The 114,926-nt window shown below is 72.2% G+C and carries 100 protein-coding genes and 1 tRNA gene (1 of these 101 only partly in view); 40 read left to right on the top strand and 61 right to left on the bottom strand.

The window, feature by feature from the left end; translation table 11 throughout:
• Positions 1–34: 34 nt before the first annotated feature.
• From ACZ7D7_RS12200 to ACZ7D7_RS12160, 9 genes are all read left to right on the top strand, one after another.
• Complete coding sequence (locus ACZ7D7_RS12200; protein ID WP_470823984.1) at positions 35–2,314, top strand: FdhF/YdeP family oxidoreductase; 2,280 nt, start codon at positions 35–37, stop codon at positions 2,312–2,314.
• Positions 2,315–2,401: 87 nt separating this feature from the next.
• Positions 2,402–2,890: a PaaI family thioesterase gene (locus ACZ7D7_RS12195; protein WP_470823983.1), complete on the top strand. Its 489-nt coding sequence runs from the start codon at positions 2,402–2,404 to the stop codon at positions 2,888–2,890.
• A gap of 92 nt (positions 2,891–2,982) precedes the next feature.
• On the top strand, positions 2,983–3,384 hold the full coding sequence (locus ACZ7D7_RS12190; RefSeq protein WP_470823982.1) for a hypothetical protein: 402 nt from the start codon (positions 2,983–2,985) through the stop codon (positions 3,382–3,384).
• Positions 3,381–3,986, top strand: coding sequence for a Tat pathway signal sequence domain protein (locus tag ACZ7D7_RS12185; protein ID WP_470823981.1), 606 nt, complete (start codon positions 3,381–3,383; stop codon positions 3,984–3,986). Before ACZ7D7_RS12190 ends, ACZ7D7_RS12185 begins: the two co-directional genes overlap by 4 nt.
• A 286-nt stretch (positions 3,987–4,272) precedes the next feature.
• Positions 4,273–5,502, top strand: a complete 1,230-nt coding sequence (locus tag ACZ7D7_RS12180; protein ID WP_470823980.1) for a branched-chain amino acid ABC transporter substrate-binding protein — start codon at positions 4,273–4,275, stop codon at positions 5,500–5,502.
• A 113-nt stretch (positions 5,503–5,615) separates the two neighbouring features.
• Complete coding sequence (locus ACZ7D7_RS12175) at positions 5,616–6,548, top strand: branched-chain amino acid ABC transporter permease (protein WP_470823979.1); 933 nt, start codon at positions 5,616–5,618, stop codon at positions 6,546–6,548.
• Positions 6,549–6,553: 5 nt separating this feature from the next.
• Positions 6,554–8,383, top strand: a complete 1,830-nt coding sequence (locus ACZ7D7_RS12170) for a branched-chain amino acid ABC transporter permease (protein WP_470823977.1) — start codon at positions 6,554–6,556, stop codon at positions 8,381–8,383.
• Positions 8,384–8,388: 5 nt separating this feature from the next.
• Positions 8,389–9,294 (top strand): ABC transporter ATP-binding protein, encoded by a 906-nt coding sequence (locus ACZ7D7_RS12165; protein ID WP_470823976.1) that lies wholly within the window; start codon positions 8,389–8,391, stop codon positions 9,292–9,294.
• Positions 9,291–10,007, top strand: coding sequence for an ABC transporter ATP-binding protein (locus ACZ7D7_RS12160; RefSeq protein ID WP_470823975.1), 717 nt, complete (start codon positions 9,291–9,293; stop codon positions 10,005–10,007). Before ACZ7D7_RS12165 ends, ACZ7D7_RS12160 begins: the two co-directional genes overlap by 4 nt.
• An 85-nt stretch (positions 10,008–10,092) precedes the next feature.
• On the opposite strand, the gene ACZ7D7_RS12155 is transcribed toward ACZ7D7_RS12160, so the two are convergent.
• Complete coding sequence (locus ACZ7D7_RS12155; RefSeq protein WP_470823974.1) at positions 10,093–10,752, bottom strand: ANTAR domain-containing response regulator; 660 nt, start codon at positions 10,750–10,752, stop codon at positions 10,093–10,095.
• A gap of 100 nt (positions 10,753–10,852) precedes the next feature.
• On the opposite strand from ACZ7D7_RS12155, the gene ACZ7D7_RS12150 reads away from it, so the two are divergent.
• A tRNA-Leu gene (locus tag ACZ7D7_RS12150) sits at positions 10,853–10,927 on the top strand.
• 89 nt (positions 10,928–11,016) lie between these two features.
• Here ACZ7D7_RS12150 and pyk read toward each other — a convergent pair.
• Entirely contained in the window at positions 11,017–12,453 is a 1,437-nt protein-coding gene (pyk, locus tag ACZ7D7_RS12145) for a pyruvate kinase (RefSeq protein WP_470823973.1), read from the bottom strand.
• A gap of 247 nt (positions 12,454–12,700) precedes the next feature.
• Complete coding sequence (locus ACZ7D7_RS12140) at positions 12,701–13,420, bottom strand: SIMPL domain-containing protein (RefSeq protein WP_470823972.1); 720 nt, start codon at positions 13,418–13,420, stop codon at positions 12,701–12,703.
• A 149-nt stretch (positions 13,421–13,569) separates the two neighbouring features.
• Between ACZ7D7_RS12140 and ACZ7D7_RS12135 the strand changes: the two genes are divergently transcribed.
• Positions 13,570–15,375: a bifunctional metallophosphatase/5'-nucleotidase gene (locus ACZ7D7_RS12135; protein WP_470823971.1), complete on the top strand. Its 1,806-nt coding sequence runs from the start codon at positions 13,570–13,572 to the stop codon at positions 15,373–15,375.
• Positions 15,376–15,441: 66 nt separating this feature from the next.
• Here ACZ7D7_RS12135 and pepN read toward each other — a convergent pair whose 3' ends face one another.
• The 3 genes from pepN to ACZ7D7_RS12120 form a co-directional block, all read right to left on the bottom strand.
• The gene (gene pepN / locus ACZ7D7_RS12130; protein ID WP_470823970.1) at positions 15,442–17,934 is read right to left on the bottom strand and encodes an aminopeptidase N; all 2,493 of its coding nucleotides are present in this window, start codon (positions 17,932–17,934) and stop codon (positions 15,442–15,444) included.
• Between the two features lie 56 nt (positions 17,935–17,990).
• On the bottom strand, positions 17,991–18,641 hold the full coding sequence (locus ACZ7D7_RS12125; protein WP_470823969.1) for a response regulator: 651 nt from the start codon (positions 18,639–18,641) through the stop codon (positions 17,991–17,993).
• A 148-nt stretch (positions 18,642–18,789) separates the two neighbouring features.
• Positions 18,790–19,134, bottom strand: a complete 345-nt coding sequence (locus tag ACZ7D7_RS12120) for a chorismate mutase (protein ID WP_470823968.1) — start codon at positions 19,132–19,134, stop codon at positions 18,790–18,792.
• Between the two features lie 122 nt (positions 19,135–19,256).
• On the opposite strand from ACZ7D7_RS12120, the gene ACZ7D7_RS12115 reads away from it, so the two are divergent.
• Positions 19,257–20,171 carry a hypothetical protein gene (locus ACZ7D7_RS12115; RefSeq protein ID WP_470824254.1) on the top strand — a complete coding sequence of 305 codons (915 nt, stop codon included), beginning with the start codon at positions 19,257–19,259 and terminating at the stop codon, positions 20,169–20,171.
• Between the two features lie 16 nt (positions 20,172–20,187).
• On the opposite strand, the gene ACZ7D7_RS12110 is transcribed toward ACZ7D7_RS12115, so the two are convergent.
• Positions 20,188–20,910 (bottom strand): vWA domain-containing protein, encoded by a 723-nt coding sequence (locus ACZ7D7_RS12110; RefSeq protein WP_470823967.1) that lies wholly within the window; start codon positions 20,908–20,910, stop codon positions 20,188–20,190.
• A gap of 175 nt (positions 20,911–21,085) precedes the next feature.
• On the opposite strand from ACZ7D7_RS12110, the gene ACZ7D7_RS12105 reads away from it, so the two are divergent.
• The gene (locus tag ACZ7D7_RS12105; protein ID WP_470823966.1) at positions 21,086–21,994 is read left to right on the top strand and encodes a chitosanase; all 909 of its coding nucleotides are present in this window, start codon (positions 21,086–21,088) and stop codon (positions 21,992–21,994) included.
• A gap of 153 nt (positions 21,995–22,147) precedes the next feature.
• Here ACZ7D7_RS12105 and ACZ7D7_RS12100 read toward each other — a convergent pair whose 3' ends face one another.
• The 3 genes from ACZ7D7_RS12100 to ACZ7D7_RS12090 form a co-directional block, all read right to left on the bottom strand.
• Positions 22,148–23,611: a glutamate synthase subunit beta gene (locus tag ACZ7D7_RS12100; RefSeq protein WP_470823965.1), complete on the bottom strand. Its 1,464-nt coding sequence runs from the start codon at positions 23,609–23,611 to the stop codon at positions 22,148–22,150.
• Positions 23,604–28,196: a glutamate synthase large subunit gene (gene gltB, locus ACZ7D7_RS12095; protein ID WP_470824252.1), complete on the bottom strand. Its 4,593-nt coding sequence runs from the start codon at positions 28,194–28,196 to the stop codon at positions 23,604–23,606. The genes ACZ7D7_RS12100 and gltB overlap by 8 nt, the downstream gene beginning before the upstream one ends.
• Before the next feature lie 397 nt (positions 28,197–28,593).
• Positions 28,594–29,325: a VIT1/CCC1 transporter family protein gene (locus ACZ7D7_RS12090; RefSeq protein WP_470823964.1), complete on the bottom strand. Its 732-nt coding sequence runs from the start codon at positions 29,323–29,325 to the stop codon at positions 28,594–28,596.
• Positions 29,326–29,595: 270 nt separating this feature from the next.
• Here ACZ7D7_RS12090 and ACZ7D7_RS12085 point away from each other — a divergent pair, with 270 nt between their 5' ends.
• Genes ACZ7D7_RS12085 through ACZ7D7_RS12060 form a run of 6 tightly spaced genes read left to right on the top strand, consistent with a single transcriptional unit; the run spans position 29,596 to position 36,529 of the window.
• Entirely contained in the window at positions 29,596–30,600 is a 1,005-nt protein-coding gene (locus ACZ7D7_RS12085; RefSeq protein ID WP_470823963.1) for an ADP-ribosylglycohydrolase family protein, read from the top strand.
• The gene (locus tag ACZ7D7_RS12080) at positions 30,597–31,916 is read left to right on the top strand and encodes an ADP-ribosylglycohydrolase family protein (protein WP_470823962.1); all 1,320 of its coding nucleotides are present in this window, start codon (positions 30,597–30,599) and stop codon (positions 31,914–31,916) included. Before ACZ7D7_RS12085 ends, ACZ7D7_RS12080 begins: the two co-directional genes overlap by 4 nt.
• Positions 31,917–31,924: 8 nt before the next feature.
• The gene (locus tag ACZ7D7_RS12075) at positions 31,925–33,100 is read left to right on the top strand and encodes an ADP-ribosylglycohydrolase family protein (protein ID WP_470823961.1); all 1,176 of its coding nucleotides are present in this window, start codon (positions 31,925–31,927) and stop codon (positions 33,098–33,100) included.
• Complete coding sequence (locus ACZ7D7_RS12070; protein WP_470823960.1) at positions 33,088–34,455, top strand: ADP-ribosylglycohydrolase family protein; 1,368 nt, start codon at positions 33,088–33,090, stop codon at positions 34,453–34,455. Before ACZ7D7_RS12075 ends, ACZ7D7_RS12070 begins: the two co-directional genes overlap by 13 nt.
• Positions 34,452–35,705 (top strand): CaiB/BaiF CoA transferase family protein, encoded by a 1,254-nt coding sequence (locus ACZ7D7_RS12065; protein WP_470823959.1) that lies wholly within the window; start codon positions 34,452–34,454, stop codon positions 35,703–35,705. Before ACZ7D7_RS12070 ends, ACZ7D7_RS12065 begins: the two co-directional genes overlap by 4 nt.
• Complete coding sequence (locus tag ACZ7D7_RS12060; protein WP_470823958.1) at positions 35,702–36,529, top strand: HpcH/HpaI aldolase/citrate lyase family protein; 828 nt, start codon at positions 35,702–35,704, stop codon at positions 36,527–36,529. Before ACZ7D7_RS12065 ends, ACZ7D7_RS12060 begins: the two co-directional genes overlap by 4 nt.
• Before the next feature lie 73 nt (positions 36,530–36,602).
• On the opposite strand, the gene lgt is transcribed toward ACZ7D7_RS12060, so the two are convergent.
• The 11 genes from lgt to hisI all read right to left on the bottom strand — a co-directional run bounded on the left by lgt (position 36,603) and on the right by hisI (position 45,436).
• The gene (gene lgt / locus ACZ7D7_RS12055; RefSeq protein ID WP_470823957.1) at positions 36,603–37,580 is read right to left on the bottom strand and encodes a prolipoprotein diacylglyceryl transferase; all 978 of its coding nucleotides are present in this window, start codon (positions 37,578–37,580) and stop codon (positions 36,603–36,605) included.
• An 85-nt stretch (positions 37,581–37,665) separates the two neighbouring features.
• Entirely contained in the window at positions 37,666–38,442 is a 777-nt protein-coding gene (locus ACZ7D7_RS12050; protein ID WP_470823956.1) for a DsbA family protein, read from the bottom strand.
• Positions 38,443–38,541: 99 nt separating this feature from the next.
• A complete protein-coding gene (gene trpA, locus ACZ7D7_RS12045; RefSeq protein WP_470823955.1) occupies positions 38,542–39,357 on the bottom strand; it encodes a tryptophan synthase subunit alpha in 816 nt (271 codons plus the stop codon).
• A complete protein-coding gene (gene trpB / locus ACZ7D7_RS12040; RefSeq protein WP_470823954.1) occupies positions 39,354–40,637 on the bottom strand; it encodes a tryptophan synthase subunit beta in 1,284 nt (427 codons plus the stop codon). The genes trpA and trpB overlap by 4 nt, the downstream gene beginning before the upstream one ends.
• A 109-nt stretch (positions 40,638–40,746) precedes the next feature.
• The gene (gene trpM / locus ACZ7D7_RS12035) at positions 40,747–40,914 is read right to left on the bottom strand and encodes a tryptophan biosynthesis modulator TrpM (RefSeq protein WP_285513169.1); all 168 of its coding nucleotides are present in this window, start codon (positions 40,912–40,914) and stop codon (positions 40,747–40,749) included.
• 20 nt (positions 40,915–40,934) lie between these two features.
• Complete coding sequence (trpC, locus tag ACZ7D7_RS12030) at positions 40,935–41,744, bottom strand: indole-3-glycerol phosphate synthase TrpC (protein WP_470823952.1); 810 nt, start codon at positions 41,742–41,744, stop codon at positions 40,935–40,937.
• A gap of 177 nt (positions 41,745–41,921) precedes the next feature.
• Positions 41,922–42,389: a DUF2752 domain-containing protein gene (locus ACZ7D7_RS12025; protein WP_470823950.1), complete on the bottom strand. Its 468-nt coding sequence runs from the start codon at positions 42,387–42,389 to the stop codon at positions 41,922–41,924.
• 82 nt (positions 42,390–42,471) lie between these two features.
• The gene (locus ACZ7D7_RS12020; protein WP_470823949.1) at positions 42,472–42,717 is read right to left on the bottom strand and encodes an HGxxPAAW family protein; all 246 of its coding nucleotides are present in this window, start codon (positions 42,715–42,717) and stop codon (positions 42,472–42,474) included.
• A gap of 115 nt (positions 42,718–42,832) precedes the next feature.
• The gene (locus tag ACZ7D7_RS12015; protein WP_470823948.1) at positions 42,833–43,474 is read right to left on the bottom strand and encodes a TIGR02234 family membrane protein; all 642 of its coding nucleotides are present in this window, start codon (positions 43,472–43,474) and stop codon (positions 42,833–42,835) included.
• A gap of 52 nt (positions 43,475–43,526) precedes the next feature.
• Positions 43,527–45,020: an anthranilate synthase component I gene (locus tag ACZ7D7_RS12010; protein ID WP_470823947.1), complete on the bottom strand. Its 1,494-nt coding sequence runs from the start codon at positions 45,018–45,020 to the stop codon at positions 43,527–43,529.
• A gap of 11 nt (positions 45,021–45,031) precedes the next feature.
• On the bottom strand, positions 45,032–45,436 hold the full coding sequence (hisI, locus tag ACZ7D7_RS12005) for a phosphoribosyl-AMP cyclohydrolase (protein ID WP_470823946.1): 405 nt from the start codon (positions 45,434–45,436) through the stop codon (positions 45,032–45,034).
• Between the two features lie 74 nt (positions 45,437–45,510).
• On the opposite strand from hisI, the gene ACZ7D7_RS12000 reads away from it, so the two are divergent.
• A complete protein-coding gene (locus ACZ7D7_RS12000; RefSeq protein WP_470823945.1) occupies positions 45,511–46,146 on the top strand; it encodes a TIGR03085 family metal-binding protein in 636 nt (211 codons plus the stop codon).
• Positions 46,147–46,231: 85 nt separating this feature from the next.
• On the opposite strand, the gene hisF is transcribed toward ACZ7D7_RS12000, so the two are convergent.
• The 8 genes from hisF to hisD are packed head-to-tail and all read right to left on the bottom strand — an operon-like array spanning position 46,232 to position 51,936.
• On the bottom strand, positions 46,232–46,987 hold the full coding sequence (hisF, locus tag ACZ7D7_RS11995; protein WP_470823944.1) for an imidazole glycerol phosphate synthase subunit HisF: 756 nt from the start codon (positions 46,985–46,987) through the stop codon (positions 46,232–46,234).
• Positions 46,984–47,394 (bottom strand): RidA family protein, encoded by a 411-nt coding sequence (locus ACZ7D7_RS11990; RefSeq protein ID WP_470823943.1) that lies wholly within the window; start codon positions 47,392–47,394, stop codon positions 46,984–46,986. The genes hisF and ACZ7D7_RS11990 overlap by 4 nt, the downstream gene beginning before the upstream one ends.
• On the bottom strand, positions 47,391–48,116 hold the full coding sequence (gene priA, locus ACZ7D7_RS11985) for a bifunctional 1-(5-phosphoribosyl)-5-((5-phosphoribosylamino)methylideneamino)imidazole-4-carboxamide isomerase/phosphoribosylanthranilate isomerase PriA (RefSeq protein ID WP_470823942.1): 726 nt from the start codon (positions 48,114–48,116) through the stop codon (positions 47,391–47,393). The genes ACZ7D7_RS11990 and priA overlap by 4 nt, the downstream gene beginning before the upstream one ends.
• Before the next feature lie 2 nt (positions 48,117–48,118).
• Entirely contained in the window at positions 48,119–48,757 is a 639-nt protein-coding gene (gene hisH / locus ACZ7D7_RS11980; RefSeq protein ID WP_470823941.1) for an imidazole glycerol phosphate synthase subunit HisH, read from the bottom strand.
• Positions 48,754–48,918: a hypothetical protein gene (locus ACZ7D7_RS11975; protein ID WP_470823940.1), complete on the bottom strand. Its 165-nt coding sequence runs from the start codon at positions 48,916–48,918 to the stop codon at positions 48,754–48,756. The genes hisH and ACZ7D7_RS11975 overlap by 4 nt, the downstream gene beginning before the upstream one ends.
• The gene (gene hisB, locus ACZ7D7_RS11970) at positions 48,915–49,508 is read right to left on the bottom strand and encodes an imidazoleglycerol-phosphate dehydratase HisB (RefSeq protein ID WP_053129260.1); all 594 of its coding nucleotides are present in this window, start codon (positions 49,506–49,508) and stop codon (positions 48,915–48,917) included. Before hisB ends, ACZ7D7_RS11975 begins: the two co-directional genes overlap by 4 nt.
• A complete protein-coding gene (locus ACZ7D7_RS11965) occupies positions 49,505–50,614 on the bottom strand; it encodes a histidinol-phosphate transaminase (RefSeq protein WP_470823939.1) in 1,110 nt (369 codons plus the stop codon). Before ACZ7D7_RS11965 ends, hisB begins: the two co-directional genes overlap by 4 nt.
• Positions 50,611–51,936: a histidinol dehydrogenase gene (gene hisD, locus ACZ7D7_RS11960; protein ID WP_470823938.1), complete on the bottom strand. Its 1,326-nt coding sequence runs from the start codon at positions 51,934–51,936 to the stop codon at positions 50,611–50,613. Before hisD ends, ACZ7D7_RS11965 begins: the two co-directional genes overlap by 4 nt.
• A gap of 222 nt (positions 51,937–52,158) precedes the next feature.
• Here hisD and ACZ7D7_RS11955 point away from each other — a divergent pair, with 222 nt between their 5' ends.
• The 4 genes from ACZ7D7_RS11955 to ybaK all read left to right on the top strand — a co-directional run bounded on the left by ACZ7D7_RS11955 (position 52,159) and on the right by ybaK (position 56,260).
• Positions 52,159–53,736, top strand: coding sequence for an oxidoreductase (locus tag ACZ7D7_RS11955; RefSeq protein ID WP_470823937.1), 1,578 nt, complete (start codon positions 52,159–52,161; stop codon positions 53,734–53,736).
• Between the two features lie 202 nt (positions 53,737–53,938).
• Entirely contained in the window at positions 53,939–54,970 is a 1,032-nt protein-coding gene (locus ACZ7D7_RS11950; RefSeq protein WP_470823936.1) for a hypothetical protein, read from the top strand.
• Between the two features lie 11 nt (positions 54,971–54,981).
• Positions 54,982–55,722 (top strand): LON peptidase substrate-binding domain-containing protein, encoded by a 741-nt coding sequence (locus tag ACZ7D7_RS11945; RefSeq protein ID WP_470823935.1) that lies wholly within the window; start codon positions 54,982–54,984, stop codon positions 55,720–55,722.
• A gap of 28 nt (positions 55,723–55,750) precedes the next feature.
• Positions 55,751–56,260, top strand: coding sequence for a Cys-tRNA(Pro) deacylase (gene ybaK, locus ACZ7D7_RS11940; RefSeq protein ID WP_470823934.1), 510 nt, complete (start codon positions 55,751–55,753; stop codon positions 56,258–56,260).
• Positions 56,261–56,396: 136 nt separating this feature from the next.
• Here the strand turns inward: ybaK and ACZ7D7_RS11935 are convergent, their stop codons facing one another.
• The 4 genes from ACZ7D7_RS11935 to ACZ7D7_RS11920 all read right to left on the bottom strand — a co-directional run bounded on the left by ACZ7D7_RS11935 (position 56,397) and on the right by ACZ7D7_RS11920 (position 60,323).
• Positions 56,397–57,089 (bottom strand): AAA family ATPase, encoded by a 693-nt coding sequence (locus ACZ7D7_RS11935; RefSeq protein ID WP_470823933.1) that lies wholly within the window; start codon positions 57,087–57,089, stop codon positions 56,397–56,399.
• Between the two features lie 34 nt (positions 57,090–57,123).
• On the bottom strand, positions 57,124–57,939 hold the full coding sequence (locus tag ACZ7D7_RS11930; protein WP_470823932.1) for an ABC transporter permease: 816 nt from the start codon (positions 57,937–57,939) through the stop codon (positions 57,124–57,126).
• An 89-nt stretch (positions 57,940–58,028) separates the two neighbouring features.
• A complete protein-coding gene (locus ACZ7D7_RS11925; protein WP_470824251.1) occupies positions 58,029–59,003 on the bottom strand; it encodes an ABC transporter ATP-binding protein in 975 nt (324 codons plus the stop codon).
• A gap of 108 nt (positions 59,004–59,111) precedes the next feature.
• Positions 59,112–60,323: an NYN domain-containing protein gene (locus ACZ7D7_RS11920; RefSeq protein ID WP_470823931.1), complete on the bottom strand. Its 1,212-nt coding sequence runs from the start codon at positions 60,321–60,323 to the stop codon at positions 59,112–59,114.
• Between the two features lie 224 nt (positions 60,324–60,547).
• On the opposite strand from ACZ7D7_RS11920, the gene ACZ7D7_RS11915 reads away from it, so the two are divergent.
• Complete coding sequence (locus ACZ7D7_RS11915) at positions 60,548–60,712, top strand: hypothetical protein (RefSeq protein ID WP_470823930.1); 165 nt, start codon at positions 60,548–60,550, stop codon at positions 60,710–60,712.
• A gap of 85 nt (positions 60,713–60,797) precedes the next feature.
• Here the strand turns inward: ACZ7D7_RS11915 and dnaE are convergent, their stop codons facing one another.
• A complete protein-coding gene (gene dnaE, locus ACZ7D7_RS11910) occupies positions 60,798–64,337 on the bottom strand; it encodes a DNA polymerase III subunit alpha (protein ID WP_470823929.1) in 3,540 nt (1,179 codons plus the stop codon).
• A 236-nt stretch (positions 64,338–64,573) separates the two neighbouring features.
• Between dnaE and ACZ7D7_RS11905 the strand changes: the two genes are divergently transcribed.
• The 5 genes from ACZ7D7_RS11905 (at position 64,574) to ACZ7D7_RS11885 (ending at position 70,747) form a co-directional block, all read left to right on the top strand.
• Positions 64,574–65,899, top strand: coding sequence for a DUF2252 domain-containing protein (locus ACZ7D7_RS11905; protein WP_470823928.1), 1,326 nt, complete (start codon positions 64,574–64,576; stop codon positions 65,897–65,899).
• Between the two features lie 89 nt (positions 65,900–65,988).
• Positions 65,989–66,681, top strand: a complete 693-nt coding sequence (locus ACZ7D7_RS11900; protein WP_470823927.1) for a hypothetical protein — start codon at positions 65,989–65,991, stop codon at positions 66,679–66,681.
• A gap of 103 nt (positions 66,682–66,784) precedes the next feature.
• Positions 66,785–67,609, top strand: a complete 825-nt coding sequence (locus ACZ7D7_RS11895; RefSeq protein WP_470823926.1) for a DsbA family protein — start codon at positions 66,785–66,787, stop codon at positions 67,607–67,609.
• 136 nt (positions 67,610–67,745) lie between these two features.
• Positions 67,746–69,416, top strand: a complete 1,671-nt coding sequence (locus tag ACZ7D7_RS11890) for an alkaline phosphatase D family protein (protein WP_470823925.1) — start codon at positions 67,746–67,748, stop codon at positions 69,414–69,416.
• 338 nt (positions 69,417–69,754) lie between these two features.
• Entirely contained in the window at positions 69,755–70,747 is a 993-nt protein-coding gene (locus ACZ7D7_RS11885; protein WP_470823924.1) for a zinc metalloprotease, read from the top strand.
• 2 nt (positions 70,748–70,749) lie between these two features.
• Here ACZ7D7_RS11885 and ACZ7D7_RS11880 read toward each other — a convergent pair whose 3' ends face one another.
• A complete protein-coding gene (locus ACZ7D7_RS11880) occupies positions 70,750–71,322 on the bottom strand; it encodes a dienelactone hydrolase family protein (RefSeq protein WP_470823923.1) in 573 nt (190 codons plus the stop codon).
• Positions 71,323–71,407: 85 nt separating this feature from the next.
• On the opposite strand from ACZ7D7_RS11880, the gene ACZ7D7_RS11875 reads away from it, so the two are divergent.
• On the top strand, positions 71,408–72,556 hold the full coding sequence (locus ACZ7D7_RS11875; protein WP_470823922.1) for a mechanosensitive ion channel family protein: 1,149 nt from the start codon (positions 71,408–71,410) through the stop codon (positions 72,554–72,556).
• 21 nt (positions 72,557–72,577) lie between these two features.
• Here the strand turns inward: ACZ7D7_RS11875 and ACZ7D7_RS11870 are convergent, their stop codons facing one another.
• The 6 genes from ACZ7D7_RS11870 to ACZ7D7_RS11845 all read right to left on the bottom strand — a co-directional run bounded on the left by ACZ7D7_RS11870 (position 72,578) and on the right by ACZ7D7_RS11845 (position 78,209).
• Positions 72,578–73,318: an SDR family NAD(P)-dependent oxidoreductase gene (locus ACZ7D7_RS11870; RefSeq protein ID WP_470823921.1), complete on the bottom strand. Its 741-nt coding sequence runs from the start codon at positions 73,316–73,318 to the stop codon at positions 72,578–72,580.
• Positions 73,319–73,379: 61 nt separating this feature from the next.
• Positions 73,380–74,966, bottom strand: coding sequence for a Na+/H+ antiporter (locus ACZ7D7_RS11865; protein WP_470823919.1), 1,587 nt, complete (start codon positions 74,964–74,966; stop codon positions 73,380–73,382).
• 124 nt (positions 74,967–75,090) lie between these two features.
• The gene (locus ACZ7D7_RS11860) at positions 75,091–75,561 is read right to left on the bottom strand and encodes a GNAT family N-acetyltransferase (RefSeq protein ID WP_470823917.1); all 471 of its coding nucleotides are present in this window, start codon (positions 75,559–75,561) and stop codon (positions 75,091–75,093) included.
• Positions 75,558–76,502 (bottom strand): RluA family pseudouridine synthase, encoded by a 945-nt coding sequence (locus ACZ7D7_RS11855; protein ID WP_470823916.1) that lies wholly within the window; start codon positions 76,500–76,502, stop codon positions 75,558–75,560. Before ACZ7D7_RS11855 ends, ACZ7D7_RS11860 begins: the two co-directional genes overlap by 4 nt.
• A gap of 61 nt (positions 76,503–76,563) precedes the next feature.
• The gene (lspA, locus tag ACZ7D7_RS11850) at positions 76,564–77,202 is read right to left on the bottom strand and encodes a signal peptidase II (RefSeq protein ID WP_470823915.1); all 639 of its coding nucleotides are present in this window, start codon (positions 77,200–77,202) and stop codon (positions 76,564–76,566) included.
• Between the two features lie 65 nt (positions 77,203–77,267).
• Complete coding sequence (locus tag ACZ7D7_RS11845) at positions 77,268–78,209, bottom strand: TraR/DksA family transcriptional regulator (RefSeq protein WP_470823914.1); 942 nt, start codon at positions 78,207–78,209, stop codon at positions 77,268–77,270.
• A 591-nt stretch (positions 78,210–78,800) separates the two neighbouring features.
• On the opposite strand from ACZ7D7_RS11845, the gene ileS reads away from it, so the two are divergent.
• Positions 78,801–81,944, top strand: coding sequence for an isoleucine--tRNA ligase (ileS, locus tag ACZ7D7_RS11840; protein WP_470823913.1), 3,144 nt, complete (start codon positions 78,801–78,803; stop codon positions 81,942–81,944).
• Between the two features lie 201 nt (positions 81,945–82,145).
• On the opposite strand, the gene ACZ7D7_RS11835 is transcribed toward ileS, so the two are convergent.
• The 16 genes from ACZ7D7_RS11835 to rsmH form a co-directional block, all read right to left on the bottom strand.
• The gene (locus tag ACZ7D7_RS11835) at positions 82,146–83,252 is read right to left on the bottom strand and encodes a DivIVA domain-containing protein (RefSeq protein ID WP_470823912.1); all 1,107 of its coding nucleotides are present in this window, start codon (positions 83,250–83,252) and stop codon (positions 82,146–82,148) included.
• A 53-nt stretch (positions 83,253–83,305) separates the two neighbouring features.
• Entirely contained in the window at positions 83,306–83,590 is a 285-nt protein-coding gene (locus tag ACZ7D7_RS11830; RefSeq protein ID WP_030248691.1) for a YggT family protein, read from the bottom strand.
• Between the two features lie 61 nt (positions 83,591–83,651).
• Positions 83,652–84,293, bottom strand: coding sequence for a cell division protein SepF (locus tag ACZ7D7_RS11825; protein ID WP_470823910.1), 642 nt, complete (start codon positions 84,291–84,293; stop codon positions 83,652–83,654).
• A 129-nt stretch (positions 84,294–84,422) separates the two neighbouring features.
• The gene (locus ACZ7D7_RS11820) at positions 84,423–85,142 is read right to left on the bottom strand and encodes a YggS family pyridoxal phosphate-dependent enzyme (protein WP_470823909.1); all 720 of its coding nucleotides are present in this window, start codon (positions 85,140–85,142) and stop codon (positions 84,423–84,425) included.
• Between the two features lie 6 nt (positions 85,143–85,148).
• Positions 85,149–85,877, bottom strand: a complete 729-nt coding sequence (pgeF, locus tag ACZ7D7_RS11815; RefSeq protein ID WP_470823907.1) for a peptidoglycan editing factor PgeF — start codon at positions 85,875–85,877, stop codon at positions 85,149–85,151.
• Complete coding sequence (gene ftsZ, locus ACZ7D7_RS11810) at positions 85,874–87,070, bottom strand: cell division protein FtsZ (RefSeq protein ID WP_470823906.1); 1,197 nt, start codon at positions 87,068–87,070, stop codon at positions 85,874–85,876. Before ftsZ ends, pgeF begins: the two co-directional genes overlap by 4 nt.
• Before the next feature lie 290 nt (positions 87,071–87,360).
• Complete coding sequence (locus ACZ7D7_RS11805) at positions 87,361–88,155, bottom strand: cell division protein FtsQ/DivIB (protein WP_470823905.1); 795 nt, start codon at positions 88,153–88,155, stop codon at positions 87,361–87,363.
• 28 nt (positions 88,156–88,183) lie between these two features.
• A complete protein-coding gene (gene murG, locus ACZ7D7_RS11800; protein ID WP_470823903.1) occupies positions 88,184–89,281 on the bottom strand; it encodes an undecaprenyldiphospho-muramoylpentapeptide beta-N-acetylglucosaminyltransferase in 1,098 nt (365 codons plus the stop codon).
• A gap of 6 nt (positions 89,282–89,287) precedes the next feature.
• On the bottom strand, positions 89,288–90,649 hold the full coding sequence (ftsW, locus tag ACZ7D7_RS11795) for a putative lipid II flippase FtsW (protein ID WP_470823901.1): 1,362 nt from the start codon (positions 90,647–90,649) through the stop codon (positions 89,288–89,290).
• Between the two features lie 74 nt (positions 90,650–90,723).
• Entirely contained in the window at positions 90,724–92,142 is a 1,419-nt protein-coding gene (gene murD / locus ACZ7D7_RS11790) for a UDP-N-acetylmuramoyl-L-alanine--D-glutamate ligase (protein ID WP_470823900.1), read from the bottom strand.
• Positions 92,124–93,194: a phospho-N-acetylmuramoyl-pentapeptide-transferase gene (gene mraY / locus ACZ7D7_RS11785; RefSeq protein ID WP_470824250.1), complete on the bottom strand. Its 1,071-nt coding sequence runs from the start codon at positions 93,192–93,194 to the stop codon at positions 92,124–92,126. Before mraY ends, murD begins: the two co-directional genes overlap by 19 nt.
• Entirely contained in the window at positions 93,194–94,609 is a 1,416-nt protein-coding gene (locus tag ACZ7D7_RS11780) for a UDP-N-acetylmuramoyl-tripeptide--D-alanyl-D-alanine ligase (RefSeq protein ID WP_470823898.1), read from the bottom strand. Before ACZ7D7_RS11780 ends, mraY begins: the two co-directional genes overlap by 1 nt.
• Before the next feature lie 28 nt (positions 94,610–94,637).
• On the bottom strand, positions 94,638–96,164 hold the full coding sequence (locus tag ACZ7D7_RS11775) for a UDP-N-acetylmuramoyl-L-alanyl-D-glutamate--2,6-diaminopimelate ligase (RefSeq protein WP_470823897.1): 1,527 nt from the start codon (positions 96,162–96,164) through the stop codon (positions 94,638–94,640).
• A gap of 194 nt (positions 96,165–96,358) precedes the next feature.
• Positions 96,359–98,320: a peptidoglycan D,D-transpeptidase FtsI family protein gene (locus ACZ7D7_RS11770; protein WP_470823896.1), complete on the bottom strand. Its 1,962-nt coding sequence runs from the start codon at positions 98,318–98,320 to the stop codon at positions 96,359–96,361.
• Between the two features lie 6 nt (positions 98,321–98,326).
• Positions 98,327–98,932: a cell division protein FtsL gene (ftsL, locus tag ACZ7D7_RS11765; RefSeq protein ID WP_470824249.1), complete on the bottom strand. Its 606-nt coding sequence runs from the start codon at positions 98,930–98,932 to the stop codon at positions 98,327–98,329.
• Positions 98,933–99,067: 135 nt separating this feature from the next.
• Entirely contained in the window at positions 99,068–100,024 is a 957-nt protein-coding gene (rsmH, locus tag ACZ7D7_RS11760) for a 16S rRNA (cytosine(1402)-N(4))-methyltransferase RsmH (protein WP_470823895.1), read from the bottom strand.
• A 438-nt stretch (positions 100,025–100,462) separates the two neighbouring features.
• Between rsmH and ACZ7D7_RS11755 the strand changes: the two genes are divergently transcribed.
• From ACZ7D7_RS11755 to ACZ7D7_RS11740, 4 genes are all read left to right on the top strand, one after another.
• A complete protein-coding gene (locus ACZ7D7_RS11755) occupies positions 100,463–101,014 on the top strand; it encodes a beta-class carbonic anhydrase (RefSeq protein WP_470823893.1) in 552 nt (183 codons plus the stop codon).
• Positions 101,015–101,274: 260 nt separating this feature from the next.
• Positions 101,275–102,348 (top strand): AAA family ATPase, encoded by a 1,074-nt coding sequence (locus ACZ7D7_RS11750; RefSeq protein WP_470823892.1) that lies wholly within the window; start codon positions 101,275–101,277, stop codon positions 102,346–102,348.
• A complete protein-coding gene (locus ACZ7D7_RS11745) occupies positions 102,348–103,721 on the top strand; it encodes a DUF58 domain-containing protein (protein ID WP_470823891.1) in 1,374 nt (457 codons plus the stop codon). The genes ACZ7D7_RS11750 and ACZ7D7_RS11745 overlap by 1 nt, the downstream gene beginning before the upstream one ends.
• Complete coding sequence (locus ACZ7D7_RS11740) at positions 103,718–106,105, top strand: transglutaminase TgpA family protein (RefSeq protein ID WP_470823890.1); 2,388 nt, start codon at positions 103,718–103,720, stop codon at positions 106,103–106,105. The genes ACZ7D7_RS11745 and ACZ7D7_RS11740 overlap by 4 nt, the downstream gene beginning before the upstream one ends.
• Before the next feature lie 106 nt (positions 106,106–106,211).
• On the opposite strand, the gene ACZ7D7_RS11735 is transcribed toward ACZ7D7_RS11740, so the two are convergent.
• The 3 genes from ACZ7D7_RS11735 to ACZ7D7_RS11725 all read right to left on the bottom strand — a co-directional run bounded on the left by ACZ7D7_RS11735 (position 106,212) and on the right by ACZ7D7_RS11725 (position 108,483).
• On the bottom strand, positions 106,212–106,604 hold the full coding sequence (locus ACZ7D7_RS11735; RefSeq protein ID WP_470823888.1) for a DUF3040 domain-containing protein: 393 nt from the start codon (positions 106,602–106,604) through the stop codon (positions 106,212–106,214).
• A 278-nt stretch (positions 106,605–106,882) separates the two neighbouring features.
• A complete protein-coding gene (locus ACZ7D7_RS11730; RefSeq protein ID WP_470823887.1) occupies positions 106,883–107,707 on the bottom strand; it encodes a methyltransferase in 825 nt (274 codons plus the stop codon).
• Between the two features lie 200 nt (positions 107,708–107,907).
• Positions 107,908–108,483 (bottom strand): SAV_6107 family HEPN domain-containing protein, encoded by a 576-nt coding sequence (locus ACZ7D7_RS11725; protein ID WP_470823886.1) that lies wholly within the window; start codon positions 108,481–108,483, stop codon positions 107,908–107,910.
• 164 nt (positions 108,484–108,647) lie between these two features.
• Here ACZ7D7_RS11725 and ACZ7D7_RS11720 point away from each other — a divergent pair, with 164 nt between their 5' ends.
• From ACZ7D7_RS11720 to ACZ7D7_RS11705, 4 genes are all read left to right on the top strand, one after another.
• On the top strand, positions 108,648–109,535 hold the full coding sequence (locus ACZ7D7_RS11720; RefSeq protein ID WP_470823885.1) for an ATP-binding cassette domain-containing protein: 888 nt from the start codon (positions 108,648–108,650) through the stop codon (positions 109,533–109,535).
• Complete coding sequence (locus ACZ7D7_RS11715) at positions 109,507–111,591, top strand: YhgE/Pip family protein (protein ID WP_470823884.1); 2,085 nt, start codon at positions 109,507–109,509, stop codon at positions 111,589–111,591. Before ACZ7D7_RS11720 ends, ACZ7D7_RS11715 begins: the two co-directional genes overlap by 29 nt.
• 50 nt (positions 111,592–111,641) lie before the next feature.
• The gene (locus tag ACZ7D7_RS11710; RefSeq protein ID WP_470823883.1) at positions 111,642–112,271 is read left to right on the top strand and encodes a TetR/AcrR family transcriptional regulator; all 630 of its coding nucleotides are present in this window, start codon (positions 111,642–111,644) and stop codon (positions 112,269–112,271) included.
• A gap of 546 nt (positions 112,272–112,817) precedes the next feature.
• Entirely contained in the window at positions 112,818–114,332 is a 1,515-nt protein-coding gene (locus ACZ7D7_RS11705; protein WP_470823882.1) for a phytoene desaturase family protein, read from the top strand.
• Between the two features lie 31 nt (positions 114,333–114,363).
• On the opposite strand, the gene ACZ7D7_RS11700 is transcribed toward ACZ7D7_RS11705, so the two are convergent.
• Positions 114,364–114,926: the 3' portion of an SCO2102 family sporulation regulator gene (locus tag ACZ7D7_RS11700; RefSeq protein WP_470823881.1), read on the bottom strand. Its footprint extends 379 nt past the window's final position; only the last 563 of its 942 coding nucleotides appear in the window; its start codon lies beyond the right edge, outside the window — the gene reads right to left on this strand; it ends in the stop codon at positions 114,364–114,366.

The raw sequence follows: 114,926 nt of genomic DNA, 5'->3' as shown, positions 1-114,926 counted from the left end.
AGTCGCCACACAGACAGCCGAAGGGGAGCGTGCGATGGCCACCAAGCCGCCCAAGAGCGATCCGGTCCAGGACGCGCCGCAGGTCGCGGAGCCGAAGCACGTGGCGGTCGGTCTCCCCGCGATCGGGCACGGCCTGCGCATGGCGCAGCAGCAGATGGGCGCCAAGCGCACGGCGCTGACGCTGCTGAAGGTCAACCAGAAGGACGGCTTCGACTGCCCCGGCTGCGCCTGGCCGGAGCCGGAGCACCGGTCGGCGGCGGAGTTCTGCGAGAACGGCGCGAAGGCGGTGGCCGAGGAGGCCACGCTGCGCCGCGTCACGCCGGAGTTCTTCGCGGCGCACCCGGTCGCCGACCTCGCAGGACGCAGCGGCTACTGGCTCGGCCAGCAGGGCCGGCTGACGCACCCCATGTACCTGCCGGAGGGCGGCGAGCGCTACGAGCCGGTCACCTGGGAGCGGGCGTTCGACATCGTCGCCGAGGAGATCGCGGCGCTCGGCTCCCCCGACGAGGCGGTCTTCTACACCTCGGGCCGGACCAGCAACGAGGCCGCGTTCCTGTACCAGCTGTTCGCGCGCGAGCTCGGGACGAACAACCTGCCGGACTGCTCGAACATGTGCCACGAGTCGTCCGGTTCGGCCCTGTCGGAGACGATCGGCGTCGGCAAGGGCAGCGTCCTGCTGGAGGACCTCCACAAGGCGGACCTGATCATCGTCGCCGGGCAGAACCCGGGCACGAACCACCCGAGGATGCTGACGGCCCTGGAGAAGGCCAAGGCGAACGGCGCGCGGATCATCAGTGTCAACCCGCTGCCGGAGGCGGGCCTGGAGCGCTTCAAGAACCCGCAGACCGCCAAGGGCCTCACGGTGGGCGCCGCGCTCACGGACCTGTTCCTCCAGATCCGCATCGGCGGCGACCAGGCCCTGTTCCGGCTCCTGAACAAGCTGGTCCTGGAGACCCCGGGCGCTGTCGACGAGGTCTTCGTGCGCGAACACACCCACGGCTTCGAGGAGTTCGCCGCCGCGGCCCGCGCCGCCGACTGGGACGAGATGCTCGCCGCGACGGGGCTCGGCAGGGAGGACGTCGAGAAGGCGCTCGGCATGGTGCTGTCCTCGGAGCGGACGATCGTGTGCTGGGCGATGGGCCTGACCCAGCACAAGCACTCGGTGCCGACCATCCGCGAGGTGGTCAACTTCCTTCTGCTGCGCGGCAACATCGGCCGTCCCGGCGCGGGCGTGTGCCCGGTGCGCGGGCATTCGAACGTGCAGGGCGACCGCACGATGGGCATCTTCGAGCGTCCGGCCCCGGCGTTCCTCGACGCCCTGGAGAGGGAGTTCGGCTTCGCTCCCCCGCGCGAGCACGGCTACGACGTCGTACGAGCCATCCGGGCGCTGCGCGACGGCGAGGCGAAGGTGTTCTTCGCGATGGGCGGCAACTTCGTGTCGGCGTCCCCGGACACGGAGGTCACCGAGGCGGCGATGCGCCGCGCCCGGCTGACGGTGCACGTGTCGACGAAGCTGAACCGCTCGCACGTGGTCACGGGCGCGCGTGCGCTGATCCTGCCCACCCTCGGGCGCACGGAGCGCGATGTGCGGGACGGCGGCGAGCAGTTCGTGACCGTGGAGGACTCCATGGGCATGGTGCACGCCTCGCGCGGGCGTCTGGAGCCGGCGAGCCCGCATCTGCTGTCGGAGCCGGCGATCGTGTGCCGGCTGGCCCGGCGGGTGCTCGGCGCGGACAGCCGGGTGCCGTGGGAGGAGTTCGAGAAGGACTACGCGACGATCCGGGACCGCATCGCGCGCGTGATCCCCGGCTTCGAGGACTTCAACGCGCGCGTGGCCCGCCCCGGCGGCTTCGTGCTGCCGCACGGCCCGCGCGACGAGCGCCGTTTCCCGACGGCCACCGGCAAGGCCAACTTCACCGCGGCGCCGGTGGAGTTCCCCCGCGTGCCTCAGGGCCGTCTGCTGCTGCAGACGCTGCGTTCGCACGACCAGTACAACACCACGATCTACGGCCTGGACGACCGCTACCGCGGCATCAGGAGCGGCCGCCGGGTGGTGCTGGTCAATCCGGACGACGCGCGGGAACTGGGGGTGGCGGACGGCTCGTACGTGGATCTCGTCGGCGAGTGGAAGGACGGCGTGGAACGGCGGGCGCCCGGCTTCCGGGTCGTGCACTACCCGACGGCGCGCGGCTGCGCGGCGGCCTACTACCCGGAGACGAACGTCCTCGTGCCGCTCGACGCCACCGCGGACACCAGCAACACCCCGGCCAGCAAGTCCGTCGTGGTCCGTCTGGAACAATCGGCGACCGACTGAGCGTTTGCTCAGCGGACGCGATGCGGTCCCGATCCGACGAGGCCGACGAGGACCACGACGAAGACCCGAGACGAAACGGAGCCTGGCATGGGCGAGCAGCAGCAAGTGAAGTTCCCGCAGGAGGTCGTCGACGAGTACGCCGCGCTGGGCGTGGACCTGCGGGCGCTGTTCTCCGCCGGGCACCTCGGGACGCGGATGGGCGTGCAGATCGTGGAGGCGTCGCCCGAGCGGGTCGTCGGGACGATGCCGGTGGAGGGCAACACCCAGCCGTACGGGCTGCTGCACGGCGGCGCCTCGGCGGTGCTGGCCGAGACGCTCGGCTCGGTGGGCTCGATGCTGCACGGCGGCACCAGCAAGCTCGCCGTCGGCGTCGACCTGAACTGCACGCACCACCGGGGCGTGCGCTCCGGGCTGGTGACCGGTGTGGCGACGCCGGTCCACCGGGGGCGCAGCACCGCCACGTACGAGATCGTCATCAGTGACGAGGAGGGGCGCCGGGTGTGCACCGCCCGCCTCACCTGCATGCTGCGGGACGTCCGCCCGGGCGACGGCGAGCCGGTCGGCGCGACGGGCTGACCCGGCCGCGACGCCGCCCCGTCGCCCGACGCGTGAGCCGTGAGCCGCCCCGCCTCTGGTCCGGGCGGCGGCGCAGACCATAACGTCGGTGCATGGCAACGGGAGTTCTCCGTCCGGGGGCGGCGCTCGCGCTCGTGGTGCTGCTCGCCGGGCCGGTGGCGGGCTGCGGGTCGCCGGGGCCGGCCGCGGAGGGCGGCGCCGCGCGGACCGGCTCGGCCCCGGCCCCGCGGACCACGTCCCCGCAGGAGCTGTGCGCGCGGATCGTCGGGCACTGGGCGCGCGAGGTGCTGGACGGGGGCAGCTACGGGGACTACCAGTCGATGGGCCTGTCCAACGGCCAGTACGAGATCCTGCGCGAGGTGGTGGACGCCGCGCGGGCCGAGCGGCGGCGCGCCGGGGCCCCGGCCGCCGAGGCCCTGATCGGGCGCAGGGTTCCGGCCGAGTGCGCGGAGCTGTACCGCGGCGGAACCCCCACGAACGGGCCCTGGCAGTGAGCGGCATCGGCCCTGTGGAGCCCGGGGAGGGCACGCGCGGCACTCCGGACCCTCCCGCCCCTCGCGCGCCCCGTGGGGGCCGTGCAGCGGCCTTCTACGGGCGTCACCGGCGGGCCGTCGTCGCCGGTGCGACGACCCTGGCCCTGCTGGCGGGCGGCGGATACCTCTACGCCACGCGCCCCCGGCCGCAGGCGCCGCCGCCCCCGCCGTACCCCTCGCAGGTCGTGGACATCGACTATCTGGGCCGGGCGGCGCCGCGCGGTCCGGACGGGTCGCGCTCCTTCGGCTTCGAGGTGCTGCTCGGCGTGGCCTCCGGCCCGCCGGTCACCGTGACCCGTATCGGCCAGCCCTACGCGGGCCTTTCCGTGACATCCGCGCCGCGGGCGCCTTTCCGGACAAAGGCGGGATCCTCCCGCAAGATCGCCATCACCATGAGAGTGACGGAATGCGGAAAAGTCCCGAAGAGCGCCGGACTCCCTTTCCTGGACGTAACTCTACGTAATGCACGCGCAATACAAGTGCACAGTTTCATCCTCGGGCCACGTTACGCGCGGCACCTCTCGGAGGCCCTTCAAGTAGCCTGCAGCAACAGTTCTGTGTAATCATCAAAACCTTGAACACGCCTGAACGACCGCGTCGGGTCCTGCGAGTTCTCACAATGTGGACGGCACGAATCAGCCCGTATTCATCCGTTCCACCCGCTCAGTACCGCTCTGCATTACCTCGTGTCATAACAAGAGCGTCACAGCATGGCGCAGACACTCCTCCACGTTCCCCTCACACGCTTAGAGTCACGCCCAGTCACCGCGCCGCCGGATTCTCACTTCCGCCCAGCGCTCGACTCGGCCGTTTCCACCGGGAAGCGGCTGCCAGGGGAAAGGACTGATCGTGCGTCAACGTTCGCTCATCGCCATCACCGCCGCGCTGGCGGCGGGAGCACTCACACTCACCGCCTGCGGCTCGCGCGACGACGACGGCGGCGGCTCGGACTCCGGCGGCGGCACCACTGTCGTCATCGGCGTCGACGCCCCGCTGACCGGCGACCTGTCCGCGCTGGGCCTCGGTATCAAGAACTCGGTGGACCTCGCGACGAAGATCGCCAACAAGGAGAAGTTCGTCGAGGGCGTCACCTTCAAGATCCAGGCGCTCGACGACCAGGCGCAGCCGTCCTCCGGCCAGCAGAACGCCACCAAGCTCCAGGCCAACAAGGACGTCCTCGGCGTCGTCGGCCCGCTGAACTCCTCCGTCGCCGAGTCCATGCAGAAGGTCTTCGACGACGCCAAACTGGTCCAGGTGTCGCCGGCCAACACCAACCCGGCCCTCAGCCAGGGTGCCGACTGGCAGACGAAGCAGGTCCGCCCGTACAAGTCGTACTTCCGCACCGCGACCACGGACGCCATCCAGGGCCCGTTCGCCGCGCAGTACCTGTACAACGACTCCAAGAAGCGCAAGGTCTTCGTCATCGACGACAAGAAGACCTACGGCGCCGGTCTGGCCGCCACCTTCACCGAGGAGTTCAAGAAGCTCGGCGGCAAGGTCGTGGGCACCGAGCACATCAACCCCGACACCAAGGACTTCTCCGCGGTCGCGACCAAGGTGAAGAACTCGGGCGCGGACGTCGTCTACTACGGCGGCGAGTACCCGCAGGCCGGCCCGCTCAGCAAGCAGATCAAGGCCGCCGGCGCCAAGATCCCGCTGGTCGGCGGTGACGGCATCTACAGCGCCGACTTCATCAAGCTGGCCGGCGCCAGCGGCACCGGCGACCTCGCCACCTCGGTCGGCGCGCCGGTCGAGGACCTGCCGTCCGCCAAGGAGTTCGTCGCGAACTACAAGGCCGAGGGCTACAAGGAGGCCTACGAGGCCTACGGCGGTTACTCCTACGACTCCGCGTGGGCGATCATCGAGGCCGTGAAGGCGGTCGTCGACGACAACGACGGCAAGCTGCCGGACGACGCCCGCGCGAAGGTCACCGCCGCGATGCAGAACGTCTCCTTCGACGGTGTGACCGGCAAGGTCTCCTTCGACGAGTTCGGTGACGCCACGAACAAGCAGCTCACCGTGTACGCCGTGGAGAACGGTGCCTGGAAGCCGGTGAAGTCCGGCACCTACACCGGCTGATCCAGCCCGCACCACAGACGAGCCGCGCGAGGCGCCGCACCACAGGCGCCCCGCGCGGACTCGCATCCGGCCCCATCCGTCGAACTTTTTCCGAACGTCTCGGAGGACATGCGGTGAACGAACTGCCGCAGCAGCTGGTCAACGGCCTGCTACTGGGATCCATGTACGGGCTGGTCGCTATCGGCTACACAATGGTCTACGGCATTGTCCAGCTCATCAACTTCGCCCACGGCGAGATCTTCATGACCGGAGCCTTCGGCGCGCTCACGGTCTACGTGTACGTCCTGCCGGGCGGTACCTCCATGTGGATCGCCCTGCCGCTCATGCTCATCGGCGCCATGCTGGTCGCCTCGCTGGTCGCCGTGGGAGCGGAACGGTTCGCCTACCGGCCCCTGCGCACCGCCCCCCGCCTCGCGCCGCTCATCACCGCCATCGGCCTCTCCCTGGCCCTCCAGCAGGCGGTGTGGGCCTGGTACCCCGAGGCCAAGTCCGCGCGCACCTTCCCCAGCATCCCCGGCGGTCCCTTCCACATCGGTGACGTCACCATCCAGACGGGTGACGTGTTCCTGCTGATCGCCGCTCCCGTCAGCATGGCGATCCTCGCGTACTTCGTGATGCGCACCCGCACCGGTCGCGGCATGCAGGCCACCGCGCAGGACCCGGACACCGCCAAGCTCATGGGCGTCAACACCGACCGCATCATCGTGATCGCGTTCGCCCTCGGCGCCGTCTTCGCCGCCGTCGGCGGTGTCGCCTACGGCCTCAAGTACGGCCAGATCGACTTCCGGATGGGCTTCATCCTCGGCCTGAAGGCCTTCACCGCGGCCGTCCTCGGCGGCATCGGCAACATCTACGGAGCCATGCTCGGTGGCGTGGTCCTCGGCATCGCCGAGTCCCTGTCCACCGCCTACATCTCCGACATCCCCGGGATGGACCAGTTCGGCAGCCAGTCCTGGGCCGACGTCTGGGCCTTCGTACTCCTCATCCTCGTGCTCCTGTTCAGGCCGCAGGGCCTGCTCGGCGAGCGAGTCGCGGACAGGGCGTGACACCGATGACCACACAGACCACCGCACCCAAGTCCCCCAGCTCCCCGGCCGACGGCGGCCCCAGGGGACTCATCGGACTGCCCGAGAACCTCGGCCGCGCCCTCGCCACCGGCGGCGGCGTGCTCACCGTGATCTCCACGTTCCTCGCCTGGACCTGGACCGCCGCCTTCCCCGGCAACCTCACGGTCTACGGCTACCCGGGCGGCCTCCAGGTCCTCGTCCTCATCGGCGGCGCCCTGACGGCCCTGTTGGGCCTGTCCTCGTACGGCGTGAAGGGCCTGCGCTGGCTGACGCCGGGCGGCGCCGACGGCGCCCTCAAGACGGCCGCGCTCGGCACCTTCGCCACCGCCTGGTTCACGATCATCGCCATCAGCACCAAGCTCGGCGGCGTCGTCAACCTGGAGCCCGGCGGCTACGTCGTCGCCGCCGCCACCCTGGTGGCGCTCGTCGGCGCGCTCGCCCTGCCGTTCACCTGGCCGGAGCCCGAGCCGATCGACCCGGACGACACCGGGTGGGAGCTCTTCCGCCACAACGTGCGCTCCCGGCTCGCCGTCGTCCGCGAGGCCTTCGCCGGCGGCACCCCCGCCAAGCCCGCGGTGACCCTGCCCTCGTACGCCGAGATCCTGGTCATCGTCGTGGTCCTCGCCATCGGTCTGACCGTCTTCACGTACGGCATCGGCACCGAGTACGACGAGCTGTTCATCGGCTTCCTGATCATCGCCGGGTTCTCCTTCGCGGCCGTCGCCAAGGCCGGTCTCGTGAAGCGCGTCTCCGCGATCACGGCCAAGCACCGCGTCGTCACCATGGCCGGCGCGTTCGTCGCCGCCGTCGCCTTCCCGTTCACCCAGTCCGACGACCAGTACGCGACCATCGGCGTCTACATCCTGATCTTCGCCACGGTCGCCCTGGGCCTGAACATCGTCGTCGGTCTCGCCGGCCTCCTCGACCTCGGTTACGTCGCCTTCCTCGGTGTCGGCGCCTACACCGCGGCCATGGTCTCCGGCTCCCCGTCCTCGCCGTTCGACCTGCACCTGCCGTTCTGGGCCTCGGCCCTGGTCGGCGCGGCCGTCGCCATGGTCTTCGGCGTCATCATCGGCGCCCCGACCCTCCGCCTGCGCGGCGACTACCTGGCGATCGTCACCCTGGGCTTCGGTGAGATCTTCCGGATCACCGTCCTCAACATGGACGGCACCTCCGGACCCGACATCACCAACGGCTCCAACGGCATCTCGTCGATCCCGAACCTCAACATCCTCGGGTTCGACTTCGGGCAGGAACACACCATCGCCGGGTTCACCATCGCCCGGTTCGCGAACTACTTCCTGCTGATGCTGCTGGTCACGCTGATCGTGGTCGTCGTCTTCCGGCGCAGCAGCGACTCCCGGATCGGCCGCGCCTGGGTCGCCATCCGCGAGGACGAGACCGCGGCGCTCGCCATGGGCATCAACGGCTTCCGGGTCAAGCTCATCGCGTTCGCGCTGGGCGCGGCCCTGGCCGGTCTCGCGGGCACCGTGCAGGCGCACGTCACCTACACGGTGACGCCGGAGCAGTACCAGTTCGCCCACGTGGTGCCGCCCAACTCGGCGTTCCTGCTGGCGGCGGTCGTCCTCGGCGGCATGGGGACCATCCTGGGCCCGCTGGTCGGCGCCTCGCTGCTCTACCTGATCCCCGCCAAGCTCCAGTTCCTCGGCGACTACCAGCTGTTCGCCTTCGGACTCGCGCTCGTGCTGCTGATGCGCTTCCGTCCGGAAGGTCTCATCCCGAACCGGCGCCGCCAGCTCGAGTTCCACGAAGATGCCGAAGCGCCCGCAGTCCTCAGCAAGGCAGGGGCCTGACCACGATGACTACCGACACCACCACCAAGGGCGCCGCCCCCGGCGTCACGCCCGGCGAGACCGTGCTCGACGCCCGCGGCGTCACGATGCGCTTCGGCGGCCTCACCGCCGTACGGAACGTCGACCTCACCGTCAACAGCGGTGAGATCGTCGGCCTCATCGGACCCAACGGCGCCGGCAAGACGACCTTCTTCAACTGCCTGACGGGCCTCTACATCCCCACCGAGGGCGAGGTCCGCTACAAGGGCAACGTCCTGCCGCCCAAGTCGTTCAAGGTCACCGCGGCCGGCATCGCCCGCACCTTCCAGAACATCCGGCTGTTCGCGAACATGACGGTCCTGGAGAACGTGCTGGTCGGCCGCCACACCCGCACCAAGGAGGGCCTCTGGTCCGCCCTGCTGCGCGGTCCCGGCTTCCACAAGGCCGAGGCGGCCTCGCGCGCCCGCGCCATGGAGCTGCTGGACTTCGTGGGCCTGGCCGACAAGGCCGAACACCTCGCCCGCAACCTGCCCTACGGCGAGCAGCGCAAGCTGGAGATCGCCCGCGCGCTGGCCAGCGAGCCCGGCCTGCTGCTGCTGGACGAGCCGACGGCCGGCATGAACCCGCAGGAGACGCGGGCCACCGAGGAACTCGTCTTCGCCATCCGGGACCAGGGCATCGCCGTGCTCGTCATCGAGCACGACATGCGGTTCATCTTCAACCTCTGCGACCGCGTCGCCGTCCTCGTCCAGGGCGAGAAGCTGGTGGAGGGCGACTCGGCGACCGTGCAGGGCGACGAGCGCGTCGTCGCCGCCTACCTCGGCGAGCCCTTCGAGGACGCCCCCGGCGACGAGGAGGTCGCCGAGGTCGAGGCCGCCGAGGCCAACGCCGACAACAACTCGGACGCGCCCGGCAAGGAGAACGACCGATGACCGCACTGCTCGAAGTCGAGGACCTGCGAGTCGCCTACGGCAAGATCGAGGCCGTCAAGGGCATCTCCTTCACCGTCGAGGCCGGCCAGGTCGTCACCCTCATCGGCACCAACGGCGCCGGCAAGACGACGACCCTGCGCACGCTGTCCGGTCTGCTCAAGCCGGTCGGCGGCCAGATCCGGTTCAACGGCAAGTCGCTGAAGAAGTTCCCCGCGCACGAGATCGTGTCGCTGGGCCTCGCCCACTCCCCCGAGGGGCGGCACATCTTCCCGCGCATGACCATCGAGGACAACCTGCGCCTCGGTGCCTTCCTGCGCAACGACAAGCCGGGCATCGAGCGGGACATCCAGCGCGCCTACGACCTGTTCCCCATCCTCGGGGAGCGCAGGAAGCAGGCCGCGGGCACCCTCTCCGGCGGTGAGCAGCAGATGCTGGCCATGGGCCGTGCGCTCATGTCCCAGCCGAAGCTGCTGATGCTGGACGAGCCGTCGATGGGCCTGTCGCCGATCATGATGCAGAAGATCATGTCGACGATCGCCGAGCTGAAGGCCCAGGGCACGACGATCCTGCTGGTCGAGCAGAACGCCCAGGCCGCCCTGTCGCTCGCCGACCAGGGCCACGTCATGGAGGTCGGCAGCATCGTGCTGTCCGGCACCGGGCAGGACCTGCTGCACGACGAGTCGGTGCGCAAGGCGTACCTCGGCGAGGACTGAGCCCCCGCCCGCACGACGACGCGGCCCGCGCTCCCCGGGAAACCGGGGGCGCGGGCCGCGTCGCGTGCGTTCGTGCCGGTGGGCGTCAGTCGCCGGACTTGGAGGACTTCTTCTCCTCGCTGTCCTGGATGACCGCCTCGGCGACCTGCTGCATCGACATCCGGCGGTCCATCGACGTCTTCTGGATCCAGCGGAACGCCGCCGGCTCCGTCAGGCCGTACTCGGTCTGCAGGATCGACTTCGCGCGGTCGACCAGCTTGCGGGTCTCCAGCCGCTGGGAGAGGTCGGCGACCTCCTTCTCCAGCTCCTTCAACTGCGTGTAGCGGGAGACGGCCATCTCGATCGCCGGGACGACGTCGCTCTTGCTGAACGGCTTCACCAGGTACGCCATGGCCCCGGCGTCCCGCGCGCGCTCCACGAGGTCGCGCTGCGAGAAGGCGGTGAGCATGAGGACCGGTGCGATGGACTCCTCGGTGATCTTCTCGGCCGCGGAGATGCCGTCGAGCTTGGGCATCTTCACGTCGAGGATCACGAGGTCCGGCTTGTGCTCGCGGGCGAGTTCGACGGCCTGCTCGCCGTCACCGGCCTCGGCGACGACGGTGTACCCCTCTTCTTCGAGCATCTCTTTCAGATCGAGCCGGATCAGGGCCTCGTCCTCTGCGATGACGACTCGGGTCGTCACCGGAGGAACGTGCGACTTGTCGTCGTCGGGCACGTCTACGGGCTGGGGCGACTCGGCGGTCACGGGGGCTCCTCGTTCGGGGCAGGGGTACTGCTGACAAGAGCCTACCTAGCTACGGTAAGGTGGACGCGCGGAGGGTCAGGGGAAACCTTGGATTCTTCGAGCCCCGGTAGCCCAATTGGCAGCAGGCAACGGATTCAAAACCCGTACAGTGTCGGTTCGAGTCCGACCCGGGGCACTTTTCCTGCGATTCCAAGGTCACCGCACAATGGGCGGAGACGGCGCAGAGGGCCCCTCCTGACGAGGGGCCCCATTTCTTTTCGCCTCCTATTCGGACCCGCCGCGCTCGCCCATGTGGTGCACGTGGACGAGATTCGTCGAGCCGGGAACGCCGGGCGGTGAACCCGCCGTGATGACGACCCTGTCGCCCTTCTGGCAGCGGCCGTGCTTCAGCAGCAATTCGTCGACCTGGGCGACCATGGCGTCGGTGGAGTCCACGTGCGGGCCGAGGAACGTCTCCACGCCCCAGGTGAGGCTGAGTTGGGAGCGGGTCGCCGGGTCGGGGGTGAAGGCGAGGACCGGGATCGGCGAACGGTAGCGGGACAGCCGGCGGGCGGTGTCGCCGGACTGGGTGAAGGCCACCAGGAACTTCGCGCCGAGGAAGTCGCCCATCTCGGCCGCGGCGCGGGCCACCGCGCCGGCCTGCGTGCGGGGCTTGCTGCGCTCGGTCAGCGGCACGAGGCCCGTCGCGAGCATGTCCTCCTCGGCGGCCTCGACGATCCGGGCCATGGTGCGCACCGTCTCCACGACGTGCTTGCCGACGCTGGTCTCGCCGGACAGCATCACCGCGTCCGCGCCGTCGAGCACGGCGTTCGCCACGTCGCTCGCCTCGGCCCGCGTGGGGCGGGAGTTGTCGATCATCGAGTCGAGCATCTGGGTGGCGACGATGACCGGCTTGGCGTTCCGCTTCGCCAGTTTGACCGCGCGCTTCTGGACGATCGGCACCTGCTCCAGGGGCATTTCGACCCCGAGGTCGCCGCGGGCCACCATGATGCCGTCGAAGGCGGCGACGATCTCCTCGATGTTCTCGACCGCCTGCGGCTTCTCCACCTTGGCGATGACCGGGAGGCGGCGCCCCTCCTCGTCCATGATCCGGTGGACGTCCTCGATGTCGCGCCCGCTGCGCACGAAGGACAGCGCGACGACGTCGCAGCCGGTGCGCAGCGCCCAGCGCAGGTCGGCCTCGTCCTTGCCGGAGAGGGCGGGCACGGACACCGCGACGCCGGGCAGGTTGAGGCCCTTGTGGTCGGAGACCACGCCGCCCTCGACCACGGTGGTGCGCACGCGGGGGCCGTCGACGCCGGAGACCTCCAGGCACACCTTGCCGTCGTCGACGAGGACGCGTTCGCCGGGGGCGACGTCGCCGGCGAGGCCCCGGTAGGTGGTGCCGCAGCCGTGGCGGTCGCCCTCGGCGCCCTCTTCGACGGTGATGGTGAAGGTGTCGCCGCGTTCGAGCAGTACCGGTCCCTCGGCGAAGCGGCCCAGTCGGATCTTCGGGCCCTGAAGGTCGGCGAGGACACCGACGCTGCGGCCGCACTCGTCGGCGGCCTTGCGGACCCGCCGGTAGCGCTCCTCGTGCTCGGCGTGGCCGCCGTGGCTGAGGTTGAGGCGGGCGACGTCCATTCCGGCCTCGACGAGTGCCTTGATCTGGTCGTACGAGTCGGTGGCGGGGCCCAGGGTACAGACGATCTTTGCTCGACGCATGAAATCGAGCCTAGGCCTTACCGACCGGTAGACCATTGGCGGTCCATGACTACTCAACGAGCTTTGGGTGAAGGGTTATTGACAAGTGTTGAATTGTGCGCCGGAGTGCTCCGATGAGCATTCCGGCCGCCTTCCCGGCGCCTTCCCACCGCCCCCCGGCGCGTGAAGTCGGCCTTCGTATTCGGACATTCGCGCGGGGAATTGCCGGAATGGGCGAGTTCCCGATTACGGCGCCCCGCGAGGCCCTTCAGAGGCTCGGCGGTGCCATCGTGAACCGGGCGTTGACCTCGGCGCGCACGTGCTGGCGCTGCGGTTCGAGGTCCAGGGGCGCCGCCTCCTGCGCGGCCCCCGCGTACGACATGGACCGGGCGCGGCCGGGCGGCGACGGGTGGGCGAGGGCCTGTTCGGCGCCGGTGTCGGCGAGTTCGACCAGCGCGGTGAGGGTCGTGCCGAGCGCCTCGGCGTACTCGCGGGCGCGCTGCACCGCCTCGCGCACGGCCTGCCGGCGGGCCTGGCGGTGGGCCGGCGAGTCGTGCCGCAGGGACCACCACGGTCCGTCGACATGGGTGAGCTCCAGGTCGGCGAGGCGGGTGGTGAGCTCGCCGAGGCTGGTGAAGTCGGTGAGCTCCGCGACGAGACGGACGGTGCCGTGGTAGGTGCGGACGCGCTCGCCGCGCCCGTGTTTGGCGAGTTCGGGCGTGATGCTGAACGCGCCGGTCTCCAGGCGTTCCACCGCGTCGCCGTAGGACTTGACGAGGTCCAGGGCGGCGGCGTTGCGGCGGGTGAGGTCCTCCAGGGTGCCGCGGCGGTCGCGGCCGTGGGCCTGGACGGTGATGCCGATGCGGGCGAGCTCCGGTTCGACCTCCAGGTGGGCGGCGCCGCGCACGGCGATGCGCGGGGCGTCGGGGGTGCCGTAGGGCACGGCGGGCGCCGTGGCGGCGCCGGACGGGCTGTCAGGAGTGGCCATACGCCCCACTCTGTCACCCCTTCGCCGGTCGCGGACCCCGTCCGGCACCCGCGGTGGTCACCAGATCGAAACCTGCCGGGCCTGTTGCCGCTGGTCGTGTCCGGGTCAGAATCTACGCGCGTTGTCGCACTGCCCCCGAGGAGAACCACATGCCGTTGAACCGCCGCAAGTTCCTGAAGAAGTCCGCCGTGACCGGGGCGGGGGTGGCGCTGGCGGGTACGGCGGGGGCTCCCGCGGCGCAGGCCGCCGGGGCGACGGCCGCGAAGCCGGGCGGGAAGCGGTACTCGCTGACCGTGATGGGCACGACCGACCTGCACGGGCACGTCTTCAACTGGGACTACTTCAAGGACGCGGAGTACGCGGACGCCAAGGGCAACGCGCAGGGCCTGGCCCGTGTCTCGACGCTGGTGAACCAGGTCCGCGAGGAGCGGGGCCGTGAGAACACGCTGCTGCTCGACGCGGGCGACACCATCCAGGGCACGCCGCTGACGTACTACTACGCCAAGGTCGACCCGATCACCGCCGAGGGCGGTCCGGTGCACCCGATGGCGCAGGCGATGAACGCGATCGGGTACGACGCGGTGGCGCTCGGCAACCACGAGTTCAACTACGGCATCGAGACGCTGCGGAAGTTCGAGGAGCAGTGCGACTTCCCGCTGCTGGGCGCCAACGCCGTGGACGTCAAGACGCAGAAGCCGGCCTTCCCGCCGTACTTCATGAAGACCTTCCGGGTGCCGGGGGCGCCGCCGGTGAAGGTGGCGGTGCTGGGGCTGACGAACCCGGGCATCGCGATCTGGGACAAGGCCTACGTGCAGGGCAAGCTGGAGTTCCCGGGCCTGGAGGAGCAGGCCGCGAAGTGGGTGCCGAAGCTGCGCTCGATGGGCGCGGACGTGGTCGTCGTGTCGGCGCACTCGGGCTCGTCGGGCACCTCGTCCTACGGTGACCAGCTGCCGCACGTGGAGAACGCCGCGGCGAACGTGGCGAAGCAGGTGCCGGGCATCGACGCGATCCTGGTCGGGCACGCGCACGTGGAGATCCCGGAGCTGAAGGTCGTCAACGAGCAGACCGGCAGGACCGTCGTGCTGTCCGAACCGCTCTGCTACGCCGAGCGGTTGACGCTGTTCGACATCGACCTGGTGTTCGCCAGGGGCCGCTGGCAGGTCGAGAAGGTCGCCGCGTCGCTGCTGAACGCGAACACCGTGGCCGACGACCCGGAGATCTCCGCGCTGCTGAACGACGAGCACACGAAGGTCGTGGAGTACGTCAACCAGGTCGTCGGCACCGCCACGGCGACGCTGACGACGGTCGAGGCGCGGTACAAGGACGCCCCGATCATCGACCTGATCACCAAGGTCCAGGAGGACGTGGTCAGGGAGGCGCTCGCGGGCACCGAGTACGCGGCGCTGCCGGTGCTGGCGCAGGCGTCGCCGTTCTCGCGGACGTCGGAGATCCCGGCGGGCGACGTGACGATCCGGGACCTGTCCAGTCTGTACGTGTACGACAACACGCTGGTCGCGAAGCTGATGACGGGCGCCCAGCTGCGGGCGTACCTGGAGTTCTCGGCGGAGTACTTCGTGCAGACCGCGCCGGACGCGGCGGTCGACGTGGCGAGGCTGACGAACGCCGGCGGCCGGCCGGACTACAACTACGACTACGTGTCGGGCCTGTCGTACGACATCGACATCGCGCAGCCGGCCGGTTCGCGGATCAAGAACCTGACGTACGGGGGCGCCCCGCTGTCGGACGCGCAGGAGTTCGTGTTCGCGGTGAACAACTACCGGGCCAACGGCGGCGGCGCGTTCCCGCACGTGGCGTCGGCGAAGGAGCTGTGGGCGGAGTCGACGGAGATCCGCACCCGGATCGCGGAGTGGGTGACCGCCAAGGGTGTGCTGGACCCGAAGGACTTCGCGTCCACCGACTGGCGTCTGACGCGCGCCGGGACGCCGGTGTTCTAGTCTCCTCCGTCTGTCGTCCGGTCCGCCCAGGTCCCGCCCGCCGTCGCGCGGGCGGGACCTGTCGCGTCACGCCTCCCGCACCCGCAGGGCCCGTCCCAGGTCGTCGAGTTGGTCGGCCAGCTTGCGGCGCAGTGCCGGGATCGGCTCGCCCTCGGCCAGGCACTGTTCGCCGAGCCGCAGGTTCTCCGCGTCGACGGCGTGGGCGGGGAAGGCCCAGCGCCCGGCGGCCTCCGCGATGGCCGGGCCCCGGCGGGCGGCGACGGCCACGGCGTCCTCGTAGTAGCGCGGCACGTACGCGCGGACCAGGTCGGCCTGTTCGGGCTGCCAGAAGCCCTGCGCGGTGGCCGTGAACAGGTAGTTGGACAGGTCGTCGGAGGCGAACATGGCGTCCCAGGCGCGGCTCTTGGCCGCCGCGTCGGGCAGCGCGGCGCGGCAGCGCGCGGCGCGTTCCTGGCCGGCGGCGCTCGGGTCGCGTTCCAGCTCGGCGGCGATCGCGGCCTCGTCGGTGGCGCCGAGGACGGCGAGCCGGCCGAGGATCCGCCAGCGCAGCTCGGGGTCGAGTTCCGGGCCGCCGGGCACCGTGCCGTCGGCGAGCCAGGCCGCGATGGTGTCGGGGTGGGCGGCGACGTCGATGCGGTGGCGCACGGCGATCAGGCGCAGACCGGGGTGGTCGCCGTCCTCGGTGCGGCGGATGAGGTCGCGGCACAGCTCGGACAGGGTGGCGAGCGCGGCGGGCCGCTGCCCGGGGTCCAGGTAGCGGTCGGCGATCTGGCCGGCGGCGAAGGCGAGCACGCCCTCCACGAGGGCGAGGTCCGTCTCGCGCGGGAGGTGGGCGCGGGCGGTCTCCAGATAGGCGGTGGGCGCCAGTTCGCCGTCGCGGACGGCGTCGCGCAGGGCGTTCCACACGACGGCGCGGGTGAGCGGCTCGGGCAGGCCGGACAGGGCCGCGCGGACGGTCGCGAAGGACTCGGGGTCGAAGCGGACCTTGGCGTAGGTGAGGTCGCCGTCGTTGAGCAGGAGCAGCGCGGGGCGCTTGCCGAGGGGCAGGGGCTCCGCCTGCGGCACGTCGGCGTCGAGGCGCCTGCGCAGGGCGAGGCGGCCGTCGTCGGTGAGGTCGCGGTCGTAGAGGCCGACGGCGATGCGGTGCGGGCGGCTGCCGGTGCGGTCGACGGTGAGCGTGTACGTGCCGCCCTCGGCGGGGGTGACGGTCGGGGTGAGGGTGTCGACGCCGGTGGTGCGCAGCCAGGCGTCGGCCCAGGCGTGCACGTCGCGTTCGGTGCCGGAGGCGAGGGAGTCGATGAAGTCGGCGAGGGTGGCGTTGCCGAACTTGTGGCGCGCGAAGTGGGTGTTGATGCCGGCGAGGAAGTCCTTCTCGCCGAGCCAGGCGACGAGTTGGCGCAGCGCGGAGGCGCCCTTGGCGTAGGAGATGCCGTCGAAGTTGAGCAGGGCGGCGGCGGTGTCGTCGACGGCCTCGGGGGCGACCGGGTGGGTGGAGGGGCGCTGGTCGGCGTCGTAGCCCCAGGCCTTGCGGACCACGCCGAAGTCGGTCCAGGTGTCGGTGAAGCGGGTGGCCTCGGTGAGGGTCTGGTAGCCCATGTACTCGGCGAAGGACTCGTTCAGCCAGATGTCGTCCCACCAGCGCAGGGTGACGAGGTCGCCGAACCACATGTGGGCCATCTCGTGGGCGACGACCATGGCGCGGGTCTGGCGCTCGGTGTCGGTGACGGCGGAGCGGTAGACGAACTCGTCGCGGAAGGTGACCAGTCCGGGGTTCTCCATGGCGCCGGCGTTGAACTCGGGGACGAATGCCTGGTCGTAGGAGTCGAAGGGGTAGGGCTCCTCGAACTTCTCGTGGTAGCGGTCGAAGCACCGCCGGGTGATGTCGAGGAGTTCGTCGGCGTCCGCGTCGAGGTGGGGGGCCAGTGAGCGGCGGCAGTGCAGGCCGAAGGGCAGTCCGCGGTGTTCGGTGCGCACCGAGTGCCAGGGTCCCGCGGCGACGGCCACGAGGTAGGTGGAGATGAGCGGCGTCGGCGCGGCCTGCCAGCGGCCGTCGCCGAGGTGTTCGGTGACGCCGTTGGCGAGGACGGTCCAGCCCTCGGGGGCCTTGACCGCGAGGTCGAACACGGCCTTCAGGTCGGGTTGGTCGAAGGCGGCGAAGACGCGCTGCACGTCGTCCATGAACAGCTGCGTGTAGACGTAGGTCTCGCCGTCGGAGGGGTCGGTGAAGCGGTGCATGCCCTCGCCGGTGCGGGAGTAGCGCATGGCCGCGTCGACGCGCAGGTCGTGCTCGCCGGGCGTGAGGTTCTTCAGCGGAAGCCGGTTGCCGTCCAGGGTGTCCGGGTCGAGGGGTTGACCGTCGAGGGTGACGGAGCGCAGCTCGGCGGGCTTGACCTCGAGGAACGTGTCCGTACCGGCGTCGTCCTCGCGGACGGTGAACCGGATCGTGGTGCGGGAGTCGAAGGTCTCGTCGCCGGTCGTCAGGTCGAGTTCGACCGTGTAGTGGTGGACGTCGAGGAGCCTGGCACGGGTCTGCGCTTCGTCGCGCGTCAGTACGGACATGCACGACATGCTGCCTGATGGCGTGGGCGCGGCACAGGGGCGGATCGGATCACGGATTATGTCCGGTCCTTCTCCAGTTCCCCGGCACGCCCCAGGGCCGGTTCGGCCGCACACCCCCGACCCGGTTCTGCCGGGCGCCCCAGGCCCGGTTCGGCCGCGCGGTCCCGGGCCGCTTCGGCCGCGCGGTCCCGGGCCGGCAGCTGGAGCGGGACGCGGGTGTCGGGGTGCGGCCGGGCGACGGAGCGCGGGAGGCGTCCGGCGGGGCCGGGGCGGGCGGCGAGCAGGGCGCGCAGTTCGCTCACCTCGCGCTGGAGGGCGAGCTGGCGCTGGTGCGCGTCGTACAGGTAGCGGACCTTGGTGCGCAGCGCCGCCGGGTCGACGGGTTTGGTGACGAGGTCGGCGACGCCGAGGCCGTGGGCGGCGGCGGCCAGGGCGTGGTCCCGGCCGAAGCCGGTGAGCAGCACGACGGGGATGTGCTGGGTCTGTTCCAGGCGGCGCATGTAGCGCACCACGTCGAGTCCGCTGATGCCGGGCATGCGCACGTCCAGCAGGAGCAGTCCGACGCGGCCGCGCAGCAGTTGCTTGAGCGCCTCGTCGCCGCTGGTGGCCCGGGTGAGCCGGTAGCCGAGTGGGGCCAGGGCGTTCTCCAGCGCGAAGAGGGTGTCCTCGTGATCGTCGACGATGAGGATTCCGGCATCCGGCGGCATGACCCGACGTCCCTCCCTCCTGGCGGCCTGGTGGGCGACCAGTTTGGGCCCGAGGCTGACGCGGAGTACTCGTCAGCTGACATGGAGTGCACAGCAGCATGCACCCGTGTCGGCCTCCGTGTCACTCCCCGAGGACGCCCGGAGGGCGTCAGTCGGCCACGGGGGCGGTGCCGTTGACGGTGTCGTCGGCGATGCGCTCGTGGTGGCGGATGACCTCGCCGATGATGAAGTTCAGGAACTTCTCGGCGAAGGCGGGGTCGAGCTTGGCGCTCTCGGCCAGGGCGCGCAGCCGGGCGATCTGGCGGGCCTCGCGGTCGGGGTCGGCGGGCGGCAGCCGGTGGGCGGCCTTGAGGTGGCCGACCTGCTGGGTGCACTTGAAGCGCTCGGCGAGCATGTGGACGACGGCCGCGTCGATGTTGTCGATGCTGTCGCGCAGCCGGTCGAGTTCCGCGCGGACGGCGGGGTCGACGGCGCCGGTGTTGCTGGTGGTCATGGTGGATCAGCGTACGGCCCGGCGGGAACGGCCCGCGCGCCGGTCGCATCGTGGACACCGCCGGCGTCGCGGACACCGCCGTAGAGTTGGAGGCGGGGCCAGGCGTCTTCGGGGGTGAGAGCGTGGCGAACGACGGGCCGGTCGAGCACGGTTACCCGCACCTGGAGACGGTGCGGGCCTCCATCACCGCGCTGTACCGGCGGTTGTCCCACGACACGATCCGGACGTTCGCGGCCAGTGTGGCCCCGGCGGACGTGGCGTTCTGCGACACCGACGACCTGTATCCGGGGGCGCAGCGGGTGGCGCGCGAGCTGGTGCGGCACTACCGCCTGCCGGACGCCCGGCTGGTCGTGGGCTTCCGCGAGATGACGCACGCGGCGAACGTCGAACTGGCCGCGGGCCCCGAGTACTTCGTCGAGCTGAACGCCCGCTTCCGCGCCCACCGCCGGGACATCGGGGCGGCGCTGGCGCACGAGGTGACGCACGTCTACCTGCACCGCCTCGGGCTGTCCTTCGAGGGCACCCGGGACAACGAGATCCTCACGGACACGACGGCGGCGTACCTCGGCGCGGGGTGGCTGCTGCTGGACGCGTTCCGCGAGGACGCGGTGTCCTCGCAGAAGCTCGGCTATCTCACGCCGGAGGAGTTCGGCTACGTCCTCGCCAAGCGGGCGGTGCTGTTCGGCGAGGACCCCGCGGTGTGGTTCACCAGCCCGCAGGCGTACACGGCGTACACGAAGGGCCTGGAGCTGGCCCGGCGGGACGCGCGGCAGCCGCCGCTGACGGCGGCGGGCTGGGCGGGCCGGCGCCGCTACGCCCGCGACCGCCGGCACGCCCAGGACGCCCGGGACGCCCGGGAGGCGCATGCCCGCGCGGACCCGCCCGGCGTGCCCTACTCCTTCAGTCCGGAGGGTGACGGCCCGCTGCGGGTGCAGTTCCCCTGTCCCACGTGCCACCAGCGGATCCGGGTTCCGGTACGGGGGCGGGTGCGGGCCCGGTGCGCGCTGTGCCGGACGGTGCTGGAGTGCGACACGTAGGCCCGCCGAAGACGCCCTAGGGGCCGACGATGCCCCGGGCGCGGGCCTGTGCCAGCCACGTCGGGAACTCGGCGACGAGCCGGTCGTACAGCTCGGCGTCGGAGACCTCGCGGGGGTCGGTGCCCGCGTGGAAGAAGCCCGCGTTGTCGACGATCCGCTTGGCGGGGACGGGGAGTTCGTCGAGCTTGCGGAGGAAGTCGAACTGCTTGCTGCCCGGGTCGCCGAAGCCCACGAACTGCCAGAAGAAGGGGAGCTTCGCCGCCTTGCACAGGTACCGCTCGGCGGCGGGGCGGCTGATGGGGCCGCCGTCGGTCTGGAAGACGACGAGGGCGGGCTCCGTGGCGCCGCTGTCGAGGTAGTGGTCGATGACGGCGTCCATCGCCAGGTGGTAGCTGGTCTTCCCCATGTGGCCGAGGCCGGCCACGATCCGCTCGACGCGCCCCTGGTGGTCGGCGAGGGAGATGTCGGTGACGGCGTCGACGTCCGTGGAGAAGAACACCACGGGCACGGTGCCGTCGTCGTCCAGGTGCGCGGACAGGCCGAGGACCCGGTCGGCGAGCGCCTGCACGCTGCCGTCGTCGTAGTACCGCCGCATGGAGCCCGAGTAGTCGAGGACGAGGTAGACCGCGGCACGCAGCCCGTCCAGCCCGTGCTTGCGCAGGGACACCCCGGCGCTGAGGTACGGGGCGACCAGCACGGGCGCGGTCTCCTCCACCTTGCGCAGACTGATCGCCGCCATCCGGCTCCCCCTCGGCTCACCCGGCTCACCCCCGGTCGGCTGCCGAGCGTACGTCACAATGCCCCCGGCTTTCCCTTTGTCCCCGGTTGTTCGTTACTTTGTTCGCCACCGACCCGTGGATCCCGAGTCCACGCCCGCACGTGGTCGGCGTACTGACCGGCGGAGGTACTCCCCAGTGAAGCGTTCCGGTGTGCTCTGGCTGGCGGCCGTCCCCGTGGTGGCGACGGCGGCCGTCTACCTGATGGGTCCCGGCGAGTCCGACGGCGCCACGGCGAACGGCCCGGCCGTCTCCGCCGCGCCGAACGCGCGCGAGGCCGCCAAGGAGCGCGCCGAGTCGGAGCGGGCCAAGGACGACGCGCTGGTCGCGAGCCGGCCGCCGGGCCTGGCCGACCCGGCGAAGAAGGAGCTCGCCCAGCGGATCCTGGCGAGCGCGGAGAACTCGACGCTGCGCTGGCGCGAGACCTACGGCGCCATCGAGGACCTCGGCGACGGCGTCGGCTACACGGCGGGCATCGTCGGCTTCTGCACCGGCACCCACGACCTGCTGGCCCTCGTCGAGCGCTACACGGAGAAGTACCCGGACAACGGCCTCGCCCCGTTCCTGCCGGCGCTGCGCGAGGTCGACGGCACGGACTCCCACGAGGGCCTCGACCCCGGCTTCACGGCCGCCTGGAAGGCCGAGTCGGAGAAGCCGGAGTTCCGGGCGGCCCAGGAGGCGGAGCGCGACCGGGTCTACTTCGACCCGGCGGTGCGCATGGCCAAGCTCGACGGCCTCGGCACGCTCGGCCAGTTCGTGTACTACGACGCGATGGTCTTCCACGGGCCGGACGCCGGCCCCGACGGCTTCTACGGCATGCGCGAGCAGGCCATGCGCAAGGCGAAGACGCCCGGCGAGGGCGGCGGTGAGAAGGCGTTCCTGGAGGCGTTCCTCGACGTGCGCCGGGCCGCCATGCTGGCGAAGGAGCCGGGCGCCGACACCTCCCGCGTGGACACGGCCCAGCGCCGCTTCCTGCGCGAGGGCAACCTGAAGCTGAGCACGCCGCTGACGTGGTCGGTGTACGGGGAGTCGTACCGCATTCCCTGAGCGTCACGGGGACGCGCGGGCGCCACTGGACATGCGGCGGCGCCTGCCAGGTCGTCCGGTCGGGGACAGGTAGGCAGGCGCCGTCAGTGTTCCGTACGCCTTTGTACGGGACGCATATGAATGACCGTCAGGTCACCTTTGTCATCCGGCGGATCACACCGTGAGGGCGCGGTCCGTCGGACGGATCGGGGCCGGCAGCTCGCTGGCGCCGGTCAGGAAGCGGTCGACGCCGCGGGCGGCCGAGCGGCCCTCCGCGATCGCCCACACGATGAGGGACTGGCCGCGGCCGGCGTCACCGGCGACGAACACGCCCGGCACGTTGGTCTGGTACTCGGCGTCGCGGGCGATGTTGCCGCGCTCGTCGAGCTCCAGCCCGAACTGCTCCACGAGGCCGTTCTCGCGGTCGGTGCCCGTGAAGCCCATCGCCAGCGTGACCAGCTGGGCGGGGATCTTGCGCTCCGTGCCCGGCTTCGGGGTGAGCCTGCCGTCGACGAACTCGACCTCGGTCAGGTGCAGCCACTGGACATTGCCGTCCTCGTCGCCCTCGAAGTGGGTGGTGGAGACGGAGTAGACCCGCTCGCCGCCCTCCTCGTGCGCCGAGGTGACCTTGTAGAGCATCGGGAAGGTCGGCCACGGCTGCGAGACCGGGTCCCGGTCGTCGCCCGGACGCGGCATGATCTCCAGCTGCGTGACGGACGCCGCGCCCTGGCGGTGGGCGGTGCCCACGCAGTCGGCGCCGGTGTCGCCGCCGCCGATGACCACGACGTGCTTGCCCTCGGCCGAGATCGGGGGCGCCACGAAGTCGCCCTCCTGCACCTTGTTGGCCAGCGGCAGGTACTCCATGGCCTGGTGGATGCCCTTGAGCTCGCGGCCGGGCACCGGCAGGTCGCGCGCGGTGGTGGCACCGACGGCCAGGACCACGGCGTCGTACCGCTTGCGCAGCGCGGTCGCCGGCATGTCGCGGCCGATCTCGACGCCGGTGCGGAACTTGGTGCCCTCCGCGCGCATCTGCTCGATACGGCGGTTGATGTGCCGCTTCTCCATCTTGAACTCGGGGATGCCGTACCGCAGGAGACCTCCGACGCGGTCCGCGCGCTCGTAGACGGCGACCGTGTGGCCGGCCCGGGTCAGCTGCTGCGCGGCGGCCAGACCGGCGGGGCCGGAGCCGACGACGGCGACGGTCTTGCCGGACAGGCGCTCGGGGATCTGCGGGGCGACGTCCCCGGTCTCCCACGCCTTGTCGATGATCGAGACCTCGACGTTCTTGATGGTGACCGCGGGCTGGTTGATGCCGAGCACGCACGCCGACTCGCACGGGGCCGGGCACAGGCGGCCGGTGAACTCCGGGAAGTTGTTCGTGGCGTGCAGCCGCTCGGAGGCGGCGCCCCAGTCCTCGCGGTAGGCGTAGTCGTTCCACTCCGGGATCAGGTTCCCGAGGGGACAGCCGTTGTGGCAGAACGGGATGCCGCAGTCCATGCAGCGGCCGGCCTGCTTGCTGATGATCGGCAGCAGGGAGCCGGGGACGTAGACCTCGTTCCAGTCCTTGACGCGCTCCTCGACGGGACGGGTCTTGGCGACCTCACGGCCGTGGTTCAGAAAGCCCTTCGGATCAGCCATTGATCGCCGCCTCCATCATCTTCTCGTGGGTCTCGGACTCGGAGAGACCGGCGAGCTCGGCGGCGTCCTTGGCGGCGAGCACTGCCTTGTACGTGCTGGGGATGATCTTGCTGAAGCGCTCCACCGCGGTGTCCCACTCGGCGAGCAGCTTCTCGGCGACGGTCGAGCCCGTCTCCTCCTGGTGCCGGCGGACCACGTCGTGCAGCCACTGCTTGTCGGCCTCGTCCAGCTCATGGACGGCGTCCAGGTTGCCGGCGTTGACGTTGTCCCGGTCGAGGTCGACGACGTACGCGACGCCGCCCGACATGCCGGCCGCGAAGTTGCGGCCCGTCTCGCCGAGGACGACCGCGTGACCGCCGGTCATGTACTCGCAGCCGTGGTCGCCCACGCCCTCGGAGACGACCAGCGCGCCGGAGTTGCGGACGCAGAACCGCTCGCCGACCTTGCCGCGCAGGAACATCTCGCCGCCGGTCGCGCCGTACGCGAGGGTGTTGCCCGCGATGACGCTGTACTCGGCGAGGTGGTCGGCGCCGCGGTCCGGGCGGACCACGATCCGGCCGCCCGACAGGCCCTTGCCGACGTAGTCGTTGGCGTCGCCCTCCAGGCGCAGCGTGACACCGCGCGGGACGAAGGCGCCGAAGGACTGGCCGGCGGAGCCGGTGAAGGTGATGTCGATGGTGTCGTCGGGCAGGCCCGCGCCGCCAAACTTCTTCGTCACCTCGTGGCCGAGCATGGTGCCGACCGTGCGGTTGATGTTGCGGATGGCGACCTGGGCGCGCACCGGCGCCGCGTCGGTGGCGGAGTCGGCGGCCAGGGCGTCGGCGGCGAGCTTGATCAGCTCGTTGTCGAGCGCCTTCTCCAGGCCGTGGTCCTGCGCGATCACCTGGTGGCGCACGGCGCCCTCGGGCAGCTCGGGCACGTGGAACAGCGGAGCCAGGTCCAGGCCCTGGGCCTTCCAGTGGTCGACCGCACGGGTCACGTCGAGCGTCTCGGCGTGGCCGACGGCCTCCTCGATGGAGCGGAAGCCCAGCTCGGCGAGGATCTCGCGGACCTCTTCGGCGATGAACCGGAAGAAGTTCACGACGTATTCGGCCTTGCCGGAGAACCGGTCCCTGAGGGTCGGGTTCTGGGTGGCGATGCCGACCGGGCAGGTGTCCAGGTGGCAGACACGCATCATGACGCAGCCGGAGACGACGAGCGGCGCGGTCGCGAAGCCGAACTCCTCGGCGCCGAGCAGCGCGGCGATGACGACGTCGCGGCCGGTCTTCAGCTGGCCGTCGGTCTGCACGACGATGCGGTCGCGCAGGCCGTTGAGCAGCAGCGTCTGCTGGGTCTCGGCGAGGCCGAGCTCCCAGGGGCCGCCCGCGTGCTTGAGCGAGGTGAGCGGGGAGGCGCCGGTGCCGCCGTCGTGGCCGGAGATGAGCACGACGTCCGCGTGCGCCTTGGAGACACCCGCGGCGACCGTGCCGACCCCGACCTCGGAGACCAGCTTCACGTGGATCCGCGCCTGCGGGTTCGCGTTCTTCAGGTCGTGGATCAGCTGGGCCAGGTCCTCGATGGAGTAGATGTCGTGGTGCGGCGGCGGCGAGATCAGGCCGACGCCCGGCGTCGAGTGACGCGTCTTGGCGACCCACGGGTAGACCTTGTGGCCGGGCAGCTGGCCGCCCTCGCCGGGCTTGGCGCCCTGGGCCATCTTGATCTGGATGTCGTCGGAGTTGACCAGGTACTCGCTCGTCACGCCGAAGCGGCCGGAGGCGACCTGCTTGATCGACGAACGCCGCGCCGGGTCGTACAGGCGCTCCGGGTCCTCGCCGCCCTCACCGGTGTTGGACTTGCCGCCCAGCTGGTTCATGGCGATGGCGAGGGTCTCGTGCGCCTCCTTCGAGATGGAGCCGTACGACATGGCGCCGGTGGAGAACCGCTTGACGATCTCGGAGGCCGGCTCGACCTCCTCGACCGGGATCGGCTTCCGGTCCGACTTGAAGCCGAACAGGCCGCGCAGCGTCATCAGGCGCTCGGACTGCTCGTTCACGCGGTCGGTGTACTTCTTGAAGATGTCGTAGCGGCCGGTGCGCGTGGAGTGCTGGAGGCGGAAGACCGTCTCCGGGTCGAACAGGTGCGGCTCGCCCTCGCGGCGCCACTGGTACTCGCCGCCGATGTCGAGCGCGCGGTGCGCGGGCGCGATGCCGGAGGCGGGGTACGCCTTGGCGTGCCGGGCGGCGACCTCCTTGGCGACGACGTCGATGCCGACGCCGCCGATCTTGGTGGTGGTGCCGTTGAAGTACTTCTCGACGAACGCGTCGTCGAGGCCGACGGCCTCGAAGACCTGGGCGCCGCGGTAGGAGGCGACGGTCGAGATGCCCATCTTGGACATGACCTTCAGGACGCCCTTGCCGAGGGCGTAGATCAGGTTGCGGATGGCCTGCTCGGGCTCCATGCCCGGCAGGAACGTCCCTGCGCGGACCAGGTCCTCGACGGACTCCATCGCCAGGTACGGGTTGACCGCGGCGGCGCCGTAGCCGATGAGGAGGGCCACGTGGTGGACCTCGCGGACGTCGCCGGCCTCGACCAGCAGGCCCACCTGGGTGCGCTGCTTGGTGCGGATGAGGTGGTGGTGGACGGCCGCGGTGAGCAGCAGCGACGGGATCGGCGCGTGCTCGGCGTCGGAGTGGCGGTCCGACAGGACGATCAGGCGGGCGCCGTTCTCGATGGCGGCGTCGGCCTCGGCACAGATCTCGTCGATGCGGGCGGCCAGCGCGTCGCCGCCGCCGTGCACCCGGTACAGGCCGGACAGCGTGGCGGCCTTGAAGCCGGGCATGTCGCCGTCGGCGTTGATGTGGATGAGCTTGGCCAGCTCGTCGTTGTCGATGACCGGGAACGGCAGCACGACGGAGCGGCAGGAGGCGGCCGTGGGCTCCAGCAGGTTGCCCTGCGGGCCGAGCGAGCTGCGCAGGGAGGTGACCAGCTCCTCGCGGATGGCGTCCAGCGGCGGGTTGGTGACCTGCGCGAACAGCTGCGTGAAGTAGTCGAAGAGCAGTCGCGGGCGGTCCGAGAGCGCGGCGATCGGCGAGTCGGTGCCCATCGAACCGATCGGCTCGGCACCGGCCTTGGCCATCGGCGCGAGGATGACCCGCAGCTCCTCCTCGGTGTAGCCGAAGGTCTGCTGGCGGCGGGTGACCGAGGCGTGCGTGTGCACGATGTGCTCGCGCTCGGGCAGGTCGCTCAGCTCGATCTCGCCGGTCTCGAGCCACTCGGCGTAGGGCTTCTCGGCGGCGAGCTGCGCCTTGATCTCGTCGTCCTCGATGATGCGGTGCTCGGCGGTGTCCACGAGGAACATCCGGCCGGGCTGGAGACGGCCCTTGCGGACGACCTTCGCGGGGTCGATGTCGAGGACGCCGACCTCGGAGCCGAGGACGACGAGGCCGTCGTCGGTGACCCAGTAGCGGCCGGGGCGCAGGCCGTTGCGGTCGAGGACCGCGCCGACCTGGGTGCCGTCGGTGAAGGTGACGCAGGCGGGGCCGTCCCAGGGCTCCATCATCGTGGAGTGGAACTGGTAGAAGGCGCGCCGGGCCGGGTCCATGGAGTCGTGGTTCTCCCACGCCTCCGGAATCATCATCAGCACGGAGTGCGGCAGCGAACGCCCGCCGAGGTGCAGCAGTTCCAGCACCTCGTCGAAGGACGCGGAGTCGGAGGCGTCGGGCGTGCAGATCGGGAAGATCCGCTCGAGGTCGCGGTCGCCGAACAGGTCGGAGACGAGCTGCGACTCGCGGGCGACCATCCAGTTGCGGTTGCCCTTGACGGTGTTGATCTCACCGTTGTGCGCGACGAAGCGGTACGGGTGGGCGAGCGGCCACGACGGGAAGGTGTTCGTGGAGAACCGGGAGTGCACGAGCGCGATCGCGGAGGCGAAGCGGCGGTCGGACAGGTCCGGGAAGAAGGGCTCGAGCTGGCCGGTGGTCAGCATGCCCTTGTAGACGATCGTCCGCGCGGACAGCGACGGGAAGTACACGCCGGCCTCGCGCTCGGCGCGCTTGCGCAGCACGAACGCCTTGCGGTCGAGGTCGATGCCGGTGCTCGTGCCGTCGGCGACGAAGATCTGCCGGAACGCGGGCATCGTGGAGCGGGCGGTGGCGCCGAGCAGCTGGGGCGCGACCGGGACCTCGCGCCAGCCGAGGACGGTCAGGCCCTCGTCGGCCGCGATCGTCTCGATCCGTGAGACGGCGTCGGCGAGGGAGTCCTCGGGCAGGAAGGCGGTGCCCACCGCGTAGGCGCCCGCCTCGGGCAGCTCGAATCCGGCCACCTCACGGAAGAAGGCGTCGGGCACCTGGGAGAGGATTCCGGCGCCGTCGCCGGAGTCCGGCTCGGAGCCGGTGGCGCCGCGGTGCTCCAGGTTGCGCAGCACCGTGAGGGCCTGGTCGACCAGCGTGTGGGACGCCTCGCCGGTGAGGGTGGCGACGAAGCCGACGCCGCAGGCGTCGTGCTCGTTGCGGGGGTCGTACATACCCTGCGCAGCAGGGCGAGCATCCATGAACGACCAGTTCTGGCCATTCGTGGAGTGCTGGGACGGCTGGCGCGGCGTACGCATCGGCTCTCCCGTCGTCGTCATGTGGCTGAAGGTCCCTCCCAGGCCTCTGGGGCTCTGGGGGAAAAGTGCCGAGGGACGACGTTGGCCCTCTGCGTGAGTGCAAAATTTCGTGCAGGTTACATGATGGAGCGGTTCTCGGGAACCGGATACTCCGTTCCAACATGCGGACGCCGCGGGGCGGCGGGCGGGGGTACCGCGCCGGGCGGCGGAGGCTGTGGGGGGCGCGGACAGATCGATGTCCGTCGTCCCGATGGCGGGCCGGGCGTCGTCACCCGCCCCGCGGATGCGCCGCGGGCCTCATTGCCCACAGCGCTTACGGCTCATGCCCAGTGGTCAACCATTCGAAACCAGCGGGTAACGGCTACTTATGCGGTCCCTCGCATAAGTAGGAGCCGTCCTATCCTACGACCGTTCCGAACAGGGAGCCCAGGGCGTACGTCACACCGGCCGCCGCGCCACCCAGGGCGAGCTGCCGCAGCCCGCTGTACCACCAGGTCCGCGTGGTCACCTTGGCCACGACCGCGCCGCACAGGAACAGCCCGGCCAGCGCGAGCAGCACGGCGGGCCACAGCGCGGTCGCGCCGAGCAGGTAGGGCAGGACGGGCAGCAGGGCGCCGAGCGCGAACGAGCCGAACGACGACACGGCCGCGACCAGCGGGGAGGGCAGGTCGCCGGGATCGATGCCGAGCTCCTCGCGGGCATGGATCTCCAGGGCCTGCTCGGGGTCCTTCGACAACTGCCGCGCCACCTCGCGGGCGAGCGGGGGCTCGACGCCGCGCGCCTCGTACAGCGCGGCCAGTTCGGCTTCCTCGTCCTTGGGGTGCTTGCGCAGCTCGCGGCGCTCGACGTCCAGCTCGGCCTCGACGAGTTCGCGCTGCGAGGCGACGGAGGTGTATTCGCCGGCCGCCATCGAGAAGGCGCCGGCGGCGAGTCCCGCGAGACCGCTCAGGACGATGGTCTGCTGGCCGGCCGCGCCGCCCGCGACACCGGTCATCAGGGCGAGGTTGGAGACCAGACCGTCCATCGCGCCGAAGACGGCGGGGCGCAGCCAGCCGCCGTTGACGTCCCGGTGCGTGTGGTTGTCGCGGTGCGCCTCGTGCAGCGTCGCCTCGGTCTCGATGATGGCCATGCCGGTCCCCCAAAAGCTTCTTTGGACAACTTCTACTTTTCGGCAACGACCAAGGTACGCCGTTCATCTCGCGCCCGCCAGCAAGGAAAGGCTGGGCTAACCTGCACTTTTGCCCTGAACGCTCATGCGTGCCGAAGCCTGCACAGATGTCGACCGGGTGATGCTGAGGCGGGTGAGGCTGCGCGGGACGCCGCACCGGGGACAGTCCCGCAAAGGGGTTCCGCGCCCTCGGGCGCCCCTGCGAGGCACCCCTGGGAGGAGAGCCCGCGTATGGCATCGATCGCCTGCAGTCCCCCCGTCCCGGCGGCCGGTGACGCCGCCGAACTCCGCGAACGGGCGCGCGGCGCGCTGCTGGGGCTCGCCGTCGGCGACGCGCTCGGCGCACCGGCCGAGAACATGAAGCCCTCCGAGATCCGGGCCCGCTGGGGCCGCATCACGGGCTACGTCGCGGACACCCCGGCCGGCACGGACGACACCGAGTACGCGATCTTCTCCGGACTCCTGCTGGCCCGGCACGGCTCGGCGCTCACCCCGGCGCATGTGGAGGCGGCCTGGCACGAGTGGATCGCCGACCGCGACGAGGGGCCGTTCCGGGGCGCCGGGTTCAGCGAGCGCGGCACGCTGGAGAACCTCCGCCGGGGCCTGGCCGCGCCGATCTCCGCCCAGCACCGGCACGCCTGGAGCGACGGGCTCGCCATGCGCGCGGCGCCCTTCGGGGTGTTCGCGGCGGGCCGCCCCGGCGAGGCGGCCCGGCTGGTCGCGATCGACGGCTCGGTCAGCCACGACGGGGAGGGCATCTACGGCGGACAGGCGGTGGCGGCCGGGGTCGCGGCGGCGATGGCGGGCGCGCCCACCATGGTGGTCGTCGCGTCGGCGCTCGCGGTGCTGCCGGAGGACTCGTGGACGGCGCGCTCCCTGCGCCGGGCCGTAGCCGTCGCCCACCGCGGCGAACGCGCGGTCCGCTCCGCGGTCGTCATCGGCGGCTATCCGTGGACCGACCTGGCGCCCGAGGCGGTGGCCCTGGCGTTCGGCGCGTACGCGGCGGCCGACGGCGACTTCGAGGGCGCGGTCCTGACGGCCGTGAACATGGGCCGCGACGCCGACACGACGGCGGCGGTGGCGGGCGCCCTGGCCGGCGCGACCCGGGGCGCCTCGGCGGTCCCGGCCGCGTGGGCGGCGGCCATCGGCCCGGCCCGCGGCAGCTGCCTGCCCGCAATGGCCGGCCACCACGTGCTGGACGTGGCGGACCTGCTGACGCCGGAGGTGACGCGGTGACGACACTGGACGAAGCGACACACCCCGGGGCACCACCCGCGGCCGCCGACGGCGTAAACACGCCGCAGGCACCACCCGCACCCGCCGACGGCGAGAAGACCCCACAGGGGCCACCCGCACCCGACGACGAGAGCCGCACGGGCGGTGCGGGTGGGAAACCCCAGAGGACCGAAGGCGCAGCCGAGGCCGGTCACCGGCGCACAACCCGCCGCATCGAGGGTCTCCTCCTCGGCCTCGCCGCGGGCGACGCCGCAGGCTGGCCGGCCGCCCGCCACCGAGCCTCCCGCATGCCCGAGTGGACCCGCCGCCTCACCCGCGAACTGGACACCTTCGCCGAGCACAACGCCACGACCACCCTCCCCGTCCCGATCGCCCTCAACCAGCCCCCGGAACCCCTCCGCCTCGGCCCGTCCGACGACGCCGAGTGGGCGGCGTTCGCCGCGGAGGCCCTGCTGCGGGCCGGCGACGACGACGCCCTCGGCGACCTGAGCCGGGCACGCCGCACCCGCGCCGCCATCGACCTCACCTGGAACGCCGTCGCCGCCGAGGTCGCCGCCGCGGCCGAACGCGCCCCCGAGGTCGAGTCGGCGGTGCTCCCGCTGCGCGCCCGCATCTCCGTGCGGGCCGGCCTCGGCAACCTCGCGACCGGCCTGCGCCCGCCCGCCTCGGGACACGACAACCCGCACTTCTTCGACGACGCCGCCTGCGTCCGCGCCTGCGTCCTGGCCGTCGCCCACCCCGGCGACCCGGCCGGCGCCGCCGATCTCGCCGAGTTCGACGCCCGCTACACCCAGGACGGCGACGGCGTGCACGGCGCGCGGGCCATGGCGGCGGCCGTCGCGACGGCCCTCACCGGCGCCGGTGTCACGGCGTGCGTGTCGGCCGCGCTCGCCGAGCTGCCCGGGTCGACGGAGATCGGGCGCAACGCCCGGCACGCCCTCGCGCTCGCCCGGGACGCCGACGGCGCCTTCGACCTCGTACCGCGCCTGGAACACCAGATCGTCGACCACGTCTACAGCTACGGCATCGCCGCCGCCGAGACCGTCCCGGTCGCCCTCGCCCTCGCGTGGGCCGCCCGCGGCGGGATCGCGGAAGCGGTGCCGGCGGCGGCCTGTCTGTCCCGCGTCGCGGACTCCGCCCCCGCCCTGGCCGGCGCCCTGACCGGGGCGCTCGGCGGCGGCGCCGCGATCCCGGCGTCCTGGCGGGAGACCTGCCGCACCCTGTCCGGCTGCGCGCTGCCCCGGCTCACGGGCACCGACCTGGTGGAACTCGCCGAACTCCTGGAAGCCGTGCAACCGGCCCCGCCAGGAGGATGATTCGGGGCATGACGCCCAAAGGAGAAGAAAACCGTGAGGCCGCTCTGGAGGACCGGATCACCGGCGCGCTCGTCGGCGCGGCCGTCGGCGACGCGCTCGGCGGCCCCGTCGAGGGCTACTCCCCCGACCAGATCCTCCAGCGCCACGGCGGCCGGGTGCACGGCGTCGTCGGCCCCTGGAACGGCGACGCCTGGCGCACCGCCCGCCCCATCGCCCCCTACCACAAGGGCGACGGGCACGTCACCGACGACACCTTGATGACCCACGCGCTGGTCCGGGTCTACGCCCGGGTCCGCGACCACCTGGACGCGTACGCGGTCGCCGACCACCTCGTGCCGGACCTGATGACGAACCCGCGCTGGATCCCGGAGCTGGAGGCCGAGGCGCTTCCCCTCCAGCGGATCTTCCTGGCGGAGAAGTGGCTGGTGGCCCGCCTGCACTACGGTCACGTCGACCCCCGCGAGGCCGGCACCGGCAACATCGTCAACTGCGGCGCCGCGATGTACATGGCCCCGGTCGGCCTGGTCAACGCGGCCAACCCGGCGGGCGCGTACGCCGAAGCGCTGGACGTGGCGGGCGCGCACCAGTCGTCGTACGGCAGGGAGGCTGCGGGTGTCTTCGCGGCGGCGGTCGCGGCGGCGGCCACGCCGGGTGCGACGCCGGACTCGGTGGTGGCGGCCTGTCTGGCGCTGGCGAAGGACGGCACGCGGGCGGCGATCGAGCAGGTCTGCGACGTGGCCGCCCGGTACTCGGACTTCGAGTCGGCGCTGGTGCCGCTGCGGGAGGCCGTCGCGCCGTTCGACACGGTCGGCCCCGACTACCGCTCCCCCTCGCTGGGCGCCCGGCGCCCGTCCCGGCTGCACGCGATCGAGGAACTGCCCGTCGCGCTGGGCATGGTGGTGGTCGCGCGCGGCGACTGGCGGCACGCGGTGCTCGGCTCGGTGAACTACGGGCGCGACTGCGACTCCATCGCCACCATGGCGGGGGCCGTCGCGGGCGCGCTGGGCTCCGCCGTCCCCGAGGAGTGGGCGAAGACGGTCGCCGAGGCCAGCCGCCTGGACCTGTGGGAACCGGCGCACGTGCTCACCGAGGTGACGCGGGAGGTCTTCGCACGGGACGTGGAGCGACGCCGGGCGCACGAGCGGGCGTTCGCGGAACTCGGGGGTCCGGGATGCTCCGGCTGACGTGGGTGCAGCCCGAGGACCTGCTCGGGCACGAGCTGCGGCAGGCGGCGCTGGACGGCCGTGAGGCCTCGGTGATCGCCGAGCGGTGGCGGTCGGCGGGCGGGCCCGAGGCCCCGTTGCGCGCGGGCGCGTCGGAGCGCCCGGTCTCCGGCTATCTGCGCCGGCTGGCGAACGACCTGCTGGACGAACTCGCCGATCTGCCCGGCAGGCTGGCCGACAGCGAGCCGACGGACCTGGCCCGGATCAGGGCGCTGTGCCCCGACTGGCCGACCCCCGCGGTCTCGCGTCCGGAGGTCGGGCTGCGGGCCCGCCTGGAGGCCGCCTGGCTGGGCCGCGCGGCCGGCTGCCTGCTGGGCAAGCCCGTGGAGAAGCTGCCCCTGGACGCCCTTCGCGCCCTGGCCCGCGCGACCGGAAACTGGCCGCTGACCACGTGGTTCACCGCGCGCGGCGTCCCCGCGGACCTCCTCGCCGCGCACCCCTGGAACCGCCGCTCGGCCGCCACCAGCCTCGCCGAGAACATCGACGGCATGCCCGAGGACGACGACCTCAACTACGCGGTGCTGAACCTGCTGTTGCTGCGCCGCCACGGCAGGTCCTTCACGACCGCCGACGTGGCCCGCCTCTGGCTCGACGAACTCCCCGCCGGCCGCACCTTCACCGCGGAGCGCGTCGCGTACCGGAATCTGCTGACCGGCCTGGAACCTCCGCTGACCGCCCGGCACCGCAACCCGTTCCGGGAGTGGATCGGCGCCCTGATCCGCGCCGACGTGCACGGCTGGACCAACCCGGGCGATCCGGGCGCGGCGGCCGAGCAGGCGCATCGCGACGCCACCCTCACGCACACCGCGAACGGCGTGTACGCGGCGATGTTCACGGCGGCGGTCGTCGCCACCGCCGCGACCGGCGACCACGACGTGCACGCCTGTCTGCGCACCGGCCTCGCGGTCGTCCCGCCCGGCTCCCGGCTGGCCGCCGCGGTCCGCCACGGCATCCGGCTCGCCGAGTCCCACGGGGACTTCGACGCGGTGGTGGACCGACTGCACGCCGCCCACGACGCGACCCACCACTGGGTGCACGCCGTGCCCAACACCGCCCTGATCGCCGCCGCGCTCACCCACGCCGACGGCGACTTCACCGGCGCCGTCTGCCGTGCGGTGTCCGGCGGTTGGGACACCGACTCCAACGGCGCGACCGCCGGGAGCGTCGCCGGTCTCCTCGCGGGCTCCCCCGCCGCCCTGCCGGAGCGCTGGACCGCGCCGCTGAAGAACCGGCTGGCGACCTCCGTCGGCGACTTCGACGGCACCGGCTTCGACACCCTCGCCCACCTCACCCACCAGGAGGCCTCCCGCCCATGACGGCCGACGCCCCGACCTGCGCCCCGACCGATGTCCCTGCCGATGTCCCGAACGGCGCCCCCGACGCCGCCCCGCTGACCGGCCTCCGCGTCCTCGACCTCGCGACCCTCTTCGCCGGCCCGCTCGCCGCCACCCTGCTCGGCGACTTCGGCGCCGAGGTCGTCAAGGTCGAGCACCCGAGGAGACCCGACCCGTCCCGCGGCCACGGCCCCTCGAAGGACGGCGTCGGCCTGTGGTGGAAGGTGCTCGGCCGCAACAAGCGCACCATCACCCTCGACCTGTCCAGGCCGGGCGGCCGGGACACGCTGCTCAGGCTGGCCACCGGGGCGGACGTCGTCATCGAGAACTTCCGCCCCGGCACCCTGGAGAAGTGGGACCTCGGCTGGCCGGAGCTGTCCGCCGCCAACCCCCGCCTGGTGCTGGCCCGCGTCACCGCGTTCGGCCAGTTCGGCCCGTACGCGCACCGGCCCGGCTTCGGCACCCTCGCCGAGGCCATGAGCGGCTTCGCCGCGATCACCGGCGAACCGGAAGCGCCGCCCACGCTCCCGCCGTTCGGCCTCGCCGACTCCATCGCCGGACTCGCCACCGCGTACGCCGTGATGGCCGCGCTCGCCGCCCGGGACCGCACCGGCGAGGGCCAGGTGGTCGACATGGCGATCATCGAGCCGATCCTGACGGTGCTGGGCCCGCAGCCCACCTGGTACGACCAGCTCGGACACGTCCAGCGGCGCACCGGCAACCGGTCCGCCAACAACGCCCCGCGCAACACCTACCGCACCGCCGACGGCGACTGGGTCGCCGTGTCCACGTCCGCCCAGTCCATCGCCGAGCGCGTGATGCACCTGGTCGGCCGCCCCGAGCTGATCGACGAGCCGTGGTTCGCGACCGGCGCGGGCCGGGCCGCGCACGCCGACGTCCTCGACGCGGCGGTCGGCGACTGGATCGCCCGGCACTCCCGCACCGACGTCCTCGCGGCGTTCGAGAAGGCGGAGGCGGCGGTGGCGCCCGTGCAGGACGTGCGGGACGTGCTGGCCGACCCGCAGTACCAGGCGCTGGACACCGTCACCACCGTGGACGACCCGGAGCTGGGGCCACTGCGCATGCAGAACGTGCTGTTCCGGCTGTCGGCCACGCCCGGCGCGATCCGCTGGGCGGGCCGCCCGCACGGCGCCGACACGGACGAGGTCCTCACCGAACTGGGCCTCACCCCGGCCGAGTTGACGGCCCTGCGCGCGGAGGGGGCGCTGTGACGGACGCCGGGACGGACACCCCGCTGACCTGGCTGTACGCCCCCGGTGACCGGCCGCACGTGGTCGCCAAGGCCCTCGCCTGCGGGGCGGACGTGGTCGTCGTGGACCTGGAGGACGCCGTCGCCCCGGACCGCAAGGCCTACGCCCGCGACGCCACCGCCGAGTTGCTGAGCGGCCCGCAGCCGGTGCCGGTCCACGTCCGGGTCAACGCCCTCGACGGCCCCTGGGGCGCGGCCGACCTGGCGGCGCTCGCCGCGGCGCCCGGCCTCGGCGGTGTGCGGCTGCCGAAGGTGACGCGGCCCTCGGACGTCGTCCGGACGGCGCTGGTCACCGGCGAGGTCCCCCTGTACGCCCTGCTGGAGACGGCCCTGGGTGTCGAGCACGCCTTCGCCGTCGCCTCCTGCCACCCCGCGCTGCGCGGCATCGCGCTCGGCGAGGCGGACCTGCGGGCCGACCTGGGCGTACGGGACGACGCGGGCCTGGACTGGTCGCGCTCCCGGGTGGTGGTGGCCGCGCGGGCTGCCGGACTCGCCCCGCCGCCCCAGTCGGTGCACCCGGACACCCGTGACCTGGAAGGGCTCGCGGCGTCCTGCGCGCGCGGCCGGGCCCTCGGCTTCCTGGGCCGGGCCGCGATCCATCCGCGCCAGCTCCCGGTGATCGAGCGGGCGTACCTGCCCACCCGGCAGGAGATCGAGCAGGCGGAGACGGTCGTGAAGGCCGCGGCCCAGGAGGCGGGCGCGCAGGCCCTGGCGGACGGCCGGTTCGTGGACGCGGCGGTGGTCAGGGCGGCCCGGCGGACGCTGGCGCTGTCCCGCCGCCGCTGAAGCGGACCCCGCCTCGCACACGACGAGGGCGCCCGGATCTCTCCGGGCGCCCTCGTGGTCGTACAGCCAGGCGTTACGAGTTCTTCGTCGGCTCGGCCTCGGCCTCGTCCTTGGCGGCCTTCTCGTCGTCCGCGTCGTCCGTGTCCGCGGCGTCGGCTTCCGCCTCGTCCTTCGGCTCCGCCTCGGTCTTCTCGGACTCGGTGGCCGAGCCCTCGCTGTCGCCGTCCGGGCTCTCGGCCGCCGGCTCGACCACGGTCTCGCGGCCCGGGCGCTTCTTCGCCGACACGACGATGTAGAGCACCGCGAGCAGGAAGACCAGCAGCGCGGTCCAGTTGTTCAGCCGCAGGCCCAGGATGTGGTGGGCGTCGTCGACGCGCATGTACTCGATCCAGAACCGGCCGGCGCAGTACGCGGCGACGTACAGCGCGAACGCCCGGCCGTGGCCGAGCCGGAAGCGGCGGTCGGCCCAGATGACGAGCAGCGCGACACCGATGCACCACAGCGACTCGTACAGGAACGTCGGGTGGTAGGTGCCCGGCACCCGGCCGTCCGCCGACGACGTGATCTCCACGGCCCACGGCAGGTCGGTCGCCTTGCCGTACAGCTCCTGGTTGAACCAGTTGCCCCAGCGCCCGAGGGCCTGGGCGAGCGCGATGCCCGGGGCGACGGCGTCGGCGTAGGCCGGGAGCGGGATGCCGCGGCGCCGGCAGCCGATCCAGGCGCCGACGGCGCCGAGCGCGATCGCCCCCCAGATGCCGAGGCCGCCCTCCCAGATCTTGAAGGCGTCCACCCAGTCACGGCCCTCGCTGAAGTACAGCTGGTAGTCCGTGATCACGTGGTAGAGCCGGCCGCCGACCAGGCCGAACGGCACGGCCCAGACCGCGATGTCCGCAACCGTGCCGACCCGGCCGCCGCGGGCGACCCAGCGCCTGCCGCCGAGCCAGACGGCGATGAAGACACCGATGATGATGCAGAACGCGTAGCCGCGCAGCGGAACGGGGCCGAGGTACAGCACCCCGCGCGACGGGCTGGGAATGTAGGCAAGTTCCATGGCAGGGTCGACGCTACCGTGCCGGACCGCGCCGTCGGCGGCCGGACCGGCTACGGCTCCATAACGGGCGGGGACGAATCGCCCGTCATCCCCCGGCGGCGGCCTGGACCATCTGCTTCAGCTTCGCCGGCGTCATCGTCTGGTCCTGGTAGATGTTCTTGCCGTTGAGCAGCACGGTCGGGGTGCCCGTGAAACCGCCCTTGGAGAACGCCTCGTTGGACTTGGCGACCCAGCTGTTGTGCGTGCCGTCCTCGACGCACTTGCGGAACTCGGCCGTGTCCAGGCCGTCCACCTTGCCCGCCAGTTCCAGCAGTCTGGCGTTGTCCGCGAAGGCGTCGTCGGCCTCCTGCGGCTGGGCGTCGTAGAGCACGTCGTGGTACTCGGTGAACTTGCCGGCGTCCTGCGCGCACGCCGCCGCGTTGGCCGCCGTGCGGGAGCCGGACCCGCCCATGTTGCCGTCGATGATCGTGGCCAGGTGGTATTCCACCTTCAGTTGGCCGGCGGCCGTCAGCTCGTGGATCGTCGAGCGGTACGCCTGCTCGAATCCCTTGCACGCCGGGCAACGGAAGTCCTCCCAGATGGTGAGCGTCGACTTGGCGCTCTCCTTGCCGACCGGGAGGGCGAGGCCGTCCTTGCCCTGCGCCCCGGACGGCGCCACCACCGGGCCCGCCGACTCGCTGCCGTCGTCCTTGCCCGCGTTCGCCGCGACGACGCCGATCACCGCCGCCAGTCCCAGGACGCCGACCACGGCGGCGCCCACGATGAGCGCCCGCCGTCGCTTCTCGGCGGCCTTCTGCTTCTCGCGCTCGACCGCCAGCCGCTCCCGGGCGGTCCGCTTTGCCTCTCGGTTCTTCTCGCTCACACCCCGCAGAACGAACCGGGGAGGCGCACCGCGCCTCCCCGGCCCCAGGTCCACCCGTACGAGGGACCTGTATGACATTTCCGCCTGTCGGCGCCCGTTCTACGCCTGTCCGCGCACGCCCTTCGCGAGGTCGCCGGCGAGCGCGCGGACGCCCTCGACACCGGCCGCGTCGTCGGGCGCGTCCAGCATCCGCTTCACGAACGCCGAGCCGACGATGACGCCGTCGGCGAAGCGGGCGACCTCGGCGGCCTGGGCGGGGGTGGAGACGCCGAGGCCGACGCAGACGGGCAGGTCGGTGGTGGCACGCGTGCGCCGCACCAGGTCCTGGGCCTGCGAGCTGACCGTCTCGCGGGTGCCCGTGACGCCCATGAGCGAGGCGGCGTAGACGAAGCCGCTGCCGGCGGCGGTGATCTTCGCGAGCCGCTCGTCCTTGCTGCTGGGCGCGACCACGAAGACCGTGGCGAGCCCGTGCTTCTCGGCGTGCTCCCGCCACAGCGCCGACTCCTGGACGGGCAGGTCGGGCAGGATGCAGCCCGCGCCGCCCGCCTCGGCGAGCTCGGCGGTGAACCGCTCGACGCCGTAGCGGTCGATGGGGTTCCAGTAGGTCATGACGAGGATCGGCTTGCCGGTGGCCGCGTGGGCCTCGCGCACCGTCCGCATCACGTCGGCGATCCGCACGCCGCCGCGCAGGGCGATGTCGTCGGCGGTCTGGATGACGGGCCCGTCGAGGACCGGGTCGCTGTGCGGCAGGCCGACCTCGACGACGTCCGCGCCGCCGTCCAGCGCCGCCTTGACGGCCTCGATGCCGCCGTCGACGGTCGGGAAACCGGCGGGCAGGTAGGCGATGAGCGCCGAACGCCCCTCGGCCTTCGCCGCGGCGAGGGTGTCGGTCAGCAGCCGGATGTTCCCGCTCACTTGGCGTCCCCCTCGATCTCGGCGGTGTCGGCCGCGTCGGCGGCCACTTCGGCGTCGGTGTCGTACAGCCCGAAGTAGCGCGCGGCGGTGTCCATGTCCTTGTCGCCGCGCCCGGACAGGTTGACCACGATCAGCCCGTCCTTGCCGAGTTCCCGGCCGACCTCCAGGGCGCCGGCCAGGGCGTGCGCGCTCTCGATGGCGGGGATGATGCCCTCGGTCCGCGACAGCAGGCGCAGCGCCTGCATGGCGGCGTCGTCGGTGACCGCGCGGTACTCGCCGCGGCCGGTGTCCTTCAGGTAGGAGTGCTCGGGCCCGATGCCCGGGTAGTCCAGGCCGGCCGAGATCGAGTACGGCTCGGTGATCTGGCCCTCGTCGTCCTGGAGGACGTAGGAGCGGGAGCCGTGCAGGATGCCGGGCTCGCCGGCGGTGAGGGTCGCGGCGTGCTCGCCGGTCTCGATGCCGTGCCCGGCGGGCTCGCAGCCGATCAGGCGGACGCCCTCGTCGGGGATGAAGGCGTGGAACAGGCCGATCGCGTTGGAGCCGCCGCCGACGCAGGCGACCGCGGCGTCGGGCAGCCGTCCGGCGCGCTCCAGGAGCTGGCGGCGGGCCTCGACGCCGATGACGCGGTGGAAGTCGCGGACCATCGCCGGGAAGGGGTGGGGCCCGGCGACGGTGCCGAACAGGTAGTGCGTGCGGTCGACGTTGGCGACCCAGTCGCGGAACGCCTCGTTGATGGCGTCCTTGAGGGTGCGGCTGCCGGACTTCACGGCGACGACCTCGGCGCCCAGCATGCGCATGCGGGCGACGTTGAGCGCCTGCCGCTGGGTGTCGATCTCGCCCATGTAGATGGTGCACTCGAGGCCGAACAGGGCACAGGCGGTCGCCGTGGCGACGCCGTGCTGACCGGCGCCGGTCTCGGCGATGACGCGGGTCTTGCCCATGCGCTTGGTCAGCAGGGCCTGGCCGAGCACATTGTTGATCTTGTGGCTGCCGGTGTGGTTGAGGTCTTCGCGCTTGAGGAAGACGCGGGCTCCGCCGGCGTGCTCGGCGAACCGGGGCACCTCGGTGAGGGCGCTCGGCCGGCCGGTGTAGTTGATCAGCAGGTCGTCGAGCTCGCGGGCGAACTCGGGGTCGGCCTTGGCCTTGTCGTACTCGACGGCCACCTCGTCCACGGCGGCGACGAGGGCCTCCGGGATGAACTTGCCGCCGAACGCGCCGAAGTAGCCTTCGGCGCTGGGGACTTGACCCTCCGGGTCGGGGATGAAGAAGTCGCTGGGCATGCGGTTACTACCTCACGGTGAGTGCGTGGAAAAGACACTGTTCGCCGTGGGGGCGGGCTTTTCGGTCGGCTGCCGGCTGTCTGTGGCTTGTCGCGCCGTCCCCGCGCCCCTATGGGGCGCGCTGCCATCGCCTGCCGTTCACCTGGCCCGGTTCGTCACCGATGACGTACCTGACCCTGCGGCCGTGCACCCGGCGGGCGGGCGCGCGGCAGCCTCGGGGGCGGCAGCCGCGCGCGAGGCGGGCGTGCCGGTCCACAGTGGTCATGGTGAGCGTCATCGGGGGAAGCCTAGCGAGTGTCAGCCGCGGCCGTGGCGCAGTGCCGGGTGTTCGCCCGCCGCCACCAGGTCGGCCACCGCCGCCTTGGGGTCGCGGCCGGTGACGAGGGACTCGCCGACCAGGACGGCGTCGGCGCCGGCGTTGGCGTACGCGATGAGGTCGTGCGGGCCGCGGACGCCGGACTCGGCGACCTTGACGATGTGGGCGGGGATCTCCGGGGCGACCCGCTCGAAGACGCCGCGGTCGACCTCCAGGGTCTTCAGGTTGCGCGCGTTGACGCCGATGACCTTGGCGCCCGCGTCGACCGCGCGGTCGACCTCCTCCTCGTCGTGCACCTCGACGAGCGGGGTGAGCCCGATGGACTCGGCGCGCTCGATGAGGGACTCCAGGGCGGACTGGTCGAGGGCCGCGACGATCAGCAGGGCGAGGTCGGCGCCGTACGCGCGTGCCTCCCACAGCTGGTACGACGTGACGATGAAGTCCTTGCGCAGCACGGGGATGTCCACGCGCGCGCGGACCGCCTCCAGGTCGGCCAGCGAGCCGCCGAAGCGGCGCTGCTCGGTGAGGACGGAGATGACGGCCGCGCCGCCCGCCTCGTAGTCGGCGGCGAGCCCGGCGGGGTCGGCGATGGCGGCCAGCGCTCCCTTGGAGGGGCTGGACCGTTTCACCTCGCAGATGACCTTGACGCCGTCGCCGCGCAGGGCGGCCGCGCCGTCCTTGGCAGCGGGTGCCTTCGCCGCGCGCTCCTTGAGCTCGTCGAGGCTGACGCGCGCCTGCCGCTCCGCGAGGTCGGCACGGACTCCGTCGATGATCTCGTCGAGCACACTCACGCGAGCGGCCCCCTTCCAGACGGTGGACTGTCAAACGGTGGGCTTGCGCCACCGTCCTCGCCTCCCCGGGCGAACCGCTGGGCGAAAGCGGTGGTCATTGCGATGGTATCCGCAGGGCGGCCCCGGTCCCGCATCCGGTGGAGGCCGGTCCCACAACCTGGACATTCCGGCGCCCGGTCAGGGGTGCAGCCAGCCGCCGAACGGCAGGTTGCGAACCACCGTGAAGACCAGCAGCAACGTCCCCGCGGCCCAGAGGTGGGCCGGCCCCAGTTCGAACCGCACGGGCCGGCCGCGTGCCGCGCGGACCACCCAGACGGTCCACAGCGCGGCGCAGATCAGATAGCCGGCGACGGCGAGCGCGTTGGCCTGGAGCGCCGCCGCGAGATCGCCGTGGACGACGGCGTGCGCGCTGCGCAGCCCTCCGCAGCCGGGGCAGTAGACGCCGGTGAGCCGGAGCAGCGGGCAGGCCGGGTAGTGACCGGGCTCGTTGGGGTCGACGGCGCCGACGTAGGCGAAGGCGCCCGCGACGGCCGCGAGGGCGGCGGCGGGCGCGGCGAGCCGGCGCGGCAGGGAGCGCGGGGGCGACGAGCCCGGGGGCGGGGGCTGGACGTCCGTGCGCGGGCTGTCGGCTTCCACGCCTCGCATTGTGCCCCGAGCCGGGCCCGGACGCGCGTGAGGGGCGGTCCCGGGTCGGGTCCGCCCCTCGGCGAGGTCGTACGGGTTCCGCTCAGGCGCCGGCCGGCTCGCGCTCCTGCGTGGCCTTGCGCGCGGTGCGGGCGTTGCGCGGCTGGCCGAGGCCGGCCTTGCTCATGAGGCCGCCGATGACGCCGCCGATCAGCACGATGACCATGCCGGCCCAGAAGCCAGCAGGCACCGCCATCACCATGAACGCGCCCGAGACGCAGAAACCGATGAAGGCGATGATGACACCGGTCCAGGCGGCCGGGGTGTGACCGTGGCTGCTGCCCGCCATTGCTTGCTCCTCGTTGCTGTGTACGTGTCTGAGCAGGATGCTCGGGCTCATTGTCCCGCACGCGTGCGCGTGCCGTGAGCGGGGGTGCGCCACGCGCGCGTGGCGCACGCCGCGATCAGGCTCCGGTGGGGTCCTCGCCCCGGTCGAGGGCCTTCCACATGTCCTCGGGGCGGTCGGTGTCGCCGTCGGGTGCGGCGCGGCGGCCGGGCCGGGGGGTGCCGCGTTCGTAGCGGCCGGACATGGCGGGCCACAGCCGGCCGTAGCGCAGCGCGAGGAGCCCGGCGAGCAGGATCAGGACGCCGCCGGCGACCGCGACGTACGGCCAGCCGGTGTGGCTGAGGGCGTAGACGGTGGCGGAGGTGTCGCCGGACGCCTCGGCGGCCTTGGCGTCGAGGGCGGCGCTGTCGGAGGCGCCGAGCAGGGCGGCGGTGATCGTGCCGGCGCCGCACAGGGCGAGCAGGGCGGCTACGGCGACGCGGCCGGCGCGGCGGACGGCGAAGACGGCGACGAGCGCGGCGAGGCCCACTATGGCGAGCGCGGCGGGGACGCCGGTGACGTCGCTGCCCTTCGCGGTCAGCGGGAACTCGCCGCCGGCCACGGTCGCGGTGCCCTCCGCCCAGCGCTGTCGGGTGGCCAGCAGGACGACGGCCGCGCCGAGCGCCCCGCTGAGCAGGGCGGCGGCGAGGCTCCGGCGGCCGGCCCGCGCGGGTCCTGCGGCCTCGGGGAGGGGGTGCGGTGCAGCAGTCACGTACTCCACTATCGCCTGAACCCCGGGCGATACGTCACCCGGGGTTCACGTGAGGCCCGTCCTACTGTCCGAGCCGGTTCGCGGTGTGCACGGCGCGCAGCACGGCGGCGGCCTTGTTGCGGCACTCGGTGTCCTCGGCGACCGGGTCGGAGTCGGCGACGACGCCCGCGCCGGCCTGGACGTAGGCGGTGCCGTCGCGCAGCAGGGCGGTGCGGATGGCGATGGCGGTGTCGGAGTCGCCCGCGAAGTCGAGGTAGCCGACGCAGCCGCCGTACAGGCCGCGCCGGGACGGTTCGAGTTCGTCGATGATCTGCATGGCGCGCGGCTTGGGCGCGCCGGAGAGGGTGCCGGCGGGGAAGCAGGCGGTGAGGACGTCGAAGGCGGTGCGGCCCCGGGCCACGCGCCCGGTGACGGTCGACACGATGTGCATGACGTGCGAGTACCGCTCGACGGACATGAAGTCGACGACCTCGACGGAGCCGGGCTCGCAGACCCGTCCGAGGTCGTTGCGGCCGAGGTCGACCAGCATGAGGTGCTCGGCGCGTTCCTTGGGGTCGGCGAGGAGTTCCTCGGCGAGGGCCTGGTCCTCCTGCGGGGTGGCGCCGCGGTGCCGGGTGCCGGCGATGGGGTGCACCATGGCCCGCCCGTCCTCGACCTTCACCAGCGCCTCGGGCGACGAGCCGACGACGTCGAACGCCTCGCCGTCCCCGGTGGGGAACCGGAACAGGTACATGTACGGCGAGGGGTTGGTGGCCCTCAGGACGCGGTAGACGTCGAGGGCGCTCGCGGTGCACGGCGTCTCGAAGCGCTGCGAGGGGACGACCTGGAAGGCCTCGCCCGCGCGGATGCGCTCCTTGATGTCGTCGACGGCCCGCTGGTAGTCGGGGCCGCCCCACAGCGCGGTGTACTCGGGGAGTTCGGAGGGCGGCAGGACGGCCGGGGGCTGGGCGACCGGCCGGGAGAGGTCGGCCTCCATGGCGTCGAGGCGGGCCACGGCGTCCGCGTACGCCTCGTCGACGCCGGTCTCCAGGTCGTTGTGGTTGATCGCGTTGGCGATCAGCAGGACCGAGCCCTCCCAGTGGTCCATCACGGCGAGGTCGCTGGTGAGGAGCATGGTCAGCTCGGGCAGTTTCAGGTCGTCGCGCTCGCCGGGGCCGATCTTCTCCAGGCGGCGCACGATGTCGTAGCCGAGGTAGCCGACCATGCCGCCGGTGAAGGGCGGCAGGCCCTCCTGGTGCGGGGTGTGCAGGGCCTCGACGGTGGCGCGCAGCGCGGCGAGCGGGTCGCCGTCGGTGGGCACGCCGACGGGCGGGGTGCCCAGCCAGTGGACCTCGCCGTCCCGCTCCGTGAGCGTGCCGGCGGAGCGCACGCCGACGAAGGAGTAGCGGGACCAGGAGCGGCCGTTCTCGGCGGACTCCAGCAGGAAGGTGCCGGGGCGCTCGGCGGCGAGCTTGCGGTAGAGGCCGACCGGGGTGTCGCCGTCGGCGAGGAGCTTGCGGGTGACGGGGATGACGCGGCGGTCGACGGCGAGCTTGCGGAACGTCTCGAGGTCCATGGCGGCAGACCTTACTGATCGTCGGCCGGGACGCCGGAACCGGCGTCCTTCAGCAGCACGTCGGCGTCGAAGCAGGTGCGGGCGCCGGTGTGGCAGGCGGCGCCGGTCTGGTCGACCCTGACCAGCAGGGTGTCGGCGTCGCAGTCGAGCGCGACGGACTTGACGTGCTGGACGTGGCCGGAGGTGTCGCCCTTGACCCAGTACTCCTGGCGGCTGCGGGACCAGTAGGTGCACCGGCCGGTGGTGAGGGTGCGGTGCAGGGCCTCGTCGTCCATCCAGCCGAGCATGAGCACCTCTCCGGTGTCGTACTGCTGGGCGATGGCGGGCAGGAGGCCGTCCGGGGTGCGCTTGAGGCGCGCGGCGATCTCCGGGTCGAGGCGGCTGGGCCGGGGGGACGAGCTGGTCATGGGTGCCATTGTGCCGCGCGGCGCGCACGTGTCCCGCGGAGCGTCCACTGTGCGGACCCCGGGGGCGGTCGTAGGCTGGCGGCATGTCGACCCATGCGAAGCGTGAACGACTTCTTCTCGCCGACCTGCTGGAGACCGCGGGCCCGGACGCGCCGACTCTGTGCGAGGGCTGGCGGACCCGTGATCTGGCCGCGCACGTGGTGGTGCGCGAGCGCCGTCCGGACGCGGCGGGCGGCATCCTGGTCAAGCAGCTCGCGCCGCGCCTGGAACGGGTGACGGCGGAGTTCCTGGCCAAGCCGTACGAGGAGCTGATCCAGCTGATCCGTACGGGGCCGCCCCGCTTCTCGCCGTTCTCCCTCAAGCAGATCGACGAGATGTCGAACACGATCGAGTTCTACGTCCACACGGAGGACGTGCGGCGGGCGCAGCCCGACTGGTCGCCGCGCGAGCTCGACACGGTGTTCCAGGACGCGCTGTGGTCCCGCCTGGAGCGGACGGCCCGGCTGATGGGCCGGGGTGTGCCGACCGGGCTGGTGCTGCGCCGTCCGGACGGGCAGACGGCGGTGGCCCGGCGGGGCACGCCGGTGGTGACGGTGACCGGCGAGCCGTCGGAGCTGGTGCTGTTCGCCTACGGCCGGCAGAGCGCCGCCAAGGTGGAAACGGACGGCGACGCGGACGCGATCGCCAAACTGCACGAGTCGAAGCAGCTCGGCATCTGAACAGGCGCGGACCGGGTCTGGAGGCATGAAGAGGCACGAAGAAGCCCCGGCCGTTCTCCGCTGCCGGGGCTCCGCCGTGACGTCGCTACCTGACCGGTCGGCCGGCCTCGCGCAGGGCCTGTTTCACCTCGCCGATCCGCAGGTCGCCGAAGTGGAACACCGACGCCGCGAGCACCGCGTCAGCGCCCGCGTCGACGGCCGGCGCGAAGTCGGCGAGTTTGCCGGCGCCGCCCGAGGCGATGACCGGGACGGTCACGTGCCGTCGGACCGCGGCGATCATCTCCAGGTCGTAGCCGTCCTTCGTGCCGTCGGCGTCCATCGAGTTGAGCAGGATCTCGCCCGCGCCCAGCTCGGCGGCCCGGTGCGCCCACTCGACGGCGTCGATGCCGGTGCCCTTGCGGCCGCCGTGCGTGGTGACCTCGAAGGAGCCGGAGGCGGTGCGCCGCGCGTCCACCGACAGGACCAGGACCTGCCGGCCGAAGCGCTCGGCGATCTCGCGGATCAGCTCCGGGCGGGCGATCGCCGCCGTGTTGACGCCCACCTTGTCGGCGCCCGCGCGCAGCAGCTTGTCCACGTCCTCGGCGGTGCGGACGCCCCCGCCCACCGTGAGCGGGATGAAGACCTGTTCGGCGGTGCGCCGCACCACGTCGTAGGTCGTCTCGCGGTTCCCCGACGAGGCGGTGATGTCGAGGAACGTCAGCTCGTCGGCGCCCTCGGCGTCGTACACCTTGGCCATCTCGACGGGGTCGCCCGCGTCGCGCAGGTTCTGGAAGTTGACGCCCTTGACGACCCGGCCGTTGTCCACGTCCAGGCAGGGGATGACTCGTACGGCCAGGGTCATGCGGACGCTCCCTGTTCCCCGCCGGAGCGGAAGGCCTCCACCTCGACCTCGACGACCAGGCTGGGGTCCACGAAGCCGGAGACGATGATCATGGACGCGGCGGGGCGGATCGCGTCGAACAGCTCCTTGTGGGCGCGCCCGACCTCGTCCACGTCCCGGGCGTGGGTGATGTACATGCGCGTCCGTACGACGTCGTCGCGGCCGAGGCCCAGCTGCCCCAGCGCCTCGAAGGCGACGTTGAAGGCGTTGACCGTCTGCTCGTACGGATCGCCCCCGGCGATCTGGCCGTCCACCACGGAGGTGCAACCGGCGACCAGGACCAGGCCGTTGGGAAGCTCGACCGCCCGGGAGTAGCCGAAGGTCTCCTCCCAGGGCGCTCCGGTCGTGACGCGGCGTACGTCGCTCACTCGGCCACCGCCTCCAGGGCCTCCTCCAGGGTGAACGCCTTGGCGTACAGGGCCTTTCCGACGATCGCGCCCTCGACGCCGAGCGGCACGAGACGGGCGATGGCACGCAGGTCGTCCAGGGAGGAGACCCCGCCGGAGGCGACGACCGGGCGGTCGGTGGCCGCGCAGACGTTCTTCAGCAGCTCCAGGTTGGGGCCCTGAAGCGTGCCGTCCTTGGCGATGTCGGTGACGACGTAGCGCGCGCAGCCCTCCTTGTTGAGGCGCTCCAGCGTCTCGTAGAGGTCGCCGCCGTCGCGGGTCCAGCCCCGGCCGCGCAGCGTCGTGCCGCGCACGTCGAGACCGACGGCGATCTTGTCGCCGTGCTCGGCGATGACCCGGGCGACCCACTCGGGGGTCTCCAGCGCGGCCGTGCCGAGGTTCACGCGGGTACAGCCGGTGGCGAGAGCGGCGGCGAGCGTGTCGTCGTCGCGGATGCCGCCCGACAGCTCGACCTTGATGTCCATCGCCCCGGTCACCTCGGCGATCAGCGCGCGGTTGTCACCGGTGCCGAACGCGGCGTCCAGGTCCACGAGGTGCAGCCACTCGGCGCCCGCGCGCTGCCAGGCGAGGGCGGCCTCCAGCGGGGAGCCGTAGGAGGTCTCGGTGCCGGACTCGCCGTGCACGAGGCGGACGGCCTGGCCGTCGCGGACGTCGACGGCGGGGAGGAGTTCGAGCTTGCTCATCTCTACAGGGTCTCGATCCAGTTGGTGAGGAGCTGGGCACCGGCGTCGCCGGACTTCTCGGGGTGGAACTGCGTCGCCCACAGGGCGCCGTTCTCCACGGCGGCCACGAAGGGCTTGCCGTGCGTGGTCCAGGTGACCTTGGGCGCGGCGAGGGTCGGGTTGTGCGTCTCCAGGTTCCAGTCGTGCACCGCGTAGGAGTGCACGAAGTAGAACCGCGCGTCCGCGTCCAGGCCGGCGAACAGCTGGGAGTCGGCCGGCGCGTCCACGGTGTTCCAGCCCATGTGGGGCACGACGTCGGCCTGGAGCGGCTCGACCGAGCCGGGCCACTCGCCGAGACCCTCGGCCTCCACGCCGTGCTCGATGCCGCGCGCGAAGAGGATCTGCATGCCGACGCAGATGCCCATGACGGGCCGCCCGCCGGACAGCCGCCGGTCCACGATCCAGTCGCCGCGCGCCTCGGTCAGACCGTCCATGCAGGCGGCGAACGCGCCGACGCCGGGCACCAGCAGCCCGTCGGCGTTCATCGCCCTGTCGAAGTCACGGGTGATCTCGACGTCGGCGCCCGCGCGGGCGAGGGCGCGCTCGGCGGAACGGACGTTGCCGAAGCCGTAGTCGAAGACGACGACGCTCTTGGCGCTCAATTCCACACCTCCAGCCTCAGGACGCCCGCGACGAGGCACATCGCGGCACCGATGGAGAGGAGCACGATCAGGCTCTTGGGCATCTGCTGCTTGGCGAACGAGATGACGCCGCCCAGCAGGAACAGCCCGACGAAGATCAGCAGGGTCGACAGACCGTTCACAGCGCGCCCTTCGTGGAGGGCAGGATGCCGGCCGCACGCGGGTCGCGCTCGGACGCGTAGCGCAGGGCGCGGGCGAGGGCCTTGAACTGGCACTCCACGATGTGGTGCGCGTTGCGCCCGTAGGGCACGTGCACGTGCAGCGCGATCTGGGCCTGGGCGACGAAGGACTCCAGGATGTGCCGGGTCATCGTCGTGTCGTACTCGCCGATCATCGGCGCCATCTTCTCGGGCTCGGTGTGCACGAGGTAGGGGCGGCCGGACAGGTCGACGGTGACCTGGGCGAGGGACTCGTCCAGCGGGACCGTGCAGTTGCCGAAGCGGTAGATGCCCACCTTGTCGCCGAGGGCCTGCTTGAAGGCGGCGCCCAGCGCGAGGGCGGTGTCCTCGATGGTGTGGTGGGAGTCGATGTGCAGGTCGCCCTCGGTCTTCACGGTCAGGTCGAACAGACCGTGCCGGCCGAGCTGGTCGAGCATGTGGTCGTAGAAACCGACGCCGGTGGCGATGTCGGTCTTCCCGGTGCCGTCGAGGTCGATCTCGACGAGGACCGAGGTCTCCTTGGTGGTGCGCTCCACGCGACCCACGCGGCTCATGAGTTCAGCTCCTTCTTCAGTGCACGGACCGCGTCGAGGAACGCGTCGTTCTCCTCCGGGGTGCCGGCGGTGACGCGCAGCCGTCCCGATACGCCGTTGTCCCGGACCAGGACGCCCCGGTCGAGGATCTTCCGCCAGGCCTCGTGCGCGTCGTCGAAGCGGCCGAACTGGACGAAGTTGGCGTCGGACGCGGTCACTTCGTAGCCGATGGCCAGCAACTCGCCCACCAGCCGGTCCCGTTCGGACTTCAGCTGCTCGACGTAGCCGAGCAGGGTGTCGGTGTGCTCCAGGGCGGCCAGCGCGGTCGCCTGGGTGACGGCCGACAGGTGGTAGGGCAGCCGGACGAGCTGCACGGCGTCCACGACGGCGGGGTGCGCGGCGAGGTAGCCGAGGCGCAGGCCCGCCGCGCCGAACGCCTTCGACATCGTGCGGGACACGACCAGGTGCGGCCGGCCCTCGATGAGCGGCAGCAAGGAGTCGCCGTGGCTGAACTCGACGTAGGCCTCGTCCACGATCACCATGGAGGGCTTCGCGGCCTGCGCGGCCTCGTACAGCGCGACGACGGTCTCGCGCGGCACCGCCGTGCCGGTGGGGTTGTTGGGCGTCGTGACGAAGACGACGTCCGGCCGGTGCTCGGCGACGGCCGCGCGCGCCGCGTCGAGGTCGATCGTGAAGTCCTCACCGCGCGGGCCGGAGATCCAGCCCGTGCCGGTGCCGCGCGCGATGAGGCCGTGCATCGAGTACGACGGCTCGAACCCCATCGCGGTGCGGCCGGGCCCGCCGAAGGCCTGCAGGAGCTGCTGGATGACCTCGTTGGAGCCGTTGGCCGCCCACACGTTGGCGGGGCCGACCTCGTGACCGGCCGTGTCCGTCAGGTACTCGGCGAGCCGGGTGCGCAGCTCGACGGCGTCCCGGTCGGGGTAGCGGTTGAGGTGCCGGGCGGCCTCGCGGACGCGCTCGGCGATCCGCTCGACCAGCGGCTCGGGCAGCGGGTAGGGGTTCTCGTTGGTGTTCAGCCGTACGGGGACGTCCAACTGGGGCGCGCCGTAGGGGGACTTGCCGCGCAGCTCGTCCCGTACGGGGAGATCGTCGATCCGGACGTTCACTTGCTCTCCGGCACCTTCCAGTCGAACCTCGCCTTGATCGCCGCGCCGTGCGCGGGCAGGTCCTCGGCCTCCGCGAGCGTCACCACGTGGTGCGCGACCTCGGCCAGCGCGTCCTTCGTGTAGTCGACGATGTGGATGCCGCGCAGGAAGGACTGCACGGACAGGCCGGAGGAGTGGCAGGCGCAGCCGCCGGTGGGCAGGACGTGGTTGGAGCCGGCCGCGTAGTCGCCGAGGGAGACGGGCGACCAGGGGCCGACGAAGATCGCGCCCGCGTTCTTGACGCGCCCGGCGGTCTCGGCGGCCCGCTCGGTCTGGATCTCCAGGTGCTCCGCGCCGTAGGCGTCGACCACGCGCAGGCCCTCGTCGATGCCGTCGACCAGCACGATCGCGGACTGCCTGCCGCCCAGGGCGGGCACGATCCGGTCGTCGACGTGCCTGGTGGCGGCGACCTGCGGCTTCAGCTCCTTCTCGACCGCGTCCGCGAGTTCGACGGAGTCGGTGACGAGGACGGCGGCGGCCAGCGGGTCGTGCTCGGCCTGGCTGATCAGGTCGGAGGCGACGTGCACCGGGTCGGCGGTGGAGTCCGCGAGGATCGCGATCTCGGTGGGGCCGGCCTCGGCGTCGATGCCGATCTTCCCGGTGAAGTAGCGCTTGGCGGCGGCGACCCAGATGTTGCCGGGCCCGGTGACCATGTTGGCCGCGGGGCAGGACTCGGTGCCGTACGCGAACATCGCGACGGCGGTGGCGCCGCCCGCCGCGTACACCTCGTCCACGCCGAGCAGGGCGCACGCGGCGAGGATCGTCGGGTGCGGCAGTCCGCCGAACTCGGCCTGCGCCGGTGAGGCGAGCGCGATGGACTCGACGCCGGCCTCCTGGGCGGGCACGACGTTCATGACCACGGAGGACGGGTAGACCGACCGGCCGCCGGGCGCGTACAGGCCGACGCGCTCGACCGGGACCCACTTCTCGGTGACGGAGCCGCCGGGGACGACCTGCGTGGTGTGCGTCGTGCGGCGCTGGGCGCGGTGCACGAGACGGGCGCGGCGGACGGACTCCTCCAGGGCGGCGCGCACGGCCGGGTCCAGTTCCTCCAGGGCGCGGGTGAGGGCCGCGGCCGGCACGCGGACCTGGTCGAGCCTGACGCCGTCGAACCGTTCGGCGAAGTCGATCAGCGCCGCGTCGCCCCGATGATGCACGTCCTCGCAGATCGGACGCACCTTCTCAAGGGCGGCCGAGACGTCGAAGTCGGCTCGGGGCAGCAGGTCGCGCAGGGCGGGACCCTCGGGGAGGGCATCGCCGCGCAGATCGATTCGGGAGATCACGTACTCAATTCTCTCAGACCCGTGAGAAGCGCTGTCCGCGCGTATCAATGGCTGATACGGAACGGTCCACCGGGCCGCACGTCGAGCTGCGAGGCACCCTCGGGCGGGCCGGAAACTCACCGTGACTTCCGGTGACTTTGAGTGTTCGATCCGTCACCCAGCGGGCATGAACAGGTGTACGAGGACCTTGACTCGCGAGTAGCCGGGGAGGGAGGGAGTGCTGTGAACGAGGGGGCGGGAACCCGCGGCGGAGATCTGCCGGACGACCTGACCGCCGCCGAGGCGGGCATGTGGCAGGCCTTCCGCAACGGCAGCGTCTACGACCTGAGCAGCGGCGACCCCCAGGTGGACGACCCGCACGGCGGGCATCCCTGGGGACCGGAGCGGACCGTGCGGGCGCGGATCGTGTGCTGGCTGCTGCTGGACGGGCCGCCCGCGCTCGCGGGCCGGGTGTCCTCGCTGAAGCTGGTCGGCGTGCGGATCAGCGGCTCGCTGGACCTGGCGGGCGGCACGGTGGCGCCGTACCTGGAGATGCGGGGCTGCCGCTTCGAGCGGGAGGTCCTGCTGCCGGAGGCCCGCTTCACCACGGTCCGGCTGGTGGACTGCGACGTGCCGCGGCTGGAGGCGGCCCGCGTGCACACCGAGGGCGATCTGCATTTGCCGCGCTGCCGCTTCCACCGGGGCATCCGGCTCACGGACGCCCAGATAGGCACCGACCTGATGCTCAACCAGGCGATCGTGCACCGCGACCGCAGCGGCCGCGCGATCGCCGCCGACGGTCTGGCCGTCGGCCAGGACCTCCAGGCGGAGATGCTGGAGACCGACGGCGAGCTGAGCCTGCGCGGCGCCACGGTCGGCGTCTCGCTGAGCCTGCGCGGCGCCCGGCTGACCAACCCGTACACGCGCCTCGCGCTGAACGCCCCGCAGCTCACCGTGGAGCGCACGCTGTACCTGACGCCCGCGGGCCTGGGGAATCCGCTGATGAGCGGCACGACCCCGGCGCAGGGCACCCGCGTCCAGCGCTTCGAGTGCCGGGGCGGGGTGCGGCTGGACGACGGGCGGTTCGGGGACGCGGTGGATTTCGGCCAGGCCCGGTTCACCCTCACCGACGAGCAGGAGGTGTCGCTGCGCCGGGTGCAGACACCGGAGCTGCGCTTCCTGGGCGAGCACCCGGAGCGCGGCCGGGTGGTGCTGTCCGGGGCGCGGGTCGTCAACCTGATGGACCGGGCGGACAGCTGGCCGGGCCCGGGCCGACTGCACATGGGCGGCTTCACGTACGAGAACCTGGTGCCGCGCGGCCCGTTCACGCTGACCGAGCGCCTCGCCTGGGTGGCCGCCGCGACCGCCGAGTACAACCCGGAGCCGTACGAGCTGCTGGCCGCCGTGCTGCGGGCCGGCGGCGAGGACGAGGACGCCCGCGAGGTGCTGCTCGCCAAGCAGCGCCGGCGCCGCGAGAGCCTGCCGCTCGCCGCGAAGCTGTGGGGGTACGCCCAGGACTGGACGGTCGCCTACGGGTACCGGCCGGGCCGGGCCGCGGTGTGGATGGCGGTGCTGTGGGCGGCGGGTTCCCTCGCCTTCGCGCAGGCCGACCACCCGCCGCTGAAGCGGGGCGAGCACCCCGAGTGGGACCCCGCCCTGTTCGCGCTGGACCTGCTGCTTCCGGTCATCGAGCTGGGGCAGGTGGGGTTCTGGCAGCTGAGCGGCGGCTGGCAGTGGCTGGCGGCGGCAATGATTCTGCTGGGCTGGGTACTTGCCACGACGGTGGCGGCGGGCGCGACACGGCTGCTGCACCGGAACTGACGCCCGGGACACGTCGCGGGGCCGGTCCGGTCCCGGACACCGTCCGCACGGACGCGTCGACACCACCCGTACAGGGGCACAACCATCGCCGCCCGTCGCCGGTCATGACAGCCGCACCATGTCGACCGCACGACCACGTCGGGCAGCGCACCGGGCCCGCCCGCGGGCGCGCCGGTCCCGGCACCGAGGAGGGCCCCGCACCATGGCTCTGCTGGACGCGTTCCTCCGCACGGCCCGAGCACGGCGGAGGCCGTCGCCCCTGTCGTTCGGGCTGCCCGGCGACGGGGAGGTCCTGCTCGACGCCGCGGACGACCGGCTCGCCCCGGTGCTGGTCGCCGCCGCGCGCGGCGAGTACCGTCCGGCCGCGGCACTGCTGGCCGCCACCCGGAAGGGCGCCGAGTGGGAGCGCCGCGACCGGTACGCGACCCGCCTCGCGCACTTCGCGCGGTTCCGCGCCGAGTGGCTCCAGCACTGGTGCGCCACCGCCCCGCGGGACGCCGACGCGCTGCTGGTGCGCGCCCGGCTGGCCGTGGACCGCGGCTGGGAGTCGCCGGACCGGGCCGAACTCCTGCACCGCGCGCGCCCCGTGGTCGCGGCGGCCCTCGAACACGGCGGGCCCGACCCCGTGCCGTGGCGCGTGGCGCTGGACCACGCCCGGGGCACCGACGCCCCGCACGCCGAGTTCGAGACGCTGTGGGCGCAGGCGGTGCGCCGCGATCCGCACCACTACGGCTGCCACGTCGCGGCCCTCGACTACCTGGCCGCGGCCTCGCCCGGCGCGCACCGCGAGTGCCTGGACTTCGCCGGGACGGCCGCGCAGGACGCGCCCCCGGAGTCCCTGGTCCAGGCGCTGCCGCTGCGGGCGGCGTTCACCTGTCTGACCGAGGGCGATCCGGCCGAGGCGGGCCGGGAGCGGCTGGACGCGGCGGCGGACCGGGCCGTCGCGCTGTCCTCGATCGCCGGCCCCGCCGACCCCTGGACGGCGGGGATCCGCAACCTGCTGGCGTACGTCCTGGTGTGCCTGGAGCGGTACCCGGAGGCACTGGAGGAGTTCCGGCGGACCGGCCCGTACGCCACGTCCTTCCCCTGGGACCGGGACACCGACGACCCGCTCGGCCGGTTCCTCCAGGTGCGGGGCGACGTCCGCGCCGCGGTGGCCGCCGCGCTGCCGACCACCGGTTTCGGCCGCTCGCAGGGTGGGCGCGGCGGGGCCGCCGGCCGCGCGGAGCATTAGGCTTCTGCGTCGTGACCACCGTCCGGCTCCCCCTCTTCCCCTTGAACTCGGTGTTGTTCCCGGGCCTCGTGCTCCCGCTCAGCGTCTTCGAGGAGCGCTATCGCGCCATGATGCGCGAGCTGCTGAAGACGCCCGAGGACGAACCGCGCCGGTTCGCCGTCGTGGCGATCCGCGACGGCCACGAGGTCGCGTCCACCGCGCCCGGCATGCCCGACCCGACGGCGCTGCCGGAGCGCGGGCCGGCGGCCGGCTTCGGGCCGGATCCGGTCAAGGCGTTCCACAAGGTGGCCTGTGTCGCGGACGCGGCGACGGTCCGGGAGCGGGCCGACGGCACCTTCGAGGTGCTGGCGACCGGCACGACGCGGGTGCGGCTGGTGTCGGTGGACGCCTCGGGCCCGTTCCTGACGGCGGAGCTGGAGCCGCTGGAGGAGGAGCCGGGCGACGAGGCGGGCGCGCTGGCCGAGGGCGTGCTGCGGGCGTTCCGGCAGTACCAGAAGCGGCTCGCGGGGGCGCGGGAGCGGTCGCTCGCGACCGGCGCCGACCTGCCCGACGAACCGTCCGTGGTGTCGTACCTGGTGGCCGCCGCGATGATGCTGGACATCCCGACGAAGCAGCGGCTGCTGCAGGCGCCGGACACCGCGTCCAGGCTGCGCGACGAGCTGAAACTGCTTCGCTCGGAGACGGCGATCATCCGTAGTCTTCCGTCGTTGCCCGCGTCGGAACTGACGCGCGGCCCGACGAGTCTCAACTGAGGCGTACAACTCCCAGGAACAGGCCGGGATGGCGAAGAAGGCGAAGAAGCAGCAGGACAAGGGGCCGGGCGGCACCCCGGCGACGGTGGCGCTGACGGCGGCCGGGGTGACGTACACGGTGCACTCCTACGACCACGACCCCGCCCACCCCTCGTACGGCGAGGAGGCCGCCGAGGCGATGGGCGTCTCCCCGGACCGCGTCTTCAAGACGCTGGTGGCGGACGTCGACGGGGCCCTGACGGTCGCGGTCGTGCCCGTGGCGGGCCAGCTGGACCTCAAGGCACTCGCCGCGGCGGTCGGCGGCAAGCGCGCCGCGATGGCCGACCCGGCGCTCGCGGAGCGCACCACGGGCTACGTCCGCGGCGGCATCTCGCCCCTCGGGCAGCGCAAGCGGCTGCGCACGGTGCTCGACGCGTCGGCGTCCGCGCACGCCACGATCTGTGTCTCGGCGGGCCGCCGCGGCCTGGAGGTCGAACTGTCCCCGGACGACCTGGCGAAGCTGACGGACGCGGTACTGGCCCCGATCGGCCGGACCTGACGGGCGGCAGCACCTGACGGGCGGCCGGACCTGACCGGTCGCGGCAGCCGGTCGCGCGGGTGCCCGCAAGGAAACGGGCGGGGCCCGCGCGGGCGCCGGCAAAGGACTGCCCGGGCCCCCGCGGGCGCCCGCGGGATCACTGCTTGGGCGGGGCGCCCTCGGGCGTCGGCAGCTGCTGGTACGGGGCGTACGGCTCCGGGTCCCGCGGGCCGAACATCGCCGTCAGGCCGAGGTGGACGACCAGTGTCGTGAGCGACCACGCCAGCAGCGCGCCCTTCGCGCCGAGCCTGAGCGGCGCCGAGAAGGTCACGCCCTTGCCGACCTCCCTGGCGTGCGCGACCACGTCCTGCTCCGGCCCGAGCCACACCCCGAGCCGCCACGCGAGCAGCGAGCCGAGCAGTCCGCCGACGGCCAGCGCCACCACCAGGGGCACTCCCCCGCGCCGCCGCGCCAGGAAGGCGACGCCCGCGGCGACGGCGCCGAAGGCCAGCGCGAGCAGCGTGAACGTTCCGTCCACGCCGACGGCCTGCTCGCCCTCGGTGTCCTTGAGGTAGACCACCCAGCTGTCGCCGGACACGTCACCGACCAGCGGCACCTGCGGCGCCAGCCACCACCACAGCACTCCGAGCAGCGCGCCGGCCAGCGCCACGACCACCGTGGTCACGGCGGCCTCCCGCAGTTCCGTCTTCATACCGGGGCCGTCCTGTCCGTACCAGCCGAGCCCGCTTCCCCGGGGCGCGTCCGTCTCGTGCCCGGCGGGCGGCTGGTGCCACGCCCGGTGCGCGGACTGTTCGTGCGGCGGTGGAGGTGGAGTAAGAGGTGCGGTCACCCTGACATCGTGCCAGGCCCGTCCGCACGGCGCGTCATCGGACGGCGGCCCGGCGGTAGGCCCACGTCGCCACGGCGAGCGAGATGACGCCGACCATGCCGCACACGGCGAGGTCGCCGAGCACGAACGCCCAGTCCGGGTCGGGCCCGAAGGTGCGCGCGAGGGCCTCCACGCCGTACGTCGACGGCAGCAGGTCCCGCGCCAGGCGCACGACCTCGGGCATCCGGTCGGCCGGCAGCACGCCGAGCAGCAGCGCCGCCGACATGCCGAGCTGGCCGAGCAGCGTGGCCAGTTCGGGCCGGGGCGCGAGCAGTCCGAGGGCGGCCCCGAGCCCGGCGAGGGCGGCGCCCGCGAGCGGGATCACCGCGGCCAGGACCCACAGGTGCGCCATCGGCAGCCCGAACAGCACACAGCCGAAGACGGCGGTCACGACGGTGCCGGGCACCGTGAAGGAGGCGTACGCGCCGGCCGCGCCGAGGACCACGGCGGCGGGCGGCACGGGCAGCGTCGCGTAGTGGTCGAGGCCGCCGCTGGCCCGCAGCTGGCCGAAGTACTGGGCGAGCAGGTTGAGCGCGACGAACGCGACGACGAGCACCGCGGAGCCGGCGACGACGGCGCGCGCCTCGTCGCCGCCGTCCACCACGCCGCGCATGAGGATCATGATGCCGATCGACTGGAAGGTCGCCACGAACAGCAACGGGATCCGCGCGACCCGCGCCCGGGACAGCTGCGCCCGGTACACGGCGGCCAGCGACGGCCACAGCCGCGCCCTCGGCCCGAGCTCGGCGGCGCGCGTGGCGGTCTCCTGGACGGCCACGCCCGGCAGGGCATCGGCGGGTACGACACTCACGTCGCGCTGCTTCCCTTCACCAGGTTCGACTCCGGCTCCCGCCCCGTCCGGTACGGACGCGGAGGCTCCCGCGCTCAGGACCCGCGGGTTCACGCCTTCACCAGCCCCTGCTGCGCGGCGCCGCCGAGGGCCAGGTACACGTCCTCCAGGCTGGGCGTGGCCAGCGTGAAGTCGTCCAGGGCGGCGAAGGCGGCCCCGCCCGTGACGGTGGCGACGACGGCGCGGGCCTCGTCGGGCGCGAGCCGCAGCGTCCAGCGGCGTCCCGAGCGCACGGCGTGGTCCCGCAGCGCGGCGACCTCCGGGACGTGCAGCGGGGCGGTCTCGCGCCACACGAGGTCGACGCGGACCTCGCCCGCGACCTGTTCCTTCAGCCCGACCGGGGTGTCGCAGGCGATCACGCGTCCCCGGTCGAGGACGGCGACCCGGTCGAGGACGGTCTCGGCCTCGATGACGTTGTGCGTGACGAGCAGGACGGTCGTGCCGCGCTCGGCGCGGCGCCGGTCGACGGCGGCCCAGACGGCGCGCCGCGCCACCGGGTCCATGCCGGTGGTCGGCTCGTCGAGGACGAGCAGCGGACGCTCGCCGACCAGCGCGGCGGCGAAGCAGGCCAGGCGCCGCTGCCCGCCGGACAGCTTCTTCAGCGGGCGACCGGCGATGGCCGTGAGGCCCAGCTCCTGAAGGACGTCGTCCCGCTCGGCGCGGGCGCTGCGCACGTCCAGGCCGCGCAGTCGTCCGGTCGTCTCGGCGGCGAGGGACACGGTCAGCTCGTCGAGGGCGGTGGACTCCTGCCCGAGGTAGGCGAGGAGGCGGGAGGCGCGCTCCGGGTGACGCACGATGTCGTGGCCGAGGATCTCGACGCCGCCGCTGTCGGGCCGCATCAGGCCGGTCAGCTGGCGCACGAGGGTGGACTTGCCGGCGCCGTTCGGGCCGAGCAGGCCGAAGATCTCGCCGCCCCGGATGTCCAGCTCGACGTCGTCCGTGGCCCTGACCTCGGGCGTGTCCGGTACGCCGCGCCTGCCCCGTACGGCCGGATAGGTCTTGGTCAGCCCGCGCACCGCACACACGACGTCACCGCCGTGCCGAAGGGCCTGTGCCGCGCGCGTACTCACAAGGGACGAGACTACGGGGTCCGCGGGCCCGCCCTGTCCCCGGGGCCCGCGTCCGGGACCGCCTCAGTCGGCCGCCGGGGCGTGTTCGACGCCTGTTCGCACACCGATCTCGCGCCAGAATCCGGCGCGGATGGCATACCGGTCGTGCTCGTCGATCTGGTCGTCCTTGTGGGCGAGCAGCCCGAACCGGGCGGCGTACCGGAGCAGTTCCCCGTCGATGCGGTGCGGGATGCGCGGGTACATGCCGGACAGCCGCTGGAGGTGGCTCTGGTCGCCGAGCCGCTCCACCCAGCGTCGGGCGAAGACCTGCCCGACCTCGAAGGGGTCGCCGCCGACGGTCGTGATGTCCTCCTCGCGGTCGGCCCAGCGCTGCTCGGCCGTGGTCAGCTGGGCGAGCGTCGGCATCGACGCGGCCTCCAGCGGCTCGGCGGGCGGGCGGTCCACCCAGCCCTTGTCGGAGGACCAGCGCAGGGTCGCGGTCGTCGGGGGCGGCGGCGCGGGGTGCTGGCCGTGGGCGCGCAGGGCGGCGAGGTCCTTGGGCGTGGGGACGCCCTTGGCGGCGGGCGCCCGGTCCTGGCTGCCGTTCGCCGCGGGGGCGGGCGGGCGGTGCGGGGTCTCCTCGGCGGAGCGCTCGGGCGCGGCGAGCGCGGACTCGGGCAGCGGCGCGGACAGGATCGCGGCGATCTCGGGCCGGGGCACGGGGGGCGGCGCGCACACGCCGGTGAGTTCCTTCGCGCGGACCGCCCGGGTGATCCACGTGCGGTCCAGGACCCGGCGTTCGTCGGCCTCGGCGACCAGGTCCTCGGACTGGTTGTAGTCGCCGTCGGCGGCCTGCACGGCCCACAGGTGGACGGCGACGCCGTGTTCCTTGGCGGCCATCATGCCGGGCAGCAGGTCGCCGTCGCCGGTGACGAGAACGATGTCGGAGCAGGCACGGTTGCGGGCCAGCTCGGTCAGCTCGGCGTGCATCGCGGCGTCCACGCCCTTCTGCGCCCAGCGGCCGTCGCTGCGGGTCAGCGCGCCGAGCCGGACGGTGACCCGGGGCATCACGCGCAGCCTGCGGTGCTCGGGCTGCGGGACGCGGTCGGGGGCGCCGTCGAACCAGTAGATGCGCAGCAGGGGCTGCTCGGTCTCGGCCTCGGCCCGCTCGCGCAGGCCCTGGATGAGGGCGGTGTGGTCGACGGTGATGCGCGAGCGCGAGGGTTCCCCGGCGAGGAGGCTGGCGGCGGCCCCCAGCAGATACCCGGCGTCCACCAGGACGATGCAGCGGTCCACGCGGTCCACCCTCTTTCCGGGAGGTTTGCTTCGGGCTTGCTTCGAGTCTGCCCGACCACGCGGGGGTTAACGGTCCGAACTCGATCTTCGGCGTGGCGTTTCGCGTCCGCGCGGCGCGACCAACCCTGTCACAGACGGTAATTACCCGAAATGCGTTCTTTGTCAGCCTATGTGAGTCTGATCCCGGCCCTGGCCCCTAGATCCCCCACAGGAGGCAGATCACCATGGCCAAGAACAAGAACCGTGATCGCAAGCAGCCGCAGGCCGAGCGCAGCCAGGAGGCGGCGCACCAGACGGCGATGGAGACGCAGGCGCACGAGCGTGCCACGCAGGTGACGCCCGGCGACGTCGCACGCAAGGGCCGGCAGAAGCGCTTCGGTCACAACTGACACCTGTGTAACGGGCAGTTGACGCCCTGGGCACATGCGGAGGGGCGCACCCGCCACGGGTGCGCCCCTCCGTCGTGCTCGTCGGTCAGCCGGCCAGGCAGGACGGTCCGAGCAGCACCTTCAGGTCGCCGAAGAGCGCCGGGTCGGGCTTGACGCGGTGCCGGTCCAGCCGCAGCACGGTCGTCTTCGTCGGGCCCTGGAGCTTGATCCGCACCTCGCTGTCGCCCTTGTGGTGGCTGAGGATCTCGCCGAGGCGGCTGACCATGGGCGGGGTGACCCGGGTGGCCGGGATGGTGAGCACCACGGGCGCGTTGGTGCCCGCGTTGGACAGGTCGGGGACCATCAGCTCCATCGCGACCAGGCGCGGCACGTCCTCACGCTTGTCGAGCCGGCCCTTGACGAACACGACGGCGTCCTCGACGAGTTGGGTCGACACCAACTGGTACGTCGCCGGGAAGAACATGCACTCGATGGAGCCGGCGAGGTCCTCGACGGTGGCGATGGCCCAGGCGTTGCCCTGCTTGGTCATCTTGCGCTGGAGGCCGGAGATGATGCCGCCGATGGTCACGACGGAGCCGTCGGAGTAGTCGCCGCCGGTGAGCTGGGAGATGCCCGCGTCGGCCTTGTCGGACAGCACGTGCTCCAGGCCGAACAGGGGGTGGTCGGAGACGTAGAGACCGAGCATCTCCCGCTCCTGGGCGAGCAGGTACGTCTTGTCCCACTCGTCGGTGGAGAACTCCACGTCCATGCCGAAGCCCGGTTCGCTGCTGTCCTCCTCGCCCATGCCGCCGAAGAGGTCGAACTGGCCCTCGGCCTCCTTGCGCTTGACCGCGACCACGTTGTCGATCATCGGCTCGTACTGGGCGGTCAGGCCCTTGCGGGTGTGGCCCATCGAGTCGAAGGCGCCGGCCTTGATCAGCGATTCCGTCGTCCGCTTGTTGCAGACGACCGCCTCCACCTTGTCGAGGTAGTCCGGGAAGGACGTGTACTTCCCCTTGGCCTTGCGGCACTTGATGATCGACTCGACCACGTTGGTGCCGACGTTGCGCACGGCCGAGAGGCCGAAGAGGATCACGTCGTCGCCCTGGGCGGCGAAGTTCGCCTCGGACTCGTTGACGTTCGGCGGGAGGACCCGGATGCCCATGCGGCGGCACTCGTTGAGGTAGACCGCCGACTTGTCCTTGTCGTCCTTGACCGAGGTGAGCAGCGCGGCCATGTACTCGGCGGGGTGGTTCGCCTTGAGGTAGGCGGTCCAGTACGACACGAGGCCGTACGCGGCGGAGTGCGCCTTGTTGAACGCGTAGCCGGCGAAGGGCACCAGGACGTCCCACAGCGCCTGGATCGCCTCGTCGCTGTAGCCCTTCTTGCGGGCGCCCTCCTGGAAGAGAACGAAGTTCTTCGCCAGTTCCTCGGGCTTCTTCTTGCCCATCACGCGGCGGAGGATGTCGGCCTCGCCGAGCGAGTAGCCCGCGATGATCTGGGCGGCCTTCTGCACCTGCTCCTGGTAGACGATCAGGCCGTAGGTGACGTCCAGGACCTCCTTGAGCGGCTCCTCCAGCTCGGGGTGGATGGGCGTGATCTCCTGCTGCCCGTTCTTGCGCAGCGCGTAGTTCGTGTGGGAGTTCATGCCCATCGGGCCCGGCCGGTACAGGGCCGACACGGCGGAGATGTCCTCGAAGTTGTCCGGCTTCATCAGCCGCAGCAGCGAGCGCATCGGGCCGCCGTCGAACTGGAAGACGCCGAGGGTGTCGCCGCGCTGGAGCAGTTCGAAGGTCGTGGGGTCGTCGAGCGGGAGGCTCAGGAGATCGATGTCGATCCCCTTGTTGGCCTTCACCATCTTGACGGCGTCGTCCATGATCGTCAGGTTGCGCAGGCCCAGGAAGTCCATCTTGAGCAGGCCGAGCGACTCGCAGCTCGGGTAGTCCCACTGCGTGATGGTGACGCCGTCGGTGTGCCTGACCCAGACCGGGACGTGGTCGGTGATGGTCTCGCTGGACATGATCACGCCGGCGGCGTGCACGCCCATCTGGCGGACCAGGCCCTCGACGCCCTTGGCGGTGTCGATGACCTTCTTCACGTCCGGCTCGTTCTCGTACATCCCGCGGACCTCGCCCGCCTCCGAGTAGCGCGGGTGCTGGGGGTCGGTGATGCCGGACAGCGGGATGCCCTTGCCGAGGACGTCGGCGGGCATGGCCTTGGTGATGCGGTCGCCCATCGCGTACGGGTAGCCCAGCACGCGCGCGGAGTCCTTGATCGCGTTCTTCGCCTTGATGGTGCCGTACGTGCCGATCATGGCGACCTTGTCGGCGCCGTACTTCTCCGTCACGTACCGGATCACCTCGACGCGCCTGCGCTCGTCGAAGTCGATGTCGACGTCGGGCATGGAGACGCGCTCGGGGTTGAGGAACCGCTCGAAGATCAGGCCGTGCGGGATCGGGTCGAGGTCGGTGATGCCCATGGCGTAGGCGACGATCGAGCCGGCCGCGGAGCCCCGGCCGGGGCCGACGGCGATGCCCTGCTTCTTGGCCCACATGATGAAGTCGGCGACCACGAGGAAGTAGCCGGGGAAGCCCATCGAGATGATGACGTCCATCTCGTACTCGGCCTGCTTCTGGCGGTCGGCCGGGACGCCGCCCGGGAAGCGGCGCTCCATGCCGCGCCGGACCTCCTCCTGGAACCAGGTGACCTCGGTGTAGCCCTCGGGGATGTCGAACTTGGGCATGAGGTCGCGCTTCTCGAACATGCCTGTGGTGTCGACCATCTCGGCGACCAGGAGCGTGTTGGCGCAGCCCTCCTGCCAGGCGTCCGAGGAGTCGATGGCGTACATCTCGTCGGTGGACTTCAGGTAGTAGCCCGTGCCGTCGAACTTGAAGCGGTCGGGGTCCGAGAGGTTCTTGCCGGTCTGGATGCACAGCAGGGCGTCGTGGGCCGTGGCCTCGTGCGCGTACGTGTAGTGCGAGTCGTTGGTGACCAGCGGGGGGATGCCGAGCTTCTTGCCGATCTCCAGCAGGCCGTCGCGGACCCGGCGCTCGATCTCGATGCCGTGGTCCATCAGCTCCAGGAAGTACTTGTCCTTGCCGAAGATGTCCTGGTACTCGGCCGCCGCCTTCAGGGCCTCGTCGAAGTGGCCGAGGCGCAGCCGGGTCTGGACCTCGCCCGAGGGGCAGCCGGTGGAGGCGACGATGCCCTCGGACCACTGGGAGATGGTCTCCTTGTCCATCCGGGGCCACTTCTGGAGCCAGCCCTCGGCGTACGCGTCGGAGGAGAGGCGGAAGAGGTTGTGCAGGCCCGTCTTGTTGACCGCCCACATCGTCTTGTGCGTGTAACCACCCGAGCCGGAGACGTCGTCCCGCTTCTGGTGCGGCTGGCCCCACTGGATCTTGCGCTTGTTGCGCCGCGACTCGGGGGCGACGTACGCCTCGATCCCGATGATCGGGGTGATCCCGGCCTTCTGCGCGGAGTGGAAGAAGTCGTACGCCCCGTGCAGGTTGCCGTGGTCGGACATGGCGATGTGCGTCATGCCCATCTCGTTGCACGCGTTGAACATGTCCTTGAGCCGCGCGGCACCGTCCAGCAGCGAGTACTGGGTGTGGACGTGCAGGTGCGTGAACGGCGGCTTCGACACGTTCGGCCTCCAGGGGAAACGTCGGACGACAGGCTGCGGACAGTCTGGGGGGACAGCGTCGAAGTCTATGCCTCGGCACTGACACTCGCGGTGGATCCCCGCGTACCTTCGTCCGAGGTGCGCGGGCACTCCCCGGTACCTTCGAACGTTGTTCCGCACGGACGGCCGCACGGACGACCGGACGGACGATCCGCTCCACCCCGTCACGCACCACCCGCACCAGGAGGCACCCAGCGATGTCGGTCCCGCAGCTCAGCGACGAGCACCGCGGCGAGGAGATCCTCGCCGTGTTCGACACCGCGTTCGGCGAGCTCCTGGCCGCCGACCCGGCCGCGTTCCGCGTGAAGTTCCGCAAGATGGCGGCCTCGGCGTTCGCCTTCTACCGGGGGACGGCGTGTCTCTTCTACCGCGACCTGGAGCCGGAGCGGCGCGGCGGCCCGTTCCTGGACGAGCGCACCTCGCGCGTGTGGATACACGGCGACCTGCACGCGGAGAACTTCGGCACCTACATGGACGCGACGGGCCGCCTGATCTTCAACGTCAACGACTTCGACGAGGCCTACGTCGGCCCCTTCACCTGGGACCTGAAGCGCTTCGCCGCCTCGGTGGCCCTGATCGGGTACGCGAAGGCGCTCAGCGACGAGCAGATCACCGACCTGGTGCGCACGTACGCGGGCGCGTACCGCGAGCGGATCCACGCGCTCGCGACCGGCGCCAAGAGCGACGAGGTGCCGCCCTTCACGCTGGACACGGCGGAGGGCCCGCTGCTGGACGCGCTGCGTGACGCCCGCGCGCTGACCCGGTTCGGGCTGCTGGACTCGATGACCGAGATCCGCGACTTCGAGCGCCGTTTCGCGGCCGGCGGCGGCTCCGTCGAGCTGGACGCGGCCACGCGCTACAAGGTGCTCGCCGCGTTCGACGGCTACCTGGAGACGCTGCCGGAGTCGTCGCTGGCCCGCCCGGACTCCTACCGCGTGAAGGACGTCGTCGGCCGCCGCGGGATCGGCATCGGCTCGGCCGGCCTGCCGTCGTACAACATCCTCCTGGAGGGCAACAGCGACGCCCTGGAGAACGACGTGGTGATCTACATCAAGCAGGCCCAGACCCCGGCCGTCTCGCGGCACATCACCGACCAGGCGATCCGCGACTACTTCGCGCACGAGGGCCACCGCACGGTCATCTCGCAGCGCGCCCTCCAGGCGCACGCCGACCCCTGGCTCGGCTGGACGGAGCTGGACGGCTCGGGCCAGCTGGTCGCCGAGGTGTCGCCGTACGCGGTGGACCTGGACTGGGGCGACATCGACGACCCGGAGGAGATCACCCAGGTGGTCGCCGACCTCGGCCGGGCCACGGCGACGATGCACGCGGCGGCGGACGACCAGTCCGGCGAGTCGCTGGTGCCGTTCTCCACGGAACGGGCCATCGACGCGGCGATCGCGGCGGCCGAGGACGACTTCGCGCCGCTGCTGGTCGACTTCGCGCACTCCTACGGCGCACGCGCGCGTGCCGACCACCAGATCTTCGTGGACCTCTTCCGCAACGGCCGCATTCCGGGTCTCTGACCCCCGGCCCCGTCCCCGTCCCCTCCCCCCGCTCACAGGTTCCCTTTAGGAGCCCTTTACCGGAGCACGTGACAGACTCTTCTTTCGCTATGGACATGTCCGGGACCCCGATCAGAGCCCTGCGCGCGGCGCTGTTCACGGCACTCGTCGTGACACTCAGCACCGCGTCGCACGTGCTGCTGTCGCGGGCCCCGCTGCCGTTGAACACGGTGGCCGCCGTCGCGGTCGGCGTCTTCGTCGTCGCGTACGCCCTCGCGGGCCGCGAGCGCTCCTTCGGCCGGATCGCCGCCCTGCTGGTCCCGCTGGAGCTCGCCGCCGACACCCTCCTCACCACCGGCCAGCACGTCTGCTACGGCAGGGCGGGCGGCCCGATAGCGGGGCCGCTGCGCTCCGTCGGCTTCGACGTGCTGTGCGGCGACGGCACGGCGGTCGGGGCGCCGCTGGCCCAGGTCTCCGGCGCCGACACCGACCGGCTCGCGACGCTGCTCGCGCAGGCCGAGCCGGCCACCGCCTGGCTCCTGCTCGGCGCGCACCTCGGCGTCGGCCTGCTCGCCGCCGCCTGGCTGCGCCGCGGCGAGCGGGCCCTGGCCCAGCTGCTGCGGGCGGTCGCGGCGGCCACGTTCCGGCCGCTGCTGATCGCCGTGGCCACCGTGACCGCGCGGCCCGGCCCGGCGCCGCGCCCCTTCCCGCGCCCGGCGCGCCGCACGGCGCCCGCCCGCGGTCTGCTCCTCGCGCGCTCCCTGGGACGGCGTGGACCTCCGTGCCCGGCCGCCCTCGTCTGAGGCCCAGCGCCTCCACGTCGGCACCACCCCCTGAGCACCAAGCAGTCCCCCCTCATTCGTATCCCGCACACGACGTGTGCGCGTCCCCATGGAGAAGACCCCCATGAGCAAGCGGAACAGCAAGGCGGCGAAGACGGCGGCCCGGGAGCGTCTGCGCGCCGAGCGCGAGCGCGCCGCGAAGAAGGCGAAGGTCAAGCGGCAGATCATCGTCGCCTGCTCCATAGTCGGCGTCCTCGCGATCGCCGGCGGCATCGGCTACGCGGCGGTCCAGGCGAGCAAGCCCGACCACTGGGACGCCGCGAAGAACGACAAGCTCGTGAAGCCCGCCAACACCACCGGCAAGGACGGCACGACCGTCGTCCTCGGTGAGAGCGACGCCAAGAAGACCCTCGTCATGTACGAGGACCCGCGCTGTCCGGCCTGCGCCGCCTTCGAGCAGTCCGTCGGCGAGACCGTCCACAAGGGCCTCGAGGACGGCAAGTACAAGGTGCAGTTCGTCGGCGCCACGTTCATCGACAACAACGTCCCGGGGGTGGGCTCGAAGAACGCCCTCAGCGCGCTGGGCGCCGCGCTGAACGTCAGCCCCGAGGCGTTCCTCGACTACAAGACGGCGCTCTACTCGGCCAAGTTCCACCCCGAGGAGACCGACGACAAGTTCGAGGACGACGACTACCTCATCGAGGTGGCGAACAGCGTCGACGCGCTCAAGGGCAACAAGGCGTTCCAGAAGGACGTGAAGGACGGCACCTACGACAAGTGGGCGCTGACCATGGGCGAGAAGTTCGACGCCGACGGCGAGAAGTACGGCTTCCAGGGCACGCCGACCCTGCTGATGGACGGCAAGAAGCTCACCGGTTCGGACGGCAAGAACTCCCCCATGACCCCCGAGGAGTTCAACAAGGCGATCGACGCGGCGCTGAAGGCCTGAGACCGGCCGGCTTCGCGGACTGGTTTCAGGGACTGACCCACGGACCGACTGCGCGGGCTGACCGCGCGCTGAAGAGCGGGCGAACTTTTGCGAGTTCGCCCGCTCTTGTTCCTACCGCTCAGTAATCTGATCGGCCGTGACCAGTCGATACAGATCAACAGAGAACGCGGGCTCACCCGACTCCCGCTCCCCGCGCCGCCGTACGGTCGTCAAGGCCGCGGCGGCCACCGCGGTGCTGGCCGGACCGCTCACCGGCGCGCTCCCCGCCCGCGCCGCCACCGACGCCCCCGCCTTCCTGCACGGCGTGGCCTCCGGCGACCCGCTGCCCGACGGCGTCCTGCTGTGGACGCGCGTGACGCCGACGCCCGAGGCGATACCCGGCTCGGGGACCGGACCGGCCACCGAAGTGAGCTGGATCGTCGCCAGGGACCGGGCGCTGACGAACGTCGTCGCCAAGGGTTCCCTCACCGCCACCGCCGCCTCCGACCACACCGTCAAGGCCGACATCCGCGGCCTGGAACCGGCGACCGACTACTGGTTCCGCTTCTCCGCGGGCGGCACCGACTCCCCCGTCGGCCGCACCCGCACGGCGCCCGCCGCCGGGGCCGCGGTCGCGAACCTCCGTCTCGGCGTGGTCTCCTGCGCCAACTGGGAGGCCGGCCACTTCGCCGCGTACCGCCACCTCGCCGCCCGCGGCGACCTGGACGCCTGGCTGCACCTCGGCGACTACATCTACGAGTACGGCACCGGCGAGTACGGCACGCGCGGCACGGTCGTCCGCCCGCACGAGCCCGCTCACGAGATCCTCACCCTCGCCGACTACCGCACCCGGCACGCCCATTACAAGACCGACCCGGACCTCCAGGCGCTGCACGCCGCGGCCCCGGTCGTCGCGATCTGGGACGACCACGAGTTCGCCAACGACGCCTGGTCGGGCGGCGCCGAGAACCACACCGAGGGCGCGGAGGGCGCCTGGGCCGCGCGGCAGGCCGCCGCCCGGCAGGCCTACTTCGAGTGGATGCCGGTCCGCCCGGCGATCGAGGGCACCACCTACCGCCGGCTGCGCTTCGGCAGGCTCGCCGACCTGTCCCTGCTCGACCTGCGCTCGTTCCGCTCGCAGCAGGTCTCGGCGGGCGACGGCGGCGTCGACGACCCGGAGCGCAGCCTCACCGGACGCGCCCAGCTCGACTGGCTGAAGGCCGGTCTGGCGGCGTCCGACACCACCTGGCGGCTGGTCGGCAACTCCGTGATGATCGCGCCGTTCGCGATCGGCTCGCTCTCGGCCGAACTGCTGAAGCCGCTCGCGGAGTTGCTGGGCCTGCCGAAGGAGGGCCTGGCGATCAACACCGACCAGTGGGACGGCTACACGGACGACCGGCGCGAGATCCTGAACCACCTGCGGTCCCACGCGATCCGCAACACCGTGTTCCTGACCGGCGACATCCACATGGCATGGGCGAACGACGTGCCGGTGAACGCGGGCACGTACCCGCTGTCGGCGTCCGCCGCCACGGAGTTCGTCGTCACCTCGGTCACCTCCGACAACCTCGACGACATCGTGAAGGTCCCCGAGGGCACGGTCTCGGCGGTCGCCGCCCCGCTGATTCGCGCCGCGAACCGGCACGTCCACTGGGTCGACACCGACCGCCACGGCTACGGCGTCCTGGACCTCACGGCCGAACGCGCGCAGATGGACTACTACGTCCTGTCCGACCGCACGAAGCGCGACGCGACCTCGGCCTGGGCCCGCTCGTACCGCACGCGCAGCGGCACCCAGAAGGTCGAGCGGGCCTACGACCCGGTGTAATTCCCGCCGACGCCTCCCCACAGGGTCGATTTTCGGCCAACCCCGACCGAGGGGTGAACCGTTAAGGAAAGATCACGTCACTACGGCGGGTGGTGTGAGCCGTGAGCCGAATCCGGACACACTGCCCGCCTGGTAAGCGAACCCGTTACGTCTGGATCTCAAACTCCGGACGACGGGACGTTTCTGCGCGGGACACTTTCCCGATTGCCCTTGTTTGCCGGTTATTTGATTGGGCTTGATCACTGCTCTTGTCGCATAGGCATGTCCACGTAATCTCCGGGCGGCGGCCAGGAAGATCCCTGTGCCCCTTTTCCCCACCGCATCCGCTAGGAGCCCGCATGCGTGCGCTTGCCCGGATATCGTCCCTGTCGCGCAGACGCCTTCTCGGTACGGCCGTCGTGGCCGGAACCCTTATGCTCACCCCCCTGTCCGCGCCCACCGGCATCGCCGCGGCCGACACCCCGGCCGCCGCCGAGTGCGTCGAGGACGCCCACACCCACTCCGCGGCCCGCGAGGCCCGCCCCGGCGCCGGCGAGCACGTCAAGGAGCCGAACGAGATCAGCGAGGCCCGCGCCCAGGCGATGGACGCCGACCTGCGCGCCAAGCTCGACAAGCTGCGCAAGAGCGGCCGCAGCACGAGCGCCGCCGCCAGCACGACCATCCCGGTCTACTTCCACGTCATCCACGACGGCGAGACCGGCAAGCTCAGCTCCGCCGACATCACCGCCCAGATGAACGTCCTGAACTCGGCCTACGCCGGCCAGGGCACCGGCAACACCGACTCGGGCTTCCAGTTCACGCTGGCCGGCACCGACTACACCAACAACGCCGCCTGGTACAACGTCGGCTACGGCTCGCCGGAGGAGAAGGCGATGAAGTCCGCCCTGCGCAAGGGCGGCGCGAACGCGCTCAACTTCTACACCGCCAACATCGGCGGCGGCCTCCTCGGCTGGGCCACCTTCCCGAGCTCCTACCGGTCCAACCCGACCATGGACGGCGTCGTCGTCCTGGACGCCTCCCTGCCGGGCGGTTCCGCCACCAACTACGACGAGGGCGACACCGCGACCCATGAGGTCGGCCACTGGATGGGCCTGTACCACACCTTCCAGGGCGGCTGCAACGGCAACGGCGACTACGTCACCGACACCCCGGCCGAGAAGAGCGCCGCGTACCAGTGCCCGACGGGCCGTGACACCTGCGCCAACAAGCCGGGCGTCGACCCGATCCACAACTTCATGGACTACACGTACGACGCGTGCATGTACCAGTTCACGGCGGGTCAGGTGACGCGCATGCAGGAGAACTGGGCCGCGTACCGGGCCGCTGGCTGACGTCAGGCGAGCGAGTCGAGGAAGCCGAGCGCCACCCGCCAGGTGGCCTCGGCGGCCTCCTCGTCGTAGTCCGGCAGGCCGGGGTCGGTGTAGAGGTGACCGGCCCCGGCGTATCTGTACACCTCGACGTCGGCGCCGGCCCGGCCCATCCGCAGGTACCAGGCGCTCAGCCAGTCGTCCGTCTCGAACGCGTCCGGCTCGGCCACGTGCAGCTGCACCGGCAGCCCGTCCACCGAGGCGCTCGCCGCGATGTCCGACGTGCCGTGCAGGAGCAGCAGCCCGCGCGCCTTGTCGTCACCGAGCGCCAGGGTCTGCGCGATGGACGCGCCGAGCGAGAAACCGGCGTACACCAGGCCCCGGTCCGAATAGGGCGCGGCGGCCAGCACGGCGCGCTTCAGCAGCTCGTCCTTGCCGATCTCGTCCTGGTGGGCCATGCCCTCCTCGACCGTGTCGAAGGTACGTCCGTCGAAGAGGTCGGGCGTCCACACCTCGTGTCCGGCGGCGCGCAGCCGGTCGGCCGCCGCGCGCACCGCGGGCCTGAGGCCGAAGGTCGAGTGAAAGAGCATGATGTTCATGAGGCCATGGTGCCAGGGGGCTCCGACAACGGCGTTCCCGAAGTCACATGTTCGTGACCCCCCGGTGCCGGTTAGGTTCGATGGCATGGAGAACCTGCTCCGCCCCTTGATCGTGGTCGGCGGTTCGGTCGTGCTCACCCTGGTGATCGGCTGGGCCACCGACCGTCTGCTGTGCAAGATCGACCAGCGGCACCCGGAGACCCCGATGTGGGGTCTGCTGCGCCGCGGCCGCATCCCGTACCAGCTCGTGCTGTGCGTCGCCCTCCTCAGAGGCGCCTACGACGAGGCGCGGGTGCTGGAGAGCCACGAGGTCGCCGTCGGCCGTGTCCTCACGCTGGTCCTGATCGGCGCCGCGGCCTGGCTGGTGATCCGCATGGCCGCGGCGGTCGTGGAGACGTCGTACTCGCGCTACGCCCGCAACCACCATGACGCCGCCCGGGTCCGCCGGGTGCGGACCCAGGTGACGCTGATCGTGCGGGTGGTGTCCGCGATCGTCGGCGTGGTCGCCGCCGCCGCGATGCTGCTGACGTTCCCCGCGATGCGCGCGGCGGGCGCCTCGCTGCTGGCCTCGGCGGGCATCCTCGGCATCGTCGCCGGTGTCGCCGCCCAGTCCACGCTGAGCAACATGTTCGCCGGGCTGCAGATCGCCTTCGGCGACATGGTCCGCATCGGCGACACGGTCGTGGTCGACGGGGAGTGGGGCACGGTCGAGGAGATCACCCTGACGTTCCTGACGGTGCGCACCTGGGACGAGCGCCGGATCACGATGCCCGTCTCGTACTTCACGTCCAAGCCGTTCGAGAACTGGTCGCGCGGCGGCGCGGAGATGACCGGCATCGTCTACTGGCACCTCGACCACGCGGCGCCGACGGACCTGATGCGCGAGAAGCTCCGCGACATCCTGCGCGAGTGCCCGGCCTGGGACGGCCGCGCCTGCAACCTGTCCGTCACGGACACCACGCCGAACACCATGCAGGTGCGGGCGCTGGTGACCGCCAAGGACGCGGACGACATCTGGACGGTGCGCGTCACGGTCCGCGAGCAGATGCTGCGCTGGCTCGCCGACCAGCACCCGTACGCCCTGCCCCGCGTCAACACCGCCGACGCGGCGGTGCCACCGCCCCGGGACGGCCGCGGCGCCGTGCCCGAGGGACGCCGGCCGTCGGCGGACGGCAGGCGTGCGGCGGGCGACGGCAAGGTCACGCGCCGCGCGCACGGCACGCCGCGGCACTGACGGCGCGCGCCGGCGCGGCGGTCAGTGGCCGCGCTCGGCGCCGCCGTTGACCTGCACGATCTGCGAGGTGATGTGCGCCGCGCCGTGCGACGCGAGCCAGTGCAGGGTCGCCGCGACGTCCCCGGGCGTCCCGGCGCGCCCGGTCGAGGTCTCGGCGACGAGCCGCTCGCGCCGGGCCTCCTCGACGGGCCCGCCGAAGAAGTCGGTCTCCTCGACGTACCCGGGCGCGACGACGTTCACGGTGATGCCGCGCGGTCCCAACTGCCGGGCCAGGTCGTGCGCGTACGGATGCAGCGCCGCCTTGGACGCCGCGTACGCCCCGCTGCCCGAGCCCCGGAAGGCGGCGATCGAGCTGAGGAACAGCACCCGCCCGCCGGGCTCGGCGAGCCGGTCCTTGAGCGCCTCGGTGAGCAGCACGGCGGTCAGGACGTTCAGCCGGAAGTTCAGCGTCCAGTCGTGCGCGACGGCGTCGAGCGGCTCGTCGCCCTCGAAGGCGGGCTCCAGGTTCCCGTTGCCGCCGGCGCTGTGGATCAGCACGTCCACGGCGCCGAGCTCCCGGGCCACGAAGTCGGCGACCCCGCGCACGGCACCCGGCTCGGCGAGATCGGCCGCACAGGTCAACGCCCCCGGCACGGCGGCCTTCTCCAGCACCTCGCCCCGGCGCCCGAGCAGCAGCACCCGGTCCCCGTCCCCGGCGAACACCTGCGCCGCGGCGAGCCCGATCCCGGTACCGCCCCCACTGATCACGACGTTGCGAGTCATGCGGGGAGCCTACCGAGCGAGCCCCGGAAGCCGGCGGACCTCCGGGCGGACCCCGCGAAGGTCACCGGAGGCTGCGCACGTCCAGGTGCCGCAGCACCCGGTCCACGATCTCCGGATCCGCCCCCGGCTCACTGCGCGCCGCGAGCACCTCGTGCCGCGCGGCGCTCAGCATCTCCCCCTGGATCCGCCGCACCCGCTTGATGCGCCGCACCCGCTGCTCATGGGCCTCCCGCCGCTCCTCCTCCCCGATGTCCGGGCTGATCCGCAGCCCGATGTCGAAGGCCCGCCGCAGCATCTGCTCGCTCATGTCCTCCGACAGCTCCTCGACCTCCTCGATCTCCTTCAGCCGCCGTTTCGCCGCCTTCGCCGCCCGCACCGCGAGCTGCTTCTCGAACTCCTTCTCCCGTTCCGTGTCGGACTGTACGCCCAGCCGCTTCACGAGCCACGGCAGCGTCGTCCCCTGGAACAGCAGCGTCGCCATGATGACCCCGAACGCGACGAACACGATCTCGTCCCGGGCGGGGAACGCCGTCCCGTCCTCGGTGTGCAGCGGAATGGCGAGCGCCAGCGCGGCGGAGGCGACGCCGCGCATCCCGGCCCACCAGATGACGACGGTCTCCCGCCAGCTCATCGGGATGTCCTCGTCGTGGTCGCGCCGGGCGTGCAGCCGCCGCGCCAGCCAGGTCGCCGGCAGCAGCCACAGCAGCCGTACGAGGACCACGACCAGGGCGACGGCGCCCGCCCAGCCGAGGAGTTCGCCCCACCGCCCGGACGCGGTCCGCACCGCGTTGTGCAGTTCGAGGCCGATCAGCCCGAAGGCGACCCCGGTGACGAGGGTGTCGACGACGTCCCAGAACGTGTGCCCGGCGAGCCGTGTCATGACGTCGTCGGCGTCGTGGGCGTACTCGGTGAGGAACAGGGCGGTGGTGAGCACGGCGAGCACACCGGAGCCGTGCAGTTCCTCGGCGAGGACGTAGGAGGCGTACGGCACGAGGAGGCTCAGGCCGATCTGCAGGGTCGCGTCGCCGAGGAGGTTCATCAGCTTGTTCGCGCCCCAGCCCAGCGCGAGCCCCAGCGCGACGGCGACGACGGCGGACAGCACCAGGTCGAGCCCGGCGTCCCACGCCGAGAAGGTCCCGCTGACGGCCGCCGCGATCGCCACGTGGTACAGGACGATGGCGGTCACGTCGTTGAAGAGGCCCTCGCCCTCCAGGATCGAGACCAGGCGGCGCGGCAGTCCGAGCCGTGCGGCCACGGCGGTGGCGGCGACCGGGTCGGGCGGCGCGACCAGCGCGCCCAGCGCCACGGCCGCGGCGAGCGGAATCCCCGGCACGACCGCGTCCGCCACGGCGGCCACGGCGACGGTGGTGACGAAGACGAGCGCCACCGCCAGCAGGAAGATCGGCCGCTTGTTGATCGTGAACTGCCGCCACGAGGTGCGCCGCACGGCCGCGTACAGCAGCGGCGGCAGCACCAGCGGCAGGATCAGGTCCGGCGGAACGTCGACGTTGGGCACGAAGCCCGGCAGCGCGAGGCCGATCCCGAGGACCGTCATCAGCACGGGCGAGGGCAGCCCCAGCCGTTCCCCGACCGGGACGCTCACCAGAGCCCCCAGCAACAGCACGAACAGCAGGGCCAACTGATCCACGGTCAGCGCTCCGGGGTCGGGACGTCACACGGACGCCCTCCACCCTGCCACGCCGACCCCACGACCAGCGGCTTCGGCGCAGTCGCCCGGCCGGCCGACCCGGTCGACCGGGCGATGGGGCGCGCTAGAGCGAGCGCCGCATCGCCCGGTGCGGCATGCCCGCGTCCGGGAACTCCGGTCCGTACGCCGCGTATCCGAGCCGCTCGTAGAAGCCCAGCGCCTGCGTCTGCGCGTGCAGGTCGACGGCCGTCAGCCCGCGCGCCCGCGCCGCCTCCTCGATGCCGCGCACCAGGGCGGCCCCGACGCCGCGTCCACGCGCGTCCTTCGTCACGGCGAGCCGTCCCAGGGAGCCCACCCGGGGATCCCCGCCGTTCTTCGCGGCGGCCGCCTCGCCGCACAGCAGCCGGCCGGTGCCGAGCGGTACACCGTCGTCGCGGACCGCCAGCACGTGCACCGCGCCGGGGTCGTACGCGTCGTACTCGATGTCCTCCGGTACGCCCTGCTCGCCGACGAAGACCTCCTTGCGCACCGCGAAGCACGCCTCACGATCGGCCGGGGCCTCGGCGACACGCACCGCGTACGACGGCCCGCTCACGCGTAGGTCTCCTCGCGGACCTGGTCCAGGGCCTTCCGCAGGTCCTCGGGATAGTCGCTGGCGTACTCCACCCACTCGCCGTCGCCGGGGTGCTCGAAGCCGAGCCGGACGGCGTGCAGCCACTGGCGGGTCAGGCCGAGCCGCTTGGCGAGCGTGGGGTCGGCGCCGTAGGTCAGGTCGCCGACGCAGGGGTGGCGGTGGGCCGCCATGTGGACGCGGATCTGGTGGGTGCGGCCGGTCTCCAGCTTCACGTCGAGCAGGGAGGCGGCGCGGAAGGCCTCCACCAGGTCGTAGTGCGTGACGGACGGCTTGCCCTCGGCGGTGACCGCCCACTTGTAGTCGTGCTGGGGGTGGCGGCCGATGGGCGCGTCGATCGTGCCGCTCGTCGGGTCGGGGTGGCCCTGCACGAGCGTGTGGTACCGCTTGTCGACCGTGCGCTCCTTGAACTGGCGCTTCAGCGACGTGTACGCGCGCTCCGACTTGGCGACGACCATCAGGCCCGACGTGCCGACGTCGAGGCGGTGCACGATGCCCTGGCGCTCGGAGGCGCCGGACGTCGAGATGCGGTAACCGGCGGCGGCGAGCCCGCCGATGACGGTCGGCCCGGTCCAGCCCGGCGACGGGTGCGCGGCGACGCCGACCGGCTTGACGATCACGACCACGTCGTCGTCGTCGTGCACGATCTCCATGCCCTCGACCGGCTCGGCGACCACCTGCACCGGCGCGGGCGCCTGCGGCATCTCGACCTCCAGCCAGGCGCCGCCGTGCACGCGCTCCGACTTGCCGACCACCGATCCGTCGACCATGACCTTCCCCGCGGCGGCGAGCTCGGCCGCCTTGGTCCGGGAGAAGCCGAACATGCGGGAGATGGCGGCGTCGACGCGCTCGCCCTCCAGGCCGTCGGGCACGGGCAGGGTACGGATCTCGGGAATCGTGCTCACCCGTCGAGTATGCCGGACCCGCCCGGTGCTCCCGACCGGGCCTGTGGACAAACGGGGGCGTTCAGTCCTTGTGGACCGTGCCGTCCGGGTCCAGGCCCCGGAACGACAGCAGCACGATCAGGATGCCGCCGCACACGATCGCCGAGTCGGCGAGGTTGAACACGGCGAAGTGCTTGGGCGCGATGAAGTCGACCACGGCGCCCTCGAAGACGCCCGGCGAACGGAAGATCCGGTCGGTGAGGTTGCCCAGCGCGCCACCGAGCAGCAGCCCGAGCGCGATCGCCCACGGCGTGCTGTACAGCTTGCGCGCCAGCCGGGCGATGACCACGATCACGACCGCCGCGATCACCGTGAAGATCACGGTGAAGGCCTCGCCGAAGCCGAAGGCCGCGCCCGCGTTGCGGATGGCCTCGAACTTCAGCCAGTCCCCGATGATCTCGATGGGCTCGTGGTGCTCCAGCTTGGCGACCACGATCATCTTGCTGATCAGGTCGAGGGCGTACGCGACGGCGGCGACCGTGAACAGCACGGCGATCCGGCGCTTGCCCCGGTGCCGCTCGCCCCCGGACTCCTCCGCCGCCCGCGCGGAGTCCTCGCCGGACGGCTCGCCCGGTGACGCGTTCTCCTCGGGCCGGTCCTGCCGCGCCCGCGCCGAGTCCGGGGTGTCCGGCGTACCGATGATGCGCTCCGCCTCTGCCACGTGAGTCCCTCAACCTAGGTACCTGACTGAGCACGAGGGTACGGCACGCCCGGACCCCGTCCCGATCAGTACCGCCGTTCCTGCTTCTGCTTGCACTCCACACACAGGGTGGCCCGCGGGAACGCCTGCATGCGGGCCTTGCCGATCGGGTTGCCGCAGTTCTCGCACAGGCCGTACGTACCGGCGTCCAGACGCTCGAGGGCGTGCTCGGTCTGGGTCAGCATCTCGCGCGCGTTGGCGGTCAGCGCCAGCTCGTGCTCGCGCGTGATGTTCTTGGTGCCGGTGTCCGCCTGGTCGTCGCCGGCGCCGTCCCCGGAGTCCCGCATCAGGCCGGCGAGGGAGCGCTCGGACTCGGCGATCTCGGTCTCCAGCCGTTCCTGCTCCGACTGCAGCCCCGCGCGGGCCTCCGCGACCTCTTCCGGTGTCCAGGGGTCCTCACCGGGGCGCACCGCGAGATCGCCGGGCTCCGCCGCGGCTGCCCGTGCCTTGGGAACGGCGGTCTTCGCCGCCGTGGCCGTGCCAGGAGTCTTCTTCGCAACCACCGTCGTGGCTCCCGTCTGCTCCGCGGCCTCAGCCGCGCCCGCCTTCTTGGCCGTGCTCTTCCCGGCGGCCGGTTTCCCGGCAGCCGCCTTGCTCCCGCCCGCGACCGCCTTCTTGGCGCCCGCCTTCTTCGCCGCGGCCTTCTTGGCCACCGTCTTCCCGCCCGGCGCCGCGGTCGCCTTCTTGGCCGGGGCCTTCTTCGCCGCGGCCCTCTTGGCGCCGGTCTTCTCCGCCGCCGCCTCCTTGGCGACCGCTTTCTCCACGGCCGCCGCCTTCTCGGTCACCGCCCTCTCGCCGGTCGCCGTCGCCGTCGCCGTCTCCTTCCCCCCGCTCGCCGTCTTCCTCGTCCCGCTCGCCGACTTCTTCGTCCCGGTCGCCGTCTTCTTCGCGGCGGCCTTCTTCACCCGCGTCGCCGCGCCGCCCGCCCCGGCCGCCGAGCCTCCCTGTGTGCTCTTCTTCGCCACCATGGCCGCGGCCCCTTCACATATTGTGATCTTGCTCGCGAATCGTGCTGGGACGATAAATCGACTTGAGTCCCGCGGCAACGGGGCACACCGCCCGATTCGCCCGCCTCGCGGATCGCACGCGGCGAGCATGCATGCGTTGTGCCCAGCTCCCCGCCGGGTAATCCGCCGAGCCGGACGTCCGGGGATTCGAACGGACACACCGTGCCATTCGTGTCATACAGGACCAAACACACCCCGCCCCTCGGGCGCTCGAAAACCGGTCGGCCACTGTCCGCGCGGCGCCGTACACTGGGGGCAGCGAAAAGCGTGGATGGGGACGAGTAGCGGCGTACGCAGCCCAGAGCGACCCGGGGACGGTGTGAGCCCGGGGGCGAGCGCGGCGTGAAGATCACCCCGGAGCCGCCGGAAGAAAGCCCAGCGGGGCGAGTAGAACCGGCTTCGCGCCCCAATGAGGGGGCTCACCGCCGCACACCACGCGCGCGGGGAGCCAAGGAGGGTGGTACCGCGGGAGCGCGCCGCACACGGCGTAGACGAACAGACAAGGCTCTCGTCCCTCCGACGGAAGGCAGTACGTCCGCCGGAGGAAGATCGATGACGCAGTACCGCCAGGTGCCCGCCCAGGTCGACCTGCCCGCCCTCGAGCACGCGGTGCTCGACTTCTGGCGCGAGCAGAAGATCTTTGCCAAGAGCCTGGAGCAGTCCGAGGGCCGCCCCGAGTGGGTGTTCTACGAGGGCCCGCCCACCGCCAACGGCATGCCTGGCGCCCACCACATCGAGGCCCGCGTCTTCAAGGACGTCTTCCCCCGCTTCCGCACCATGCGCGGCTACCACGTGGGCCGCAAGGCCGGCTGGGACTGCCACGGCCTCCCGGTCGAGCTCGCGGTCGAGAAGGAGCTGGGCTTCTCCGGCAAGAAGGACATCGAGGCGTACGGCATCGCCGAGTTCAACGCCAAGTGCCGCGCGTCCGTGCTCCGCCACACGGACGCCTTCGCCGAGCTGACGACCCGCATGGGCTACTGGGTCGACCTCGACGACGCGTACGTGACCATGGAGCCCGAGTACATCGAGTCGGTCTGGTGGTCGCTGAAGGAGATCTTCAAGAAGGGCCTGCTGGTCCAGGACCACCGCGTCGCCCCTTGGTGCCCCCGCTGCGGCACGGGCCTGTCGGACCACGAGCTGGCGCAGGGCTACGAGACGGTCGTCGACCCGTCCGTCTACGTCCGCTTCCCGCTCACCTCCGGCCCCCTCGCCGGCGAGGCCTCGCTCCTGGTGTGGACGACCACGCCCTGGACGCTGGTCTCCAACACCGCGGTCGCCGCGCACCCCGACGTCACCTACGTCGTCGCGACGAACCCCGAGGGCACGGAGAAGCTCGTCGTCGCCGAGCCGCTGGTCGAGAAGGCGCTCGGCGAGGGCTGGGAGGCCACCGGGCAGCGCTTCACGGGCGCCGAGATGGAGCGCTGGACGTACCGGCGCCCGTTCGAGCTGGTCGAGTTCACCGAGCCCGCCCACTACGTGGTGAACGCGGACTACGTCACGACCGAGGACGGCACGGGTCTGGTCCACCAGTCCCCCGCCTTCGGTGAGGACGACCTCAAGGTCTGCCGCGCCTACGGCCTGCCGGTCGTGAACCCGGTCCGCCCCGACGGCACCTTCGAGGAGGACGTCCCGCTCGTCGGCGGCGTCTTCTTCAAGAAGGCCGACGAGAAGCTCACCGCCGACCTCGACGCCCGCGGCCTGCTGTTCAAGCACCTCCCGTACGAGCACAGCTACCCGCACTGCTGGCGCTGCCACACCGCGCTGCTGTACTACGCGCAGCCGTCCTGGTACATCCGCACCACGGCCGCCAAGGACCGCCTCCTCCAGGAGAACGAGAAGACCAACTGGTTCCCGGACACCGTCAAGCACGGCCGGTTCGGCGACTGGCTGAACAACAACATCGACTGGGCGCTGTCCCGCAACCGCTACTGGGGCACCCCGCTGCCCATCTGGCGATGCGAGGACGACCACCTCACCTGCGTCGGCTCGCTCACCGAGCTGGGCGAACTGACCGGCACGGACCAGTCCGGCCTCGACCCGCACCGCCCGTTCATCGACGACGTGACCTTCACCTGCCCCGAGGGCGGCTGCGGGAAGACGGCCACGCGCGTGCCGGAGGTCATCGACGCCTGGTACGACTCGGGTTCGATGCCGTTCGCGCAGTGGGGCTACCCGTACAAGAACAAGGAACTGTTCGAGTCCCGCTACCCGGCGCAGTTCATCTCCGAGGCCATCGACCAGACCCGCGGCTGGTTCTACACGCTGATGGCGGTCGGCACCCTGGTCTTCGACAAGTCGTCCTACGAGAACGTCGTGTGCCTCGGCCACATCCTCGCTGAGGACGGCCGCAAGATGTCCAAGCACCTCGGCAACATCCTGCAGCCCATCCCGCTGATGGACCAGCACGGCGCCGACGCCGTCCGCTGGTTCATGGCGGCCGGCGGCTCCCCGTGGGCGGCCCGCCGCGTCGGCCACGGCACCATCCAGGAGGTCGTCCGCAAGACGCTCCTGACGTACTGGAACACGGTCGCCTTCCAGGCCCTGTACGCCCGTACGACGGGCTGGGCGCCGAGCGGGGCCGACCCCGCGCCCGCCGACCGCCCGCTGCTGGACCGCTGGCTGCTGTCCGAACTGCACGCGCTCACCGACCAGGTGACCACGTCCCTGGAGGCGTACGACACCCAGCGGGCCGGCAAGCTGCTGTCCGCGTTCGTCGACGACCTCTCCAACTGGTACGTGCGCCGCTCCCGGCGCCGCTTCTGGCAGGGCGACAAGGCCGCGCTGCGCACCCTGCACGAGGTGCTGGAGACAGTCACGAAGCTGATGGCGCCGATCACCCCGTTCATCACCGAGCGGGTGTGGCAGGACCTGGTCGTGCCGGTCAGCCCGGACGCCCCGGAGTCGGTGCACCTGTCGGCGTGGCCGGAGGCGGACCTGTCCGCCATCGACCCGGAGCTGTCGAAGCAGATGGTGCTGGTGCGCCGCCTCGTGGAGCTCGGCCGGGCCACGCGCGCGGAGTCGGGCGTCAAGACCCGTCAGCCGCTGAGGCGCGCGCTGATCGCCGCCACGGGCTTCGCCGCCCTCGACCGCGAACTGCACACGCAGATCACGGAGGAGCTGAACGTCGAGTCCCTGGCGTCCCTCTCCGAGGTGGGCGGCTCCCTGGTCGACACCACGGCGAAGGCCAACTTCCGCGCGCTCGGCAAGCGGTTCGGCAAGCGCGTCCAGGACGTCGCCAAGGCCATCGCCAACGCCGACGCGGCCGCGCTGTCCCTCGCCCTGCGCGAGGGCACGGCGTCGGTGGAGGTCGACGGCGAGACCGTCACCCTCGCCCCGGACGAGGTGATCATCACCGAGACCCCGCGCGAGGGCTGGTCGGTGGCCTCCGACGCGGGAGCCACGGTCGCGCTCGACCTGGAGATCACCGAGGAGCTGCGCCGCGCCGGCCTGGCCCGTGACGCGATCCGCCTGATCCAGGAGGCCCGCAAGAACAGCGGCCTCGACGTCGCCGACCGCATCGCGCTGCGCTGGACGGCGAAGGACCCGGCCACGACCGCCGCGCTGACCGAGCACGCGTCGCTGATCTCCGACGAGGTCCTCGCCACGGACTACGCCGAGGGCGAGGCGGACGACACGTTCGGCGAGCCGTTCGCCGACGAGGGTCTGTCCCTGACGTTCCGCCTGCGCAAGGCGTAACGCCCGGCGCGAAGGCCCGGGCCCGCCAAGAATCTTGGTGGGCCCGGGCCTTCGGCGTTGCGTACGCCGGACAGATGCCCCACATCTCGAACAACCACGGCAAAAGCCCCGAACGCGCGTAGCACAAAGGCGGGGCCCCGGACCAAAAGATCCGGGGCCCCGCCCTGAACGCTGCCGACGCCTACGGCGTACTACAACCCGTCAGTTGTCGTCCTCGTCGATGAGGAACCCGCGCATCGGGGAGGGAGCCTGTCCCATCGGAGCCGGGCCCTGCGGGCGGACCGGCGCCATCGGCTGGGTCATGGCCGGCGACATCTGCTGCTGACCGCCGTAGGACGGACCGCCGGACGGGCCGGGGTTGCCGCCCATCGTCTGGTTGCCGCCGCCGTACGACGGGGCGCTCGCGCCGGCCGGGGCCATGGAGGGCGCCGGGGACGGCGGGAGGGACGCGGTCGCGGGCTGGCGCGGCGGGGCGAGCGAGTCGTCCGCCTGCGTCTCCAGCTGGCGCAGCTGCGACTCCAGGTAGGACTTCAGCCGCGTGCGGTACTCGCGCTCGAAGCCGCGCAGGTCCTCGACCTTGCGCTCCAGCGTGGCGCGGGCGGACTCCAGGGAGCCCATCGCGACGCGGTGCTTCTCCTGCGCGTCCCGCTCCAGGGCGTCGGCCTTGGCACGGGCGTCACGCTCGAGGCCCTCGGCACGCGAACGCGCCTCGCCCACGATCTTGTTGGCCTCGGAACGGGCCTCGGCGATCGCCTGGTCGGCGGTCTGCTGGGCCAGCGACAGGACGCGCGCGGCGCTGTCGCCACCGGGGCCACCCTGACCGGGCATGCCGGGACCGCCCATGGGGCCGCCCATCGGGCCACCGGGGCCCATCTGGCCCTGCATCGGGCCCTGGCCCATCGGACCCTGGCCCATGGGGCCGGGACCCTGCGGACCACCCTGACCGCCGGGGCCGGCGGGCAGCTGCGGGGCACCGCTCGGCAGCTGGGGCGGGCCACCCATGGGGCCACCCATCTGCTGCTGCGGCGGGCCCGATATGCCGGCGGGCACCGGAGCGCCGGGACCTCGCATGCCCTGCTGCTGCTGGTCCTGCTCGGGCGGACCCTTGCGCATGTTCTGCTGATTCTGGGCAGCAGCGCGCGTAGCGGCGGCGAGTTTGGCGCGCAGGTCCTCGTTCTCGCGGAGCAGTCGCGTCAGTTCGGCTTCGACCTCGTCGAGGAAGGCATCGACCTCGTCCTCGTCATAGCCTTCTCGGAGGCGGACGGTCGTGAACTGCTTGTTCCGCACGTCCTCGGGGGTCAACGGCATCTCTTCACCTCAACGTAGTCGTCGGCATTCGGCAAGACGGTAGGTCACATCGCTCACAGCCGGCTCACGATCGAGATCAGGATGTAGACGATGATCATCAGTACGAAGAAGGACAGGTCGAGCGCCACGCCCCCGAGACGCAACGGCGGGATGACCCGCCGCAGAAGCTTGAGCGGTGGATCAGTGACAGTGTAGGTGGCCTCCAGAACGACCACCATCGCCTTGCCGGGTTGCCACGAGCGGGCGAACTGGAAGACGTAGTCCATGACCAACCGGAAGATCAGCACGATGAGGAAGCACATCAGCGCGATGTAGACGACATCCAAGACCACGCTCATGACTCGTGCTTCCCTCTCCCCTGCCTGCGTACTTCCAAAGTACTTCTACCGGTCGTGCGTCTCAGCTCTGGTTGAAGAACCCGCCCTCTGCGATGCGGGCCTTGTCCTCCGCCGTGACATCGACGTTAGCAGGCGACAACAGGAACACCTTCTGCGTCACCCGCTCGATGCTGCCGTGAAGACCAAACACCAAACCGGCCGCAAAGTCGACAAGTCGCTTGGCGTCTGTGTCATCCATCTCAGTCAGATTCATGATCACCGGGGTGCCCTCACGGAAGTGTTCCCCGATGGTACGGGCCTCGTTGTAGGTCCTGGGGTGCAACGTGGTGATCCGGTAAGGCTCTCGTTCGGACACGACCTTGGGCATGATCACCGGTGCGTTCTTCTCCAGGGACTGACGTTCTTGTGTGATGGACGCCACGGGCGCGATCCGCGCCGGGCGGCTGGATTCCGCGGGTAGCGAAGCGGACTGCGCCACCGGCTCGCGCGGCGCCGGAGGCTGCACCACTCGCACCGATTCGTCCCTTTGGGACTGGTGTGCACCGTGCGACTGGTGCGACGGCTCGTGCCGCCGGTGGTCCCGCTCGGGCTCGGGATCGAGTTCGGGTTCGAAGTCGTCGTCGGGATCGAATCCCCGGCCGTCGTACCCATCGTCCTCCACGAGGCCGAGGTAGACCGCCATCTTGCGCATCGCGCCGGCCATGCTCTGAGTCCTCCGCTCTGTGGTGGATCGGCTGACGACTGCCAAGTGCCCGCGATCCACGAGGTCGTTTTGACCGCCTTTCGGCGGTAATGACCATATTTTCTGCTGTGGTCCGACTTCTTGGCGACGTTACCCGAGCCTGGGGCGGACTCCGAGTACCGCAGTGCCGACGCGCACATGTGTCGCCCCGGCCGCCACGGCCTGCTCGAGATCCGCACTCATCCCTGCCGAGACCATGTTGGCAGCCGGATAGGCTCGGCGCAGGTGGGTCGACAAATCCATCAACCGCTCGAACGCCTCCTGTTGGCGCCCCGCGTACTCGCCGGTCAGCGGAGCGACGGTCATCAGACCGTCGAGCCGCAGCCCCGGCGAACGGGCGACCATGTCGGCCAACTCTTCGATTCCCGCCGGGGCCACGCCACCGCGCTCCCCGCGCGCGCTCTCCCCGGCGTCGAGCGCGACCTGAAGGAGGCAGCCCACCTCGCGCCCGGCCCGCGCCGCCTCCTTGGACAGAGTTGTGACAAGCCTGGAACGATCGACCGACTGCACGACGTCGGCATAACCGACCACGGATCGCACCTTGTTGGTCTGCAACTGACCGACGAAGTGCCACGAGAGGGGCAGATCCGAACACTCGGCGGCCTTGGGCGCCGCGTCCTGGTCCCGGTTCTCGGCGACGTGGCGCACACCGAGTTCCGACAGGATCCGCACATCGCTCGCCGGGTAGGTCTTGGTGACCACGATCAGGGTCACCTCCTCCCGCTTGCGGCCGGCAGCCACGCACGCGGCGGCGATGCGCTCTTCCACTTTCGCCAGGTTTCCGGCGAGTTCGTCCCTACGGTCCGTCATGCCCCATCAGTCCAGCCAGACATAGCCGGCGAGCCGCCCGGTGGTGCGGTCGCGGCGGTACGAGAAGTGGTCGCCCGATTCGAGCGTGCACACCGGCGACTGCTCCCGGTCGCGCACCCCGAGCCGCTCGAGCTGCGCGTGCACTCCGGCGCTCACGTCGACCGCCGGTGTGCCCCACGTGGTCACGGCGTGCGCCGCCGGTTCGAGGGCGGCGACGTCGGCCCTCATGTCCTCCGGCACCTCGTAGCACCGGCCGCACACGGCGGGCCCGGTGCGGGCGACGATGCGGGAGGGCTCGGCGCCGAGCCCGGTCATCGCCCGTACGGCGGCGGGGACGACCCCGGCGACCAGGCCGGGCCGGCCCGCGTGGGCCGCGGCGACGACACCGGCGACGGGGTCGGCGAGCAGCACGGGCACGCAGTCCGCGGTGAGGACGGCGAGGGCGAGGCCGCGGCGCGCGGTGACGATCGCGTCGACCTCGGGCACGGGGCGCGCGCCCCACGGCTCCTCGACCACGGCGACGTCGTTGCCGTGCACCTGGTTCATCCAGACCACGCGGGCCGGGTCGATCCCGAGGGACTTGGCGGCGAGTTCGCGGTTGGTGCGCACGGCGTCGGGGTCGTCGCCGACCGCGCCGCCGAGATTGAGCTCCTCGTACGGAACGGCGCTCACCCCGCCCCACCTGTCGGTGAAGGCGAAGTGCGCGCCGTTCGCGGTGTCGCGCTGTCCTATCACTTGAGGAAGTCCGGCACGTCCAGTTCCTCGGCCGCGCTGTCCGAGTAGGTGCGCGGCGCCGGCGGGACCGGCGGGGCGACCGGGATCTCGTTGACCGGCTCCGGCTTGGGCTCCGCGTCCTCCTTCGGCGTGACGCTGCCGAGCGAGCCGAAGGACGGGCGGCTCTCCTGCTGCTGCCGCACCGGAGCGGGCTCCTCGCGCTTGGCCGAGGACGAGCCGAGGACGTTGTCCCGCTTGTTGGGCGGCTGGCCGCCGTCGAAGCCGGCCGCGATCACGGTGACCCGCACCTCGTCGCCGAGGGCGTCGTCGATGACCGCGCCGAAGATGATGTTGGCCTCGGGGTGGGCGGCCTCGCTCACGAGCTGGGCGGCCTCGTTGATCTCGAACAGGCCGAGGTCGCTGCCGCCGGAGATGGAGAGCAGGACGCCCCGGGCGCCGTCGATGGACGCCTCGAGCAGCGGGGAGGAGATCGCCATCTCGGCCGCGGCCACCGCGCGGTCGTCGCCGCGGGCCGAGCCGATGCCCATGAGAGCCGAACCGGCCTCGGACATGACCGACTTGACGTCGGCGAAGTCGAGGTTGATCAGGCCGGGCGTGGTGATGAGGTCGGTGATGCCCTGCACACCGGAGAGCAGGACCTGGTCGGCCGACTTGAACGCGTCGAGCACCGAGACCTGGCGGTCCGAGATGGACAGCAGCCGGTCGTTCGGGATGACGATGAGGGTGTCGACCTCTTCACGGAGCTCGGCGATGCCGTCCTCGGCCTGGTTCGCGCGGCGCCGTCCCTCGAAGGTGAACGGGCGCGTGACCACGCCGATGGTGAGGGCGCCGAGCGAGCGGGCGATGTTGGCCACGACGGGCGCGCCGCCGGTGCCGGTGCCGCCGCCTTCACCGGCTGTCACGAAGACCATGTCGGCCCCCTTGAGGACCTCCTCGATCTCCTCGCGGTGGTCCTCGGCGGCCTTGCGGCCGACGGCCGGGTTGGCTCCGGCGCCGAGTCCGCGGGTGAGTTCACGGCCGACGTCGAGCTTGACGTCGGCGTCGCTCATCAACAGAGCTTGCGCGTCGGTGTTGATGGCGATGAACTCGACGCCCTTGAGACCGACCTCGATCATCCGGTTGATGGCATTGACACCACCGCCGCCGACACCGATGACTTTGATGACTGCGAGGTAGTTCTGCGGTGCTGCCACGTCGAAGGCCTCTCGCCTCGAGTTACGTGTCGTCGAATCACCGTAACGCGGCTTGCGCTCCGCGATCCGACGACTGATGCCGAATGGGACGGTCCGTTTCGCCGACCCGAACCCTAACGCTGAAGTTTAGGGTTACCAGTGTGCCTGTTTGCTGGACTCTTCTGAACAGGACACTAAGTCGACAAGTGGCGCCCGTTCAACGAACACGCCGAACCTCCCGTTTTTCTTTTCACCCTATGTGATCAGGCACGGCGACGCCCAACCAGGGTGCTGGCCTGCGCGGATGTGCGTCAACTCCCCGATGACGCAGGGGCGGTGGGAACGCTGACATCGAAGTGCCCGGCGTCCGGGGTCGCTTTCATCAGCGCCGTGAGCGTGCGAGACTTCGCCCCGCCCTTCTCGCTGCTCCCCCACGCGACGGTGCGCCCGTCGGCCAGCTCGAGCGAGATGTCGTCGTAGGAGCGGACCTTGACGCTCCGGGTGTCCCGGGCGACCGCGCCCGGGAGGTCACCGGCGACCCGCACCGCCTCGCGCACCAGCCTCGCCTCGTCGAAGCGGCGCAGGCTCGCCGCGGCCGAACCGGACCGGGCGAGGCTCAATTCGAGCAGTGGAACGCCTTTCGGAGCCCGGGTAACCGTGGCGAAACGGACACCGTCGTCGTCGACTTCCACGTACTTTCCGGACTTTTGGACAAGGAGCACCGGCTTGCGCTCGGTCACTTTCAGTCCGATTCCGTGCGGCCACGAACGCACCACGTCCACCGTGTCGATCCGCGGCAGTTTCTCCCGCAGCCGCGCCTCGATGCCGTCGGTGTCGACGGACACGAGCGGCGCCCCCACGGGCACGTCGGCCGCCTCACGGACCTGAGTCTGCGTCAGCACGCGCGTACCGGAGACGGTCACGCGCTCGACGCGCAGCCAGTTCGACCCGTAGAGCAGCCACACGGCCCCCGCGGTCAGCAGGACCAGGGCGAGGGCCGCGACGGCGACGATCCGGAGGCGGCGCGGTCCGAGGTGCCGCACGACGGGCGGACCGGACGACTCCTGCTGGCGTTCACCGCGCTCGGCGGTCGTCGTTCCGGCCACGCCCGTCCCTGCCTTCCCTCACATGTGTCTAGCGATGTGCACGATGCGCGGCGATCGCCTCGTACACCATGCCGACGAGCAAGTCGTCGGCGTCCCGGCGGCCGAACTCGGCGGCGGCGCGGGACATCTCGTACAACCGGTGCGGGTCGGCGAGCACGGGCAGCACGTTCTGCTGCACCCACTGCGGGGTGAGTTCCGCGTCGTCCACCAGCAGGCCGCCGCCGGCCTTCACCACCGGCTGGGCGTTCAGCCGCTGTTCGCCGTTGCCGATGGGCAGCGGGACGTAGGCGGCCGGGAGCCCGACGGCGGAGAGTTCGGCGACGGTCATCGCGCCCGCGCGGCAGAGCATCATGTCGGCGGCGGCGTACGCGAGGTCCATCCGGTCCAGGTAACTTACCGGGATGTACGGGGGCATCCCCGGCATCTGGTGCACCTGCGGCAGTTCGTTCTTCGGGCCGACCGCGTGCAGGATCTGGATGCCGGCCTGCTGGAGGTAGGGCGCGACCTGCTGGACGACCTCGTTGAGGCGGCGGGCGCCCTGCGAGCCGCCGGAGACCAGCAGCGTCGGCAGGTTGGGGTCGAGGCCGAACATCGCGCGGGCCTCGGGACGGGCCGCGGCCCGGTCGAGGGTGGCGATGGAGTGGCGCAGCGGGATGCCGATGTAGCGCGAGTTGCGCAGCTTGCTGTCCGGGGTGGCGACGGCGACCTGCGAGGCGTAGCGCGAGCCGATCTTGTTGGCCAGGCCGGGACGGGCGTTGGCCTCGTGGATGACGATCGGAACGCCGAGCCGCTTGGCCGCGAGGTAGCCGGGCAGGGCGACGTAGCCGCCGAAGCCGACGACGCAGTCGGCCTTGGTGCGCTCCAGGATCTGCTCGGTCGCCTTGATCGTGCCGCGCAGCCGGCCCGGGACGGTGATCAGCTCGGGGGTGGGCTTGCGCGGCAGCGGTACGGCCGGGATCAACGCCAGCTCGTAGCCCCGCTCGGGCACGAGCCGGGTCTCCAGACCGCGCTCCGTGCCCAGGGCCGTGATGCCCACGGTCGGGTCCTGCCTGCGCAGGGCGTCCGCGAGGGCGAGCGCGGGCTCGATGTGGCCCGCGGTTCCTCCGCCGGCGAGTACGACATGCACCGAAATTCACCGCTCTCCGGACGAGCGTGCCGCCGAGGCACGCCGTCGCATCGTGTTCCAACTCCGGGGACTCCGACTGGCCGCCGGGCCCCCAGCCCCCCGCTTTCTACCAAAGCGGGGTTGCCGCATCGCAAGCGCCGCCCGCGCAGCGGGCTCGTCGCGCGCGAACGCGATGAGCAGCCCGATGGCGAACAGGGTCGGCAGCAGGGCGGAACCCCCGTAGGAGAACAGCGGGAGCGGGACTCCGGCGATCGGCAGCAGGCCGAGCACCGCACCGATGTTGATCACGGCCTGGGCCGTGATCCAGGTGGTCACGCCTCCCGCGGCGTACCTCACGAAGGGGTCCTCCGTGCGTCCGGCCACGCGGATACCCGCATAGCCTAGAGCCGCGAAGAGTGCGAGCACCGACAGCGTCCCTGCCAGGCCCAGTTCCTCACCGGTGATGGCGAAGATGAAGTCGGTGTGCGCTTCCGGGAGTTGGCCCCATTTTTCCACGCTCGCGCCGAGCCCGGATCCGAACAGGCCGCCGGAGGCGAGGGCGTAGATCCCGTGCACGGCCTGCCAGCAGGCGTCGCCCGGGCCGGGGTCGGTGGCGCCGAGGCAGGCGAGCCGCGCCATCCGGTTCTCGCTGGTCTTGATCAGGATCGCGCCGAGCAGCCCGGCGACCGCCAGGACGCCCGCGAAGAGGCGGGTGGGGGCGCCCGCCAGCCACAGCAGGCCGAACAGGATCGCCGTCAGGATGATCGCGGTGCCCATGTCGCCGCCGAGCATGATCAGTCCGAGCAGCATGAAGGCGACGGGCACGAGCGGCACCAGCATGTGCTTCCACTGCGTCAGCAGCTTCTTGTCCTGCTTGCGTGCCAGCAGGTCGGCGCCCCACAGCACGAGCGCGAGCTTGCCGAACTCGCTGGGCTGGACCTGGAAGGAGCCGCCGAGCGCGATCCAGTTCTGGTTGCCGTTGACCGACACCCCTATCCCCGGCACCTGCACCAGGGCCATCAGGAACACGGCGCCGGCGAGGATCGGGTAGGCCAGCGCGCGGTGCAGCTTCACCGGCATCCGGGAGGCGAGGAACATCAGACCGCCGCCGAGGACCGCCGCGATGAGCTGCTTGCGGAAGAAGTACCAGCCGGGCAGCGACATCTGGAGCGCGGTGATCTGGGAGGCCGAGTAGACCATCACCAGCCCGAGCACGGTGATCAGCAGGCTGCCGCCGAGGATCAGGTAGTACGCGGTCAGCGGCCGGTCCCAGGCCCGGCGGGCGCGGCGCTGGAGCCGGAGTACGGGGTTGTCGCGGAGCGGTCCGCCGACGACGGGCCGCTTGACGGCCCGCTGCACGGGCGGACGCCGGGTACGGCTACCGGGCATCGCAGCCTCCGCTGTCCGTCGGCCTGGACCGTCCCACGCGTCCCTCCCGAGGTCGCCCGGCTCAGGCGGCCGGGTCAGGCGCCGAGTTCGCGAACGGCCTCCGCGAACGCGTCACCGCGCTTGTTGTAGTTGACGAACATGTCCATCGAGGCGCAGGCCGGGGCCAGCAGCACCGTGTCGCCGGGGCGGGCGAGCCGCTGCGCCTCCCGGACGGCCTGGAGCATCGCCCCAGTGTCGGTCCGTTCGAGGTCGACCACGGGTACTTCCGGGGCGTGTCGCGCGAGGGCTTCGCGGATCAGCGCACGGTCCTGGCCGATCAGCACGGCGCCCCGCAGGCGCTCCGCGGAGCGGGCGACGAGCTCGTCGAAGGTGGCGCCCTTGGCGAGGCCGCCGGCGATCCACACGATCGACTCGTACGCCGCCAACGAGGCCTGGGCGGCATGGGTGTTGGTGGCCTTGGAGTCGTCCACGTAGGCCACGCCCGCGATGTCGGCGACGTGCGCGATGCGGTGGGCGTCGGGCCGGAAGGCGCGCAGTCCGTCCCGTACGGCCTGGGCGGGGACGCCGAAGGCGCGCGCGAGGGCCGCCGCCGCCAGCGCGTTGGCGACGTTGTGCGGGGCGGGCGGGTTGACGTCGGAGACCTCGGCGAGTTCCTGGGCGTTCTTCTGCCGGTTCTCGACGAAGGCGCGGTCGACCAGGATGCCGTCCACGACGCCGAGTTGGGAGGGGCCCGGCGTGCCGAGGGTGAAGCCGATGGCCCGGCAGCCCTCCTCTACGTCGGCCTCGCGGACCAGGTCCTCGGTGGCCTTGTCGGCCACGTTGTAGACGCAGGCCACCCGGTTGCCCTCGTAGATACGGCCCTTGTCGGCGGCGTACGCCTCCATGGAGCCGTGCCAGTCGAGGTGGTCGGGGGCGAGGTTCAGCACGGCCGCGGAGTGGGCGCGCAGCGACGGCGCCCAGTGCAGCTGGTAGCTGGACAGTTCCACGGCCAGGACGTCGTACTTCTCGTCGCCGAGCACCGCGTCGAGGAGGGAGACGCCGATGTTGCCGACGGCGGCCGTGCGCAGGCCCGCCGCCTCGAGGATGGCGGCGAGCATCTGCACGGTGGTGGTCTTGCCGTTGGTGCCGGTGACCGCGAGCCAGGGCGCGGCGTCCGGGCCGCGCAGCCGCCAGGCGAGTTCGACGTCGCCCCAGACGGGGACGCCGGCCCGCTCGGCGGCGGCGAACAGCGGCTTGTCGGGCTTCCAGCCCGGCGCGGTGACGATCAGGTCGGTGCCGTCGGGCAGGGTCGCGCCGTCGCCGAGGCGCACGGTGACGCCGAGCGCCTGAAGTTCGGCGGCCTGGGCGCGGGCCCGGTCGTCGTCGCCGTCGTTGACGACGGTGACCTTCGCGCCGAGCCCGTGCAGCACCTTGGCCGCCGGGACGCCGGAGACGCCGAGCCCGGCGACGGTGACGTTCTTCCCCTGCCAGTCGGTCACTTGTCCGCTGCCCATCCCGCGTAGAAGAGGCCCAGTCCGACGATCACGCAGATGCCCTGGATGATCCAGAAGCGGACCACCACAAGGACTTCGGACCAGCCCTTGAGTTCGAAGTGGTGCTGGAGTGGCGCCATCCGGAAGACGCGCTTGCCGGTCAGGCGGAAGGAGCCGACCTGGATCACCACGGACATGGTGATCAGGACGAACAGGCCGCCGAGGATGGCGAGCAGCAGCTCGGTGCGGGAGCAGATCGCGAGGCCCGCGAGCACGCCGCCGAGCGCGAGCGAACCGGTGTCGCCCATGAAGATCTTGGCCGGTGAGGTGTTCCACCACAGGAAGCCGAGGCAGGCACCCATCAGCGCGGACGAGACCACGGCGAGGTCGAGCGGGTCGCGGACCTCGTAGCAGGCGCCCGGGTTGGTCAGCGTGCCCGCGTTGGCGCAGGACTCCTGGAACTGCCAGACGCCGATGAAGGTGTAGGCGCCGAAGACGAGGACGGAGGCGCCGGTGGCCAGGCCGTCGAGGCCGTCGGTGAGGTTCACGCCGTTCGACATCGCGAGGATCATGAACAGCGCCCAGACCACGAACAGCACCGGGCCGATGGTCCAGCCGAAGTCGGTGATGAACGACAGCTTGGTGGAGGCCGGGGTGTTGCCGCGGTTGTCCGCGAACTGCAGGGAGAGCACCGCGAAGGCGATGCCGACGATGAGCTGGCCGGCCATCTTCGCCTTGGCCCGCAGGCCCAGCGAACGCCGCTTGACGATCTTGATGTAGTCGTCGAGGAAGCCGACCAGGCCCATGCCGGCCATCAGGCCGAGCACCAACAGGCCGGAGAAGGTCGGCTGGTAGCCGGTGATGACCTTGCTGAGGAAGTACGCGGCGATCGTCGCGAAGATGAAGGCGATGCCGCCCATGGTCGGCGTACCGCGCTTGCTGTGGTGCTCGCGCGGACCGTCGTCCCGGATGTACTGGCCGTAGCCCTTGCGGGCCAGCAGCTTGATCAGCAGCGGGGTGCCGACCAGGGTGAGGAACAGACCAATGACTCCTGCGAACAGGATCTGCTTCATCATCGGGCGGCAACCTCACCCTCGGCACCGGCCCCGAGCAGCGCCTCGGCGACGCTCTCCAGGCCGACCGATCGGGACGCCTTCACGAGCACGACGTCTCCCGGGCGCAGCTCGCTGCGCAACAGGTCGACCGCCGCCTGTGCGTCGGACACGTGCACCGACTCCTCACCCCACGAACCCTCGTTATATGCGCCCAGTTGCAGCCAGGACGCTTCCCTGCCCCCGACCGCGACGAGCTTGCTGACGTTGAGCCGGACGGCGAGCCGCCCGACCGCGTCGTGCTCGGCGAGCGCCTCGTCCCCGAGCTCGGCCATCTTGCCGAGCACCGCCCACGTGCGGCGCCCCTTGCCGATGGCCGCGAGCGCGCGCAGGGCGGCCCGCATGGACTCGGGGTTCGCGTTGTAGGCGTCGTTGACGACCGTCACGCCGTCCGGACGCTCGGTGACCTCCATCCGCCAGCGGGAGAGGGAGCCCGCCTCGGAGAGCGCGACGGCGATCTCGTCTGCGGACATGCCCAGCTCGTGGGCGACGGCGGCCGCGGCGAGCGCGTTCGACACGTGGTGCTCACCGTACAGGCGCATGGTCACATCGCTTGCACCGGAGGGTGTGTGAAGCCTGAAGGAGGGCTGCCCGCTGTCCGTGAGTCGCACGTTCTCAGCGCGAACGTCCGCTTCGTCGGACTCTCCGAAAAGGAGCACCTTCGCCTTCGTTCGGGACGCCATGGCCCGTACGAAGGGGTCGTCCGCGTTGAGGATCGCCGTGCCGCCCTCGTCGGCCGTGGGGAGGGACTCGACGAGTTCGCCCTTGGCCTGCGCGATCTGCTCGCGGCCGCCGAACTCGCCGATGTGGGCGGAGCCGACGTTGAGGACGAGGCCGACCTTCGGGGGCGTCAGGCCCGCGAGGTAGCGGATGTGGCCGATGCCGCGGGCGCCCATCTCCAGGACCAGGAAACGGGTTTCCTCGGTGGCGCTGAGCGCGGTGAGCGGCAGCCCGATCTCGTTGTTGAGGGAGCCCGGCGTGAACACCGTGGGTGCCTTGCGCCGCAGCACCTGGGCGATGAGGTCCTTGGTGCTGGTCTTGCCCGCGGAGCCGGTGAGGGCGACGAGGGTGGCGCCGAGCCGGTTCACGACGTGGCGGGCGAGGGCGCCGAGGGCTGCCTGGACGTCCGGCACGACGATCGCGGGGACGCCGACGGGGCGGGACGCCAGCACGGCGGCCGCTCCGGCCGCCACGACCGCTTCCGCGAAGTCGTGGCCGTCCACGCGCTCGCCGACGAAGGCGACGAAGAGGCTGCCGGGCACCACCTCGCGGGAGTCCCGGACGACCGGCCCGGTGACCTGCGCGGAGAGGTCCGGTATGTCGTGCGTCTGCCCGCCGACGACTTCTGCGATCTCGGCGAGAGAGAGGGCGATCACAAGTTCATCCCCTGGATCATTCGGGATCTCATCCCTGGGTCTTCTGGATGGCTTCGCGAAGCACCTGGCGGTCGTCGAAGGGACGGACCACTCCGGCGATGTCCTGGCCCTGCTCGTGGCCCTTGCCGGCGACCAGCACGGTGTCGCCCGGCTCGGCGCGGGCGACGGCGGCGGCGATGGCGGCGGCCCGGTCCTCGAAGACCTGGACCTCGCCGCGCTCGTGCGCGGGCACGGACGCCGCGCCCTGGAGCATGGTCGCGAGGATGGCGAGGGGGTCCTCGGAGCGGGGGTTGTCCGACGTCAGTACGGCGGTGTCGGCGAGCCGGGCCGCCGAGGCGCCCATCGGCTCGCGCTTGGTGGTGTCCCGGTCGCCGCCGCAGCCGAGCACGATGTGGATGCGGCCCTCGGTGACCTTGCGCAGGGCGCGCAGCACCGATTCGACGGCGTCGGTCTTGTGCGCGTAGTCGACGACCGCGAGGTAGGGCTGTCCGGCGTCCACGCGCTCCAGCCGGCCGGGCACGCCCGGTACGGCGGCCACGCCGTCGGCGGCGGCCTGCGGGTCGAGGCCTGCGGCGGCGAGGGCGGTGATCGCGGCGAGGGTGTTCGCCACGTTGAACGGGCCGGCGAGCGGCGACTTGGCGGTGATCCGCTCGCCGTTGGGGCCGATCACGGTGAACGTCGAGTCCAGCGGGCCGACGTGGACGTCGTCGGCGCGCCAGTCGGCGTCCGGGTGGCCCTCGGCGGAGTAGGTGACGACCGGGACCGTGGCCTCCTTGGCGAGCCTGCGGCCGTACTCGTCGTCGACGTTGACCACGCCGAGCCTGCTGCGCTGCGGCGTGAACAGCTGTGCCTTGGCCCGGAAGTAGTCCTCCATGTCGGAGTGGAACTCCATGTGTTCCGGGCTGAGGTTGGTGAAGACGGCGACGTCGAAGACGCAGCCGTCGACCCGGCCGAGCACGAGCGCGTGGCTGGAGACCTCCATGGCGACGGCCTCGACGCCGCGCTCGCGCATGACGGCGAACAGGGCCTGGAGGTCGGTCGCCTCGGGCGTGGTGCGCTCGGACTTGATGCGCTCGTCGCCGATGCGCATCTCGACCGTGCCGATCAGTCCGGTCGAGTGCGCCGTGCGCAGACCGCCCTCGACGAGGTAGGCGGTGGTGGTCTTGCCGGAGGTGCCCGTGATGCCGATCTGGAGCAGGTCGCCGCCGGGCCGGCCGTAGATGGTGGCCGCCAGCTCGCCCATCCGGGCCCGCGGGTCGGCCACGACCAGCACCGGCAGGCCGGTGGCGGCGGCGCGCTCGGCGCCCGTCGGGTCGGTGAGCACGGCCGCCGCGCCGAGGCCCGCGGCCTGGGTGACGAAGTCGGCGCCGTGCATCCGGGCGCCGGGCAGGGCCGCGTACAGGTCGCCGGGGCGGACGGCGCGCGAGTCGTGGGTGATGCCCGAGATCTCGACCGCGCGGTCGGTCTCCGGCTGCTCGGCACCCAGCTGACCGGCGAGTTCCGCGAGGGGTGTGGCGGTGACCCGCTCCGGCCGGGGCGGTCCCGGATATGTCACGGGGTGGCCCTTCTGGGTGGTTTGGGACTGATCAGCGTGTGGCACGGCGGTGAGCGTACCGGGCGTACCCGCCCTGGAGCGAAGCGAGGGGCCGGGGCCGCTCTGGTTCCCGGGGTCGGGGGTGATCGTTGTCACGAGGTGTTCCTGGGTGGTTCCGTGCCGACCGGTGGCGACCGGTCGGGGGTGCGGGCTGATCAGGGCTGGTAGGTGACGGGGAGCCGGGCCGGCTTGGCGCCGGTCGGCGGGACCTGGAGGGTCTTGAGGGCGAACTCCATGACCTGCTTGTAGACCGGTCCGCAGATCTGGCCGCCGAAGTAGTTGCCCCTCGTGGCGTTCTGGATGGCGCAGTAGACGGTGACGCGGGGCTTGTCGGCGGGCGCGAAACCGGCGAACGACGAGGTGTAGCCGCGGTACTTGCCGGTGGCCGGATCCACGCGGTTGGCCGTGCCGGTCTTGCCCGCCACGCGGTAGCCGGGGATGCGGGCCTTGGTGCCGGTGCCCTCTTCGTCGTCCACGACGGACTCCAGCATCTCGGCGAGCGTCTTCGCCGTCTTCGGGCTCACGACCCGCGTCTTCTCGGGTTCCGGGGCGGGTGTGAAGCGGCCGTCGGCGCCCTTCGTGCCGCGCACCAGGGTGGGGGCGACGCGGACGCCGCCGTTGGCGATGGTCGAGTAGACGGACGCCGCCTGCATCGCGTTGATGGACACGCCCTGGCCGAAAGGAATCGTGTACTGCTGCGAGGTGGACCACTTGTCGGGCGGGGCGAGGATGCCCTGGGTCTCGCCGGGGAAGCCCAGCCCGGTGGGGCTGCCCAGGCCGAACCGGCGCAGGTACGAGTAGAGGACCTCGTTGGACTCGCGCTGCGTCTTGCCGAGCTGGCCGGTGGCCAGGATCGTGCCGATGTTGCTGGACTTGGCGAGGACGCCGTTGAGCGTGAGGTACCAGGTGGGGTGGTCGACGTCGTCCTTGAACAGCCGGTCGCCCCGGTGCAGCCGGTTGGGCACGACGACGTGCGTCATGGGCGTCGCGGCGTTCTCCTCCAGCACGGCCGCCATCGACATGACCTTGGCGGTGGAGCCGGGCTCGTAGGCGTCCTGGAGGGCCGCGTTGCCGAGTGCCTCGGGGCTCGCGGTGGACAGGTCGTTGGGGTCGAAGCCCGGCGCGTTGGCCATGGCGAGGATCTCGCCGGTCTTCGTGTCCTGCACGATCACGTAGCCGCGGTCCGCCTTCGACTTCTTCACCTGCTCGGAGATGGCGTTCTGCGCGGCCCACTGGATGTCGCGGTCGATGGTGAGCTCGACGTCGCTGCCGGGCACGGCGGGCGTCTCGTTGGAGCCCGCTGTGGGCACCTGACGGCCGCCGGACTGGGCGTAGCGGACCTTGCCGTCCTTGCCGGCGAGCTGCTTGTCGAGCTGGGACTCGATGCCGCCGCCGCCCTTGCCCTCGCTGTTGACCCAGCCCAGTATCCCGGCGGCGAGGTCGCCGTTCGGGTACACGCGCTTGCTGCTGGGGTCGGCGAAGACGCCCGCGAGGACGTTGACGGCGGACTTGTCCTTCTCCGCCTTCTTCGCGAGCGCGCTCTTGAGGTCCTTGATCTGGTTCCAGACCTGGGGGGTGCGGCTGCGGGCGAGCCGGACGTAGCGCAGGTCCTTCTTCGCGGGCCGCAGCTTCTTCGCCAGGTCGGCCTGGTCGAGGCCGAGGATCGGCGCCAGCAGGGCCGCCGCCTGTTCGGGTCCGTCGCCGACCTTCAGCTGCTTGCGCGTGAACATCGTGGGGTCGGCCGTGATGTCGTACGCGTCCACGCTGGCCGCCAGTGCCACGCCGTTGCGGTCGGTGATGCCGCCGCGCTCGGCGGCCAGGGTGTGCACGACGTACCGGTTCTGCTGGGCCTTGGCGCTGTAGGTGCTCGCGTCGACGGCCTGCACCTGGAGCAGCCGCACGGTGAAGGCGATCAGCACCAGGGTGAGCGCGACGCCGACCAGGCGCAGCCGGGGGCGGGGGCTGCCGAGCCGGATGACGCGCGGGGACGCCGGGCGGGGCGGGGCCGGGCGGCGGGCGGCCGGGCGGGCGCCTGCTCCGCGCGGGCGGGCGGCGCCGGGGCGGGCAGGCCTTGCCGGTCCGGGCACGCGGCGGCGGGGCGGTTCCCTGTCGGACACTTTCCGTCACCTGCCGGGGGTCGAGGTCGTGGCGGGCTGTGCGGGGGAGGCAGTCGGCGCGGCGGCGCCCGGGGCGGGGTCCTGGTCCGGGGCGGCCTGGGCGGGGTCCTGGGCCCGAGGTGCCTGGCCGGGCGGGGTCGTGGCCGTGGTCGTGGGAGACGGTCCGGCGGCCGGTTCCCCGGTGGGTGCCGCCTCGGGCGGCAGGAAGAGGGGCGTGGTGCTCGCCGTCCGGGTGTCGGCGGCGGGGCCGGGGACGCCCTTGACCCTGCCGTCGGGGCCGAGGAAGGCCGGGTCGCCGCCGGGGACCATGCCGAGCTCGCGGGCGCGGCGCTGAAGGGCGTCCGGCGCGGAGTAGGCGTCCACGTCCCGCTGGAGGGCCTGCTCCTCGTCGGTGAGTTCCTGTGTCTGGCGCTCCAGGTCGTCCAGCTGGAAGGAGCCCTCGCTCAGGGCGGAGTTCAGCACCAGCAGTCCGATGAGGCCGCCGCCGAGCAGCAGGACGACGAGCAGCACGAACGGGGTGCGGGCCGCCTGGCCGCCGCCGCCCTGCCCGGTCGGGAAGAGCTGCGCGAGCCGGGCCGCCCTGCCCCTGAGCTCGGGTTTCCTTCCGAGCAGGGGTTTTCCGGCCGACGGCGCCCCGGCGCCCGACCGGCACTTCGCGCTCGACTGCGGCTTTCCGGTGAGTCGGGGTTTCCTACTCACGCGCCCTCCCCCGGGTCCGTCGTCCGAACCGACCGTGCGGCACCCGGCTCACTCCACGTCCTCCCTGACGCGCTCGGCCCCGCGCAGGCGGGCGGGCGCGGCCCGGCGGTTCGCCGCGACCTCTTCCTCGGTGGGAAGTTCGGCACCGCGGGTCAGGAGCTTGAGCCGGGGCTGGTAGCGCTCGGGCACGACGGGCAGTCCGGGCGGCGCGGTGGTGGCGGCGCCGGCCGCGAACACCTGCTTGACCAGCCGGTCCTCCAGCGAGTGGTACGACAGCACGGCGATCCGCCCGCCGACGTCGAGGGACTTCACGGCGGCCGGGATCGCCCGCTCCAGGACGGCCAGTTCGCCGTTGACCTCGATGCGCAGCGCCTGGAAGGTCCGCTTGGCGGGGTTGCCGCCGGTGCGCTTGGCGGCCTGCGGCAGCGCGTCGCGGATCAGCTCGACGAGCCGCGCGCTGGTGCTGAACGGCTCCTTCTCGCGCTCGCGCACGACGGCGGACACGATCCGCTTGGCCTGCTTCTCCTCGCCGTACGCGCGCAGGATGCGGACGAGTTCACCCGGCGGGTAGGTGTTGAGGACCTCGGCGGCGCTGACGCCGGTCGTCTGGTCCATGCGCATGTCGAGCGGCGCGTCCTGCGCGTAGGCGAAGCCGCGGTCGGCCTCGTCGAGCTGCATGGAGGAGACGCCGAGGTCGAACAGGACGCCCCGCACGCGCGGGACGCCGAGCCTGTCGAGCACCTCGGGGAGTTCGTCGTACACGGCGTGCACCAAGGTGGCGCGGTCCCCGTACGGGGCGAGCCGCTCGGCGGACAGCCTGAGCGCCTCCTTGTCCCGGTCGAGGGCGACGAGCCGCGCCTCGGGGAACCGGTCCAGCAGGGCCTCGCTGTGGCCGCCGAGGCCGAGAGTGCAGTCGACGACGACCGCTCCCGGCCGCTCCAGGGCGGGCGCCAGCAGATCCAGGCACCGCTGGAGCATCACCGGGACGTGTCGACTCTGGCTCAAGGGGCCCTCTCAGATCCGGCACGGGGCTGCCGTCCGCACCGCAGGGCCCCCGCCCGCTCGTCGAAGGCGGGGCCGGCCGGCGCCGGAAGCGTCAGCCGACCGGGAGCGGGGGAGGCCGAGCCGTACGTACGCGCCGCGCACGTGGGGAGATCTCCGGACGTCGCGCCGGGGTCTCCGGGGGAATTCAGTCCAGCAGGGAGAGCCTCGCCTCCCGCTTCGCGTCACTTTAGTCCACCCTGTCGCCCGGTCAATCAACCGGCCTGCGCGTCGCGGGCCCCGTCGGGGGGCAAATCCTCCGGCGCGGCAGAACAGCGGGAAATCACCCGCCCGGCGGGACACCGCCGCTCTTGTGGGTTAGCTCACAAACAAGGCTCAATGACGTTCTTTGTCCCGTCTCACAGCGGGCCGGGAACGTGGGTGACCAGTAACGTCGTCGCCATGACGACTTCTGCTTCTGCTTCGGTACCCGCAGGCTCCGAGGGCGCCATAGCCGCCGGCACCGTCACCGACCGTCTCGTCGCGGCGAACGAGCGGTACGCGGCCGCGTTCACCGATCCCGGCATGGACGCCCGGCCCGTCCTGGGCGTCGCTGTGGTGGCCTGCATGGACGCCCGTCTCGACCTGCACGCGGCCCTCGGCCTGGAACTCGGCGACTGCCACACCATCCGCAACGCGGGCGGCGTCGTCACCGACGACGTGATCCGCTCCCTCACCATCAGCCAGCGCGCGCTCGGCACGCGCAGCGTGGTCCTCATCCACCACACCGGCTGCGGCCTGGAGTCCCTCACCGAGGAATTCCGGCACGACCTGGAGATGGAGGTCGGCCAGCGTCCCGCGTGGGCGGTGGAGGCCTTCCGGGACGTCGAACAGGACGTGCGCCAGTCGATGCAGCGCGTGCGGACCTCGCCGTTCCTGCTGCACACCGACGACATCCGCGGCTTCGTCTTCGACGTGAAGACGGGTCTGCTGAAGGAAGTCGACCCCGTCTGACCAGGCCACCCGCCCCGAATACGGCACACCGAGCGCCGTACGAAAGGCCTTAAGACCCGACATATCGCGGCCTGTTGTCCACAGGCGAGTGACACGAATCGGTAACGGCGGCAAGAATGCGGGTGTGGCGTCGCGCGGAACTTTTCACGCGCGGTGTCCGTGTTCGGGGTGGGCCGGTCCGCACGACAGAGCGTCGGCCCGGGAAATTTGGGGTACCCCAGGCTCCCTTGTGGGCGCGGGGCAGGGCCGAGGAGGGCCGGGTGACGACCTATGACGATCGAGCGAGCCATGGGGGTTCCCCCACCGGAGTAGGTTCGAGGGTGGGGGATGATCTGACCGCCGTGGTGGAGCGCGTGCGGGGGTCGGTCGAGAGCGTGATCGAGGGCAAGCCGGAGGTCGTACGGCTCTCGCTGACCGTGCTGCTCGCCGAGGGACACCTGCTGATCGAGGACGTCCCGGGCGTCGGCAAGACGATGCTGGCCAAGGCCCTGGCGCGGTCCATCGACTGCTCGGTGCGCCGCATCCAGTTCACGCCGGACCTGCTGCCGTCGGACATCACGGGTGTGTCCATCTGGGACCAGCAGCGCTCCGACTTCGAGTTCAAGCCGGGCGCGATCTTCGCGCAGGTCGTGATCGGCGACGAGATCAACCGCGCCTCGCCCAAGACCCAGTCCGCGCTCCTGGAGTCCATGGAGGAGCGGCAGGTCACCATCGACGGCAAGACCTACGAGCTGCCCAGCCCCTTCATGGTGGTCGCGACGCAGAACCCGGTCGAGATGGAGGGCACCTATCCGCTGCCCGAGGCGCAGCGCGACCGCTTCATGGCGCGCGTCTCCATCGGCTACCCGAGCGCGGAGGCCGAGCTGCAGATGCTCGACGTGCACGGCGGGGTCAACCCGCTGGACGACCTCCAGCCCGTGGCGCACGCGCACGAGATCCTCAAGCTGATCGAGACGGTGCGCGCCGTGCACGTCGCCGAGCCGGTCCGCAGGTACGCGGTGGACCTGGTCGCCGCCACGCGCACGCACCCCGACCTCAGACTCGGCGCCTCTCCGCGCGCGACGCTGCACCTGCTGCGCGCGGCGAAGGCGTCCGCCGCCCTGAGCGGCCGGGAGTACGCGCTGCCGGACGACGTCCAGGCGCTCGCCGTGGCCGTGCTCGCCCACCGTCTGCTGCCCACCGCCCAGGCGCAGCTCAACCGGCGCACCGCCGAGCAGGTGGTCCAGGAGATCCTCCAGCACACGCCGGTTCCCGCGACCCACCAGCCGCAGGGCGGCTACGGCCTGGGCCGTGGCACCCCGGCGTACGGCCAGCAGCCGCCGCGGAGGCTGTGATGACCTCCCCGGCCCCCGGGGGCGCCGGCTTCGCCGAGAGCGAGGGCGGCGACAAGGGCGGCGTCCGTACGGCGCTGTCGGGGCTGACCACGCGTGGCCGCTCCTTCCTCGCCGCCGGGATCGCGGCGGCCGTGTGCGCGTACGTCCTCGGGCAGAGCGATCTGCTCCGGGTCGGCCTGCTGCTGGCGGTGCTGCCCCTGGTGTGCGCGACGGTGCTGTACCGCACGCGGCACCGGGTCGCGGGCAGCCGCCGGCTCTCCCCCGCGCGCGTGCCCGCCGCCTCGGAAGCCCGGGTCCACCTGCGGATGGACAACGTCTCGCGGCTGCCGACCGGCCTGCTGATGCTCCAGGACCGGGTGCCGTACGTGCTCGGCCCGCGTCCCCGCTTCGTGCTGGACAGGGTGGAGGCGGGCGGGCGGCGCGAGGTGTCCTACCGGGTCCGGTCCGACCTGCGCGGCCGCTATCCGCTGGGCCCGCTCCAGCTGCGGCTGAGCGACCCGTTCGGGATGTGCGAGCTGACCCGGTCGTTCTCGGCGTACGACACGCTGACAGTGATCCCGCGCGTGGAGCCGCTGCCGCCGGTGCGGCTGGGCGGCCAGGCCAAGGGGTACGGCGACGGGCGGCAGCGTTCCCTGGCGCTGGCCGGCGAGGACGACGTGATCCCGCGCGGGTACCGCCACGGCGACGACCTGCGCCGCGTGCACTGGCGCTCCACCGCGCGCTACGGCGAGCTGATGGTGCGCCGCGAGGAGACGCCGCAGCGGGCCCGCTGCACGGTGCTGCTCGACACCCGGGCCGTCGCCTTCCGGGGCGCGGGCCCCGATTCGGCCTTCGAGTGGGCGGTGTCGGGTGCCGCGTCCGTGCTGGTGCACATGCTGGAGCGGGGCTTCTCGGTGCGGCTGCTGACGGACACCGGCAGTTCGGTGCCGGGCGAGGGCTCGGACGGCTTCGCGGGCGCCAGCCAGGAGGCCGCGGACGCGGCCGGGATGATGATGGACACCCTCGCGGTGATCGACCACTCCGACGGCGCCGGGCTGTCCCGGGCGTACGACGTGCTGCGGGGCGGCAGCGAGGGCCTGCTGGTCGCCTTCATCGGCGACCTGGACGAACAGCAGGCGGCGGTGGTCTCGCGGATGCGGCACCGCAGCGGGGCCGCGGTCGCCTTCCTGCTGGACAGTGACGCCTGGGGGCGGGAACCGGGCGACGCGGCCGGTGCGTCGGACGAGAGCGGGGAGCGGCCGCAGATGCTGCGCGAGGCGGGCTGGACGGTCGTGGCCGTGCCGCGGGGCGCCTCGCTCGGTGACGTGTGGCGGCAGGCAGACCAGGAGCGGACCGGTGTCGTCGCGGGGAGCGGTGGGGAGGGGCGGTCATGAGCGGCAGGGCACGACTGGCGCTGTGCGCCTGGGCGGCCACGCTGATGGCGGCGGGTGCCCTGCTGCCCCTGGTCGAGCCGGCCACGTGGATCCTTCAGGCGGGTTTCCTGCTGGCGGTGCAGACGGGCGTGGGCATGCTGACGCGCCGGGTGCCGCTGGCCCGTCCGCTGACCGTGGCCGTGCAGGCGCTCGTCACGCTGGCGCTGCTCACCGTGGTCTTCGCGCGGGAGCACGCGTTCGCGGGTCTGGTCCCGGGCCCGGAGGCCTTCGCGCACTTCGCCGACCTGTTCCGGCAGGGCGCGGACGACGTCGGGCGGTACGCGATCCCGGCGCCGCTCTCCGACGGCATCCGGCTGATGCTCGTCGGCGGTGTGCTGGTGATCGGGCTGCTGGTGGACGCCCTGGCGGTCACCTTCCGCAGCGCGGCCCCGGCGGGTCTGCCGCTGCTCGCGCTGTACTCGGTGGCGGCGGGCCTGTCGGACGGCGGCGCCGACTGGGTGTGGTTCCTTGTCGCGGCGGCGGGCTACCTGTTCCTGCTGCTGGCCGAGGGGCGCGACCGGCTCTCCCAGTGGGGCCGGGTCTTCGGCGGCGCTCCGCGCACGCCGGGCGGCGAGCCGGGCTCCGTGTCCCCGGTGCGCACCGGGCGGCGCATCGGCGTGGTCGCGCTGGGGGTCGCCCTGGTGGCGCCGCTGGGGCTGCCCGCCATGGACGGCGGTCTGCTGGACGGGGCCGGGGGCGGCGTGGGCAGGGGCACGGGCGGCGGCGGCACGATCTCCGCGGTGAACCCGCTGGTGTCCCTGCGCGACAGCCTGAACGTGGACGAGGACCGCACGGTCATGACGCTGCGGACCGAGTCGGAGGACGTCTCCGACCTCTACCTGCGGATCGTCTCGCTGGACGACTTCGACGGCACGACGTGGAAGCCCGCCAAGCGGGAGATCACGGCCGTGCCGGAGGGCGGCTTCCCGACGCCGCCCGGCCTCGGACCGGGCGTGAAGCGCACCGAGTTCGACACGACGGTCTCCGCGGCCGGCTGGTACGCGCAGGACTGGCTGCCGATGCCGTACCCGCCGAGCGGCGTCAGCATCCGCGGCGACTGGCGGTACGAGCCGGAGGGCATGACCCTCGTCGGCGACCACGGGCAGAACACGCGCGGGCTGACGTACCGGGTGTCGAGCCTGGACGTGGAGCCGACGGCGGACCAGCTCGCCGCAGCGCCGGCGCCGCCCGGTTCGCTGCTGAGGGAGTTCACCAAGCTGCCGGACTCGCTGCCGGACGTGGTGGCCGACACCGCGCAGGAGGTCACCGAGGGCGCGGCGAACCCGTACGAGCAGGCGGTCAAGCTTCAGGACTACTTCGCCGTCACCGGCGACTTCGAGTACGACACCCGGGTCCAGGTGGGCAGCGGTTCCCAGGCCATCGCCCGCTTCCTGCGCGACAAGCAGGGCTTCTGCGTGCACTTCTCCTTCGCGATGGCGTCCATGGCCCGCTCGCTGGGCATACCGGCCCGGGTCGCGGTGGGCTTCGCGCCGGGCACCCCGCAGGCGGACGACACGGTGTCGGTGGGCCTGAGGGACGCGCACGCGTGGCCGGAGCTGTACTTCGAGGGCGTGGGCTGGACCCGCTTCGAGCCGACGCCGAGCCGGGGCACGACGCCGTCGTACACGGTGCCGGACACCCCGGGCAGCACGGTCCCCGACCCGGCCAGGCCGTCCGAGTCGGCGTCGGCGGAGCCGTCGGCCGCACCCTCCCGGAGCGAGGGCTGCACGGTGGAGCAGAAGCGGCTGGACGGCGCCTGCCCGACCGAGTCCTCGCAGGCGGCGCTCGCCGTGGACGACGGCGGTCCGAAGTGGTGGGTGGTGCTGCTGTGGGTGCTGGGCGGGCTCGCCGCCGCGGCGGTCCCGTTCGCGCCGATGCTGTGGCGGAAGCGGACCCGGGCCGTGCGGCTCGGCGCGCACGGCCGCTCCGAGGAGGGCGCGGCGGCCCACGCGCTGGCGGTGTGGCAGGAGCTGACGGACTCGGCGTGGGACTTCGGTATCGCGCCGGACGAGTCGCGGACGCCGCGCATGGCCGCGGCCCGGATCGTGCGGCTGGGGCATCTCGACGGGGACGCGGCGGCGTCGGTGCACCGGGTGGCGGGAGCTGTCGAGCAGGTCCTCTACGCGCCGCGGCCGCATCCGACGCCGGGTCTGGCGGACGACGTCCGGCGGGTGATCGCCGGTCTGACGGCCGCGGCGGGCCGTGGTACGCGGCTGCGTGCGGTGTGCGCGCCGCGCTCGACCGTGCGGGTGGTGTGGACGGTGTCGGCCTGGTGGACGGACGTCAAGCGCCGTGCGGCGGCGGCCCGCCCGGCACTGCGCAGGCCGACACGTCAGCAGGGCTGAGAGAAGGCGGCTGAGAAGACGGCCGGGAGAAGACGGCAAGAGGGGCGGGGCGGCACGCTGGTGCCGCCCCGCCCCTCTTCACTTGCCTGGGAGACCGTAGGTGTGGCTAATGGCCCTGCTCGTCGCGGCGCCGCTGCCAGCGCTCTTCGATGCGGTCCATCATGGAGCGGCGCTGCCTGCCCTGACGACCCGCGGCCGGGGCACCGGCGGCCGGCTGTTCACCCGGCTTGGGTGCCTTGCGCCAGCCGGTCACGGCGAGCACCGCGCAGCCGAGCATCACGAGGAAGCCGACGACGCTGAGCCAGACCTGCTTGGCGACCATTCCGGCCATGAGGAGCGCAATACCTACGAGGAAGCCGGCAATCGCCTGGTAGACCCGCCGCCGGGTGTACGTGCGCAGCCCGCTTCCCTCAAGCGCCGACGCGAACTTGGGATCTTCGGCGTACAGCGCTCGCTCCATCTGCTCGAGCATGCGCTGCTCGTGCTCCGAGAGCGGCACGGAGTCCTCCTCATCGTGCAGTCGCCGGGGCGACCCGGGGGGGTCTCTTCAGGATAGGCAGGGAATCGCCCCCGTGAAACCCGCCCCTCTGCGCCAATTGGCCAACCGGAACCCGCCATGGACGTCCCGGTCCGCTGAAGCTTCCATTCCCCAGCGACCGGCCCGTCATGCCGGGCGGTCTCCTTCGATCATACGGCGCCGTGCCCCCGTTCGGGGGGCCTGTGGCGTACTCCATGTGCCATTGATGTGCTGATCAGCGGCGCACCGCGGCTGTCCGCTCAGGCCTCGTCGGTCACTCGGGTCCCACCGAGCACATGGAGCTGTGTGGCCACGGAGTGGAACGCCGGGAGCTCGGCCGCCGCCTCCTCCAGCTTCAGCAGGGCCTCCAGGGCGCCGGGCTCGGTGTCCACCAGCACGCCGGGCACGAGGTCGGCGAAGACCCGCACGCCGTGCACGGCGGCGACCTCCAGGCCGGCCCCCTCGACGAGGGCGGTGAGCTGCTCGGCGGTGAAACGGCGCGGCACGGGGTCGCCCTCGCCCCAGCGGCCGTCCGGGTCGGCCAGCGCCTGCCTGGCCTCCGTGAAGTGACCGGCGAGGGCCCGGGCGAGCACGGCGCCGCCCAGACCGGCGGCGAGCAGGCTGAGGACGCCCTCGGGGCGCAGGGCCGCGGCGGCGTTGCGCACGCCCTCGGCCGGGTCGTCCACGTATTCCAGGACGCCGTGGCAGAGGACGGCGTCGTAGCCGCCGCGCTCCACGACGTCGAAGAGGCCGTGCGCGTCGCCCTGGACGCCGCGCACGCGGTCGGCGACGTCGGCCTCGGCGGCGCGGCGCTCCAGGGCGAAGAGCGCGTTCGGGCTGGGGTCGACGACGGTGACGCGGTGGCCGAGGCGGGCGACGGGCACGGCGAACTTGCCGCTGCCGCCGCCGGTGTCGAGGACGTCCAGCACCTGGCGACCCGTGGCCTTGACCCGGCGGTCCAGGGCGTCCTGGAGGACCTCCCAGACCACGGCGGTGCGGAGTGAGGCGCGGGATCGGGTGGAGCCGGAGCGCAGCGACGCCGTCTGGTGGTGGTGGGAGGCGGGCGGGCGCATCGGGTCCGACACGGCAGTTGACTCCTCGGCACGGCACCGCCCGGTGGACGGCGGAGCGAACGGGCACCCCTCCCGGTCCGGTGTGCGGGGGACGGGCAAGGCTTCAGGCGCCCTCCACCCTATTGCCTCCCGCCCCCTGCCTGGTCACCCCGGGCGCCGCGCGGCCTCGGCGCCCGGGTGGTGCCGTCGGCCCGCCGCTGCGTGGCGGCGCCTCAGCCCGCGTCCGGCATGTCCCGGTCCGGGCCGGTGCCCCGCGCCCGGCGGTCCGGCCGGTCGGTGTCCGCGCGGGGCTGGGGCAGGACGGGCTGGAGGACGAGCATCCGCTCCACCAGGCGCAGGAACATCGCCACGTCCCGTATCAGGTCGTCGGCGTCCCGACTGCTCGCCGCGCCCTCGATGCCCGCCTCCGCCCGGGCGCGGCGCCGGGCTCCCGAGGCGAACAGCGCGCTCCATTCGGAGAGCTCGGGCGCGATCTCGGGGAGCACTTCCCAGGCGCTTCTGATGCGGGCGCGGGCTCGTGGGGTGGTCTCCGGGCGGCCGCGCGCGGCGAGCACGGCGGCGGCGGTGCGCAGGGCGGCGAGGTGGGCCGTCGCGTAGCGCTCGTTGGCCGTTTCGAGGGAGGCGGCCTCGTCCAGGCCGGCGCGGGCCTGGGCGAGCAGGTCGAGGGCGGCGGGCGGTGCCGTGGCCCGGCGCAGTACGGGGTGGACGTCGCTCGCGGGGCCGGTCAGTGAGGGGGCAGGGCCGGTGGCGCGGCGCCGACGGGCGGCGGCCGCGGAGGAGTTGGCCATGACGAACCTCCTGTCGTCTGTGTGACGGCACGCCCTCATACGGGGTGCCGTATGTGGCCATCGTGGGGTATGGCACTGACAATCCGTTCCGACCTGGGGTTTTGCTTCGATCGCGAGTTCGGGCTAGCTTTTGCCCCACGTTTTGCACTGACCAGTCAGTTCAAATGAGGGAAGGGGGAACCGTGCACGGAATCGCGGTCACGGCCCGGGACTTCGGGCTCAAGGGGCCGCGCGGCTGGGCCTTCCGCGGGGTCGGCTTCGACGCGGAGCCGGGTTCTCTGATCACGGTCGTGGGACCCTCGGGGTCCGGCCGCACCTGTCTGCTGCTCGCGCTGACCGGACGGATGAGGGCGACCGAGGGCACGGCGGTCGTGGGCGGCGCCCCGTTGCCCCGGCGGATGTCCGCCGTCCGGCGGGTCAGCGCCCTCGCGCACGTCGCCGGTGTCACCGAACTCGAACCGGCCCTGACCGTGGGCGAGCACCTGCGCGAACGGGCGCTGCTCCAGCGCCGCTTCGGCGGTTCGCCGCGCGCGCTGCTGCGCCCGCCCGCCGAGCGCCGGACCGAGGCGAGGCTGCGCGTCGGCTCGGCGCTGGCCGCCGCCGGACTCGACCCGGCGACGCTGCCCAAGGGCACCCGGACCGCCGTACGGGCCCTGGAGCGGCTGGAGGCGCTGCGGCTGTCCGTGGCGCTCGCGCTCGTCGGCCGCCCGCGGCTGCTCGGCGTGGACGACACCGACCTGAAGCTGTCGCCCGCCGAGCGCGAGGAGGTGTGGGCCCTGCTGAAGTCGGTCGCCGAGGGCGGCACGACGGTCGTCGCCGTGTGCGGCGAGGCCCCTGAGGACTCGGTCGTCGTCCCCACCCGGCCCGCGGCCGGCACGGACGAGCACGACGACGCCACCGATATCGACACCGGCACCGGCACCGACCCCGCGGGCAACGACAGCGATGACGACCGTGACGGCGACGGCGGCCGTGACCACCGTGACGGCGACGAGACCGACGTAGCGAAGGAGGCGGCGGCCGATGCGCTCGCCGAAACTGGCCGCGCTTGAGCTGAGGCGCTTCGGGCGCGGCAGGCTCCCCAGGGCCGCGCTGGTCGCGCTGCTGGTGCTGCCCCTGCTGTACGGCGCCCTGTACCTGTGGTCGTTCTGGGACCCGTACGGCCGACTGGACCGCATCCCGGTCGCGCTCGTGAACGACGACAAGGGCGCGAGCGTCGGCGGCGAGCGGCTCACGGCCGGCGACGACATCGCCCGGGGGCTGCGCGAGAGCGACACCTTCGACTGGCGTGAGGTCGGCGCGGCCGAGGCCCGCCGGGGCGTCGAGGACGGCACGTACTACCTGTCGCTCACCATGCCCGCCGACTTCAGCCGCCGTATCGCGTCCAGCTCGGGCGACTCCCCCGAGACCGGCGCGCTCCGGGTGCGCACGAACGACGCCAACAACTACATCGTCGGGCAGATCTCCCGGACGGTCTTCAGCGAGGTGCGGCAGGCCGCGTCCACGAAGGCGTCCCGGTCGTTCCTCGACCGGATCTTCATCTCCTTCTCCGACATCCACGGCGAGACGGTGAAGGCGGCCAAGGGCGCCGACAAGCTCAAGGGCGGGATCGGCAAGGCCGAGAAGGGCGCCAAGGACCTCGCCGACGGGCTGGCGGACGCCAAGGCCGGCAGCGGCAGGCTGTCCAAGGGCCTGACGAGGCTGCACACGGGCGCGGGCGACCTCCAGACCGGTTCCCGGCAGGTGGCCGACGGCACGCAGACCCTCGCCGACCTGGTCAACGGCCTCGCGGACAGAGCCGGCCCCTTCCTGAGGGACAACGAGAAGACCATCGGGGACACCGCGCGGCTCGTCGCCGACTCGTCCGGCGCGATCCGCGACAACCTGGACACGCTGGCCGAGCGGGCGCCCGGCGCCGCCAAGACGGCCCACACCGCCGCCGACACCCTGGCGGCGGTCCACCGGACCCGCTGCGACGACCCCGTGCTCCCCGACCCGGCCTGCGCCGATCTGGCGAAGGCCAGGGACGCCGCGGCCGACGTGGCGCTCGTCGTGGACGACCTCAACACGCTGATCGCCGACCACGACGGCGATCTGGAGCAGCTCGACAAGCACCTCGCGACCCTCGAGGAGCAGGCGCGGGCGCTCGCCGAGCACGCGCCGCACCTGTCCGAGGACCTCGACGCCGCCGTCAAGAAGATCAACAAACTGAACGACGGCGCCGGGAAAGTCGCGGCGGGCGCGAAGAAGCTGAACAAGGGCATCGGCAACGCCGAGACGGGCGCCGCCGACCTGGACGAAGGCGTCGGCGACCTGAGGACGGGCGCGCGGGACCTGAACGGTGGCATGTTCAAGCTCGTGGACGGCTCGGGGAAGCTCGCGGGCGGACTGCACGACGGCGCGGAACAGATCCCGGACTACGGCGAGAAGGACCGCGACCGGCGTACGGAGGTCATGGCGGACCCGGTCCGGCTGGTCTCCGAGGACCTGCACAAGGCGCCCAACTACGGCACCGGGTTCGCCCCCTACTTCATCCCGCTGTCCCTGTGGGTGGGCGCGATGGTGGCGTACATGGTGATCACGCCGATGAACCGGCGGGCACTCGCCGCGGGCGCCCCGGCCTGGCGGATCGCGCTGGCGGGCTGGCTGCCGGTGGTGGCGATCGGGGTGCTCCAGACGGTGGCCCTGATGTCGGTGCTGCACTGGGGGGTCGGGCTCCGGATGGCGCGGGCGGCGGGCACGGTGGGCTTCCTGTTCCTGGTGACGGCGTGCTTCGCGGCGATCGTGCAGTGGCTGAACGCCCGCTTCGGCGCGGCGGGCCGCATCCTCGTCCTGGCGGTCCTGATGCTCCAGCTGACGTCCGCCGGCGGCACGTACCCCGTGCAGACCAGCCCCGGCTTCTTCAACGCGCTGCATCCCTTCCTGCCGATGAGCCACGTCGTGGAGGCGCTCAGGAGGCTCATCACGGGCGGCGGCCTCGAACCGGTGTGGCACGCGTGCGTGGTGCTCACGGCCTTCACCGCGGGCGCGCTGGCGCTGACCGCCCTGTCCGCCCGCCGGCGTCAGGTGTGGACACTGGACCGACTGCACCCGGAGCTGACGCTGTGAGCGCACCCACCGTGCCCGGGAAGGGCCGCGTTCCTGTGAGAATCGGGACCATGGAAAGCAGCAGCACCGCGTCGGGCGGCAGAACCCGCCGTGAGATCACCCGGCAGAAGCTCTACGAGGCGGCCGTCACGCTCATCGCCGAGCAGGGCTTCTCGGCCACCACGGTGGACGAGATCGCCGAGCGGGCCGGAGTCGCGAAGGGCACGGTCTACTACAACTTCGCGAGCAAGTCCGTCCTGTTCGAGGAGCTGCTGCGGCACGGCGTCGGCCTTCTCACCGCGTCCCTGCGGGAGGCGGCCGAGCGGGTCGCGCGCGAGGGCGGCGGCAAGGTCGACGCCCTGGACGCGATGATCCGCGCGGGACTCGTCTTCATCGACCGCTACCCGGCCTTCACGCAGCTGTACGTGGCGGAGCTGTGGCGCACCAACCGTGCCTGGCAGTCCACGCTGATGGTGGTCCGTCAGGAGGCCGTCGCGGTCGTCGAGGGCGTGCTGCGCGAGGGGGTGGCGGGCGGCGAGTTCAGCGAGGAGATCGACGTGCCGCTGACGGCGGCCGCGCTGGTCGGCATGGTGCTGGTGGCCGCGCTGGACTGGCAGGCCTTCCAGCCGGAGCGCTCCCTGGACGACGTGCACGCGGCGCTGTCCCGCCTGCTGCAGGGCAGGGTGAGCGGCCGCGGCTAGAGCGGCCACGCGCGTGAGGCACGGCGACGGAGCCGGTCGGCGTGTGAGCCGGACGCACGCATGAGCCGGCGCGCGCGTGGCGCGGAAAAGCGCCGGTCCGTCGTGGCCGCGTCCCCCGCGGGCCACCGTCGACCGGCGCTTCCCCTTGCTCCCCCGTACGTCCCCCCGTCGGACCCCCGTTTCCGGTCGTCCCCCGGGTCTCCCCCGTGCCTCACTCCCGCCGACCGCCGGTCGGCGGAAGGAGCGGATCGAGGGCCGCACCGTTCCGGCGCCCCGTGTCGTCGGTGCCGGTGCCGCGCCCCTTCTCCGTGCCTCCACTCTGTCGTTCGAGCGGGTCGGCCCCCATCCGCGCGCGTACTCATCTCGCGATCTAGGTACGGGTACTCAGGCCTGCGCACCCGCCCTCACGGACCCGCGCCGCGCCTGGTGCCGATCGCGTCCGCGCCGGTACTCCCCCTCACCGGCCCGTCCCCCGGCGAGGGCCGGAAAGCCGCTGCTCACGGGGCTGCGGCGGGACTGTCGGTGGGGGCGGCTAAAGTCCCTGGCATGGCACGGATTGCGGTGATCGGCGCCGGCATGGGCGCGATGGCTGCCGCCGCCCGGCTGGCCGTCGCGGGCCACCGGGTGACGGTGTACGAGCGGACGGAGACGTACGGCGGAGCGCTGCGCCGTGTGGAACGGGACGGCTTCTCGTTCGACACGGGCCCGGGGCTGCTGCCGCTGCCCGCCGTCTGGCGCGATCTGTTCGTCAAGACCGGCAAGGAACCGCTGGAGGCCTGCGTCGACCTCGTCCAGGTCGACCCGTCGTCGCGGCACGTCTTCGCGGACGGCACGGAGGTCGCGCTGCCGAACGCGTCACGCGCGGGCGTCGTCGCGGCCCTGGACGAGGCGCTGGGCGGGGGCGCGGGCGGCCGCTGGGGCGACTTCCTGGTGCGCGCCCGCGAGGCCTGGGACCGCACGCGCCGGCCGCTGCTGGAGGAGCCGCTGTGGCCGAACTGGCAGGTGCTGGCCGAGCGGGAGCCGTATCCGGCGGTCCCGCACAAGCGGCTGCTGCGCACGCGCCGGGCCGGCACGCTGGCCGAGGTCGCCGCGTGGGAGCTGCGGGACGCGCGGCTGGCCGCCCTGCTGGAGAGCCACGCGCTCGCGTACGGCCTGGACCCCCGGGTGACGCCGGCGAGCGCGGCCGTACTGCCGTACATGGAGCATGCCTTCGGCATGTGGTACGTGCGCGGTGGGCTGCGCGAGCTGGCCCGCGCGGTGCACGAGCGGTGCGTGGCACGCCGGGTGGAGTTCCGCTTCGGCGCCGAGGTGACCGCGATCGTGGAGAAGGACGGCCGGGCGGCGGGCGTGGAGTCGGCCGACGGGGGCGTGGCCGAGGCGGACTTCGTGGTCGCCGGTGTCGCGCCGGGCGTGCTGGCCCGGCTCACCGGAGGGTCGCGGACGCGCGGGGGCGGCGAGGTCCCGCCGCAGCGGGGGGCGGCGAGCCGGCTGACGGTGCTGCTGGCGCTGCGCGGGGCGCGGCCGGAGGGCGTGGCGCACCGCACGGTGGTGCACGCGGCGGACCGGGACGGGGAGTTGGACGCGCTCTTCGGCACGCCGCCCGGCAGGGTCGGGCCGCCCACGGTGACGGTCTTGCGCCCCGACGATCCCGGACTGGTCCCGGACGCCGGCCACGAGGCCGTGACCCTGACGTCGACGGTGCCTGCCCGGTGGGGCGAACAGGGCGCTGGTGCGGAGGAGTTGGCCCGTCACGCCGACGACATGATCGCCGCCGCCGAGCGGGCCGTGCCGGGTCTGCGCGACCGGATGCTGTGGCACGAGGTGCGCACGCCCGCCGACATCGCCGACGAGACCGGCGCCGAGGCCGGTGCGGTTCCCGCGCCCGCGCTGGCGGCGGCCGGCGGCCGGCTGCTGCACCCGGCGAACAGCACGCGCGTGCCGGGCCTGTTCACCGTGGGCGGCTGGGCCCACCCGGGCGGCGGGCTGCCGCACGCGGGCATGTCGGGCGCGCTGGTGGCCGGGCTGATCGTGGAAGGGCCGGAGTTCCGCGGCTCGCAGTGAGCACGGGCGGCGCGCCCCCGGGCCGCGCCGCTCAGTAGCGGTACTGCTCGTCGTACCCGTTGCCGTGCGTCGGCTGCTGCGGCTGCTCGCCCTGGTAGGGGTAGGGCTGCTCGGGCGGCAGTTCCCCGCCGTAGGGGTCGTCGGTGTTGCGCTGCTGCGGCACCCACACGCCGCCGGCCGGGGTCTCGCCGCCGTAGCCCGCGGCGTACTGGTCCTGCGGGTAGCCCTGCTGGCCGTACGCCTGCTGCCCGTAGGCCGCCGGGTCGTACGGCTCGCCGCCGTAGGCCTGCGTGCCGATGTACGGGTCGGAGTAGGCGGCGTACTGCTGCTGGCCCGTGGTGTCGTAGCCGTAGTTCTGGTCGTAGCCGCTCTGGTAGCCGTAGGCGTAGTTCTGGTCGGCGCCCTGGGCGGCGGCCGCGTGCTGCGGGTCCGCCTGGGGGTAGCCCGTGTCGCCGTATATGCCGTACGAGCCGGTGTCGTCGGGCAGGGGCTGGGGCTCGTAGACCGCGGTGGTCTCGGCGGCCGTCGGGGCGGCGGCGGGACGCGCGGGCGTGAACACGTCGTCGCGGTCGTAGTCGTCGTGGCCGTGGGACG

The sequence above is a fragment of the Streptomyces sp. NPDC037054 genome (assembly GCF_055606745.1).
This window is presented reverse-complemented; position numbering and strand designations above follow the sequence as displayed.

Bases quoted from the DNA above. Each gene is read 5' to 3' on its own strand.
- ACZ7D7_RS12125 (WP_470823969.1), bottom strand. From the start codon at position 18,641: ATGCCGCCGGATGCCGGAATCCTCATCGTCGACGATCACGAGGACACC.
- ACZ7D7_RS11755 (WP_470823893.1), top strand. From the start codon at position 100,463: ATGACGACTTCTGCTTCTGCTTCGGTACCCGCAGGCTCCGAGGGCGCC.
- ACZ7D7_RS12135 (WP_470823971.1), top strand. From the start codon at position 13,570: ATGCCGTTGAACCGCCGCAAGTTCCTGAAGAAGTCCGCCGTGACCGGG.
- ACZ7D7_RS11950 (WP_470823936.1), top strand. From the start codon at position 53,939: ATGGCTCTGCTGGACGCGTTCCTCCGCACGGCCCGAGCACGGCGGAGG.
- ACZ7D7_RS11830 (WP_030248691.1), bottom strand. From the start codon at position 83,590: ATGAGCGTGGTCTTGGATGTCGTCTACATCGCGCTGATGTGCTTCCTC.
- ACZ7D7_RS11745 (WP_470823891.1), top strand. From the start codon at position 102,348: ATGACCTCCCCGGCCCCCGGGGGCGCCGGCTTCGCCGAGAGCGAGGGC.
- hisI (WP_470823946.1), bottom strand. From the start codon at position 45,436: ATGGCACCCATGACCAGCTCGTCCCCCCGGCCCAGCCGCCTCGACCCG.
- ACZ7D7_RS11915 (WP_470823930.1), top strand. From the start codon at position 60,548: ATGGCCAAGAACAAGAACCGTGATCGCAAGCAGCCGCAGGCCGAGCGC.
- ACZ7D7_RS12085 (WP_470823963.1), top strand. From the start codon at position 29,596: ATGGCATCGATCGCCTGCAGTCCCCCCGTCCCGGCGGCCGGTGACGCC.
- ACZ7D7_RS11825 (WP_470823910.1), bottom strand. From the start codon at position 84,293: ATGGCCGGCGCGATGCGCAAGATGGCGGTCTACCTCGGCCTCGTGGAG.
- ACZ7D7_RS11835 (WP_470823912.1), bottom strand. From the start codon at position 83,252: ATGCCGTTGACCCCCGAGGACGTGCGGAACAAGCAGTTCACGACCGTC.
- ACZ7D7_RS11905 (WP_470823928.1), top strand. From the start codon at position 64,574: ATGTCGGTCCCGCAGCTCAGCGACGAGCACCGCGGCGAGGAGATCCTC.
- ACZ7D7_RS12165 (WP_470823976.1), top strand. From the start codon at position 8,389: ATGACTACCGACACCACCACCAAGGGCGCCGCCCCCGGCGTCACGCCC.
- ACZ7D7_RS12170 (WP_470823977.1), top strand. From the start codon at position 6,554: ATGACCACACAGACCACCGCACCCAAGTCCCCCAGCTCCCCGGCCGAC.
- ybaK (WP_470823934.1), top strand. From the start codon at position 55,751: ATGGCGAAGAAGGCGAAGAAGCAGCAGGACAAGGGGCCGGGCGGCACC.
- ACZ7D7_RS11720 (WP_470823885.1), top strand. From the start codon at position 108,648: ATGAGGGAAGGGGGAACCGTGCACGGAATCGCGGTCACGGCCCGGGAC.
- hisB (WP_053129260.1), bottom strand. From the start codon at position 49,508: ATGAGCCGCGTGGGTCGCGTGGAGCGCACCACCAAGGAGACCTCGGTC.
- murD (WP_470823900.1), bottom strand. From the start codon at position 92,142: ATGGGCAGCGGACAAGTGACCGACTGGCAGGGGAAGAACGTCACCGTC.
- ACZ7D7_RS12075 (WP_470823961.1), top strand. From the start codon at position 31,925: ATGACGCCCAAAGGAGAAGAAAACCGTGAGGCCGCTCTGGAGGACCGG.
- ACZ7D7_RS11715 (WP_470823884.1), top strand. From the start codon at position 109,507: ATGCGCTCGCCGAAACTGGCCGCGCTTGAGCTGAGGCGCTTCGGGCGC.
- ACZ7D7_RS12140 (WP_470823972.1), bottom strand. From the start codon at position 13,420: ATGGCCACTCCTGACAGCCCGTCCGGCGCCGCCACGGCGCCCGCCGTG.
- ACZ7D7_RS12110 (WP_470823967.1), bottom strand. From the start codon at position 20,910: ATGGCGGCGATCAGTCTGCGCAAGGTGGAGGAGACCGCGCCCGTGCTG.
- ACZ7D7_RS12020 (WP_470823949.1), bottom strand. From the start codon at position 42,717: ATGGCGGGCAGCAGCCACGGTCACACCCCGGCCGCCTGGACCGGTGTC.
- ACZ7D7_RS11820 (WP_470823909.1), bottom strand. From the start codon at position 85,142: ATGACGGACCGTAGGGACGAACTCGCCGGAAACCTGGCGAAAGTGGAA.
- ACZ7D7_RS12010 (WP_470823947.1), bottom strand. From the start codon at position 45,020: ATGGACCTCGAGACGTTCCGCAAGCTCGCCGTCGACCGCCGCGTCATC.
- ACZ7D7_RS12160 (WP_470823975.1), top strand. From the start codon at position 9,291: ATGACCGCACTGCTCGAAGTCGAGGACCTGCGAGTCGCCTACGGCAAG.
- ACZ7D7_RS12025 (WP_470823950.1), bottom strand. From the start codon at position 42,389: ATGCGAGGCGTGGAAGCCGACAGCCCGCGCACGGACGTCCAGCCCCCG.
- priA (WP_470823942.1), bottom strand. From the start codon at position 48,116: ATGAGCAAGCTCGAACTCCTCCCCGCCGTCGACGTCCGCGACGGCCAG.
- ACZ7D7_RS12190 (WP_470823982.1), top strand. From the start codon at position 2,983: ATGGCAACGGGAGTTCTCCGTCCGGGGGCGGCGCTCGCGCTCGTGGTG.
- ACZ7D7_RS11740 (WP_470823890.1), top strand. From the start codon at position 103,718: ATGAGCGGCAGGGCACGACTGGCGCTGTGCGCCTGGGCGGCCACGCTG.
- ftsW (WP_470823901.1), bottom strand. From the start codon at position 90,649: ATGCCCGGTAGCCGTACCCGGCGTCCGCCCGTGCAGCGGGCCGTCAAG.
- ACZ7D7_RS11845 (WP_470823914.1), bottom strand. From the start codon at position 78,209: ATGGTGGCGAAGAAGAGCACACAGGGAGGCTCGGCGGCCGGGGCGGGC.
- ACZ7D7_RS11725 (WP_470823886.1), bottom strand. From the start codon at position 108,483: ATGGCCAACTCCTCCGCGGCCGCCGCCCGTCGGCGCCGCGCCACCGGC.
- ileS (WP_470823913.1), top strand. From the start codon at position 78,801: ATGACGCAGTACCGCCAGGTGCCCGCCCAGGTCGACCTGCCCGCCCTC.
- ACZ7D7_RS12070 (WP_470823960.1), top strand. From the start codon at position 33,088: ATGCTCCGGCTGACGTGGGTGCAGCCCGAGGACCTGCTCGGGCACGAG.
- gltB (WP_470824252.1), bottom strand. From the start codon at position 28,196: ATGCGTACGCCGCGCCAGCCGTCCCAGCACTCCACGAATGGCCAGAAC.
- ACZ7D7_RS12195 (WP_470823983.1), top strand. From the start codon at position 2,402: ATGGGCGAGCAGCAGCAAGTGAAGTTCCCGCAGGAGGTCGTCGACGAG.
- trpB (WP_470823954.1), bottom strand. From the start codon at position 40,637: ATGCCCAGCGACTTCTTCATCCCCGACCCGGAGGGTCAAGTCCCCAGC.
- ACZ7D7_RS11880 (WP_470823923.1), bottom strand. From the start codon at position 71,322: ATGAACATCATGCTCTTTCACTCGACCTTCGGCCTCAGGCCCGCGGTG.
- ACZ7D7_RS11895 (WP_470823926.1), top strand. From the start codon at position 66,785: ATGAGCAAGCGGAACAGCAAGGCGGCGAAGACGGCGGCCCGGGAGCGT.
- ACZ7D7_RS11710 (WP_470823883.1), top strand. From the start codon at position 111,642: ATGGAAAGCAGCAGCACCGCGTCGGGCGGCAGAACCCGCCGTGAGATC.
- hisF (WP_470823944.1), bottom strand. From the start codon at position 46,987: ATGACCCTGGCCGTACGAGTCATCCCCTGCCTGGACGTGGACAACGGC.
- mraY (WP_470824250.1), bottom strand. From the start codon at position 93,194: ATGAAGCAGATCCTGTTCGCAGGAGTCATTGGTCTGTTCCTCACCCTG.
- pyk (WP_470823973.1), bottom strand. From the start codon at position 12,453: ATGCGTCGAGCAAAGATCGTCTGTACCCTGGGCCCCGCCACCGACTCG.
- ACZ7D7_RS12000 (WP_470823945.1), top strand. From the start codon at position 45,511: ATGTCGACCCATGCGAAGCGTGAACGACTTCTTCTCGCCGACCTGCTG.
- ACZ7D7_RS12100 (WP_470823965.1), bottom strand. From the start codon at position 23,611: ATGGCTGATCCGAAGGGCTTTCTGAACCACGGCCGTGAGGTCGCCAAG.
- ACZ7D7_RS11875 (WP_470823922.1), top strand. From the start codon at position 71,408: ATGGAGAACCTGCTCCGCCCCTTGATCGTGGTCGGCGGTTCGGTCGTG.
- ACZ7D7_RS11705 (WP_470823882.1), top strand. From the start codon at position 112,818: ATGGCACGGATTGCGGTGATCGGCGCCGGCATGGGCGCGATGGCTGCC.
- ACZ7D7_RS12065 (WP_470823959.1), top strand. From the start codon at position 34,452: ATGACGGCCGACGCCCCGACCTGCGCCCCGACCGATGTCCCTGCCGAT.
- ACZ7D7_RS11900 (WP_470823927.1), top strand. From the start codon at position 65,989: ATGGACATGTCCGGGACCCCGATCAGAGCCCTGCGCGCGGCGCTGTTC.
- trpM (WP_285513169.1), bottom strand. From the start codon at position 40,914: ATGACGCTCACCATGACCACTGTGGACCGGCACGCCCGCCTCGCGCGC.
- ACZ7D7_RS12090 (WP_470823964.1), bottom strand. From the start codon at position 29,325: ATGGCCATCATCGAGACCGAGGCGACGCTGCACGAGGCGCACCGCGAC.
- ACZ7D7_RS11870 (WP_470823921.1), bottom strand. From the start codon at position 73,318: ATGACTCGCAACGTCGTGATCAGTGGGGGCGGTACCGGGATCGGGCTC.
- lgt (WP_470823957.1), bottom strand. From the start codon at position 37,580: ATGGAACTTGCCTACATTCCCAGCCCGTCGCGCGGGGTGCTGTACCTC.
- ACZ7D7_RS11885 (WP_470823924.1), top strand. From the start codon at position 69,755: ATGCGTGCGCTTGCCCGGATATCGTCCCTGTCGCGCAGACGCCTTCTC.
- pepN (WP_470823970.1), bottom strand. From the start codon at position 17,934: ATGTCCGTACTGACGCGCGACGAAGCGCAGACCCGTGCCAGGCTCCTC.
- ACZ7D7_RS12120 (WP_470823968.1), bottom strand. From the start codon at position 19,134: ATGACCACCAGCAACACCGGCGCCGTCGACCCCGCCGTCCGCGCGGAA.
- ACZ7D7_RS12200 (WP_470823984.1), top strand. From the start codon at position 35: ATGGCCACCAAGCCGCCCAAGAGCGATCCGGTCCAGGACGCGCCGCAG.